A 110,681-nucleotide genomic window follows, 5' to 3' on the forward strand; every position below is an offset into this window, starting at 1 on the left:
CATCGGCCGCATCCTCGACCTCTACCCACCACAGGAGTGCGCCAACTACTTCACCAACGCCGGTTACGATGCAGACTGATCGGAAACCGCTCTAGAAGAAGAGTCATCGCCCCTCCACCGCTCCGAGGATTGCGCGCCCGTACGCCGTTTTAGCGAAGCGCTTCCCTGCCGCGCGCGCCTGCTCGGCGGAAATGAAGCCCTGTTCGAAGGCGATCTCCTCGAGGCAGGCGATTTGGATGCCCTGACGGTGCTGCAGTGTGCGGACGAACTCGGAGGCCTCGAGCAGGCTGTCGTGAGTCCCAGTGTCGAGCCACGCGTAACCGCGTCCCATCTGCTCCACGTGAAGCTCGCCCGCCTCCATATATAGACGGTTAAGATCGGTGATCTCGAGTTCACCGCGCGGAGAGGGCCGCAAGCCCCGCGCCATCTCGACGACCCGATTGTCGTAGAAGTATAGACCCGTAACCGCGCAATTGGAACGCGGCGCCGCCGGCTTCTCCTCAAGGCTGATGGCGCGGCCGTCATCGCCCAGCTCAACCACGCCGTAGCGTTCGGGATCTTCGACACGATAGCTGAAGACGGTGGCCCCCCGCGGCCGCGCTACCGCGCTGGCGAGCAAGTTGGTGAGATGCGCGCCGAAGAAGATGTTGTCGCCGAGCACCAGCGCGACAGGGTCGTCGCCGATGAAGTCGGCGCCGATGGTGAAGGCCTGCGCCAGCCCGTCGGGGCGAGGCTGCTCGGCATAGTCGATGCGCAGCCCCAGCGCCGCGCCCCCGCCGAACAGCCGTTGGTAATTGCCGAGGAACTCCGGGTTGGAGATGATCAGGATGTCGCGGATTCCCGCCAGCATCAGCACCGACAGCGGGTAATAGATCATCGGCTTGTCATAGACCGGCAATAGCTGCTTGTTGACCGCGAGTGTCGCCGGGTGGAGCCGGGTACCCGATCCGCCAGCTAGGATGATGCCTTTCACTTCGGTGCTCCGATCAGCTCGTCAAGAATGTCACTGAGCGCCGCCTCCCAGCGTCGCGGATGGATGTCATACGCGGTGCCAATCGCCTCTAGCCCGAGCAGCGAATTAGCGGGGCGGCGCGCGGGGGTCGGATAATCGGAGGTGGCGATCGGTATGACCGCCGCGCTGGGCCCGCCGCGCCGCGCCGACTGGCGGAAAATCTCCTCGGCGAAGCCCGCCCAGCTGGTCGCGCCGGCGTTGCTGAAGTGGAAGGTGCCGCTCGGCGCCGCGGCATCGTTGGCGAGCCGCACCGCGACGCGCACCAGCGCCGCGGCGAGGTCGGCCGCCCCGGTCGGGCTCCCGCGCTGGTCGGCTACGACGCGTAGCATGTCGCGCTCGGCCGCGAGCCGCAGCATTGTGCGGACGAAATTGTGCCCGTGCGCCGAAACGACCCAGGCAGTGCGGACGATAGCGTGGCGCGCGCCGCTGGTGCGCACCGCCAGCTCGCCACCCAGTTTGGACGCCCCATAGACGCCGAGCGGCGCAACCGCGTCGTTGACCTCCCAGGCGCCGTCGCGGTCGCCGGGGAAGACGTAATCGGTCGACACCTGCACCAGCGGCACCGCGCCACGCGCGCAGGCGGCGGAGAGTGCAGCGGGCGCGAGCGCGTTGACCTGCCACGCGGCGACCTGGTCGCTCTCGGCCTTGTCCACCGCGGTATAAGCCGCGGCGTTGATCACCGCCGCCCAGCGCCGCCCGGCGACCACGGCGTCGATCGCGCGCGTATCGGCGAGATCGAGCGCGGCACGGTCGAGCGCCACCGCGGCGAAGCCCTCGGGCCAGGCCGCCCGGCGCAAAGCGTCGCCGAGCTGGCCGGCTGCGCCGGTGACGAGGACCGCGCGCGTCACGCCGCGCCGCGCCGCTCGGCCGCCCTGGCAGCGACGAGCGGGCGCCACCAGTCCTCGTTGTCGAGATACCAGCGAACGGTCTTCTCGATGCCGCTCTCGAACGTCTCGCGCGGCTGCCAGCCGAGCTCGTCGCCGATCCGCGACGCATCGATCGCGTAGCGCTTGTCGTGACCGGGGCGATCCGCGACCGAGGTGATCTGCGCGGCATAGCTGGCGCCATCGGCGCGCGGGCGCAGCCGATCGAGAATCGCGCACACGGTACGCACCACCTCGATGTTCTGTTTCTCGTTGTGACCGCCGACATTGTAGGTGCGACCGACCTGCCCGCGCTCGAACACCGCACGCAGCGCGCGCACGTGATCCTCGACGTAGAGCCAGTCGCGTACCTGGTCGCCCGCGCCATAGACCGGCAGCGGCTCACCGCCGAGCGCCTTGACGATCATCAGCGGGATCAGCTTCTCCGGAAAGTGATAGGGCCCGTAATTGTTCGAGCAGTTGGTGATTAGCACGGGCAGGCCGTAGGTATGCCCCCAGGCGCTGACGAGATGGTCCGACGCGGCCTTGCTCGCCGAATAGGGCGAACGCGGGTCATAGGGGGTCTCCTCGGTGAACAGCCCCTCCGCGCCGAGCGAGCCATAGACCTCGTCGGTCGAAATATGGTGGAAGCGAAAGGCGGCGCGCGTGCCCTCGTCCAGCGTCAGCCAATAGGCGCGCGCCTCCGCCAGCATCGTGTAGGTGCCGACCACATTGGTCTGAACGAACGCGCCGGGGCCGTCGATCGAGCGGTCGACGTGGCTCTCTGCAGCGAGATGCGTGATCACCTCGGGACGGAACTCGGCGATCGCGGCGCGCACGGCAGCCACGTCGCAGATGTCGCCCCGGACGAAGCGGTAGCGATTGGACTCGGCGACGCGCTCGACCGTCGACAGCGTGCCCGCATAGGTGAGCTTGTCGAAGTTCAGGACCTCATGCTCGGTGTCGTCGATCAGGTGGCGGATCAGCGCCGAGCCGATGAAGCCGGCCCCGCCGGTGACGAAGATACGCATGGATCGGTCCTCAGGCGAGCGGCGTCAGCGGACGGCCGTCATAGTCGAAGGGGCTGTCGAAGGCAGCGAGGGAAGGCTGCGCCTGGTCCTTGGCGCTCAGCTCGGGGAGGATGCCCACGGGGATCGGCCAGTCGATGCCGACGCTGTCCCAGGCAATGCCGCCGTCATGCGCGGGCGCATAGGTGTCCGAGCACTTATACACCACCTCGCACTCGGGCTCGAGCGTAACGAACCCGTGCGCGAAGCCGACCGGGATAAAGAGCTGGTCGCCATTGGCCGCGCTGAGCTCGGCGCCGACCCACTGGCCATAGCTCGGCGAGCCGCGCCGCAGGTCCACCGCCACGTCGAAGATGCGCCCGCGCACGCAGCGGATGAGCTTGTCCTGCGCCCGCGGAGGAGTCTGAAAGTGAAGTCCGCGTAGCGTATAGACGGGCGCGGAGAGCGAGTGATTGTCCTGCACGAAGGTGCAGGCGATCCCCAGCGCGGCGTAGGTGTCGCGATTGTAGGTCTCGGTGAACCAGCCACGCGCGTCGCCGTGACGGCGGGGGTGGAGAAGACGGACGGCGGAATGTTGCACAGCGCGCCTATACGGTTCCGACGTGGTCGATCGCAATGCGCTTCTCCTCGCTCAATACTGACCAGAGGAAGGCGTCGACCGCGCCCGGGCCTATATAGGGCTGCTGAGATGCGCCGTGCCGCTGCATTACGCCTTCGCATATCGCCCATTGTTGTGTCAGTGTACGTAGGCAAAGCCACGTCTTCGTGGCTCACTCCGGCGATGCGCGATCTGAAACGCCGTGCCGGTCGGATGGTAAAGCAACCATATCGACGAACGCCGCCCGGCACGCACCCTCGTCCGGTCGGTACCGCCGCGCGCCTGCGATGGGTGGCGAATCTGTCCTGCGGACGGCAGCAAGGATCATCACGGCGCGCCGCGGCACCTCGACATGGGCGGTGAACGCGGCGTGGTGCAGCTCCAGCGCGGGCGCGTGCAGCCTGCTGCGGCGCGTAGAAGCGTCTCACCGGCGCAGGCGCCCGTGCCTGAAGAGCAATCGGAATGTCGCGCGACCTCTGGACGAACTACGTGCCCTGCTGCCGTGGCCCCGTTTCCGTCTAGTGAGTGAGAGATTTCGGCCAGTCAGTTGGTAAGATCTCCCCAGATCTGATCCACTTCCGTTACGATCTCGTTTGACGTCGCCGGGGCGCTGGGCAAAGTTCCGCCGCGGCCCGCGGGGGCGGGCCGAATCGGGGTTCACATCATGACTTATCTGTACGCCGCGGCCGCGGCGCTTTTGCTCGTGGGCGGCGGCGCCGACGCGCAGACCGTCGTCGCGGCGTCGGAGCCGGCCGCCGTCATGCCGATCGCCGCACCCGCGACCGGCCAGGCGGTGCTGCGCACCGGCACCGAGGTGCCGCTCAAGCTCACCGAGGAGCTCACCACCAAGGGCAAGAAGCTCAAGATCGGCCAGCGCGTGCACCTCGAGACCGCCGAGCCGCTGCTTGTGCAGGGGACCACCGTCGTCCCGGCGGGCACGCCCGCGGTCGGCGAGCTCACCGAGGTGCGCAACAAGGGCATGTGGGGCAAGTCGGGCCATTTCGCGGCGCGGCTGCTCTATCTCACCGTCAACGGTCGCCAGGTTCGGCTGTCGGGCGGCTTCGACGACAAGGGTACCGCCGGGGGCATCGGCGCCACCGCGGTGTCGGCGCTGGTGTTCCTGCCGGCGGGTTTCTTCATGACGGGCACCAGCGCGCATCTCGCGATCGGCACGCCTGTGAAGGGCTTCGTCGACGAGGACGTGCCGCTCGCCTTCGCCGCGGCGGCGCCGGCCCCGCTCGCGGTGACGCCGATGGCCGCCACGCCGATCGTCGCCGCCCCGGCCGCACCGGTCGCGGCCGCCGTGCCCGTCGCCACGGTCGCGCCCGCGAAGTAAGCTGCGCCGGCGCCGCCCGGCTCATCCGGGTGGCGCGGCGCACCGCCGCGCTTCCCCGCGCCCGCGACGCGGCCTAAGGGTCGCGCCATGGACCAGCCGACCAGCGCCCCCTCGCTCGCCGCGGCGCGCGCGCACCCGGAGACGGGCGCCGCGGCGTTCGTCGCCCTGGTGGTGGCCAACAGCGCGCTCGCCTTCGGGCCGCTGTTCGTCCGGCTCGCCGACGTCGGCCCGGTCGCCGCCGCCTTCTGGCGCATGGCGCTGGCGCTGCCGCTGCTCGGCGGCGCCGCGCTGGTGGCGGCGCAACGCCCGCGCGGATCGGTCCCGGTCACGCTCACACCCGCGCGGCGCTGGTGGCTGCTCGCGCTCGCCGGGCTCGCCTTCGCCGCCGATCTCGGCACCTGGCATGCCGGGATCCTGCAGACGACGATGGCCAACGCCACCCTGCTCGGCAACTCGGCGACCTTCCTCTTCCCGCTCTGGGGCTTCCTGGTGGCACGGACCTGGCCGACGCGGTGGCAGGGCCTAGCGCTGCTCCTCGCCGCCGCGGGCGCGGCGCTGCTGATGGGGCGCTCCTACCAGCTCGACCCGCGCCAGCTCGGCGGCGACCTGCTGTGCGTCTGCGCGGGCGTGCTCTACGCGGTCTATTTCATCCTGATGTCGGACGTACGCCGCGCCATGGCGCCGCTGCCCGCGCTGGCGCTCTCGTCGGCGGCGTCGCTGCTGCCGCTGCTGGTGTTCGCGCTCGCGCTGGGCGAGCGGATCGTGCCGGGGAACTGGACCCCTTTGCTAGGCGTCGCACTGGTGAGCCAGGTGATCGGCCAGGGCTGCATGATCTACGCGCTGGGGCGCGCCTCGCCGCTGGTGATCGGGCTGGCGCTGCTGATCCAGCCGATGGTCGCCACCGCGGTGGGCTGGGGCTGGTTCGGCGAGGCGCTCGGCGGGCCCGACCTGGTCGGCGTGGCGATGATCGCGGCGGCGCTGGTGCTGGTGCGGCGCGAGCGCGAGACTGCTAGACCCGCGGAGACACGGCCGGCGGGCAACCCGGTGACGGAGGAAGCGTGATGAGTGACGATGCCGCGGCGGTCGCGCCGCAGGACCTGACGCTCGACGAGGTGCGCGCGCTGCTCGCCCCCGCGATCGCCGCCAACGCCGCCTTCGACGGCTGGGGCGACACCGCGCGCGACCTCGCCGCCGAGAGCCACGACGTCGACCCCGACGTCGCGCGGCTCGCCTTCGCCGACGGGCCGGTGGCGATGATCGACGCCTGGTTCGACCATGTCGACGCCGAGATGGCGCGCGCGCTGCCGCCCGAGCGGCTCGGTGCGATGAAGATCCGCGCGCGAGTCACCGCGCTGGTCGAGGCGCGGCTGGCGGTGCTGGCGCCCGAGCGCGAGGCGCTGCGGCGCGCGCGCGCGGTGCTGGCGCTGCCGCAGAACGTCGCGCGCGCGGCGCGACTCGGCTGGCGCAGCGTCGATCGCATGTGGCGGCTCGCGGGTGACCGCGCGACCGACTACAATCATTACACCAAGCGCGCGATGCTGCTGGCGGTCTACGCCGCCACCACCACCGTCTTCCTCGACGACGAGAGCGAGGCGCACGCCGACACCAGCGCCTTCCTGAGGCGGCGGATCGACGGCATCATGCGCTTCGAGAAGAGCAAGGCGGCGTTCCAGCAGCGCGCCACGCGCCGCCCCAGCCTGAGCCGCTTCGTCGGGCGGCTGCGCTACCCCGTCATCTGACCCGACGCGGCGATCGGCCTAGCAGCTTATTGATAATCAGTTGCATGCGCCCTATACCGATGCCGTGACCGCGACCCGCTCCCCCCGCCACACCGCCGCCCACCGCGCGGACGACCCGCTCACGCTCGAGACGCTGCCGCGTCGCCAGTCGGCGGTGGTGGGCGCGATCGAGTGGGCGCGACTCGCCACGCCGGAGGCGCGGCGGCTGCGCGAGCTCGGCTTCGACGAGGGCGTGGCGATCGAGGTGCTGCACCGCTCGCGGCTGGGCGGCGGGCCGATCGCCTGCCGGATCGGGCGGATGACGGTGGCGCTGCGCCGCGCCGTGGCGCGCGCGATCAGCGTGTCGCCCGATCCGCTGCCGGCGGAATGATCCGCCGCTCCTGATGGAACTCCCGCCGCTGGTCGCGATGGTCGGCAATCCCAATGCCGGCAAGAGCGCGCTGTTCAACGCGCTGACCGGCGCGCGGCAGAAGGTCGGCAACTACCCCGGCGTCACGGTGGAGCGGCACTCCGGCCGGCTCGCGCTCGACGACGGCCGCCCGGTCGAGCTGGTCGACCTGCCCGGCGCCTACAGCCTCGACCCCGCCTCGCCCGACGAGCGCGTGACGCGCGACGTCGTCACCGGCGCGCAGGCGGGCGAGCGGCTGCCCGACGCGCTGCTGGTGGTGGTCGACGCCTCCAACCTCGACAACCACCTGCGCTTCGCGATGCAGCTGATCGCGCTGGGCCTGCCGGTGGTGGTGGCGCTCAACATGGTCGACCTCGCCGAGCGCGACGGGCTGGTGCTCGATCCCGCGGTGCTCGAGCGCGCGCTCGGCGTGCCGGTGGTGCCGACCGTCGCGGTGCGGCGCCGCGGCATCGACACGCTGCGCGGCCAGCTCACCGCGCTGGTCGGCGGCTCGCCCGCGGCGGCGGGGCTGCGCCGGCTCCGCGCCTCGGACGGGAGCGTCGACGACGATATCGTCACGCTCCAGCGCCGCGCGCGCGCGATCGCGTCCGCCGCGACGGTGAGCGAGACGCCGGTGCGGCGCTGGAACCACATGCTCGACTCGGTCGCGCTCCATCCCCTGTTCGGGCCGGTGCTGCTGGTCGCGCTGCTGTTCGTCATGTTCCAGGCGGTGTTCAGCTGGTCGGAGGCGCCGATCGGCTGGATCGAGGGCGGGTTCGCCGCGGCGGAGGCGTGGCTCAAGGGCATGCTGCCCGACGGTTTCCTGCGCTCGCTGCTGACCGACGGCGTGATCGCTGGCGTGGGCGCGGTGGTGGTGTTCCTGCCGCAGATCCTGATCCTGTTCCTCTTCATCCTGGTGCTGGAGGCGAGCGGCTACATGGTCCGCGCCGCCTTCCTGATGGATCGGCTGATGGCGCAGGTGGGGCTCTCCGGACGCGCCTTCATCCCGCTGCTCTCCAGCTTCGCCTGCGCGGTGCCCGGGATCATGGCGACCCGCACGATCGAGGACGAGAAGGACCGGCTCACCACCATCCTGATCGCGCCGCTGATGACCTGCTCGGCGCGGCTGCCGGTCTACACGATCATCATCGGCGCGTTCATCCCGGCGCGGCAGGTGCTGCCGCTCGTCGGGCTGCAGGGCCTGGTGCTGTTCGCGCTGTACCTGCTCGGCATCGTCGGCGCCTTCGTCGCCGCGCTGCTGCTGCGCCGCACCGTGACCAAGGGCGAGTCGTCGGGCTTCATGATGGAGATGCCCAAGTACCAGATGCCGCGCCTGCGCGACGTCGCGCTCGGGCTGTGGAGCCGCACCGAGATCTTCCTCAAGCGCGCCGGCACCACCATCGCGCTGACCACCGTGGTACTGTGGGCGCTGCTGAGCTTTCCCCAGGCGCCCGCGGGGCAGCGCCAAGTCGACTATTCGATCGCGGGCCGCATCGCGGACGGGCTCGAGAAGGTGGTGCGGCCGATCGGCTTCAACCATGACATCGCGCTGGCGCTGATCCCGGCGATGGCGGCGCGCGAGGTGGCGGTGGCGGCGATCGGCACCGCCTATGCGATCGACGACGTGGAGGGCGACGCGGGCGAGAAGGGGCTGGTGGAGCAGCTGCGCGGGCGCTGGTCGCTGCCCACCGCTTTGGCCTTCCTGATGTGGTTCGTGTTCGCGCCACAGTGCATCTCGACGATCGCGGTGACGCGGCGCGAGACCAACGGGTGGCGCTGGCCGCTGTTCATGATCGGCTACCTCTTCGCCGCCGCCTATGTGATGGCGGGGATCACTTATTGGCTGGCGGTGGCGGCGGGGCTGTGACTATCTAGGCCATCGGCCGCCGACCCGCCTCGCGCGGGGGCGCCGCGGGACGCCGGCGTGGGCCGGCACTCACCAGCAGGCGCCGGCGGTACCGGCGCGCAGAGGATTCGATGGCAGGCAGCGTCAACAAGGTCATTCTCGTCGGCAATCTCGGGCGCGACCCCGAGTCGCGCTCCTTCCAGAACGGCGGCAAGGTGGTGAACCTCCGCATCGCCACGTCCGAGTCGTGGAAGGACCGCAACACCGGCGAGCGCAAGGAGAAGACCGAGTGGCACTCGGTCGCGATCTTCAACGAAGGGCTCGCCAACGTCGCCGAGCGCTACCTGCGCAAGGGCTCGAAGGTGTATATCGAGGGCCAGCTGCAGACGCGTAAGTGGCAGGACCAGCAGGGCAACGACAAGTACTCGACCGAGGTGGTGCTGCAGGGCTTCAACTCGGTGCTGACGATGCTGGACGGCCCGCAGGGCGGCGGTGGCGGCGGCGGCGGTCGCGACGATTTCGGCGGCGGTGACGACTTCGGCGGCGGCGGCGGACGCGGCGGCTCGCGCGGCGGCGGTGGCTTCGGCGGCGGCTCGGGCGGGGGCGGTGGCAGCGGTGCGGGGGGCTCGAGCGGCGGCAGCCGTGGCGGCGGCTTCGGCGGCGGCTTCGCGGACGACCTCGACGACGACGTGCCGTTCTAGGATGAACTCAGCGCCGCGCGGAACGGAAGAACCCGTCCGCCCGGACCGCTGACAGGGGCGCGCCGACGAGGCGTGCGGGGGACGAGCCTGCGCTGGTCGACCGCTGGCGCTACGAGCGGCGACGTTCACGTACCAGCGGTGCGGACAGCAGCGACCCGGTGGGTCTCCGGCAGATCGGCGGCACGCGCTCACTTCAACGTGTACAGATACGCCGTCATGTCGCGCGCGTCACGCTCGGTGACCCCCTGCTCGGGCATGCCGTTGCCGGGCACCACCGCCTGGGGGTGGCGCAGCCACAGCGCCAGCGCGGCGGGATCATTGCGCAGCCGCCCCGCGACCGTCGCGCGCGCCGCCAGCTTGCCGAGCGCCGGGCCGACCGCGCCCGCGGCGCCGGGGACGCCCGGGATGACGTGGCAGCTGCCGCAGCCGTAGCGCTGGATCGCCGCGCGGCCGGCGGCGACGCTGCCGCCGCTCACCTGCTCCGCCATCACACGGGTGCGCGCGCGCGTCTCGGCGTACAGCCCCGCGCCCGCCGCGATCGCCGCCAGGACACTGGCCGCGACCAGCAGCGCGAGCCACTTCAGGCTAGCGGACATGCTGCGCTCCCGTCCCGGCGTCGACGAGCAGCCGCCGCATCAGCATCAGCGCGGCCCCGGCATGGACCAGCGAGCCGGGTACCCACATCAGCAGCCCGGCGAGCTGCTGGTCCTCGGCCGGGGTCAGGCCGAACGGCGCCATGCCGAGGCTGGCATAGCCGGCGTACCAGGGGCTCGTGGCGAAGGCCATCAGCGCGCCGAGCGCCCCCGACACGATCGCGGTGGCGACGAGGCACAGCGCCGCCACGCCCGCGGGGGTGCGCCGGTGCAGCATCGCGGTCCAGAACAGCAGCGCGGTGACGAGGAACGAGAGGTGCTGCGCGACGTGCCAGCCCTCGCTCGCCAGCGCGCGATCGAACAGCGCGGGGGCGTGCCACAGCCACAGCGCGGCGGCCTGGAGCGCGGTGGAGGTCACCGCGCCGGTCAGCCAGCGCCACGGCGCCGCGACCACCGGCACCGCCGCGGCGAGAGCGCGACGGCCCGCCGGCGGGAAGGCCCACAGCATGACCGCCAGCGGCTCGGCCAGCACCAGCAGCGGCGCGCCGACCAGCATCAGCAGCTCGTGCTCGAACATATGCGCGGCGAAGGAGCGCTCGCCCGCCTCGTGGAGCGGCGACACCAGCGCGGCGCCGAGCACCGCCAGCCCGATCGCGTAGAGCCGGGCGCGGCGACGCAGCGCCGCGCTGCCCTGGCCCGAGCGCGCGAGAAGCCGGCGCGCGCCGCGCGCGAACAGCCCGGCGGCGAGCAGCAGCGGCCCGACGATCCACGGGTCGAGCGTCCAGCCCGGCGGCGCATGATGGTCGCGCGCGCCGGTCGCATGCGCCGCCGCCGGCACGGCGCGCAGCAGCGCCGCGAGCGGGAGCAGGCGGGTCAGCCGAGGCATGCCGGCACCAGCAGGATCGCGAGCGTCTGAAAGGCGATCGCCAGCGCGAAGATGCCCGCGAGCACCAGCGCCAGCCTCGCCAGCCACAGTATCGCGAGCAGGTCGCCGCCGCGCCGCGCCAGCGGTCGTGCGAGCCACGCCGCGAGCGCGCAGGTGGCGAGGCTCGCCCCGCCCCAGCCGAGTCCCCAGCCGGCGAGGTCGCAGCGCGCGTGCAGCAGCGCGGAGAGACCCTGCTCGAAGCCGAACCAGGCGAGCGGCGGCAGCGCGAGCGCCAACCCAGTGCGCGCGCGGGCGCTCACCATAGCCGCGCCAACCCGTAGACGATCGCGCCGATCGGCAGCCAGGTGAGCACCACGAAGGTCCAGTAATTGGCGTTGTCCTCGACGTCGGCGAACTGGTCGTCGCCGATCTGGTGGGTGAACAGCCACGCCGCCTGCACCGCGGTGTCGCCCCAGTCGGTGACGACGTGGCTGGTGTGGAGCACCATGAGCATCCAAACCACCGAACCGTAGGCGTCGCTGTCCCAGCGCGTGTTGAGATGCGCCAGCTCATAGCCGCGCGGCACCAGCAGCAGCAGGCCGACGACGGTCATCGCCGCCACGCCGACCCGCACCCCGCGCGAATCCTTGGCGAGCGCGCGCCGGCGCACCCACAGGTTGGGCAGCTCGCTCAACAGCAGCCCGAGCGTGAAGACCACGCCCCAGGTCAGGTCGGGCGGTCGCGTGCCCGGCGGCGGCCACTGCGGCGCCTGCTGCGTCATCAGGTACAGATAGGCCGCGGCGGCGAGCGCGAACCCGGTCCCCTCGATCAGCATGAAGCCGATGTTGCCCCACCAGACGAGGTGGCGCGCGCCGCTCGCGCTCGCCGGCAGCGCGGAGAGATCGCCGACCACCTCGACCGCGCGCGGTGCGCCGCCCGGTGTCACGATCGCACCCGCAGCGGACCGGTGCTGGCGCGCTCCCGCTGCGGCCAGAACCAGCCGGTCAGCGCCGCCGCGATCGGCAGCGCGCCCGCGGCGATCGCCCAGGGCGTGAAGATGCTGCCCAGGAACATCGCGGTCACCGCCCAGGCGGCGACGAACGGCCAGACCGACGGCGAGGCGCTCTTCTGCCGGTAGAGCGGCGCGGCGTCGACGACCGAGGTGACGATCACCTCGCGCCGCTCGATCGCGATGCCGTCCACCACGCGCAGCACCGGGGAGTCCCACAGCGGGGTCAGGGTGTCGACCACCGGCGTATAGGCGAGGTTCCACGGCGGCGACGGTGACTCGCCCGCCCACTCGAGTGTCGACGCCCCCCACGGATCGGACCCCGCCGGTGCACCGCGCCGATAACTGAGCAGCGCGTTGGCGACGAACACCAGCCCGCCCGCCACCGCGATGGCGCTGCCGAGCGTCGCGACCTGGTTGAGCCCGTCCCAGCCCATGCCCGCGGGATAGGTGTAGACGCGCCGCGGCATCCCCATCAGCCCGAGCAGGTGCATCGGCGCGAAACCGAGGTTGAACCCGCCGACGATCAGCGCGAAGGCGATCCGCCCCCAGCGCTCCGACATCAGCCGCCCGGTCGCCTTGGGATACCAGTAGCAGAAGGCGCCGAAGAGCGGGAACATCGCGCCGCCGACCAGCACGTAATGGAAGTGCGCGACGACGAAATAGCTGTCGGTCAGCTGCAGGTCGAGCGCCGCCGAGGCGGTCATCACGCCGGAGAGCCCGCCGAGCACGAAGGTGGCGACGAAGCCGAGCACCCAGAGCATCGGCGTCGCCAGCCACAGCCGTCCGGTCGCCATCGTCGCGATCCAGCAGAAGATCTGCAGGCCCGCCGGCACCGCGATCGCCATGCTCGCCGCGGTGTAGAAGTCGTTGCCGAGCCGCGGCAGCCCGACCGCGAACATGTGATGAACCCATAGGCCGAAGGCGAGGCAGCCGATCGCCATGATCGCGAGCACCAGCACGTGGTGCCCGAACAGGCGCCGCCGCGCGAACGTCTCGACGATCGACGAGACGAAGCCGGTCGCGGGGATGAAGATGATGTACACCTCGGGGTGGCCGAAGAACCAGAACAGGTGCTGGAACAGCAGCACGTCGCCGTTGGCGGCGGGCGCGAAGAAGTGCGTGGAGACGAGCCGGTCGGCGATCAGCATGCTCGTCACCAGCATGATCGCGGGCATCGACAGGATCGTCATCAGCGACGCCACCAGCATCGCCCAGAGGAACACCGGCATGCGCGCCAGCGTCATCCCCGGCGGCCGCATCTTCAGGATGGTCGCGGCGACGTTGACCGAGGCACACAGCGCCGCCACCTCGGTGAAGGTGATCATCTGCGCCCAGATGTCGGCGCGATGCCCGGGCGCGTAGCTCGGACCGGAGAGCGGCGGATATTCGAACCAGCCGAGATCGGGCGTGACGTCGAGCGCGTGCGCCACCCACAAGGTCAGCACGCCGCCGAGATACAGCCAGTAACTGAACGCGCCGAGCCGCGGGAAGGCCATGTTGCGCTGCCCCAGCATCAGCGGCACCAGCCACAGCGCCATCGCCTCCATCGCCGGCACCGACACCAGGAACAGCATGGTCGAGCCGTGCAGCGAGAAGCTCTCATTGTAGAGCTGCGGTCCCATCCGGCTGTTCTCCGCCCAGGAAAGCTGCCAGCGCATGTCGAGCGCGAGCAGCCCGGCGAGGAACAGCAGCAGCAGCGCGGTGACGATGTAGCGCGCCGCGATCCGCTTGTGGTCGACCGTGGTGACGAAGCCCCACCAGCCCGGCGGGTCGCGCCAGGTGAGCGCGAGCCGGTCGCGGCGGTCGAGATCGGGGGTCATCGCAGCGTCGCCAGATAGGCCGCGACGGCATCGGCGTCGGCGGGGGTGAGCGGGATCTGCGGCATCGACGTCCCGGGCTTGATCGCCTGCGGCTGCGCGATCCAGCCCTGGAGGTTGCCGCGCGTCATCGCCAGCGTCCCGGCCGCGAGCGAGCGCCGCGCCGCGACATGGGTGAGATCGGGCCCGGCGCGCCCCGCCGCCCCGGCGCCGCGGATCGCGTGGCAGGCGGCACAGGTGGCCTGGAACACCGCGGCGCCGCGCCCCGCCGAGGGAGCCGCCGGGGCGACCTGCGCGGCGAGCCAGGCGCGGAAAGCGGCGGGCGATTCCACCCTCACGTCGAACGCCATATGCGCGTGCTGCGTGCCGCAGAACTCGGCGCATTGGCCGCGGTACCAGCCCGGGCGCCGCGCGGTGACGTCGAGCCGATTGGTGCGCCCCGGGATCATGTCGAGCTTCCCCGCCACGTTGGGCACCCAGAAGCTGTGGATCACGTCCGCCGCGCCGAGCACCAGCCGCACGGTCTGCCCCTGCGGCAGGTGGAGCTCGTTCGCGGTCTCGATCCAGCCGCCGCCGGCGGGATCGCGATACTGGATCCGCCACCACCATTGGTGACCCGTGACGCGCACCTCGAGCGCGGGGCCCGCGCGCGTGGCGAAGACGGCGCGGTCGGCGAAGAAGCTGCCGGTGATCAGCACGGTGAGGCCGAGCACGATCGCGCCGGCGGTGAGCGGCAGCGCGCGCGTCAGCGCGGCGTCGGTGCCGCGAAGAAGCGCCGCCTCGCCGCGCGCGTCCGCGCCGCGCCGGCGCCACGCCCGCCACAGCGCCCAGCCGAGTCCCGCGATCACCACCGCATAGACCGCGGCGGCCACCCACAGCATCAGCCCGAGCAGCGAGAACAGCGCGCGTGCCTGATCGCCCGCGGGCGCCAGCGCGCTCTGCGTGCCCATGCAGCCGGAGAGCAACAGGCAGGCGGGGATCGCACGCGCGCTCATCGCACCGGCCCCGACCACGTGCGGCCCTGCGGCTCGCCGACCTGATCGACCGCGAGCCGGCGCCGCTTCTCGGGCGTATGCTGCGGCAGGTCGCGGACGTAGGCAGTGAGCTGCCACAGCGGCTCGGCGGGGATCCGCGCGGCATAGTTGAGCGCGCCATGGCGCTGCGCGATCGCGGCATAGACCTGGTCGAAGCCGCCGCCGTGGCGCCAGCGACCGTCGCCGAGGTTCCGCGCGCCGGGTGCGCCCTCGCCGTGGCAGGCGACGCAGCCGTACCAGCCGAAGTAGCGGCCGCCCTGCGCCACCTGATAGACGTTGCCCTGGTAGTAAGCGACGCGCGGGTCGTGCGCGCCGCGCGGCGGCGTCTGACTCAGCGACGGCCCGATGTCGCGCGCCTCACGACCGCAGGCCGCCAGCAGCAGCGCTGCCAGCAGGGCCCCCGTCGCTCCGCCGCACACCGTCGCCATCACTCTCCCTTGCCGCCGTCGCCTAGACACAAAATGTTAGATGAGCGCGCCACGACCTGCATTGTGCTGGATCAAGTGCTTCCCGGCGCCGCGCCGGCGGCGGGTCTGAGCGGCCAGGCTCCCTGACCGATGCGACGCCTGCACCGATGCTTGATTGCCAGCGAACGGGTGTCGTCACGCCAGAGCTGACGCGCCGGCTGCCGCGGCCCGCCCACCACGTATACGTCCGATGACGTATCACGTTCGGCGCGATTTCTCGTCACCATTGCAGGAGCTTGATGTCGCGAGGACGAGATGGACGGGGTTCGAGTCGGCAAGAGGGTGATCGGCGCGCAGTCGCCCGTGACGGTGGGGTGGGAGAACATTCCCAAGGTCGAGGGCGGGCCGATGCGGCGCTTCTTCTTCACCTGGTTCCAGCCGACGATGCTCTTCGCGCTGATCGCCTTCTGGTATTACGCGCCCAACTCGATCGCCAAGGCCTCCACCGCGGTCGGCATCGGGATCGGCTTCAAGATCCTGCTGCTCGGGCTCGAATGGCTCGCGCCGCGGCACGAGAGCTGGCGGCTGACCTGGAAGGAGCTGACGGTCGACCTCTTCTACGTCAGCCTGGGCTACACCGTGCTCCGCCTGGTCGAGGGCTTCATCGGCAGCGACGCGGTGATCGAGGCGGTGCAGAGCTCGTTCGACTGGCACAAGCTCGCCTGGTTCATCGGCCTGCCGCTGCTGCTGCAGGCGTTCATCATCTCGTTCGTGTTCGACTTCGGCCAATATTGGATGCACCGCGGGATGCACAATTGGTACCCGCTGTGGGTGACGCACGCGCCGCATCACTATATCACCCAGCTCAACGTCAACAAAGGCGCGGTCGGCAACCCGGTCGAGCTCTTTCTCATCGGTCTCGGCATCGGCGGGCTGTTCGACTTCCTGCCGCGCGCCGCGCTGCTCGCCGGCAGCCTCGGCCTGGCGGTGGGCACCTACCAGCATATCAACGTGCGCTTCAACTCGCCGCGCTGGTGGCGCTTCCTGTTCAACACCACCGAGCATCACAGCGTCCACCATTCCCGCGACTATGAGGCGAGCCGCAGCAACTACGCCAGCACGTGGGTGGTCATCGACCGCATGTTCGGCACCTGCGTCGACGGCGAGGCCGAACTGCTCGGCATGGAGGGCGGCCGCCCGATGTCGATCCGCGAGACCATGGTCTATCCCTTCGCGGACGGCTGGCGCACGCTGAAGGAGCGGCTCGGCCGCCGCTCGGTGATGCCGGCTGAGTGACCCTGCGGCCGCAGCCTGCCCCCGCGCCATGGTGCATCGCGAGTCATCGATCAGAGGAACACGGATGAACCATCGCCTGGTACAATGGATCTGGCACGTGAAGGGGAGCCTGCCGCTTCCTGCCGGACAGACGAGCGACGACGTCTTCGCGCGCCTCGACCCGTTGTTCCGCGAGCCAGGCACCACGCGGCAGCGCGACGGCAGCCAACTCAGCTTTCGCAAGCGCGACCAGGCCGCGCAGGATCGGATGGCGGTGTTCGACGGCGGCGAGCTGCGCGTCGAGAGCGGCCCCGGGGCATCGGTGCTGCGCTATCATCTGACCAGCCGGGCGCTGCTGTTCTGCTTCCTCGCGCCGCTGCTGTTCCTCGGCGTCGCGCGGCTCACCGTACTGGTCGGCGAGTATAACAAGCCGACCGCCGCCGAGATCGCGACGAAGGAGAAGCGGGAGGAAGCCAAGGCCAAGCTGCCGATGAGCGCGATCGACACGTTCCTCGGCGCGCCCGCCCCCGAGAAGCCGAAGAAGAAGGACCCTAAGGCCAAGGCCGACGACGACAAGCCGGCGCCGACCGCGGCCTATGTCTTCGCCGGAATCTTCGCGACGCTCTACCTGGTCGGGCGGATCGGGCAGGCGCGGCTCGTCAGACGGCTGTTCAGGGCGCGGCTTTCCGCGCTCTAGGGCCTGATCGATCCCAGCGACGATCGACGGCGTGCTCCGGCGAATGCCGGAGCCCAAAGCCACAAGCGTGCCGTTCGCGGCCCTGGCCTCCTGCCCGCGCAGGAGCACGCCGGCTCAGGGCAGGTGAGGCGCGCGATCCCCCAGCTCGCGGCGCCGGCCCCGAACCCCTCATCGATCATGGCCTCGTTGCGCCTGCCCCGACCGCTCGTAAGATAGGGTCGCGCGGGCGAACGGGAGCGGGCTGTTGGTGGATCGTGGAGCGGTGCTGGACAAGCATTTCGCCAGCCGTGTCGACTGGAACCTGCTGCGCACCTTCGTCGAGATCGTCCGCGCCGGCGGGATCGGCGCCGCAGCGCGCAAGTTGCACAAGCAGCAGCCCAGCATCAGCGCCGCGCTGAAACGGTTGGAGGAGCAGGTCGGAGTCCAGCTGCTCGAGCGTTCGCCGACGGGCATCAAGACCACCGCGGCGGGCACCGCGCTGCTCGGCCTGTGCGAGGAGATGCTGGAGACCGCGCGCATGGTGCCGCACCAGGTCGCGCAGGCGACGCGGCGAGTCGAGGGCGCGGTGCGGATCCAGCTCATCTCGGCGGTCACCTCGCCCGAGTTCGACGAGTCGATCGCCAGCTTCCACCGCCGCAACCCGCACATCCACATCGAGCTGCGCGTGTCGCCGTGGCGCGCGGTGCTCGACGCGCTCGAGCAGGGCGAGGCCGAGATCGGCGTCGGCTATGACAGCAACGTGCGCGGCGGCCTGCTCTACGAGCCGCTCTTCGTCGAGCGGCAGCAGCTGTATTGCGCGCGCAGCCATCCGCTGTTCGGCCACCGCGTCGAGCGGCTCGGCGAACTCAAGGACGAGGGCTTCGTGCTCACCGGCGAGGACGAGCTCGACACCGTCACGCGGCTGCGGCGCCGCTATCGGCTCGGCGCGCGCGCCACCGGACGTGCCGAGGACATCAACGAGGCCAAGCGGCTGATCACGCTGGGCGTCGGAATCGGCTTCCTGCCGGTGATGGCGGCGCGGCAGGCGGTCGAGCAGCGCCAGCTCTGGCCGCTGCTCCACCCCGACATGGAGCCCTTCTACGACATCTTCCTGCTCGCCCGCGCCGAAGGGACGCGCGACACCCCGACTCAGCTGTTCCTCGACGAGGTGCTGCGGCGGCGCCGCGCCCAGCACCGGTCATAGATTGAGTTGATGGCTTTCATCATCATTTTCGATCTTCATTGATGAGCTGCGGGCCGGCACCGTACCCCTGACGATGCCGCCCGGCCTCGCCGCCTCCCCTGCACCCGTTCGCATCGGGCCGGAGGCTGGGTGCGGGCGGCGAGGCGATGACGGGGGTTCGCGAATGGCAGCACGGCGATGGTTCAGCGGCGTAGCGGCGGTCGCGCTCTCCCTCGCGCTGACGGGCTGCGGCGGCGGGCCGACCGGGTCGGGCGGCGATGCGGCAGCGGCGGCAAAGAAGGACTTCACCATCGGCTGGTCGATCTACACCGGCTGGATGCCGTGGCCTTACGCGCAACAGGCCGGCATCGTGAAGAAATGGGCCGACAAATACGGCATCACCATCCGCCTGGTGCAGGTCAACGATTACGTCGAATCGGTGAACCAGTACGCCGCGGGCAAGCTCGACGGCGTGGTCTCGACCACGATGGACGCGCTGACCATCCCCGCCGCCGGCGGTCGCGACACCACCGTGCTGCTGATCGGTGACTATTCCGACGGCAACGACGGCGTCGTGCTCAAGAACGCGCGCTCGATGGCCGACATCAAGGGTCGCTCGGTCAAGCTGGTCGAGCTGTCGGTGTCGCATTTCCTGCTCGCGCGCGGGCTCGAGCAGAGCGGGATGACGCTGTCCGACGTGAAGACGGTGAACACCGGTGACGCCGATATCGTCGGCGCCTTCGCCGCGCCCGGCGTCGACGCCGTCGCCACCTGGAACCCGCAGCTCGCCACGATCCGCGCCACCAAGGGCGCTACCGAGGTGTTCGACAGCTCCAAGATCCCCAACGAGATCCTCGACACGCTCAACGTCAGCACCGAGACGCTGCGGGCCAACCCGAACCTGGGCAAGGCGCTGGCCGGCATCTGGTACGAGACGATGGCGATCATGACGCGCGACGATGCGGCGGGCCGCGCCGCGCGCGCCGCGATGGCCAAGGCGGCGGGCACCACGCCGCAGAGCTTCGACGACCAGCTCAAGACCACGCACCTCTACGCGCGCGCGCAGGACGCCGCGGCCTATGCCGCCGACCCCGACCTCGTCACCGTGACCGACCGCGTGCGCCAGTTCAGCTTCGCGCACGGGCTGTTCGGGCCGGGCGCGAAGTCCGTGGACGCGATCGGGATCAGCTTCGCCGGGGGCAAGTCGCTCGGCGACCCGAAGAACGTGAAGCTACGGTTCGATCCCAGCTACATGAGGATGGCGGCGGACGGGAAGCTGTAGCCGCGCAGCCGGACGATCGAGCGACGAGCGCCGGACCAGAGGGTCGCGGCGAGCGAGGAACCATGCCCGCGCATCACGCGCGAGCGACACCGGGAACGAGATGAGCGTAGGACTCGACCACAGCGACGGATCAGGCAACGGGCGGCGGACCACCGCGCCTACGGCGGGCCGCGCGTGACCCGGCTGGTCGACCTGCGCCCGCGCCGCGGCGCGCGCCTGCTGCTCGGGGCGGTACCGATCGTCGCGCTACTGCTCGTCTATCTCGTCGCCTCGCAGGCGCGCCACGCCGCCAACCCGGCGGACAAGCTGCTGCCCACCTTCTCCGCCATGGCGCAGGCGATCCACGGCTTCAGCACCGACCGCGATCCCGCCAGCGACCGCATCGTCATCGTCGCCGACACGCTGGCGAGCCTGTATCGGCTGGGCCTCGGCCTCGCCATCGCCACCGGGAGCGCGCTGGTGCTGGGGCTGCTGCTCGGCGTCGTCCCGCTCGCCCGCGCGCTGCTCGGCCCGGTGATCGCGATCATCGCGGTGATCCCGCCGGTGGCGGTGCTGCCGATCCTGTTCATCGTGCTGGGGCTGGACGAGGCGTCCAAGATCGCGCTGATCGCGATCGGCGTCGGCCCCTTCATGACGCGCGACCTCACCGGCTTCGTCACGGGGCTGCCGGCCGAGCAGATCGCCAAGGCGCAGACGCTCGGCGCCAACAGCTGGCAGCTCGCGCTGCGCGTGGCGCTGCCGCAGCTGATGCCGCGGCTGATCGATGCGCTGCGGCTGTCGCTGGGGCCGGCCTGGGTGTTCCTGATCGCGGCCGAGGCGGTCGCCGCCGACGTCGGGCTCGGCTACCGCATCTTCCTGGTCCGGCGCTATTTCGCGATGGACATCATCCTCCCCTATGTCGCCTGGATCTCGCTGCTCGCGATCGCCGCGGACGCGCTGCTGCTGCTGGCGAGCCGCCGCGCCTTCCCCTGGGCGCACGGGGGTGGCCGATGAGCGCGCTGGTCGAGCTCCGCAACGTCTGGGTCGAGTACGGCGACAAGGTCGTGCTCGAGCGCGTCTCGCTCCAGCTCGCCGAGGGCGGCTTCGTCGCGGTCGTCGGCCCGTCGGGCGCGGGCAAGAGCACGTTCCTGCGCCTGATCCTCGGCCAGGAGGCGCCGACGCGCGGGCAGGTGCTGCTCGGCGGCACCCCGATGCGCGCCGAGTGCGGGCCGGACCGCGGCGTGGTGTTCCAGCGCTACTCGGTCTTCCCGCATCTCACCGCGCTGCAGAACGTGCTGTTCGGGATCGAGTGCGCCGGCGCGCCGCTGACCGCGCGGCTGTTCGGCGCGCGCCGCCGTGAAGCGCGCGACACCGCGGTTGCGATGCTCGCCGCGGTCGGGCTCGAGCACAGCCTGCACGTCTATCCCGCGCAGATGTCGGGCGGCATGCAGCAGCGGCTGGCGATCGCGCAGGCACTGGTGAAGCACCCGCGCGTGCTGCTGCTCGACGAGCCGTTCGGCGCGCTCGATCCCGGCATCCGGCTCGACATGCACGCGCTGATCACCCGGCTGTGGCAGGAGCACGGGCTGACCATCCTGATGGTCACGCACGACATCGGCGAGGCGTTCAAGCTCGGCACGCGCGTGCTCGCCTTCGACAAGCGCCGCCACGACCCGCACGCGCCGCACCGCTACGGCGCGACCGTCACCTACGACCTGTCGCTCGATCGCAAGACCCTGCCGCCCGCGGCGCTGGTCGCGGCGCTCGGCGGCGACGACCTCCCGCAGAGAGACTTGGCATGACGACCAGCACCGCCGATCCCGCCGGCGCCCGCGACCACGCCCGCGCCATGGCGGGCACCCGCGTCGAGGCCATGCCCACACTCCCCGCCGCCGCCGCCGATGCGCCCCCCGGCGTGGTGTGGGAGGAGACGATCGCGCCGGGCGGCTACGCGGCGCGGCGGCTGGCGCGCGGCACGCGGCTGCGGCTGGTCGACGTCGCGGGCGACGCCTGCGCCGCGATGCTGCTCTTCAACGCCGACATGCCGACCGAGCGGCTCAACGTCGCCGACACGCTCAAGGTGCAGTGGAACGGCTATCTCGGCGCCGGCCGCCTGCTGCTCTCCGATCTCGGCCGCGTGATGATGACGATCCTGGAGGACGAGGCGGGCACGCACGACGCCTTCTGCGGCGCCTCCACCGCGGCCTCGAACGCGCGCGACTACGGCGACGGCGCCAACTACGGCCCCCACCCCAACGCGCGCGACCGCTTCCTGCTCGCGGTCGCCAAGCATGGGCTGGGCCGCAAGGACGTCCATCCCTGCGTCACCTGGTTCAAGGGCGTCCGCGTCGCGGCGGACGGCGCGACGGAGCCGCAGGTCGGCCCCTTCGCGCCCGGGCGAACCTTGCTGCTGCGCGCCGAGATGGAGGTGATCGTCGTGCTCGCCAACTGCCCGCACGTGCTCGACCCGCGCGCGGACTATACCGTCACCCCGCTGCGCGCGACCGCGTGGCGCGGCGCGCCCGCCGCCGCGGACGACCCGATCCGCCTGGCCACGCCCGAGGGCGAGCGCGCCTTTCTCAACACCGACGACCTCTACGCGCGCTGAAGGGAGCGACATGAGCCTAGACCTTCCCCTCCCCGGCCCGCTCCGCCACGACGAGGTGGTGCCCGCGCGCGCGCCGTGGATGCACCGCGTCGATGCCGGCGAGACGCTGCGCATCATCGACCTCGAGGGCAACCAGGCCGTCGACTTCCTGATGTACGCCGCGGACGACGACGCCGAGCGCTACAGCGCGCAGGACACGATCGCGGCGCAGCGCAACATCTTCCTGCGCGAGGGCGCGGTGCTGCTGTCCAACGAGGGCCGCGCGATGATGACGATCACCGCCACCAGCGTCGCCTATCACGACACGATCGGCGGCGCCTGCTCGTGCGAGTCGAACACCCTGCGCTACGGCCATCACACCAAGGCGCAGCACAGCTGCGTCGACAATTTCCTCGACGCCAACGGCCGCGCCGGCCGCGGCAAGCGCGACATGGTGTCGAACATCAACTTCTTCATGAACGTGCCGGTCGAGGCTGATGGCACGCTGGGGATCGTCGACGGCATCTCCGCGCCCGGGCTGACGGTGGAGCTGCGCGCCGAGATGGACGTGATCGTCGTCGTCTCCAACTGCCCGCAGATCAACAATCCCTGCAACGGCTTCGACCCGACGCCGGTGCGCATGCAGGTGATCGGCTGATGTTCTCCAAGGTCCTGATCGCCAACCGCGGCGCGATCGCCTGCCGCATCATCCGCACGCTGAAGGCGATGGGCGTCGACTCGGTCGCGGTGTTCAGCGACGCCGACGCCGGCTCGGCGCATGTCGCGCAGGCCGACGAGGCGGTCCGCATCGGCCCCGCGCCCGCGGCCGAGAGCTACCTCGACGTGGCGGCGATCCTCGCCGCGGCGGAGGCGACCGGCGCCGAGGCGATCCACCCCGGCTACGGCTTCCTCTCGGAGAACACCGCCTTCGCCGAGGCGTGCGCGGCGCGCGGGATCGTCTTCATCGGCCCGACCCCCGACAATATCCGCGCCTTCGGGCTCAAGCACACCGCGCGCGACCTCGCCGCCGCGCAGGGCGTGCCGCTCGCCCCCGGCACCGACCTGCTGCGCGACGAGGCCGCCGCGCTCGCCGCCGCGGAGCGGATCGGCTACCCGGTGATCCTCAAGGCGACCGCGGGCGGCGGCGGCATCGGCATGAAGGTCTGCGCCGACGCGGCCGACGTGCGCGACGGCTTCGCCACGGTGGCGCGGCTCGGCGCCGGCAATTTCGGCGACGGCGGCGTCTTCCTCGAGCGCTACGTGGCGCGCGCGCGCCACATCGAGGTGCAGGTGTTCGGCGACGGCGCGGGCCATGTCGTCGCGCTCGGCGAGCGCGACTGCTCGCTCCAGCGCCGCAACCAGAAGGTGGTGGAGGAGACCCCCGCCCCGCTGCTCCCGCCCGCGACGCGGCAGGCGCTGATCGACGCCGCGGTGCGGCTCACCGCCGCCGCCTCGTACCGCTCGGCCGGCACGGTCGAGTTCCTCTACGACGCCGAGCGCGACGACTTCTTCTTCCTCGAGGTCAACACCCGGCTCCAGGTCGAGCACGGCGTCACCGAGCAGGTGACCGGCGTCGACCTGGTCGAGTGGATGGTGCGCGGCGCGGCGGGTGACTTCGGCTTCCTCGACGGGTTCGTCGCGGCGCCGCAGGGTGCCTCGATCCAGGTGCGTCTCTACGCCGAGGATCCCGCGCAGGACTATCGCCCGAGCTCGGGCCGGCTCGTCGGCGTCACCTTCCCTGAGGGGCCGCGCGTCGACACCTGGGTCGCGGCGGGGACCGAGGTGTCGGCCTGGTACGACCCGATGCTGGCGAAGCTGATCGTCACCGCGCCGACGCGCGAGGCCGCGGTCGCCGCGATCCAGGACGCGCTCGACCGCACCGCCATCGCCGGGATCGAGACCAACCTCGACTGGCTGCGCACCGTCGTCCGCTCCGACGTGTTCACCAGCGGCGCGGTGTCGACGCGCGCGCTCGCCGAGATCGCCTATACGCCGCGCACGATCCGCGTGCTCGCGGGCGGCGCCTCGACCACGGTGCAGGATTACCCGGGCCGGCTCCACCTCTGGCACGTCGGGGTGCCGCCCTCGGGGCCGATGGACTCGCTCGCCTTCCGGCTGGGTAACCGGCTGGTCGGCAACACCGAGGACGCCGCCGGTCTGGAGATCACCGCGGCCGGGCCGACGCTGCTGTTCAACGCGCCCGCGCGCGTCTGCCTGACCGGCGCCGACTTCGCCGCGACGCTCGATGGCGCGCCGCTCGGCTGCTACGCGCCCGTCGACGTCGCGGCGGGGCAGACGCTGAAGATCGGCCGCGTCACCGGCGCGGGGATGCGCGGCTACATCCTCGTCGCGGGCGGGCTCGACGTGCCGCTGTATCTCGGCAGCCGCAGCGCCTTCACCCTGGGCGAGTTCGGCGGCCACGCCGGGCGCGCGGTGATGACCGGCGACACGCTGCACCTGTCGCGCACCCCGTCCGATCTGCCCGAGGCGGGCGCGCTCGCTCCCGCCGACCGGCCCGCGATCACGCGCGAGTGGACGCTGCGCGTGCTCTACGGGCCGCACGGCGCGCCGGACTTCTTCACGCCCGGCGACATCGCGATGCTGCGCGAGACGGCGTGGAAGGTGCATTACAACTCCAACCGCACCGGCGTCCGCCTGCTCGGCCCCAAGCCCGAGTGGGCGCGCACCGACGGCGGCGAGGCCGGGCTCCACCCGTCGAACATCCACGACAACGCCTATGCGATCGGCGCGGTGGACTTCACCGGCGACATGCCGATCATCCTCGGGCCGGACGGGCCGTCGCTCGGCGGCTTCGTCTGCCCCTTCGTCGTCGCGCAGGCGGACCTGTGGAAGGTCGGCCAGCTCGCCCCCGGCGACAGCGTGCGCTTCGCGCCGATCGACGAGGCCGCTGCCGCCGCCGCCGAGCGCGCACAGGACGCCCTCGTCACCACGCTCGCCGGCGCGGCGAGCGAGCCGGCACCGCGCGACGACGCGCTCGGCTCGCCGGTGCTGCACCGGATCGCCGCGGAGGGCGTGCGTCCGGCGGTGACCTATCGCCAGCAGGGCGACCGCAACCTCTTGGTCGAGTACGGCCCGATGGTGCTCGACCTCGAGCTGCGGCTGCGCGTCCACGCGCTGATGCTCGAGGTCGAGCGGGTCGGTCTGCCGGGCATCATCGACGTGACGCCGGGGATCCGCTCGCTCCAGCTCCACTATGACAGCCGGCAGCTGTCGCAGGCGGCGCTGCTCGACGCGCTGGTCGCCGCCGAGGAGCGGCTCGGCGGGCTCGACGACTTCGAGATCCCCTCGCGCGTGGTCCACCTGCCGCTGTCGTGGCAGGACCCGGCGATCTACCAGACGATCGACAAATACATGGAGTCGGTGCGCGACGACGCGCCTTGGTGCCCCGACAACATCGAGTTCATCCGCCGCGTCAACGGGCTGGACAGCATCGACGAGGTCAAGCGGATCGTCTTCGACGCCGACTATCTCGTCATGGGGCTGGGCGACGTCTATCTCGGCGCGCCGGTGGCGACCCCGATCGACCCGCGGCACCGCCTCGTCACCACCAAATACAATCCGGCGCGCACCTGGACCCCGCCCAACGTGGTCGGCATCGGCGGCGCCTATATGTGCATCTACGGCATGGAGGGGCCCGGCGGCTATCAGCTGTTCGGCCGCACCATCCAGGTGTGGAACGCGTGGCGGCAGACCGACGCCTTCCGCGACGGCAAGCCCTGGCTGCTGCGCTTCTTCGACCGGGTGCGCTTCTTCCCGGTCAGCCACGACGAGCTGACCGCGTGGCGGCGCGACTTCCCGCTGGGCCGGCGCGCGATCCGGATCGAGGAGGAGGTGTTCCGCCTCTCCGACTATCGCGCCTTCCTCGCCGAGAACGCCGAGACGATCGAGACCTTCCAGGCGCGGCGCCAGGCCGCGTTCGACGCGGAGCGCGCCGCCTGGGAGCGTGACGGCGAGTTCGACCGCGTCGCCGCGCTCACCGAGGAGGCGGACTCCGCCGCGAGCGACACCGAGATCGTGCTGCCCGAGGGCTGCGAGATGGTGGAGGCGCCGTTCGGCGGCAGCCTGTGGAAGCTGCTCGTCGCCGACGGCGCGCGCGTGAGCGCGGGCGACACGATCGCGATCATCGAGGCGATGAAGATGGAATCAGCCGTGATCAGTCCCGTCAGCGGGGTGGTTCGCGGCATCTACGTGCAGGAGAAGCAGGCGCTCTCGCCCGGCCGCGCGATGTTGGCGGTGGAAGTGGCATGAGCGCGCAGCCTTTCCACGTCGCCCCGCTCGCCGCCGCGGTCAACGCGCGCGAGACCAGCGCGGTCGCGGTCGCGCGCGACGCACTGGCGCGGATCGCCGCCTACGCCGAGGTGCAGCCCGCGGTGTGGATCACGCGGCTCGACGAGGAGTCGGTGCTGCGCGCCGCCGCCGCGGTCGACGCGCGCGTGGCGGCAGGCGAGACGCTGCCGCTCGCGGGCGTGCCGTTCGCGATCAAGGACAATATCGACCTCGCCGGCGTGCCGACCACCGCCGCCTGCCCCGACTTCGCCTATACACCCGAGGTATCGGCCGAGGTGGTCGAGCGCCTGGTCGCCGCGGGCGCCGTGCCGGTCGGCAAGGCAAACCTCGACCAGTTCGCCACCGGGCTCAACGGCACGCGCAGCCCCTATGGCGCGCCGGCCTGCGTGTTCAACCGCGCCTATGTCAGCGGCGGCTCCAGCTCGGGCTCGGCGGTGGCGGTCGCGGCGGGGCTGGTCGCCTTCGCGCTCGGCACCGACACCGCCGGGTCGGGCCGCGTCCCCGCCGCCTTCAACGCGCTGGTCGGGATGAAGCCGACCAAGGGCCGGTGGAGCACGACCGGGCTGGTGCCCGCCTGCCGCACGCTCGACTGTATCACCGCGCTGACCCACACGATCGCCGACGCGCGCATCGTCGACGCGGTGGTCGCCGGCTTCGACCCGGCCGACCCCTACTCGCGCGCCGGCGGCGAGCGCGCGCTGGCGCCGCGCCGCATCGGCGTGCCGCGGCCCGACCAGCGGTTGTTCCTCGGCGACGCCGCGGCGGAGCGATTGTACGAGCGCGCGCTGGCGGCGCTCGCCGCGCGAGGCGCCGAGCTGGTCGAGCTCGACATGACGCCGCTGCGCGAGGCGGCGATGCTGCTCTACGGCGGCCCGTGGGTGGCGGAGCGGGTCGCCGCGGCGCTGCCGCTGCTCGAGGAACGACCGGAGGCGTTCGACCCGACCGTCCGCTCGATCCTGGAGGACGGGCGCGGCACCAGCGGCGTCGACGTGTTCCGCGGCCAGTACCGCCTCGCCGAGCTGCAGCGCGCCGCGGAGGCGATGTGGCAGCGCGTCGACCTGCTCGCGCTGCCCACCGCGCCGACGATTTACCGCATCGCCGAGATGCGCGCCGCGCCGGTCGCGCTCAACAGCAACCTCGGGCTCTACACCAATTTCGTAAACCTGCTCGACATGGCCGCGCTGGCCGTGCCGGCGGGCTGGCGCGACGACGGCACCGGCTTCGGCATCACACTGATCGCGCCGGCGTGGAGCGACACGGCCCTGCTCGACGCCGGGCAGGCCTATCTCGACGCCGCCGCGCTGCCCCCTCCCCCTCCACTCCACATCGAGGATCGCATGGACACAGTGAAGCTCGCCGTCGTCGGCGCCCATCTCGAGGGCATGCCGCTGCACTGGCAACTCACCTCGCGCGACGCGCGGCTGGTCGCCGCCACCACCACCGCGCCGAGCTACCGGCTCTACGCGATCGCGAACAGCACCCCGCCCAAGCCCGCGCTGATCCACGCCGGCGACGGCGCCGACGGCGCCGCGATCGCGGTCGAGGTGTACGAACTCGACGTCGCCGCCTTCGGCAGCTTCGTGGTCGAGGTGCCAGCGCCGCTCGCGATCGGCTCGGTGACGCTCACGGACGGGTCGGTCGTCAAGGGCTTCGTCGCCGAGCCGCGCGCTATTCAGGGCGCCGAGGACATCACCGCGCTCGGCGGCTGGCGTGCCTATATCGGCGGCCTCTCCCGCCCGGCCGGGGCGTGAGCGCCGCGGCCGACCCCTTCGACGGCGCGCCGCTCGGCGCCGAGCCCGCCGCGCACGCGCGCGCGCTCGCCGAGCTGCGGCGCGCGCGGGAGTCGGCCGAGGCGGCCAACGAGGCCAAGACTCGCTACCTCGTCGCGGTCAGCCACGAGATACGCTCGCCGCTCAACGTCATCTACGGCTACGCCCAGCTGCTCGAGCGCGACCACAGCCTCTCGGGCGCGGAGGCGGGCACGATCATCCGCCGCGCGGCCGAGCATGTCACCAACCTGGTCGAGGGGCTGCTCGAGATCTCGCGGATCGAGAGCGGGGTGCTGACGATCCGGCAGGACCTCGTCGACCTGCGCGCGCTGCTCCAGCACGTCGTCGACATGTTCCGCATGCAGGCGAGCGCCAAGGGGCTGACGCTGACGCTCGACGTGCGCGACCCGCTGCCCGATCAGGTCAAGGCGGACGAGAAGAGGCTGCGCCAGATCCTCATCAACCTCGTCTCCAACGCGATCAAGTACACGCCCGCCGGCCACGTCACGCTCGCAGTGCGCTATCGCAGCCAGGTCGCCGACGTCGCGGTGATCGACACCGGCATCGGCATCCCGCCCGACGACCTCGAGCGCGTGTTCGAGCCGTTCGACCGCGGCAGCCTCGCGGCGGCGCAGCGCCAGCCCGGGATCGGGCTGGGCCTGGCCATCACGCGCGTGCTCGCGCGCGTGCTGGGCGGCGACGTCGCGGTGACCAGCACGCCGGGCGCCGGCAGCGTCTTCCGTTTCCGCGCCATGCTGCCGTCCACCGCGGCGCCGGCGCGGGCGGGCGGAAGGCGCGGGCGGATCACCGGCTACGACGGACCGCGTCGCACCGTGCTGGTGATCGACGACGACCCCGCGCAGCGCCATATCCTGCGCGCGCTGCTCGGGGGGCTCGACTTCGTGGTCCACGTCGCCGCGGACGGGACCGAGGGCATCGCGCTTGCCGCCGAGGTCACGCCCGACATCGTCCTGCTCGACATCCAGATGCCGGGGCTCAACGGCTGGCAGGTCGCCGAGCGGCTGCGCGCGGCGCACGGCGCGGCGCTGCGCATCGTGATGGTCTCGGCCGACGCGCACGCCTTCCGCGCCGGCGGCGACGGGCGCAGCAGCCACGACGCCTTCGTCACCAAGCCGGTCGAGCTGGACACGCTCGTCGCGCTGGTCGGGACGCAGCTCGGACTGCGCTGGGACGAGGCCGAGCCGGTCGCGGCAGCCGCTCCGCCCGCCACCACCCCGACCGAGACCGGCCTGCCGCCCGAGGCCGCGCCGCTGCTCGCGCGCGTGCGCGAACTCGCCGAGGTCGGCCATGTTCGCGGCGTCGAGCGCGCGATCGACGATCTCGCGGGCGCGATCCCCGCCGCCGGCGCGCTCGCGGCGGTGCTGCGGCGGCAGCTCGGCGACTTCGACCTGCGCGCGCTGCTCGGCACGATCGACGATGCGACGCGCTGATCCGGCCGATCCGCCGCGACCCGTCGTCCTGGTGGTGGACGACACGCCCGAGGCGCTGCGCTTCCTGACCAGCACGCTGGAAGACGCGGGCATGAGCGTGCTGATCGCGATCGACGGCCTCGCCGCACTCGACCTGCTCAAGCGCGTGACCCCCGATCTGATCCTGATGGACGCGGTGATGCCGCAGCTCGACGGTTTCGCGACGACCCGGCGGATCAAGGCCAACCCCGCCTTCCAGCACCTGCCGATCATCTTCATGACCGGGCTGACCGAGACCGAGCATGTCGTCCGCGCGCTCGACGCCGGCGGGATCGACTTCGTCAGCAAGCCGATCGAGCTCGACGAGCTGCTCGCCCGCATCCGCGTCCACCTCGCCACCGCGCGAGTCGCGCACGGCAGCCAGCTCGCGCTCGACACCAGCGGGCGGCCGGCGCTGGCGGTCGATCGCGCGGGCGAGCCGCAGTGGCTGACCCCCGTCGCGGGCGAGATGCTGGAGCGGCTATTCCCCGGCTGGTCGGCGAGCTCGGGCACGCTGCCCGCGCCCTTCGCGGCGGCGCTCCGCCAGCTCCAGGCGAGCGCGCCGGCACCGGGCGCGCGGGTCAGCGTGTCCGCGGGCGAGCGCACGCTTGAGGCCGGGCTGCTGCGCTGCACGCCCGCGGCGCAATGGGTGTTCCGCCTGTCCGAACGCCACGAGGGCGAGGAGAAGACGATCCTCGCCGCGCAGCACGGCCTGACCTCGCGCGAGGCCGAGGTGCTGCTGTGGATCAGTCGGGGCAAGCCGAACCGCGAGGTCAGCGAGATCCTCCAGATCAGCCCGCGCACCGTGAACAAGCACCTCGAGCAGATCTTCGAGAAGATGGGGGTGGAGAATCGCGCGTCGGCGACCGCGATCGCGGTCACCACGCTGACTCGGTAGCGCGACGACGATGGCCCGACCGCCCGACGCCACCGCCGGCGCGATCCGCGCCGCCCTCGCGCGCGGCGAGGTCGCCGCGGCGCTCGCCGCCGCGGACCGCTGGCGCCACGCCGCGCCGGGCGCGGCCGAGCCCGTCTTCCTCGCCGGCGTGGCGACCGCGATGCTCGGCAGGGTGAGCGGCGGGATCGCGCTGATCGAGCAGGCGGTCGAGCGCGACGGCCGCGGCGAGTATCACGCCCAGCTCGCGCGGCTGTACACATTGGTGCGGCGGGATGGCGCGGCGGCGCGCGCGCTCGCGGCGGCCGAGGCGTCGCCGCCGCCGGACGCGCTGGGGCGCGACACGATGGGCTGCGTCTACGCGCGGCTGGGGGATCATGCCGCCTCGCTGCCGCACTTCGCCGCGGCGGTGCGGCTCGAGCCGGCGAACACCGCCTTCCGCTACAATCACGCCGCCGCGCTGAGCTTCGTCGGGCGGCAGGCGGAGGCCGAGGACGCGCTGGAGGCGCTGATCGCGCGCGCCCCCGCGGACGCGCGCGCGCACCACCTGCTCGCCGGGCTGCGCCGGCAGACCCCCGAGCGCCACCACGTCGACCGCCTCACCGCGGCGCGCGCCGCCGCCACCGCGCCGCGCGACCGGCTGCTGCTCGGCTACGCGCTCGCCAAGGAGCTGGACGACCTCGCCGACCCGCACGCCGCCTTCGCAATCCTCGCGCAGACCAACGCCGAGCACCGTGCCACCTTGCCCTACCGCTTCGCCGACGACGCGGCGGTCTTCGACGCGATCGAGGCGTGCTGGGCGACGCCCGCCGGGCGAGCGGCGCCCGACACGCCGCGCACGGCGCCGATCTTCGTCGTCGGCATGCCGCGCACCGGCACCACGCTGGTCGATCGCATCCTGTCGTCACACGGCGAGGTGGAGAGCGCGGGGGAGCTGCAGGCGCTGCCGCTGGCGGTCAAGGCGGCTGCCGGCACGCGCGGGCGCCGGGTGCTCGATCCCGAGACGGTCCAGGCCGCGGCGCACGCCGACCCGGGCGCGATCGGGCGCGACTATCTCGCCCGCGCGGCACCGCACGTGCCCGGCCACAGAGCCCGGTTCGTCGACAAATTCCCGGGCAACTTCCTCTACCTCGGGCTGATCGCGCGGGCGCTGCCGGGGGCGGCGATCGTGTGCCTGCGACGCGACCCGCTCGACACCGTGCTCGCCAACTTCCGCAACCTGTTCGCGGTCGGCTCGCGCTACTATGACTATAGCTACGACCTGCTCGACACCGCCGCCTATTACCAGCGCTTCGACCGGCTGATGGCGCTCTGGCGCGCCGCGCTGCCGGGCCGCGTGCTCGAGCTCGGCTACGAGGCGCTGGTCGACGATCAGGCGGGAGAGACGCGCCGCCTGCTCGACCATTGCGGGCTGGGCTGGTCCGACGCCTGCCTCGACTTCCAGGCCAACGCCGCGCCCGTGTCCACGCCCAGCGCCGCGCAGGTGCGCCGTCCGCTGTACCGTGACGCCGTCGGACGCTGGCGCCGCCACGCCGCGGCGCTGGAGCCGGCGCGCGCCTTCCTGCGTCAGCACGGCATCCCGCTCGATTGACCCGCCCGATACGTCATTCGCCCACCTGCGAGCCGGGCGGTGCCTGTTCTAGCCTCGCTCGCGTGACGCTGATGCGCTCGGGCAGGTGACGATGAAGCAGGCGATGATGAGCTACGTGCAGCCGGTGATGGTCGCGGCCGTGCTGCTGTTCTGGGCGCTCGCGCCGGCGGCATGGACGGGCAGCGCCTGGTCGATCGTGGTCGCGACGCTGTCGACCACCGCGCTGATCCAGGCGCTCGAGTGGGTCAAGGAGCGACATGCCAGCTGGCGGCTCACCTGGCGCGAGTTCCTCACCGACGTCTTCTACGTGACGCTGAGCTACACCGTGATCGCCTGGGCGTCGAAGACACTCGCCGACGAGCCGCTGACCGCGGTGAAGCACACGCTCGGGATCACGACCGCCTGGGCGATGCACCTGCCCTTCGTGGCGCAGGTGGCGCTGGCGGTGTTCCTGGTCGAGTTCGGGCAATATTGGATGCACCGCCTGATGCACAATCAGGCGTTCTTCTGGTCGACCCACGCCCCGCACCATCACCTCACCCAGCTCAACGCGATGAAGGGCGCGGTCGGCAACCCGATCGAGCTGTTCCTGATCAGCCTCAGCGTGCTCGCGCTGTTCGACCTGCCGCAGGCGGCGATGTTCTGCGCGCTCAACGTGCTCGCGGTGGTCTCCACCTTCGCGCATGCCAACACGCGGTTCGACCCACCGCGCTGGTATGCCTACGTCTTCACCACGATCCGCCACCACAGCCTGCACCATTCGACCGGCTATGCGGAGACGCGGAGCAACTACGGCAACTCGCTGATCCTGCTGGATCGGATCTTCGGCACCTTCGGCGAGGGCGAGGCCGAGATCGTCGGCCAGGACGAGCGCCGCAGATTGTCGATCGGCGAGCAGTTCCTCTTCCCGGCGCGCCCGTTGATCGCGCGCTACGGGGCGCGCGACGACGAGCACGAGCGCGACGGCGCGGGGGCCGCCGCTTGACGCCGCGGGCAGCGGCGCGCGCGGCGACGATCGGGCTCTCCGCACTGCTGGCGGGCGCGATGGCGACGCCGGTCTGGTCGGCGACGCCGCGCGAGCAGGTGATCCAGGTCCCCGGCTTCGCGGACTTCCTCGCGGTCGACGGCGATACGGTCTGGGCGACGAACAAGGGCCGGGTCGAGCGCTGGTCGCGGCGCGGCAAGCTGGCCGAGGTGGCGATGGCGCGGCCCTGCGGCGCGATGACGGTCGCCTTCGGGTCGCTCTGGGTCGCGGACTGCACCGCGCTGAGCGTCAATCGGATCGACCTGCGCACCGCCACGATCACCGCCACCATCCCGACCGGAGTCGCCAATCCCAAGGGCGAGCTCAACGTCGTCGCGGGCGCCGGCTCGATCTGGGTGGCGAGCGACGTCGCGGGTACCGTCGCGCGGATCGATCCCGCCACCGCCCGCGTGGCCGCATCGGTCGCGGTCGATCCCGGCACCTTCTACCTCTCGTTCGGCATGGGCGCGCTGTGGGCGGTCAGCGCGGCGGGGCAGAGCCTGCAGAAGATCGATCCGGTCACCAACAGCGTCGTCCACCGCACCGCGCTCGGCCGCGAGCCCGGCTTCCTGGTCGCCGGCGAGGGCGCGGTATGGGTGCAGGAGCAAGGTGACGGCACGGTCGTGCGGGTCGATCCCGTGAGCGGCGACGTGTCGGGACGAGTCAAGGTCGACGCGACGCTCGCCTACGGCGACATCGACGCGGGCGGCGGCAAGGTCTGGCTGCGCACCACCGCGGGGCAGACCTTCGTCGTGATCGATCCCGCCTCGCTCGCGATCACCGCGCGAGTCGGCCAGGCCGCGGGCAGCGGCGCACTACGATACACCCGCGCCGGGCTGTGGACGAGCGCCCATGACGCGCACACCTTGTCATGGTGGAAGAAGCCGGGCCGGATCGGGAACTAGTCCAGGGCGTGACTCACCTCGCCGAGGTCGTCGTGCTCCTGCGCATGCAGGAGCCCAGAGCCCCGCGCGTCACCCCTGTGGCTCTGGGCTCCGGCGTTCGCCGGAGCACGCCGAGAGGGTTCCGACCCTACGGCGCGCGCGGCGCGACCGGGTAGACGATGAAGTCGGCATGCCGGTCGATCTCGACCGACGGCGCGGTCGTTACCGCACGGTCGAGATCATCGATCGCGGAAGGCGGCAGCGCGAGTCCGTGCTCGTCCGGGTGCGCGGGAGCGCGCATCGCATAGTCCTGACCAGGCGCGCGGGTCATCTCGATGTGCGCGCCCAGCAGCGCGCGGACGGGATGGCGCCGCGCGAACCGCGCCAGCCGATCGGCGCTGGCGCGGAACACCGCGGTCTGGTCATGCGGCACGTAGAGCCGGCCGGGGTACAGCATGTCGCCCGAGAAGAGCAGCCGGGTCCGTGGATCATAGACCATGATGTGCGCGGGCTCGTGCCCCGGCGTCGGTATGATCCGCAGCACGCGTCCGCCGAGATCGTAGCGGCCGACCTGCTCGGGCCAGTCGTGGATGCCGAAGAAGGTGGCAACCGCGGCGGGTGCCAGCCCGACCAGTCGCGTGTCGGGGCGCCCGGCGAACTCGGCGTCGCCCGCGTGATGGTCGCCGTGGCCGTGCGAGTGCGCGACGATCAGGCGGACCGGCCGGTTCGCGTGCGCGCGGCGCCACGAGGCGATCAGCCGCTCGACCGTGGGCCGAACGCGCAGCCCGCCCGCCCCGGTATCGATCAGCAGCGCGCGGTCGCGCCCGAATAGCAGGTAGAGGAACGGCGCCTCGAAATTGGTCCGCACCGACTGGCGGATGACGAAGGTGTCGGGGTCGATCCGCTGGACCTGGGTCGCGGGTTCCTCCGCGGTGCCGTCGATCCAATGATCGAAGCGCGGCGAGGCGACCGGCGCCGCGCCGAGCAGCAGGGAGGCGACGAGCGCCCGCGCCGCCCCGCGCGGCGGTGCCGGCACTCGGCGCGCCGCGCGGTTCAGGAAAGAGCGAGGCATGACCGGAGCGTGAAGCGTGGCGTCGCCGGTCACCATACGCCGTTTGACGAGGCGGAAGCGAGCGGCCGGCCGGCCGGCGACCGCTCGCCTCCGCCGCTCAGCGCATCGCGAGCTGAGTCGCACCGCCGGCGTCACGCGCCGCGGTCGCGGCGGCGACGCGGCTGCGCATGTCGCTGAGCACGTCGGCGCGGCACGCGCGCGCCTGCGCGGCGAGCGCGAGATGGACGCTGCTCATCCCCTGCCCGCAGACCGTGTCGGCGACCCGGTCCATGCGAATGGCCAGCCGCTGCTGTCCCTCGACGCTGGTGAGATCGATCCCGCGCAGGTTGAGCACGCTGCTCTCGGCCGAGAGCGGATCCGCGCCGGGGGCGGCGAGCGCGGGCGTGGCCATCAGGATTGCGGCACATGCGGCCAGACCGATCTTCATCCTCAATCTCCTGCATCGCTGCCCATCGCTCTTCGGCGATCGGGTCGCAGCCATGTAGGATCGCGCCCGAGCGGGCACAAGCGCGCGACCGAAGACGTAGCGTCCCGCGCGGGGTCAGCGCGCGCGGACGACCAGCGACGCCAGCTCCACGCGCGCGCCGAGCGCGCCCGGCGGCACCGCCACCGGCGACGTGCGCGCCGACCCGCTGGCCCGGTCGACGAGCGTGACCGGCACGGCGTAGCCGCGGGTGAGCCGCCACGTCCGCGCCTCGGCGAGCGGCACGGTCGCGCGCCAGGACCGCTCGCCGGTGACCGGCAGGTCGCGGCCGTCCACTTGGACCTTGGTGTCCGCCGAGTCGCGTTGCCCGGAGAGCCGCAGGCAGGTCGCGCCGCCGCAGTGGACCAGCCGCGCGCTGGCCGCGCGCTCGGCCGCCGCCGGCGCCGCGGCCGTGAGGATCGCGCAGGCGGTGATCGCGAGGGAGACGGTGTGGGCCATGGGACGGGCATAAGCCGCCTCCCGGCGCCGCCGACATGCGCCAATTGACGTAGGCGCCCCGTCCGGCGCGGCCGCTTACGTCAAACACCCCATATCGATTCGCCGCCGCTGCCAACACTCTCGCACCGCAGCGATCGGCCCCGCGCGAGGCGCCGACGCCGGGCGACAGTCGCGGAGGGGCGACGAGTTCAACGTACCGATTGAGGGCATTGATGGCAGGACGTTTCTCCCGCGCAGGGTGGCTGTGCGCGACCGCGCTGATGGGCGTGGTCGGTGGACCGGCGCTGGCGCAGGAGGCCCCGACCGCCGCCGCGCCGACCGCGGCCGATCCCGGCGACACCACCGCGGCGTCGGTCGACGGCAACGAGATCGTCGTCACCGGCAGCCGGCGGCGCACGACGCTGCAGGACGCGCCGATCAACATCAGCGCGGTCTCGGCCGAGACGATCGCGTCGCAGCGGCTCGACGACATCCGCTCGCTCGCCTCGTTCACGCCCGGCGTCACCGTCGCGGACACCGGCCCCGGCTCGACCGGCGCGATCATCCTGCGCGGCATCGCCTCGGGCGACACCAGCGTCGGCGGCGCCGACAGCGGCAATGCGGTGGGAGTCTATCTCGGCGAGGTGCCGCTCTACCTCGACTTCAAGCTGATCGACATCAACCGCGTCGAGGTGCTGCAGGGACCGCAGGGCACGCTCTACGGTCTCGGCACGCTCGCCGGCGCGGTGCGCTACCTGCCCAACCGGCCCGAGACCGACCGCTTCAGCCTCGACGTCCACGGCCGCGGCTACGCGCAATCCTATTCCGACGATTTCGGCGCCGTCGGCGACGTCGCGCTCAACGTGCCGATCGTGCGCGATCACATCGCCTTCCGCACCGCGACCGGCTATTACGCCAATGCCGGCTTCATCGATTACAACTATCTGCTGCAGCAGCCCGGCGTCTCCGATCCGCAGCCCGGCCGCGCCACGGAGACGTCGACCGGCTCGCTCGACACGGGCAATTACGGCAGCAACTTCAAGCGCAAGGAGGATGTGAACTATGAACACACCTTCACCACGCGCAACCAGCTGCTGCTGGAGTACAACCCCAACATCAAGGCGTATCTCACCTACGCGCACCAGAACACCAAGACCGGCGGGCGGCAGGCCAACGGCGCCGGCGTGCTCGGCACCGGACGGTACGAGGGGCCGTGGCGCTATCTCGAGCCGGTCGAGCGGAACGCCGATCTGTTCGCGGCGGAGTTCGACATCAACCTGGGCGGCATCGCCCAGCTCGTCAGCACCACCGCTTACACGAAGCAGCACATCACCTCGGTGGACGACAACACCGACCTGCTGCTCGACCTCGACTATGGCTACGAGGCCTTCCCGCAATTCTCCTCCTACGCCGACAACGAGCAGCACTATAAGCAGTTCAACCAGGAGGTCCGGCTCGTCTCGACGCACGGCGGCCCGTTCAACTGGGTGATCGGCGGCTTCTACAACCGGCTCAAGTTCGACAGCAACCGGCAGGAATATACGCCCGGATTCGCGGAGTATTACGACATCCCGCGGCCGGACAACCTGGAATATATCTCACAGGTCAACAGCAGGACGGTGGAGAAAGCGGCCTATGGCGAGGGCACGCTCCACGTCACCCAGGCGTGGCAGGTGACGGGTGGCCTGCGCTATTTCAAATATGACGCGGAGGTCAGCGGCGGGTCCGACTTGCCGCTGCTGAGCGGCGGGCTGGCCCGCATGCCCTATCCCTCGTTCACGATCGACCCTAGCCGGATCCGCACCGGCGACACGTCGAAGGACGGGCTCGTGTGGAAGGCCAACACCTCCTACAAGTTCGGCGAGGGTCTGCTCGCCTACTTCACCTATTCGACGGGCTATCGCGTCGGCGGCGTCAACCGCGTCGTTCCCTGTATCCAGCCGCTACCCGCCGGGCAGAACCTGTGCGCGCTGCCGAACGAGCTGGTCTATGGCCCCGACCGGACCCGCAACAAGGAGATCGGCGTTCGCGCCAGCCTCTTCGACCGGCGCCTCCAGCTGACCGTCGACGGCTATGAGATCAACTGGAGCGGCGTGCAGGTGCCGAGTCAGACCGTCAACGGCGCGATCGGCATCACCGTGAACGGGGCCGACGCGGTCTCGCGCGGCTTCGATGTCCAGGCCACGCTGCGCCCACTGCCCGAACTGACCGTGATCGGCACCTATTCCTACGTCGACGCGCACCTCACCCAGGACGTGACCGGGCTCGTGGTCAGCCAGGGAGTCCGCTACGATGCCTTCGAGGGCGATCGCCTGCCCGGCTCGGCCAAGAACTCGGGCAGCGCGCAGATCGTCTACAGCCACGCGCTCGACCAGGACCGCAAGATCGAGGCGATCTGGGCGACGATCTACCGCGGCGACATCTACTCGCGCGTCGGGCTGCGCGGCAACGGTGAGGCGATACCGGGCTATGTGACGCACAGTGCATCGCTCAACTACGTCAGCAAGCAGTTCGAGGTCGGCCTGTTCGCGGACAATCTCACCAACAAATATGCCGTCACCGCGATCAGCAACGATATCTCGTCGTTCAATCAGGTCCGCACCGACGTGGTGGAGCGCTATTATGCGCGCGGCGTGCTGACTCCGCGCCGGGTCGGGATCGACTTCCGCTTCCATTATTGATCGCCGCCGGGCGCCGCTCGATCGGCGTCCGAGCGCGGCGGCCGGTCGCCTTCTCCACCTCCAGCAGGAACTACTTATGGCCTCTCTGATCGTGACCACCCGCGACGGCGCGACCCGCCCGCTCCCCGCCGACGTCGGCCTGTCGGTGATGGAGGTGATCCGCGACAACGGCATCGACGAGCTGCTCGCGGCGTGCGGCGGCTCGCTCTCCTGCGCGACCTGTCACGTCATCGTCGATCCCGCGCAGGCGCTCACGCTCCCGCCGCCCAGCGAGGCCGAGCGCGAGCTGCTCGACGGGCTCGACCAGGTCGCGCCGACGTCGCGCCTTGGCTGCCAGATCGCGTTCGACGAGCGGCTCGACGGCCTGCGCGTGACGATCGCACCCGAGTCGTGAGCGTGCGCCGGTGAGCGGGGCGGCGGGGAGCGACCATGACGTCGTGATCGTGGGCGCCGGCCAGGCCGGCGCCCAGGCGGCGATCGCGCTGCGCCAGCTCCGCTACCAGGGCTCGGTCGCGCTGATCGGGGACGAGCACGAGCTGCCCTATGAGCGACCGCCGCTCAGCAAGGCGTATCTCGCCGGCGAGCAGCGCTTCGAGCGCCTGCTGATCCGGCCGGCCACCTTCTGGCAGGAGAAGGCCATCGATCTCCGCCCCGGCTGCCGGATCGTCGCGGTCGACCCCGCGGCGCGCCGGGTCACCGCGGCGGACGGCACCCGCATCGGCTATCGTCGCCTCGTGTGGGCCACTGGCGGGGCGCCACGCCGGCTCGACTGCCCCGGTGCCGGGCTCGCTCGCGTGCACGCGTTGCGCTCGCGCGCGGACGCCGATCGCCTGGCGCAGGAACTCCCCGCGGCGCGGCGGGCCGTCGTGATCGGGGGCGGGTACATCGGCCTCGAGGCGGCGTCGGTGCTGGTGGGCGCGGGCAAGCAGGTGACCGTGGTGGAGGCGCAGCAGCAGGTCCTCGCGCGCATGTCGGGGACGATGCTGGCGCGTTTTCTCGAGGCCGAGCATCGGTCGCGCGGCGTGAACCTGCGGCTCGGTACCACCGTCGACCGCATCGAGGGGCGCGACGGCGCCGCCCGCGGGGTACGTCTGACCTCGGGCGAGTTCCTCGCCGCGGGCCTGGTGATTGTCGGGGTTGGGATCGTCCCGGCGGTGGCGCCGCTCCTCGCCGCCGGTGCGCGCGGCGGCGACGGCGTGGAGGTCGACGCCGTGTGCCGGACCAGCCTGCCCGACGTCTATGCCATCGGCGACTGCGCCACGCACGCCAACGCTTTCGCCGACGGCGCGCGGATCCGCTTGGAGTCGGTGCAGAATGCCAATGACATGGCGGGCACGGTCGCGCGCTCGATCGTCGGGGTCGCGCACCCTTATTACGCGGTGCCGTGGTTCTGGTCGAACCAATATGATCTGCGGCTGCAGACGGTGGGGCTCGCCGCCGGACACGATCTCGCGATCCTGCGCGGCGCCATCGACGCTCGCTCCTTCTCGGTGATCTATCTTCGCCAGGGTCGGGTCGTCGCGCTCGACTGCGTCAACGCGACCAAGGACTATGTACAGGGGCGAAAGCTCGTCGAATCAGGCGCCGAGGTACGATCCGACCTGATCGCCGACACGAGCGTCCCCCTCACTCAGGCGCTGCTCAGCGAGGGCGTCCTCCCGATCCGCGCGGCGTAGGCACGCCCGCGCGCGGCGGTCGCTGCCTCGATCGCCTGCTCGAGCTCGCGTCGGCCACCACAACGGGTCTCGTACCCCTGACTCGAACAGATAGGCTCGCGGGCCTTCCCTCGAAGCAGCGCGGTTCCGCCAGCTGCGGCGTTTTCCTGCGCCAGGCGTTGAAGATGAGCGCTACTGGCGGCAGAGCGCTCGATAAGCCTTTCCCCGCGTGCTAGCGTGGCCAATACATTCTGAGATTGTGACAGAGTTCATGTGTTATCTCACTGATCGCGCGGCAGAAACGGGCATTGTTTCCGTCCGTCACCGCGCCCCGTCCGCGTAGACGCGGACGCCATGAGCGAGCTTGGCGAGGGCGCGACGCCTACCCGCGCGATCGATCGCGGCGGGTCGGGGCTCGCCGCACGCGGCTGGCGAGTCGACGAGGCGCGGCGTCGCGCGACGATCGACTCGCTCAATCTCGCCTCGCTGCGCCGTTCGGCCGCGCTGCGTCAGATCACCGACTTCGCCGCGCAGCTGTGTGCCGCGCCGGTGGCACTGATCACGCTGATCGAGGAGGCCGACCAGACCTTCCTCGCGGCGAGCGGTACCGACCTGGAGGGGACCAGACGCTCCGAGTCGTTCTGCGCGCACGCGATGTGGGAGGAGGACGTCACCGTCTTCCCCGATCTCGCCGCCGACGAGCGCTTCCTCGGTAACCCGCTGCTGCGCGACCCGGGGGTACGCTTCTACGCCGGGATGCCGCTGGTGGCGGACGACGGGGTCCCGCTCGGCGCGCTGTGCGTGCTCGACATGGCGCCGCGTCCGGAAGGGCTCACCGCGCTCCAGCGCGACGGGCTGCGCGTGCTCGCCAGCAACGTGATGGCGCGGCTGCGCGGCTCACGCGACGATGCGGCATGGCGCGAGGCCGCGGGCGAGGCGCGCCGCGCCGCCGCCGAGAGCGAGACGCGCTTTCGCACGCTGGCGGACACGATGCCGCAGATGGTGTGGTCGACGCTGCCCGACGGCTATCACGATTACTACAACGCGCGCTGGTACGAGTTCACCGGCATGCCCGAGGGCACGACCGACGGCGACGAGTGGAACGGCATGTTCCACCCCGACGATCAGGCGCGCGCCTGGGCGGTGTGGCGCCACTCGCTCGAGACCGGCGAGGCCTATCAGATCGAGTATCGGCTGCGCCACGCTGACGGCACCTATCGCTGGGTGCTCGGCCGCGCGCTGCCGATCCGCGATCGCCACGGCGCGATCACGCGCTGGTTCGGCACCTGCACCGACATCCATGAGCAGAAGCTCGCCCTGGAAGAGCGCGAGGTGGTGAGCCAGGAGCTGAGCCATCGCATCAAGAACATCTTCTCGGTGATCTCGGGGCTGATCCACTTCGCCGCGCGCGCGCATCCCGAACTGGCGTCCGTCGCCAACGACCTGCGCCAACGCATCATCGCGCTGGGCCGCGCGCATGATTTCGTCCGCCCGCACAGCAACGAGTCGCGCCCTCACCTCCCGCAGGACAGCCTCCACGGGCTGCTCGCCGAGCTGTTCGCGCCCTATCAGCGTGTCGCGGGCGAGCGGATCACGATCAGCGGCGACGACGTCGCGGTCGACGATCGCGCCGCCACACCGCTCGCGCTGCTGTTCCACGAGCTCGCCACCAACGCGAGTAAGTACGGTGCACTGTCGGCCGAGCACGGCCGTATCGATCTCGCGGTGGCGCGCGGCGTCGGCACGGTACGCCTCGAGTGGCGCGAGCGCGACGGCCCTACCCTGGACACGCCCCCGGCGGACACCGGCTTCGGCAGCCAGCTGATCGAGCTGAGTGCGGTGCGTCAGCTCGGCGGCGCGGTGACTCGCACGTGGCATTCGGACGGGCTGGAGCTGGTGGTGACGGTGCCGCTGCCCGCGTTCAGCCGCGCCGCGGCCACCTGACGAACTCGGCGGGCGTCGTCGCGTCGGCCGGGGCCATCTCGGTCGCGGTCAGCGCCGCGCTAAGGATCGCCTCGTCGTTGAACGGCTTGCGAACATAGCCCAGCGCAATGCCGGGGTCGGTGATCTGGCCGGGGTTGGCGGTGACGAACACCACCTTGACGCCGTGCTCGCGCGCGATCCGCTCGGCGATCACGGGCCCGGTCGCACCATCGCGCAGATTGACGTCGACGAAGGCGAAGTGGCAGCCCGGCGCGGCGCGATAGGCGCTCTCGGCGTCCGCCGCGATCGCGGCGACCACGAATCCCGCGTCCTCGAGGATCCGCTCGAGGTCGAGCGCGACGAAGATCTCGTCCTCCACGATGAGCGCTGTCTGGGGCATGACGTCGCTTCGATCACTCCGCTGGTTGGCTCGGGTTAACCCCGATCAATCGGCAGGGTTCCGGCGCAGCAGGAAAACCGCGTGCTCAGCGAGGAAGTTCGCGGCCGCACCGCCGGTGCGCTTGTCGCCCGAGAGGAACCAGGCGTCCTCGGTCGCGACCCCGCGCTCGGCGAGGTGCGCGCGGAAATCGTCGACGGTGAGGTGGTGGATGTTGGGGGTGTCGTACCAGCGCTCGGGCAGCAGCCGAGTCACCGGCATCCGCCCGCCCCACAGCAGCGACAGCCGCACCCGCCAATGCGCGAAATTGGGGAAGCTGACGAAGGCGTGGCGCCCGATCCGCAGCAGTTCGTCGAGCACGCGGTCGGGCGCGCGCGCGGTCTGGAGCGTCTGGCTCAGGATGGCGTAATCGAAGCTCTGGTCGGGGTAGCCGGCGAGGTCGGTGTCGGCGTCGCCCTGGATCACCGACAGCCCGCGCGACACCGCCGCGGCGACGTTGCGCGGGTCGAGCTCGAGCCCGCGCGCGTCGACCCCCTTGGTGTCGCGCAGCGCCTTCATCAGCTCGCCGTCGCCGCAGCCGACGTCGAGCACGCGCGCGCCCGGCGGCACGTGCGCGGCGATGATCGCCAGATCGGGGCGCAGGCTCACGCGCCGGTCCCGAGAAAGCCGCCGATGACCCGGTCGAGCTCGGGCGAGTCGAGCAGGAAGGCGTCGTGGCCGTAGGGGCTCGACAGCTCGACGAAGCTGGCGGGCGCGCGCGCCGCCACCAGCGCCTGCACGATCGCGCGCGACTCGGCGGTGGGATACAGCCAGTCGGTGTCGAAGCTGACGAGGCAGAAGCGCGCGCGCGCGGCGCGGAAGGCGTGGGCGAGCAGCCCGCCATGCTCCTCGGCGAGGTCGAAATAGTCCATCGCGCGGGTGATATAGAGGTAGGAGTTGGCGTCGAACCGGTCGGTGAAGGCCAGCCCCTGGTGGCGCAGGTAGCTCTCCACCTGGAAATCGGCGTCGAAGCCGAACGACTTCTGCTCGCGCGCCTGGAGGCGACGGCCGAACTTCTCGGTCAGCCCCGCCTCGGAGAGATAGGTGATGTGCGCCGCCATCCGCGCCACCGCCAGCCCGGCGGCGGGGGGTGCGCCGTCGTAATAGTCGCCGTTCCGCCAGTTCGGATCGGCCATGATCGCCTGGCGCCCGACCTCGTGGAAGGCGATGTTCTGCGCGGTGTGGCGCGCGGTGGAGGCGATGACGAGGCAGGCGTCGAGCCGCTCGGGGAAGGTCGCCGCCCAGCTCAGCGCCTGCATCCCGCCCATCGATCCGCCCACCACTGCGGCGAGCCTCGCCACGCCGAGATGATCGAGCAGCAGCGCCTGCGCACGCACCATGTCGCGGATCGTGATGACCGGGAAGGCCATCGCATAGGGCCGCCCAGTCGCCGCGTCGGCGCTCGCCGGGCCCGAGCTGCCCATGCAGCTGCCGAGCACGTTGGCACAGACCACGAAGAAGCGATCGGTGTCGATCGGGCGGCCGGGGCCGACCATGCGCTGCCACCAGCCCGGCTTGCCGGTGCGCGGATGCGCCGAGGCGACGTGATGGTCGCCGGTGAGCGCGTGGCAGATCAGCAGCGCGTTGCCGCCGTCGGGCGCGAGCGTGCCATAGGTCTCATAGGCGATCTCGACCGGGGCGAGCAAAGCGCCGCCGTCGAGCCGCAGCGGCCCCGGCAGCACGACGTGCCGCGACAGGCCGAAGCGCTGGTCCAGCGAGGAAGGCGTGGTGAGCATGGGGCAGCCGCTTTACCCGCGCCGCCCCGCCCAAGTCGAGCCGGACCCGCGCACGCCCGCGCGGCGTTGGCGCTGGGCGTCACGTCGACGCGGGAGGCCCTTCATGGCGGACGACGCCGAGGCGCGCGAGCGCGACATCGACCTCGATCCCGACGAGCGCGCCGCGGTCGAGCAGCGCCAATCGGCCAGCGCGCGCGTGATCCACGAGGTGATCCGCCGCGCTGGCGACGAGGAGCTGGAACGGCCGGGCTGGTCGCTGGTCTGGTCGGGGCTCGCCGGCGGCGTGGCGATCAGCGCGTCGGTGCTGGGCAAGTCGCTGATCGCGCGCGACCTGCCCGAGGCGGGCTGGACGCCGCTGGTGACGAGCGTCGGCTACACGCTCGGCTTCCTCGTGGTGATCCTCGGGCGGCTCCAGCTCTTCACCGAGAGCACGCTGTCCGCGGTGATCCCGGTGGCGACCCATCCCAGCCTCGGCAACCTGGCGCGGCTGCTGCGGCTCTGGGCGCTGGTGCTCGGCACCAACCTTCTCGGCACGCTGCTGATCGCGGGGCTGGTCCACTATCGCCTGATCGGCTCGCCCGAGGGCGGCGCGGCGATGCTGGAGACGGCGCGCGAGCTGCTCGCGCATGATTTCTGGGCGACGCTGCGGCTTGGCATCCCCGCCGGCTTCCTGATCGCGGCCGTGCCCTGGGCGCTGCCCTCGTCGCGCGGGCAGGAGTTCTGGGTGGTGTTCGTGCTGACCTATTTCATCGCGCTGGGCGGCTTCGCGCACGTCGTCGCCGGCTCGGGCGAGGCGTGGCTGCTGGCCTTCGCGGGCGAGGTCTCGTTCGCGCAGGCGCTGGGCGGGCTGATCCTCCCCGCGCTGGTCGGCAACGTGATCGGCGGCACCGGCCTGTTCGCGCTGCTCGCGCACGCGCAGGTGCGGCAGGAGCTGTGACGCCCGGCCCTCTTCCCCAGCCGCCTCACACCCGCTACCCGATCGCGCATGAGTGACGCGCCCCGCCCCAAGCCCTGGATCATGGACATCGCCCCGTACGTCCCGGGGCGCTCCACCACCGACGACGGGCGCAAGGTCGCCAAGCTCAGCTCCAACGAGAACCCGCTCGGCACCTCGCCGGCGGCGCGCGCCGCGTTCGCCTCCGCCGCCGACTCGCTCGAGCGCTATCCCGACGCCAGCGGCGCGATCGTGCGCGAGGCGATCGCGACGCGGTTCGGGCTCGACCCGGCGCGGATCATCTACGGCAACGGCTCGGACGAGATCCTCCACCTCGCCGCGGGCGCCTTCGCCGGGCCCGGCGACGAGGTGATCTTCGTCCGCTACGGCTTCGCGGTGTACGAGATCGCGGCGCGGCGCGTCGGCGCCATCCCGGTGATCGCGCCCGACCGCGACTATGCCACCGACGTCGACTCGATCCTCGCCCGCGTCACCGACCGGACCCGCGTCGTCTACGTCGCCAACCCCAACAATCCGACCGGCACGTTCGCGCCGCGGGCCGAGATCGCGCGGCTCCACGCCGCGCTGCCGCCGGCGGTGCTGCTGGTGCTCGATCAGGCCTATGCCGAATATCTCGCCGACCAGGACGACGACGGCGGGCTCGAGCTCGCCGCGACCGCGCGCAACGTGCTGGTGACGCGCACCTTCTCCAAGATCCACGGGCTCGCCGCGGAGCGCATCGGCTGGGGCTACGCCCACGCCGACATCGTCCAGGCGCTGCACCGCATCCGCCTGCCGTTCAACATCACCATCGGCGGCCAGCGCGCCGCGGTCGCCGCGATCGCGGACCGCGGCTTCGTCGCGCACACGCGCGCGCACAACGCCACCTGGCGCGCCTGGTTCGCCGAGGAGATCGCCAGGCTGGGCAACGCCGGGCTGCGCGCGATCCCCAGCGAAGCGAACTTCGTGCTGGTGGTGTTCGAGGGCGAACTGACCGCGGAGACCGCCTACAAGGGGCTGATGGACGCGGGCTACATCGTCCGCTGGCTGCCCGGCCAGGGGCTGGCGCAGGGGCTGCGTATCACCATCGGCACCGAGGAGGAGACGCGCGGCGTCGCGGCGGCGCTGCGCGCGCTGGTCGAGCGCGACACCGCGCCCGCGCACGCCGAGGCGGTCGACGCCGGGATCGAGCGCGGCTGATGCTGCCGTTCAGCCGCGTATCGGTCATCGGGCTGGGGCTGATCGGCTCGTCGGTGGCGCGCGCGGTGCGGCACTACCTGCCGACGGTGCGGCTCACCGGACATGACGCCAGCGCGGACGTGCGCGAGACCGCGCGCCGGATCGATCTCGTCGACGACGTCGCCGACAGCGCCGCCGCGGCGGTGACCGACGCCGATCTCGTCATCCTGTGCGTGCCGGTCGGCGCGATGGCCGCGGTCGCCGCCGAGATCGCCGACGACCTGCCCGCCGACGCGATCGTCAGCGACGTCGGCAGCTGCAAGACCGCGGTGGCGCAGGCGCTCGCCGCGGCGCTGCCGCCCGAGCGCGTTGTCCCCGCGCACCCGGTGGCGGGGACCGAGCAGAGCGGCCCCGAGGCGGGCTTCGCCTCCTTGTTCCGCGGGCGCTGGTGCATCGTCACGCCGCTCGCCGAGAGCGACCCGCTCGCGGTCGCGCGGGTCGAGGAGTTCTGGCGCCGGCTCGGCGCCGACGTCGAGCGGATGGCGCCCGATCATCACGACCGCGTGCTCGCGGTGACGAGCCACCTGCCGCACCTGATCGCCTATACGATCGTCGGCACCGCGGACGATCTCGGCCAGGTCACCGAGTCCGAGGTGATCAAGTTCTCGGCCGGCGGCTTCCGCGACTTCACCCGCATCGCCGCGTCCGACCCGGTGATGTGGCGCGACGTCTTCCTCGCCAACAAGGAGGCGGTGCTGGAGATGCTGCAGCGCTTCAGCGAGGACCTCAGTCAGCTGCAACGCGCGATCCGCTGGGGCGACGGCGACGCGCTCTACGACCGTTTCGCGCGGACGCGCGCGATCCGCCGCTCGATCGTCGATCAGGGTCAGGACGATGCCGCCGCCGACTTCGGGCGCCGGCACGACTGAGGGGCATCCTCCTCACCTGACTGTGGCGTCATGCTGAACTCGTTTCAGCATCCACCGGCCCGCGAGTGCGACGGCGTTCGGATGTGCCGCACGGTGGATCCTGAGACGAGCTCAGGATGACGCTAGTGGCAGCCGTGGCCTTCGCTCCTGCCCGTGTTCCCGCGCACGCGGGAACCCAGTGCCACGCGCGGCTCGTTTGCGACCCTGGGCTCCTGCGTCCGCAGGAGCACGAACATCCTCACCTCGCGTTCAGCGCGTTGATCGCCGCGTGCACGCGCGCCTCGATCTCGCGGCGCGGCAGCCCCGGGGGGATCGGCTCCCCAAGCCGGATCGTCACCTCGCCCGGCGTCACCGTGCCCCTGCGCAGCCCCAGCCGCCCGCTGTCGAGCGCGATCGGCACCACCGGATAGCCGAGCGCCTTGTACAGTCCCGCGAAGCCCGAGCGCAGCGGCGGTGCCTCGCCATGCGGCACGCGCGTGCCCTCGGGATAGACGATCACCGATCGCCGCGCCTCGCGCGCCACCTTCGCATCGCGCACCAGCTGCCGCAGCGCCGCGGCGGAGGCGTCGCGGTCGACCGGGATCGCGCCGTAGACCCGCGTCGCCCAGCCCCAGAAAGGGATGTTCCACAGCTCGCGCTTGAGCACGACCGCCGGGCCGCGCAGCAGCGGCTGCAGCTCCACCGTCTCGTACATGGCCTCGTGCTTGGCGGCATAGAGCACCGGCCCGGCGGGCAGCTCACCCTCGAAGCGCGTCCGCACGCCGAGCAACGCGCGCGCCGCCCAGCGGTGATAGGCCGACCAGACATGCGCGTACGGCACCATCGCGCGCTGCCCGAACAACGCGACGATTGGCACCACCAGCACGATCGGCACCGAGCCGGCGTAGAACACCAGCCGGAAGAGCCAGGATCTCAGCGCGTCCATTGTCTCACCCGCTCCCACCCCAGCACCGCCGCGCGCAGCAGCAGCTTGTTATATTCGTTGACCGCCTGGGCCAGCGTCGGCTCGCTCGGCACGCCCTCGACCGCGACGCCCACCGTACCGCCCAGCGCGGCGGCGAGCTCGAGCGCGGCGCGGCGCGCGTGCCAGTCGGAGGTGACCAGCCGGATCGACCGATAGCCGCGGGCCTTGACCCAGGCGGCGGTCTCCTCGGCGTTGCCGCGCGTGTCGACCGCCTCGGCACCGAGGTCGACGCAGCAGGCGAAGGTGGCGGCATGGCCGCTGACCCGCGCGAGGTCGGCGCGCGTCACGCCCGGCGCGGTGCCCGTCACCAGCATGCGCCGTGCGCGCTTCTGCTCGAGCAGGTCGAGCCCCCGCGCGATCCGCCCCGCGGCCCCGGTCGGCACCACGATCGCGTCGGTGCGCAGCGCCGCGTCGGGCGTGCCCGGCAGCGCGAGCATGAAGAGCGCGAAGCCCAGCGCCCAGCCGAGCAGCGCGAGCGCGACCAGCCGCTTGATCACAGCGTGCGCGCCAGCGCGTGGGTGACGGTGCGGCGTGCCACCAGCGCGGCGAAGCCGACGAAGACGAGCGGCAGCATCGCGAGCACGCCCCAGCCCTCGGCGCCGAGCGCGACGGTGTCGCCGAGGGCGCCCGAGCCGGCGGCGAGGGGGCCGACCAGCAGCGCCGCGGTCACGGCCGCGGCCGCGCTCGCCACGACCGCGGCGGCCGCGGCGTCGCGCGCGACGCGGCGCTGGAACAGCCCGGCCACCTGGGTGTCGGTCGCACCTAGCCCGTGCATCACCGCGATCGTGGCGCGGTGCGCCTCGAGTCCCGCCCGCGCCGCCAACACCACCACCGCGGCGCTGGCGGCCACCATCAACGACCCGACCGCGGCGGCGAGCACCGACGCGAGCCGCAGCAGCCGCGCCAGCGGCGCCACCGCCGCGCCGTGCGAGTCGATCACCGCGCCGGGCGCGGCACGGGCCAGCACCGCCCGTGCCGTCGCGAGCGCGGCGTCGCCGGGAGCGAGCTCGAGATCGATCAGCTCGGGCATCGGCAGGTCGGGGTCGTCCGCCGCGCTGCCGAGCCAGGGCGCCACCAGGGCCGCCAGCTCGGCGCGCGGCACCGCGCGCGCGCGCGTCACCGCGGGCGAGGACCGCAGCGTCGCCAGGGCGCGGGCCGCCGCCGTCGCGCGTGCGGTGGGGTCGGCGTCGGTGAACTGCACCGTGGCGCGTCCGCTCAGCCGCGCGCCCAGCGCCGCCGCGCCCCGCCCCGCGGCGATCCCTGCCGCCGCGGCGAGCAGCGTCAGGAACAGCATGATCGCGAGCACGCCCACCATCGCGCGCCCGGCACGCGCCGGGTCGAGCACGCGGGCGGTCGCCGCGCTCATGCCATGCTCACGCGCGCGGGCGGGAAGCGCAGCGCGCCCGTGGGGTCGAGCAGCCGCCCGTCCGCCAGCCGCATCATCTGCGCGGCCTTGACCCGCCGCAGCAGCTGCGGATCGTGCGTCGCCACCACGACGGTGGTGCCGAGCCCGTTGAGCGAGGCGAACAGTTGCATCAGCCGCTCGGCCATCTCCTCGTCGACGTTGCCGGTCGGCTCGTCCGCGAGCAGCAGTTCGGGCCGCCCCACCACCGCGCGCGCGATCGCCACCCGCTGCTGCTCGCCGCCCGACAGCGTCGCGGGCAGGGCCGCGGCGCGGTGCGACAGGCCGACCCAGGCGAGCATCTCGCGCACCGCCTCGGCGACGTCGGCCTCGTCCGCCGCGGCGATCCGCAGCGGCAGCGCCACGTTGTCGGCGATGCTGAGGTGCGGGACGAGGCGGAAATCCTGGTAGACGACCCCGACACGGCGGCGGAAGCCGGGCATGCGCGCGCGCGGCAGCGTCACCACATCCTCGCCGAACAGCCGGATGATCCCGCGGCTGGGGCGCTGCGCCAGGTAGAGCAGGCTCAGCAGCGAGGTCTTGCCCGCGCCGCTCGCGCCGGTGAGGAAGTAGAATTCGCCCGGCGCGAGCGCGAAGCTGACGTCGCGCAGCACCTCCTCGCCCTGGCCGTAGCGCAGCCCGACATTCTCGAACTGGACGATCCCCGCCACCCGGCCGCTCACCACCTCTCGCCTGCGCATCGCCCTGCCGCCATCGCACGCGTGCCCGCGCGCATCAAGCAGGCGACGGGCCGCTTGCCTCAGGTGGCTCGCACGTGCTTAGAATCGCGATCAGTTCCTGCCGGTGGCCCGCCATGATCATCGAATGTCCCGAATGTCGCGCGCGCTATCAGGTGCCGGACGGCACGGTCGGCGCGACCGGCCGCACCGTGCGCTGCGCCAACTGCCGCCACAGCTGGTACCAGGAGCCACAGGACGAACCTCTCGGCGAGGACGTCGAGGAAGCGGAGGAGGCACCGGCGATCGATACCGCCGCGGCGGACGCTTACCCCTCGGCGCCGGAACCGGGGCCAGGTCCCGCGGCGCGGGCACCTGAGCCGATGGCGACGACGCCGGCCGCCGCGTCCGCCCCGCCCCCGCTGATCGCGCCCGCCCTGGTCGAGGCCGATCCCGAGCCTTCCGCGGTCGCCGCCGGCTACGACGCCTTCGCACATCGCCCGCCGTTCCGCCCCGAGCGCAACACCGCGCGGATGCGCACGATCGCCAGTCTCGCCGCCGGGCTGCTCATGCTCGCCGCGGTGGCGGTGATCCTGTGGACCACCGCACCCGGTCTGGCGCAGCAGGTCGGCCTCTCGATCGGACCCGCCGAGCTGCCGCTGCGCATCGTCGATCACCCGATCGAGCGCCGCAAGATGGCCAACGGCTCGGAACTGTTCGCGGTCAGCGGGCAGATCACCAACCCGTCGCCGACGCGCCAGCGCGTCCCCGATATCCGCGCCGATCTGCGCGACGCGCAGGGCAAGATCGTGTTCAGCTGGACGATCACGCCGCAGCAGCGCACCCTGCTGCCCAACGGCGCGCTCGACTTCAACTCGGCGCAGGTCGACGTCCCCGCCACGTCGAAGCGGCTCGATCTCAGCTTCGTCGGCGAGGAAAGCTGAGCCTGGCGACGAAAGCGTGTTGCCAGCCCCCCGGGGCTTTGCTAGGGGCCCGCTCCTGCCAGCCGCCGGGCACCCCCCGGCGGACATCACGTGCGGTCGTGGCGGAATTGGTAGACGCGCAACGTTGAGGTCGTTGTGTCCGAAAGGACGTGGAAGTTCGAGTCTTCTCGACCGCACCACCTTCCCGCCTAGGCGCGGGAGCCGCGGGCCGGCCGGCCTGCCGGGTTTGTCCCAGGAGGGAACAGCCCGTCCTCGGCGCCGAGCGCCGTGCACGCGCGTTACCGTCTCCGCATGACCTGTACCGCGTATCTGCAGGCGATCGGCACCGCGACGCCGACGCACGACATCCACACCGCCTTTGTCGACTGGGCGCGCGACCGCCTGCCGGAGCGGCCCGCGCGGCTGTTCGAGCGCATGGCCGCGCGCGCCGGGATCGCGCACCGCTGGTCGGTGCTGCCCGAGAGCGTCGGTTCGCCGGTCGCGGGCGGGGGCTTCTACGCCGCCGAGCCGCTGCCCGGGACCGGCGCGCGCATGGCGCTGTACGCCGCGGCGGCCCCGACGCTCGCGCTCGCCGCGGTCGGCGCGCTGGCCGAGCAGGTCGGGCTCGACGGCATCACGCATCTCGTCGTGGCGAGCTGCACCGGCTTCGTCGCGCCGGGGGTCGACCAGATCATCGCGCGGCGGCTCGGGCTGGCGGCGACGGTGGAACGGACGCTGATCGGCTTCATGGGCTGCTACGCCGCGGTGGTGGCGCTGCGCACCGCGCGCCATATCGTCCGCTCCGAGCCGACGGCGCGCGTGCTGGTGGTGTCGGTGGAGTTGTCGACGCTCCACCTCCAGAAGAGCGCCGAGCTGGAGCCGCTGCTCGCCATGCTCCAGTTCGGCGACGGCGCCGCCGCCGCGCTGGTCACCGGCGCACCGGGCGGACTCGCGCTCGAGCGGCCGTTCAGCGTCGCGCTGGAGGGATCGGACTCGCTGATCCGCTGGGACATCACCGACCGCGGCTTCGCGATGCATCTCTCGGGCGAAGTGCCCGGACGCCTCGGCGGCGCGCTGCGCGACACCGCGCTGGTCGAGTCGCTCACCGGCGGCGCGGCGGTGGACCGCTGGGCGGTGCACGCCGGCGGACGCTCGATCCTCGACTCGGTCGAGCAGGCATTGGCGCTGCCGCCCGAGGCGCTCGCCGACTCGCGCGCGGTGCTGCGCGACTGCGGCAACATGTCCTCGGCGACGTTGCTCTTCGTGCTGGCGCGCGTGCTCCGCGACGCGCCGGTGCGGCACGGCGTGGCGCTCGCCTTCGGGCCGGGCATGGCGGCGGAGGGGATCGCCTTCCGCAGCGCCCCGTGAGCGCGTCCCCGCTCGGCGAGCGGCGGATCGCGGACGAGCTGATGGACGCCGACGACCTCGCGCCCGACACCTATGCCGCGGTGGTGGCCGATCTCGCCCGGGTCAACGTCGTGACGCTCGCCGCCCGCCCGACGCTCGCTTTCCTGCGCCGCACCTGCCGGCCGGGCGGACGCTACCGGCTGCTCGACGTCGGCTACGGCGACGGCGACATGCTGCGGCGGATCGCGCGCTGGGGTGAGCGCCGCGGCGTCGCCTTCGACCTCGTCGGCGTCGACCAGAATGAGCGCAGCCGCGCCGCGGCATCGGCACACAGCCCGGCGGAGCTCAGGGTCGACTGGCGCGTCGGCGACTATCGCGCGCTCGGCGACGAGCCGTGGGACCTGGTGATCTCGAGCCTGGTCGCGCACCATATGACGCGCGACGAGCTGGTCGCCTTCCTCGCCTGGATGGAGCGGCACGCGCGCGTCGGCTGGCTGGTCAACGATCTCCACCGCCACGCTGTCGCCTACCGCGCCTGGCCGCTGCTGGCGCGCGGCTTCGGTTGGCACCCGATCGTGCGACACGACGGCCATGTCTCGATCGCGCGCAGCTACCGACCCGACGAGTGGCCCCCGCTGCTCGCCGCCGCGGGCGTGCGCGACGCGCGCGTCTACCGTGCCTTCCCGTTCCGGCTGTGCGTCGAGCGCCGCTGATCCTCGGCGGCGGGCCGGCGGGCGCCGCCGCGGCGATCACGCTCGCACAGGGCGGCACGCGCGCGCTGGTGATCGAGCGCACGCGCGAGACCGGCGACGCCCTGTGCGGCGGCTTTCTCAGCTGGCGCACGCTGGCGGCGGTGGAGCGGCTCGGGGTCGACCCGGACGCGCTCGGGGCGGCGGTGGTGCGGCGCGTGCGGCTGTTCGCCGCGGGGCGCGTGGTCGAGGCGCCGCTGCCCGCGCCGGCGCGCGGCGTCTCGCGTCACCGGCTCGACTCGCTGCTGCTCGCGCGCGCGGTGGCGGCGGGCGCGGCGGTGGAGCGCGGCGTCGCGGCGCGCGCCATCGAAGAGCGCGCCGTGCGCACCGCCGACGGCGCGCTGCTGGCGGGCGACGCGCTGTTCCTCGCCAGCGGGAAGCATGACGTGCGCGGCAGGACGCGGCCGGCGCCCGGCGCAGATCCGGCGCTCGGCCTGCGCACGCGCCGCGCCGACACGCCGGCGCTGGCGCGGCTGGTCGGCGACGCGGTCGAACTCCACCTGTTCCGCGGCGGCTATGCCGGGGTGGTGCGGCAGGAGGACGGCAGCACCAACATCTGCCTCGCGCTGCGGCGCTCGCGGCTGAGCGCGGCGGGAACGCCTGCGCGCCTGCTCGAGACGCTCGCGGCGGAGGCGCCGGCGCTGGGCGAGCGGCTCGGGGACATGACGGACAGTGCGATCGAGGCGGTCGCCAACGTGCCTTACGGGTGGCGCGCGAGGGCGGGCGAGACCGGCCTGTTCCGGCTCGGCGATCAGGCCGCGGTGATCCCGTCGCTCGCCGGCGAGGGCATGGGTATCGCGCTGGCGAGCGGCATGAGTGCGGCGCAGGCGTGGCGCGACGGCGGCGCGGGGGCGGCAGCATCGTGGCAGGCGCGTTTCGCTCGCCGCGCGGGCCCACCGCTGGCGGTCGCGGGAGCGGTGCGCGCGCTGGCGGAGCATCCGGTGCTCGCCGCGCCGCTGCTGGCGCCGCTCGCCCGCGCCGGGATGCTCGAGTGGCTGGCGCGCTGGACCCGCATCGGAGGGAGTTAATCCTCTGGCTCGTCCTCCCGCCCCGGCGCGAGCCCAGGGTCACAGCGCGCCGCCTCCTCGGCGCTGGGCTCCCGCGTGCGCAGGAATAAGGGACCGTCGCGCGCACGCGGACGCCCGCTGAGCGCGGCGCCGAACAAAGCCCCTTGATCGCCGCGGCGAGTTAATCGCGCGCCAATCCGCTTGTTAAGCCTGGCTCAAGCCACTATCCGCCAGGGCCGACGCCATGGCCCGCGCCCCCTCCCGCACCTCCCGCTCGCGCCCGGCGCGCTCCCCGTGGCGGCGACGGCTCAGCGTCGCGCTCAAGACGCTGCTGGCGCTCGCCGTGCTGGCGGTCGGCGCGCTCGTGGTAGCGGTGTATATCGCGCGCTCGCAGCTGCCGAGCTTCGAGTCGCTCAAGTCCTCGCCCAACGGCCAGATGGTGCGGGTCCACGCCGCCGACGGTAGCGTATTGGTCTCGCTCGGGCCGAGCTACGGCCAGTGGCTGAGCTACGACCATATTCCAGCGGTGATGACCGACGCGACGATCGCGGTGGAGGACCGCCGCTTCCGCAGCCATCTCGGCGTCGACCCGATCGGGATCGTCCGCTCGGTCGGGGTGCGCTACGAGCGCGGCCACTGGGTGCAGGGCGGCTCGACCATCACGCAGCAGCTCGCGCGCACGGTCTTTCTCAACAACCAAAAGAAGTTCGGCCGCAAGTTCCGCGAGGCGATCCTGGCGCTCGCGCTCGAGCGCAAGTTCAGCAAGGACCAGATCCTCGAGCTGTACCTCAACAAGGTCTATTACGGCGGCGGCGCCTACGGGATCGACGCCGCCAGTCGCAAGTTCTTCGGCCATGGCGCGAGCCAGCTGAGCCTGACCGAGGCGGCGGTGATCGCCGGGCTGGTCAAGGCGCCGTCCAACTACTCCCCCACCGCGGACGCCGAGGCCGCGGTCGGGCGCGCCGGGGTGGTGATCCAGCAGATGGTGCGCAACGGCTTCATCACGTCGAGCCAGGCCGCCGCCGCCGACCCCAACGACGTCCGCCTCGCTCCCGCGCCGCGGCAGAACAGCGTCCGCTATTTCACCGACTGGGCGCTGCCGCAGCTCGAGCTGCTGATCGACGAGACCGAGAAGCCGCTGGAGGTGTGGACCACGCTCGACCCGGCGATGCAGCGCGCCGCCGACGACGCGGTGCGCGCCAACGCCCCCGCGGGCGCGCAGGGCGCGCTGGTCGCGCTCGACCGCGACGGCTCGGTGCGCGCAATGGTGGGCGGCACCGACTATGTCACCTCCAACTACAACCGCGCCACCAAGGCGCAGCGCCAGCCCGGCTCGGCGTTCAAGCTGTTCGTCTATCTGTCCGCGCTCGAGGCCGGGCGCACGCCCGAGGATCGCGAAGTCGACGAGCCGGTGACGATCGACGGCTGGAGCCCGCGCAACGACTCGCGCCGCTTCTCGGGCGAGGTCACGCTGCGCACCGCCTTCGCCTTCTCGCTCAACACGATCGCGGCCAAGCTCGGCTATGCGGTCGGCTTCCAGACGGTGGCGGACATGGCGCGGCGCTTCGGCATCACCACCGCGGTCAACACGCATCCCTCGATGGTGCTCGGCACCTCGGAGGTGCGCGTGATCGACATGACGCGCGCCTTCGCCAGCGTCGGCAACAAGGGCGTGGCGGTGACACCGTTCGGGATCACGCGGGTGACCGCCGAGGGCGAGGAGATCTACCGCCACGAGGTCGACCGCAGCCACGTGCTGGTCGCGCCCAACGTCGCGGCGCAGATGATCGACCTGCTCCAGACCACGGTCAACACCGGCACCGGCCGTGCCGCGCAGATCGGCCGTCCCGTGGCGGGCAAGACCGGCACCACCACCAGCAGCAAGGACGGCTGGTTCCTCGGCTTCTCCTCCGGGCTGACCACCGGCGTGTGGATGGGGCGCGACGACGCCAAGCCGGTCGGCGGGCTGCACGGCGGCACCGCGCCGGCGCGCGCCTTCGCGCAGTTCATGCGCCAGGCGGTGGCCAATCGCCCGATCGAGCAGTTCGACACGCAGGTGACGCTGCCCGAGGCGCAGCTCGAGCCCGACGCCGAGAGCTACTATGGCGCGCCCGACAACAGCAGCTTCGTCGGCGACGACGGCGTCGCGATCGATCCCGGCGCGGCGGCCGAGCCGCAGGCACCGGTGTTCGGCCCGGAGCGGCCCGTGGTGCAGCCGGTGCCGCGCGCGCGCGACGACGATGCCACGCCCGACGACGGCGCGGACCCGCGCGACGCCCCGCCGCAGGCGCCGGCGCAGCGGCTCGATCAGGACTGGCTCGATCGGGTCACCGGCCGGCCTCAGCGCGAGCAGGGGCGCGACCGGGCCGCGCCGCGGGGTCAGCCGCCGCGCGCACCTTCCGGTGACACGTCGGGCGACCGCCCGTACCAGTGAAGCGCGGCGCCGTTGGCGCGTAGCCAGGCGCGCTCGGGCGCGGGGTCGCGGCCGTAGAGCTCGGCCACCAGGGCATGGAAGCGCGGCGAGTGATCCATGTGGACGCGGTGCGCGACCTCGTGCGCCGCGGTGGCGCGGCGCACCGCGCGCGGCGCCATCACGAGCCGCCAGCTGTAGCGGATCGCGCCGTGGTGCGCGCAGCTGCCCCAGCGCCCGCGCGGGTCGCCCACGCTCACCGCGCTGACCGTCACGCCGGCGAGCGCGGCGTAATGCGCGGTATCCTCCTCGAGCAGCGCCAGCGCCGTGCGCCGCAGCCACGCCGCGACGCGTCGCTCGACCATCTCCGCCGGCCCGCCGAGAACGAGCAGGTCTCCCTCGACCCGCGGCAGGCGCGCCGCGCCGGCGCGCCACGCGATCGTCAGCGCCGCGTCGTCGACCTCCAGCGTCGCGCCTGGGACGAACGGGCGCGGCCGCGGCAGCAGCGCGCGCTGCGCGTCGAGCCAGGCGCGCTGCCCGGCCGCCCAGGCCAGCGCCTTGGCGGCGGAGGCGCGCGGCGGCAGCGTCAGCCGCACGCGCCCGCTGGTCGGATCGAACGAGAGCTTCGTCCGCCGCGCGCGCGGGTTGCGGACCAGCTCGATCGAGTCCGCCGGGATCGTCGCGCCGGTCACCGCCGGATCACAGCTCCCGGTCGACGATATGATGTTCGAGGTCGCCCGCGTCGTCCTCGCTGATCGTCCAGCCGCGCACCGACTCGCCGGCGCGGTGCACCGCCTCGCGGTCGCCGCTGACCAGATAATGCCAGTCGGGCAGCGGCTCGCCGTTGGCGCGCAGGCGATAGGCGCAGGTGGAGGGCAGCCAGTCGATCGAGTCGACGTTGCTCGTCGTCAGCCGCACGCACTCGCTCACATAGGCGCGGCGGTGGCGATAGTTGGAACATTGCCCGCTGCGGCGGTCGAGCAGGCGGCAGGCGACGTTGGTGGCGACCAGCTCGCCGGTCTCCTCGTCCTCCAGCTTGTGCAGGCAGCATTTGCCGCAGCCGTCACACAGTGCCTCCCACTGCGCGCGGTCGAGCCGGTCGAGCGGCACGTCCTCCCAGAAGCGACCCGTCAGTGCGCCCATCGCGTCACCTCGTCGGCGATCGCCTGCGGCGGCCCCTCGGGCAGCAGCGCCAGCGGCTTGCCCTGCGGGTCGAACAGGTAGATCTGGCGGCTGTGGTCCATCAGATAGCCGTCGGCGTTGCCCTTGCCGCGCGCGTAATAGATGCCGAACGTCTTGGCCGCGGCGGCGATCTGCTGCGGCGTGCCGGTCAGCCCGACCAGTCGCGGGTGGAAGGCCGAGACGAAGCGCTTCAGCGCCGCGGGCGTGTCGCGCGCAGGGTCGACCGTGACGAAGATCGGCGTGATCCGCGCCGCCAGCGCCGGATCGCTCTTCTCGACCAGCCGCAGCCCCGCCGCGACGTTCTGCACGTCGGTGGGGCAGACGTCGGGGCAGAAGGTGTAGCCGAAATAGACGATGCGGTACTGGCCGGCGAAGTCGCGATCGGTCCGCGCGCGCCCGTCCTGGTCGGTCAGCGCGAAGGCGCCGCCGATGCGCGCGCCGGCGAGCGGCGGGGCGGCGGCCGGCTCGCTCGAGCAGCCCGCGACCGTTCCGGCCAGCCCGAGCGCGAGCGCGGCGGCGAGGTGACGACGCATGTTCATGGTGGCGGCAGATGTGATGCGTTATAGCGCTGCCCGCAACCCTTTCCGCTCCGCCGACGCGAGACCGCCCGACCCATGATCCGCCGCCTGCTCCCCGCCGCCGCGCTGCTGCTCCCGCTCGGCACGCTCCCCCTCCCCGCCGCGGCGCAGCAGCAGTCGCAGAGCTACAAGTTCCTCGAGGCGATCCGCAAAGGTGACGGTAACGCGGTGATCGCGACGCTCGACCAGCCCGGCCAGACGATCATCAACACGCGCGACGTCACCACCGGCGAAGGCGCGCTCCACATCGTCGTCAAGCGCGGCGACTCGGCCTATCTGCGCTACCTGCTCGCCAAGGGCGCCGATCCCAACCTGCGCGATCGCGACGGCGAGACGCCGATGATGCTCGCGGTCCAGGCCGGTCAGCCCGAGATGGTGCAGATCCTCGCCACCGCCAAGGCCAATGCCAATCTCGCCGACGGTAGCGGCGAGACCCCGCTGATCCGCGCGGTGCAGCGCCGCGACCTCACCTTGGTGCGCGCGGTGCTGGCGGCGGGGGGCAACCCCGACCAGACCGACAATGTCGCGGGCATGTCGGCACGCGACTATGCCAAGCGCGACACGCGCTCGACCGCGATCGCCAAGGTGCTCGACGAGACGCCGACGAAGACCCAGCGCGCGGTCGCGGGCCCGCGGATGTGAGCGGCGGAGGCGCGACGTCGCGTCTCCGCTCAGAAGCCCTGCACCGCCTCGGGATCGTGCGCCGCGATCAGCCGGCGTGCGGCACGGCGCGCGAAGGCGAGCGTGCAGCGCTTGCGCACGTGCGCGGGCAACGGCTCGGTCCGCGCCTCGCGCACGATCGCGGCGTCGTAGCGGTCGGCGACGATCAGCCCGGTACGCTCGGGCAGGAAGGCGGCGCCGTCGATCGGCGCGGCGTCGAACCCCGCCGGCACCGCCCAGTAGAATCGGTCGCAGTGCGCGAGATAGTCCTGCCACTTGGCGTCGCCGAGCAGGTCGGCGCGCGACACCTTGATCTCGACGATCACCAGCTGTCCGCGCTGGTCGAGCGCCATCAGGTCGGCGCGGCGCCCGCCGTCGAGCGGCACCTCGGCGATCGCGGTGAGTTCGTGGCGTAGCAGCATCCGCGTGACGCCGCGCGCGACGTCGGCGGCACACATCGGGCCGGGTGAGTCGACGCAGGATTCGGGAGTGGTCAGCATCCGCTCCTGATAGAACATCCAGCGAACGCTGGCAAAGCCCCGACGTCCCGCCGGTCGCGCGCAAGTGGTTGAACGCAGGCGTCGTCTCGGGCATGGAAGGCGCGATGGTTCCCGTTCCGTTCGCCGCGCTCGCCTTCGCCGGGCACGACTGGTGCGCGCTGCCGCAGGGCGCGCTCTACTGGCCGGCGCGGCGCGCGCTGCTGGTGGCGGACCTGCACCTCGAGAAAGCGAGCTGGTACGCGCGCGGCGGGCAGATGCTGCCGCCCTATGACTCGATCGCGACGCTGACCGACCTGGCCGCGCTGGTCGACTCGCTCGCCCCCGCGGAACTATGGTGCCTGGGCGACAGCTTCCACGACGTCGAGGGCTGCGACCGGCTCCCCGCCGACGCGCGCGCGCTGCTCACCCGGCTCACCGGCGCGACGCGCTGGACGTGGATCACGGGCAATCACGACCGGATCTATGTCGATCGCTGCGGCGGCGCCGCGGTCGACGAGGCCTTGGTCGACGGCGTCGTGCTGCGCCACGAGGCCGTGCGCGGTGAGACTCGGCCCGAGCTGTCGGGCCATTTCCACCCCAAGCTCCGCGTGCGCGTGCGCGGCAAGCTGGTGGCGCGGCGCTGCTTCATCGCCGGCCCGCGCAAGCTGATCCTTCCCGCCTTCGGCGCGCTCACCGGCGGGCTGGACGCGACCCATCCCGAGATCGGCCGCGCCGCGGGCGGTCCCGCCGAGGCGCTGGTCGCGCTACCCGACCGGCTGCTCCGCTTCCCGCTCGCCGCCTGAGCGCAGCCGCGTCAGCAGCGCGGCCACCTCGTCATAGTCGCGCGCGATCGCGTCGACCCCGATCGCGCGCAGCCGCTCGGCATGGTCGGGCCCGCAGTGCGAGGCAGCGACCAGCCCGATGACATAGGCGCCGCTCGCCACCGCGCCGGTGGCGCCCACCGGCGAGTCCTCGATCACCGCGCAGCGCTCGATCGGCACGCCGAGCTGCGCCGCGCCGTGCCAGTAGAGATCGGGTGCCGGTTTGCCGCGGGCGACATGCTCCGCGCCCGAGTAGAGGTGGTCGCCGAACGCCTCGAGCAGCCCGAGGTGCTGGAGGTGCGTGCGGATCCAGCGGACCCGGCTCGACGACACCACCGCGCGCGGCAGGTCGGCGGGCAGCGAGCGCACGAAGGCCGCCGCTCCGGCCACCTCGGCGATCCCCTCGACCAGGCAGCGCTCGTCCTCGGCCTGGCGCGCGGCGCGGAAGTCGTCGGGAAGCGCCCGTCCGATCCAGCGCTCGACCGCGCCCGTGAAGTCGGTCCCGGACAGGCCCATGAACATCGCCATCGCCTGTTCCGGCGACGTCGGGTGGCCTGCCGCGGTGAGATAGTCGGCCAGGTGGCGATTGCCGCTCGCCTCGCTCTCGATCAGCACGCCGTCGAAGTCGAAGAGCAGCGCCTCGATGCGCGGCGCCGCGCTCATCGCCGCGCCCCGAACAGCGCCGAGCCGACGCGAACGTGGGTGGCGCCCAGAGTCACGGCAGTCTCGACGTCGTCGGACATGCCCATGCTCAGCCCGCTCAGGTCATGATCACGCGCCAGCTTGGCGCAGAGCGCGAAATAGGGCGCGGGTTCGCGCTCGGCGGGCGGGATGCACATCAGCCCGGCGACCGGCAGGCCGGCGTCGCGCGCCTGCCGCAGCAGCGCGGGCAGCTCCGCGATCGCGCAGCCGCCCTTCTGCGGCTCTGCCCCGATATTCACCTGGAGGAAGCACTCGGGTGCCCTCCCCTGCGCCGCGATCGCGCGCGCCAGCGCCTCGACCAGCGAGGGCCGGTCGACCGAGTGGATCGCCGCCGCCAGTGCCACCGCGTCCGCCGCCTTGTTCGACTGCAGCTGACCGATCAGGTGGAGCCGCGCGTCGGGATGCTCGTCGCGCAGCGCCGGCCATTTCGCCTGCGCCTCCTGGACGCGATTCTCACCGAAATGCCTCACCCCCGCGGCGAGCAGCGGGCGGATCGCCGCGGCGTCGTGCGTCTTCGAGACCGCGATCAGCGTCACGTCGGCGGGGTCACGCGTCGCCGTGCGCGCCGCGCGCGCGATGCGGTCGCGCACCGCAACGAGCCGCGCCTCGGCATCGCGGGAGAGGTCGTCCTGGATCATGCCCCGCGCTATAGGTGCCGCGATGCGCGCCCGCCACCCCGACCGCTGGCTGATGACCGACGAGCGCCAGGGTGAGGCGTTGTGGCGCGCGCTCGGCCGGCTGCCGCGCGGCGGCGGGATCGTCTTCCGTCACCACGCGACACCCCCCGCCGAGCGCGCGCGTCTGTTCGCGCGCGTAGCGGCGGTGGCCCGGCGCCGCGGCCTGATCCTGGTCCGCGCGGGCGCCACCCCGCTCCGCGGCGAGCGCGGCCGTCATGCGCGCCGCGGGCCCGGTCTGGTGACCTGGCCCGCACACTCGCGCCCGGAGGCGATCATGGCGGTGCGCGCGGGCGCGGCGCTGGTCTTCGTCTCGCCCGTGTTCGCGACCCGCTCGCATCCCGGCGCGCGGGCGCTCGGTCCGCTGCGCGCCGCCGCGATCGCGCGCGGGCTGCCGCTCGGGGCGATCGCGCTCGGCGGGGTGGACGAGCGCCGCTACCGCCACCGGCTGCGCGCGCTCGGTTTCGGCGGCTATGCCGCGATCGACGCGTGGGGCGCGGGCGACGGCTGAGCGCGCCTCAGCCGATATGCTCGGCGAAGAACGCGGCGGTGCGCTCGTCGGCCAGCTCGGCCGCGGCGTCCGAGCGGCGCTTCCCGAACTCAGTGGCGAACCCGTGATCCTCGCCGGCATAGTCATAGAGCGTGACGCGCGGGTGGTCGTCGAGCCCGTCGTGCATCGCCCGCTGCGTCGCCGCGTCGACGAAGCCGTCGGCGCCGGCGACATGGAGCAGCAGCGGGCGCGCGATGGCGTGCTTCTCGCCGAGCAGCCCGTCGATCCCCACCGCGTAATAGCCCACGCTGGCGTCGACGTCGGTGCGCGCCGCGGTCATATAGGCCAGCCGTCCGCCGAGGCAGTAGCCGACCGCGCCCACCTTCTTGCCGCTCTCGACGCGCGCGTAGCGGATCGCCGCCTCGATATCGCGCACGCCGCCGTCCTGATCGAACTGGCCCATCAGCGAGAGCGCGCGCTCCATCTCGGGCGCGGTATCGGGATCGAGCTCGATGCCCGGCGCGATCCGCCAGAACAGATCGGGCGCCACGGCGAGGTAGCCCGCCTCGGCCAGCGTGTCGCACTTGCGGCGGATGCCGGCGTTGATGCCGAAGATCTCCTGGATCACGACGATCGCCCCGCGCGGGGTACCGGCGGGGTCGGCGCGATAGACGGGCATCTCACCGCCGTCGAGCGCGGTGATGGTAGCGAGGGCGGTCATGGCGGCTCTCTCCTGGTACCCGCGCTGCTCCGCGGACGTTGCGGAGCATCGGCGATCACGGGCATAAGCCGGGCGACGCTATCGCGCCCGCCGGGCGCGCTCAAGGAGCCGCGGCGATGAAGGTGACGATCGAGCTCGACTGCACACCCGAAGAGGCGCGCCGGATGATGGGCCTCCCCGACCTCACTCCCTTGCACGACCTCTATCTGTCGCGCCTGCGCGAGGCGTTCGACGGCCGCATCGCTCCCGAGACGGTCACGGCGATGATGCGGAGCTGGACGCCGATGGGGGACGCCGGAATGGAGGTGTGGCGGCAGCTCTTCGCGTCCAACGGTGGCAAGTCGGGCTGAGTGGGCGCGGACACGATCTACGCGCTGTCGAGCGGTGCGCCGCCCGCGGCGATCGCCGTGATGCGCGTCAGCGGCGATGGCGCGATCCCGGCGGCGGAGGCGCTGGCGGGCCCACTCCCCCTGCCCCGCCGCGCCGGCCTGCGGACGCTGCGCGACGGCGCGGGTGCGCCGCTGGATCGCGCCTTGGTGCTCGTGTTCCCCGGTCCGAACAGCGCGACGGGGGAGGATCTCGTCGAGCTGCATCTTCACGGCGGTCGCGCCGTGGTGGCCGCGGTCGCCGGTGCACTCGCCGCGTGTCCGGGCCTGCGACCGGCCGAGCCCGGAGAATTCACCCGACGCGCGCTGACGAACGGTCGGATCGACCTCAGCCAGGCGGAAGGGTTGGCCGACCTGCTGGAGGCCGAGACCGAGACGCAGCGGCGCGCCGCCCTGGCAGCGAGCGAGGGCACGCTCGGCGACACGCTGGCGCGGTGGCTGGACACGCTGAGCGATGCGGCCGCGCTGATCGAGGCGACGATCGACTATGACGGGGAAGCCGACGTCGTCTCCGGTGCGAGCGACGCGTGGCGTGGCACCGTCGCGCGCCTGCGCGAGGAGATCGACGTCCTTCTCGCGCAGCCCACGGTGGAGCGCCTACGCGACGGCCTGCTCGTTGTCCTCGCCGGGCCGCCCAATGCCGGCAAGTCGTCGCTGTTCAACGCGCTGCTCGGCCGTGAGGCGGCGATCGTGACACCGATCGCGGGCACGACCCGCGACGTGATCGAGGCTCAGGTCGTCCGCGGCGGGATCCCCTACCGGCTCTGCGACACCGCCGGGTTGGCAGAGGCGACGAACGATGTCGTCGAGCGGATCGGAGTGGAGCGCGCGCGCGCGCTCACCGAGCGAGCCGACGTGATCCTGTGGCTCGGCGCGCCAGACGAAGCGCCCGATCGATCGATCCGCGTCGGCGCCAAGGCGGACCTCGGTATGCACCCCGCCTCCGATATCTCGGTGTCGGTGCTGCGGCCGGACACGGTCACGCTCCTGTGGGAGCGGCTCGCGCGCATCGGTGCGGACGCGCTGACGCTTACCTCGCCGATGGCGCTTCGCCAGACGCAACGCGCTGCCCTCGCGGACATCCGCGAGCATCTCGATGATTCGTGCTCCGAGGAAGATCTGATCATCAGCGCCGAGCATTTGCGCGTTGCGCGGCGCGGGTTGGGAGGTCTAGTTGGTCGAGACGCGACCGAGGCGATGCTGGACGCCCTGTTCGGACGCTTCTGCCTCGGCAAGTGAGTTGTTCCACGTGAAACACTACGATGTTGTGGTGATCGGCGGCGGTCACGCCGGAACTGAGGCGGCTGCCGCGTCGGCTCGCCGCGGCGCCTCGGTCCTGCTCCTGACGCAGCGAGCCGACCTGATCGGAGCCATGTCCTGCAATCCCTCGATCGGAGGGGTTGGCAAGGGGCATCTCGTCCGCGAGATCGACGCGCTCGACGGGCTCATGGCAGTCGCGGCGGACGCGGCGTCGATCCATCGCCGGATGCTCAATCGCTCGAAAGGGCTCGCTGTCCAGGGACCTCGCGTGCAGGCCGATCGACGGCGCTACCGCGACTCGATCCAGTCTCAGCTTCGAGAATATGCGTCGATCACGATCGTCGAAGATGAGGCGTTGGCGCTCGTCCTGAGCGGCGGTCGCGTCGCCGGGGTGCGAACCGACCGCGACACGTTCCTCACGTCCGCTGTAACGCTCGCCACAGGCACCTTCCTCGGTGGCCGGCTGTTCCGCGGTGCTGAGCGGCTCGACGGCGGTCGCATCGACGAGCGTCCGAGCCGGCACCTGAGTGAGCAACTGCGGTCACTTGCCCTCCCGATCGGGCGATTGAAGACGGGGACGCCTCCCCGGCTCGACGGCCGCACGATCGACTGGGCGCGGCTCGAGCGTCAGCCGTCGGACGAGGAGGCGTGGCGCATGTCGTTCCTTCTGCCCCCGACGGCGCCCCCACCCCAACTCGCTTGCGCGATCACGCGCACGGACGCGCGGGGACACGACATCATCCGCGCTGGCCTCGCCGAGTCTCCCCTGTTCGCCGGCGCGATCGAGGGCCACGGCCCGCGCTACTGCCCGTCGATCGAGGACAAAGTACACCGGTTCGGCGATCGCGATGGCCACCAGATCTTCTTGGAGCCCGAGGGCCTCGACGATCACCTCGTCTACCCCAACGGCATCTCCACCTCATTGTCGCGCGAGACCCAGGATCGCCTGATCGGCAGCATAGCGGGGCTCGAGCGCGCGCGGATCGCCACCTATGGCTATGCGGTCGAGTATGATTTCCTCGATCCGCGCTCGCTCGACCATCGCCTTGCGCTACATGTCCTTCCCGGCCTGTTCTGCGCCGGGCAGATCAACGGTAGCACGGGTTACGAGGAAGCGGCTGCGCAGGGGCTGATCGCGGGTTGTAACGCCGCCGCCCATGCGCTTTCGCTCGACCCGTTCGTCTGCGATCGCGCGACCGGCTATATGGGAGTCATGGTGGACGACCTCGTGCTGCAGGGCGTCAGCGAGCCCTACCGGATGCTCACCGCTCGCGCGGAGTATCGGCTGGCGCTGCGGGCCGACAATGCCGAGACTCGTCTCACCGGCATGGGCGTGGCAGGCGGCATCGTACGGGACGATCGGCGCGTCTCCTTCGAGAAGCGGCAGGAGATGCGCGAGCGGGCGCGAGCGGGCGATCTGCGCGACGTCGACCTGGACGTTCGCCGCGAGGTGGAGGAGGACGCGCGCTACGCACCGTATCTCGAGCGCCAGGCGCGAGAGGTGGCGCAGATGCGCGCCGATCGCGAAGTCGCCATTCCCCCGCTCGACGCACTGCCACGTATCCCCGGCCTCTCGACCGAGATGATCGAGCGGCTCACCCTGGCACGTCCGACGACGCTCGACGAGGCATCGCGGGTACGCGGCGTCACACCCGCGGCGCTCTCCGCCTTGTGGCTGCACGCGCGGAAATCGACGTGACGGAGGAAGAGGCACGTCTGTGGGTGGTCGAGCGTCACGGTAATGATGCGGCGGCGCGGTTGGATCGCCTCGGCGAGTTGGTGATCGCCGAGAATGAGCGGCAGAACCTGATCGCTCCCGCCACAGTCGAGCAGATCTGGTCGCGTCACCTGCTCGACTCCGCGCAGTTGCTCGACCTCGCGGGCCGCGGCGGCGAATGGCTCGACATCGGGACCGGCGCCGGTTTCCCCGGTATGGTGATCGCCGCGCTGAGCGACAGGCCGGTGACAATGGTCGAACCCCGCGCTCGCCGGGTGGACTTCCTCTCGGCGGCGGCGGCTGAGCTCGGCCTTCATAATGCCACGGTCGTGCGCGGACGGGTCGAGACGCTGCCACCGCGGCACTACGCCGTCATCTCCGCGCGCGCGGTCGCCTCCCTCGACGAACTGCTCAGGATGACGCGGCATCTTCGTGATCGCAGCACTCGCCTGGTCCTGCCACGAGGTCGCGGCGGCGCCGCCGAGATTGATCTCGCCAGGGCGGGCTGGCAGGGTATGTTCCACGTGGAACACAGCGTCACCGACCCTGCGTCACTCATCGTCATCGCCGACGGAGTATCTGCCTGATGTTCTGCATCGCTATCGCCAATCAGAAGGGCGGGGTCGGCAAGACCACCAGCGCGATCAACGTGGCGACCGCCCTTGCCGCTTCCGGCCATCGCGTATTGCTGATCGACCTCGACCCGCAGGGTAATGCATCCACCGGTCTAGGCATCGCACAGGCGCAGCGTGAGCGGTCGACCTATGACGTGCTGCTGGATGACGCCGGCCTCGCCGAGGCTGCCGTGCCGAGCGGTATCCCGCAGCTCGACGTCATCCCGGCGACGGTCGATCTCTCCGGCGCCGAGATCGAGCTGGTCGAGTCGAGCGACCGTACTCACCGACTGCGCCGCGCGATCGATCGGGCGGAACGCGCGTGGGACGTGGTGCTGATCGACTGCCCGCCCTCGCTCGGCCTGCTCACCATCAACGCCATGGTTGCCGCCGATGCGCTGCTCGTCCCGCTCCAGTGCGAGTTCTTCGCGCTCGAGGGACTCAGTCAACTCCTCAACACGGTCGAGCGGATCCGGTCACGCTTCAATCCGTCACTCTCCATCCTAGGCGTGGCGCTGACCATGTATGATCGCCGCAACCGGCTTACCGAGCAGGTCTCGGCCGACGTGCGCGCGGTGCTCGGCAAGGTCGTGTTCGAGACGGTGATCCCGCGCAACGTGCGCCTCTCCGAGGCGCCGAGCCATGGACTGCCGGCGCTGATCTACGATCACCGCTGCAGTGGATCCGAGGCTTATATGGCGCTGGCGCGCGAGCTGATCCAGCGTCTGCCGCGAGAGGAGAATGTTGCAGCATGAGCGATGCAGGAGCGCGGCGCGCGCGGGGTGGCCTCGGGCGCGGGCTGAACGCCCTACTCGGAGACGCCGCGCAGGACGAGCGCGACGCCGGCGAGGCGCCGGCGCGCGGTGCGGTGCGGATGATCCCGGTCTCGGCGATCGCGCCCCATCCGGAGCAGCCGCGACGCCATTTCGACGAGGCCGCGCTGGACGAGCTCGCCGCCTCCATCGCCGAGCGTGGGGTGATCCAGCCGATCATCGTCCGTCCGCACGGCCATGACTATCAGATCGTGGCGGGCGAGCGGCGCTGGCGCGCGGCGCAGCGCGCTCGGCTCCACGAGGTGCCCGTCGTCGTCCGCGAGTATAGCGACAGCGAGACGCTGCAGATCGCGCTGCTCGAGAACATCCAGCGGCAGGATCTCAACGCGATCGAGGAAGCGCGCGCCTATCAGCGGCTGATCGACGAGTTCGGCCATACGCAGGACGCGCTCGCGCGGGCCGTGCACAAGTCGCGGAGCCACGTCGCCAATCTGCTCCGACTGCTCGACCTGCCCGACGAGGTGCAGTCGCGCGTGGTCAGCGGTACGCTGACCATGGGTCACGCGCGGGCGATGGTGGGTGCCGACGATCCGGTCGCGCTCGCCGATCAGGTGGTCACCCAGGGTCTGTCGGTGCGCCAGACCGAGAAGCTCGCGAGCAGCGACAAGCGCGGTGCCGGCGCGACGCCGCGCGGCGGCGGCGGTGGTGCGCGCGCGATCGCTCCGGCGGGCGGAGGCAGCGCCGACATCGCCGCCTTGGAGAACCAGCTCGCCGACCTCCTCGGCCTCAACGTCCACATCGCCTTCAACGAGGATGGACGCGGCTCGATCACGCTCGACTACAGCTCGCTCGAGCAGCTCGACATGGTCTGCCAGCGGCTGAGCGGTGAGCGGATCTGACACTCCACGGCCGCGCGGGACGGCCAGGATTCGTGCCCGCGCGGGCGCGACGTCGTGTCAGGCCCGCGGCTGCCCCAGGCCGCGCGTGAGAGAATCGATCGCTCACGCGGCGGCGAGGTGACGCCGAGTGGCCCACCACCAGCACAGCTAGCGCTCGCTGCCGGGTGGCGGCGCGATGGCCTCCTGCTCGCGCTACCGAGACCGCCTCACGACGCCTCCCGCGATCCCGAGCGCGGGCTTCAGTCCGCTACCGCGCGACCCGCTGCGCCAGCCGCAGCAGGAACGTCTCCATGATCACGCGTCCGGCGGGGCCGGCGGCGATCACCTCGCGCTCGGTCCGCCGCGCTGCCGTGAGCGCGGCCGTCAGGGCGGGGAGCCGCCAGCGCCGCAACGCCGCCGCGGTGCTCGCCTCCTCGCGCCAGAAGACGCGATGGCGCTTCATCACCTGCTCGACCCCCTCACCCGAGTCGATCGCCGCGCGCATGTCGGCGAGCGACAGCAGACGCCGACCGAGCGCGCGGAGCAGCGGGATCGGCGAGCTGTCCGCCGCCGCCATCCGCCGCAAAGCGTCGAGGAGTGCGGGCACGTCGCCCCCCGTCGCGGCGAGCACCACCTCGCCGATATCGCCTTCCGCGATGTCGGCACCGACCGCGTCGAGCGCCTCGTCGTCGGCGTCCGCGGGACGATCGGGCGCCGCGTCGAGGTAGAGCGCCAGCTTCTCGACCTCACGCGCCATCACGGCGCGGTCTCCGTCGCTGGCGCGGACGAGGCGTTGCACCGCGGTGGGCGCGATCCGCAGCCCCTCGACCCGACCCAATTCCGCGACGACCGCGGCGGCGTCACGCGCGTTGGGCGGGTAGCAGGCGAACGCGAGCGCCCGGTCCGAGTCGATCGCCGCCTTGACCAGCTTGCCGGTCGCCTTGACCGTCGGCGCGATCACCACGACCGGGTTCCCCGCCTGCTCGAGGTCGAGGAGCGCGGCGACCGCCTCGAGCACCTCCTCGCCCGCGTTGGTGACGCGGATGTAGCGCGGGTCGCCGAACAGCGAGATCGCCGCCGCCTCGTCGCTGAGACGCGCCGGATCGCTACGCAGCGCCGCCCCGTCGAGATCGACGCGCTCGACGGCCTGCCCCAGCGCCCGCCCCAGGCGCGCGGCGTGCGCCTGCGCGGTCGCCTCGTCGGGGCCGTGGAGCAGGTACAGGCGGAGGTCGGCCGGTGGCCGGTCGAGCGCGGCGGTGAGCCGCGCCTCGGTCGCCTTCATGGTGGCGTCGGCTGCGTCCGCCGCGCGTAGAGCGCCAGCCGCGCCACGATCTGGTCCGCCACCGTCTCGGACAGCCGCTCGAGTGCGGTATTCTCGGCCGCGATCGTGGCATATTCCGAGCCGACCACGTCGATCCCCGCGTCCGACCCCGCGGTGGCGTCGACGACGACCGTGCCCTGCGCGGCGTCGATCAGCTGGTAGCGCGCGCGCAGCGTGCGCCGCTCGCGCGCGATCGAATCATCGGTCCGCGTGCCGAGGCCGACGATATCGTCGTCGAGCCGCACGGTGAGCCGGTATTTGGCGGCGCTGCCGCCCTGCCCCATCGCGCCGAGGCGGTCGCGCAACGCGTTGGCCATCAGCCAGCCCGACTTGCCCTGGATCGGCGCGACGTCGACGCTGCCGAGCGTCGCCGCCACCGGGCTGGAGGCGCCACCGGCGTAGAGCGGCTTGAGCCCGCAGCCCGCCAGCGCGAGCGCCAGCGGCGCGATCAGGCCGGAGAGGAAGAGGCCGGGCCGCGCGCGGGTCATGCGACGACGTTGACCAGCCGGTCGGGCACCACGATCACCTTGCGCGGCGCGCGCCCCTCGAGCAGGCGCGCCACCTTGTCGTTGGCGAGCGCGGCGGCCTCCACGTCCTCGCGGGCGAGCCCCTTGGGGAGCGTCAGCGTGTCGCGCAGCTTGCCGTTGACCTGGATCGCGACGGTGACCTCGTCCTCGACGAGGAGCGCGGCATCGACCGACGGCCAGGGCGCGTCGGCCACCAGCCCCTCACCGCCGAGCAGTGCCCAGGCTTCTTCCGCGATGTGCGGCACCATCGGCGCGACCAGCTGGACGAGCGTGCGCACCGCGCCATCGCGTGAGGCGGACGGCGCCGCTTTCTCGATCGCGTTGACCAGCTCGTACAGCTTGGCCACCGCCTTGTTGAACGACAGTGCCTCCACGTCGGCGGCGACTCCGGCGATCGTCTGGTGGAGCTTGCGGTCGAGCGCCGGCTCGGTGCCCTCGCCGGCCGCACCCTCGCCGAGCGCGTCGAACAGCCGCCACAGCCGCTGGACGAAGCGCCACGCGCCCTCGATACCGTTCTCGCTCCACTCCAGGTCGCGCTCGGGCGGGGAGTCGGAGAGCATGAACCAGCGCACCGCGTCTGCCCCGTACTGATCCACGATCGGCGCCGGATCGACCGTGTTCTTCTTCGACTTGGACATCTTCTCGACGCGGCCGACCGTCACCGGCGCGCCGGTGGCGAGCTCGACCCCGCCGCCGATCTCCTCGGGCGCGAGCCAGCGGCCGTCCGCGGCCTTGTAGGTCTCGTGCGTCACCATCCCCTGGGTGAACAGTCCGGTGAACGGCTCGGCCAGGTCGATCAGCCCGACGTGACGCAGCGCGCGCGTCCAGAAGCGCGCGTAGAGCAGGTGCAGGATCGCGTGCTCGACCCCGCCGATATACTGCCCCACCGGCAGCCAGCGCTCGGCCTGTTCGCGGTCGAACGGCCGATCCTCGGGCTGGCTCGCGAAGCGGATGAAATACCAGGACGAGTCCGCGAAGGTGTCGAGCGTGTCGGTGTCGCGCAGCGCAGCGCCGCCGCACTGCGGGCAGCTGACGTGCTTCCACGTCGGGTGGCGCTCGAGCGGGTTGCCCGGCACGTCGAAGCTGACATCCTCGGGCAGCGCCACCGGCAGCTGCTCGCGCGGCACCGCCACCTCGCCGCAGGCGTCGCAGTGGATGATCGGGATCGGCGTGCCCCAGTAGCGTTGGCGGCTGACGCCCCAGTCGCGCAGGCGGTAGACGGTGGAGCCCTGCCCCCAGCCCTCGCGCTCGGCGCGCTCGATCACGACTCGCTTGGCCTCCTCCACGGCGAGGCCGTCGAGGAAGTGCGAGTTCACCAAGGTACCCGGGCCGGTGTAGGCCTCGCCGCCGTCGAACGCGGGATCGGTGCGCTCGCCGTCGGCGACGACGCGGCGGATCGGCAGCGCATATTTGCTGGCGAACTCGAAGTCGCGCTGGTCGTGCGCGGGTACGCCGAACACCGCGCCCGTGCCGTATTCCATCAGCACGAAGTTGGCGATGTACACCGGCAGGTGCCCCGCGCCGAGCGGATGCGCCGCGGTGAGCCCGGTGTCGTAGCCGAGCTTCTCCTGCGTCTCGAGCTCGGCGGCGGTGGTGCCGCCCTGCTTGCAGCGTTCGATGAAGGCGGCGGCGGCGGGATCACGCGCGGCGAGCGCCTGTGCGATCGGATGATCGGCCGCGACCGCGACGAAGCTGGCGCCGAAGATCGTGTCCGGCCGCGTGGTGAAGACCTCGACGCTGTCGCCGTCGCTCAGCGCGAAGCGGAACTGCAGCCCCTGGCTCTTCCCGATCCAGTTCTCCTGCATCAGCCGCACCTTGTCGGGCCAATGCTCGAGCGAGCCGAGGCCTTCGAGCAGCTCGTCGGCGAAGCGCGTGATGCGCAGGAACCATTGCGACAGCTTGCGCTTCTCGACCAGCGCACCCGAGCGCCAGCCGCGGCCGTCGATCACCTGCTCGTTGGCGAGGACGGTCATGTCGACCGGGTCCCAGTTGACCGCCGACTCCTTGCGGAAGACCAGACCGGCGAGGTAGAAGTCGAGGAACAGCGACTGCTCGTGGCCGTAGTAGCTCGGGTCGCAGGTAGCGAGCTCGCGCGACCAGTCGAGCGCGAAGCCGAGCCGCTTGAGCTGCGCCTTCATCGCCGCGATGTTCTGGCGGGTCCACTCGCCGGGATGGACCTTCTTCTCCATCGCGGCATTCTCGGCGGGCATGCCGAACGCGTCCCACCCCATCGGGTGGAGCACCTCATGTCCGGTCATCCGCCGGAAGCGCGCGAGCACGTCGCCCATCGTGTAGTTGCGCACGTGCCCCATGTGGATCTTCCCCGAGGGATAGGGGAACATCTCGAGCACGTAGCTGCGCGGCTTGGGGCTGTCGTCCCGCGCCGCGAAGGTCTGCGACTCGTCCCACACCTGCTGCCAGTGCGTGTCGGCCTTGAGCGCGTTGAAGCGTGACGCCATCCTGGGTCGGTGCCTCAGCCGGTGATCGCGCCGCGGCGCAGGTCGCGCGCGCGGGTGAGGATGATGTCCTCGAGCTTCTGCGTCGTCGCGGCCTCGACCGGCGCGGCGATCCACTGGCCGCCGCGGCTGATCTCGCGCAGCGCGGCGACGCGGACGGCGTCGGCGCGCAGGTCCTGGTCGAGGATCGAGACGGTCACCTTCATCCGCTCGGTCGGCACCTGCGGGTTGACGTACCAGTCGGTGACGATGACCCCGCCGTTGGAATCGGTCTGCAGCAGCGGCATGAAGCTGAGCGTGTCGAGCGACGCGCGCCACAGGTAGCTGTTGACGCCGATCGTGGTGACCTTGGAGGCCGCGAGGTCACCCTCGGGGCGCGCCGCCTTGCCGCCGCAGGCGGACAAAGCGAGGGCGGCGAACAGGCCAACCGCGAGGCGCGAGGGGCGGAGCATCGGCAAGGTCCTTCAGGGCAGCAACGGGTATCCGGTCCGCTCTACCCGCGGCCCCCGCGCCGGGCAAGCGCGCCTCATTGTGGACATAGTGCAACAGAGTTTCCGAAAAGAGCCACCCCCCCGGTGGACAAGGAACTGAATCCTGTTACGCCCGCTCCAGAGGCCGGCGTGCAGACTCGCCGGGCATAAAGGGGATGGACGAGATCGTGGCCGCAGGTCGCCACATCGCAGCATGTGTCTCGGGGGCCACATTGGTCGCCGTGCTCCTGGCTGTCCCCGCGCTCGGCGCGCCCGACTCGGCGCCGAGGTCGGCGGGCCGCGATGCCGCGATGCCGCGACTCGCGGGATCGTTCACTCCGTCGGCCGCCGATCCCAAGCTGGCGGCGCTGTTCGCGCGCGGCGGGCTCGACGCCAGCGGCTTCCGCTTCACCCCGTCCGAGTCGCGCAGCGGCAATCGCGCGGTCACCGTCGCGGTGCGCGCGCGCTCCTCGGCGACCGCGCGCGACGAGGCGCGGCTCGTCTCGACGACGCCCACCACGGTGGGTGTCGCGCCGATCGCGTACAATCTCGGCGTCGCGGTCGGTTGGAAGCGCTTCGCCGTCTCGGGCGACCTCGCCAAGGTCGATCTCGGCGCGCTGCCGGGCGGGCGCGAGGCCGCAGACGTGGCGCTCAGCTACTCGGCGAGCAAATGGACCGGTCGGGTCAGCGCGAGCAGCGACCGCGCGCTGCCGGGTGCCGCGCGCGCCGTGGCCGAGCCGCAGTCCTACTCGCTCGACGTCGGCGGCAGCTACTCGCTCACGCGCAACCTCGACCTGACCGCGGGCATGCGGCTGAAGAGCGAGCGCGACCGGCTGACCCGGATCGACGACGAGCGCCGCGACAGCCAGGCGGTCTACGTGGGAACGGCGTTCCGGTTCTGAGGGGACGCGCGGTCGTCGTGACGGCGGCGCTCGTCGTCATGGACGCGCGACGACGTCGGCATCGCAACGGATCGCACGGCGGCCTGGCCCATGATGTCGGGTGATAGCAGCTGCGTCGTGGGGGAGCATCGCTGACCGACGGCGCCGGGCTACTGGGGACAGGTCCTCCCAGCGCGAGATCAACCTTATTGCCGGCGCCTCCGACGCGACGCCGGCACCGGATCTCAGTGGCTGGTCTTCACCACCGTCTTGTGGTCGCCGTTGGAGCTCACCGCGGTCTCGCGCACGATCTTGGTGGTCTCGGTCTTGTGGCCTACCTTGACGCCCAGGATCTTCTTTGGCTGGCGCGTCTTGCGCTTGCTCGTCTCGGTGACTCGGGTGGTGGTGGTGGCGGTGCCGTCGTGGACACGCGTGTCGTGATCGACCTTGGTCTCGTGCGTCGTCTGCGCGACGACCGGCCCAGCGGCGAGCAGCGTGGCAGCACTCAGGGCGGCGGCGACGTGCTGGATCTTCATGGCAAGTCCTTCCTCTGCCGCGACGGCACGCCGGACGCGCGCGCGCGGTCGCCGGTTAACTCGCGCGGTCGGCCGGTGATTCATCGATCGGGTCCAGACGCGCATATGCGCCGGTCGTCCGCGACGAGGCGGTACCGGGACCTGATACGACGACGGCGAAGAAGCTGGATGCCCCGCGTGGATTCGAACCACGATTGACGGAGTCAGAGTCCGTAGTCTTGCCGTTAGACGACGGGGCAACAGGGGGGCGCAACTAGAAGGCGCGGCGAGCGCTGTCAATGGCCGCCTTGCCGCTCGTCGCCGCAGCGTGTAGCGTTACCATCAAGCACCGGGTGATCGCGCGTCGCGCGCGGGTCGCGTCCGGAAGAGATGAGAGAGTCTGACGGCAATGGTGGACTTCCCCGCCCAATTGCCGCGCCGGCAGGGAGACGCCCCTGCCCGTTCGGCCCGACCCCAGCCGCGCACCGCGCGCGGCGGCGCGCGGCATTACGCCGCGCTCGACCTCGGCACCAACAATTGCCGGCTGCTGATCGCGCGACCGCACGGCGACGGCTTCGCGGTCGTCGACGCCTTCTCGCGCATCGTCCGGCTCGGCGAGGGGCTGGCGCACAACGGCGCCCTGTCCGACGCCGCGATCGAGCGCACCATCGCCGCGCTGCGCGTCTGCGCCGACAAATTGCGCCGTCGCAACGTCACCTTGGCGCGCTCGGTCGCGACCGAGGCGTGCCGCCGCGCCAGCAACGGCACCGACTTCATCGCGCGTGTCCGCGCCGAGACCGGCATCCACCTCGACATCATCTCGGCGGAGGAAGAGGCGCGGCTCGCGGTGCTCGGCTGCCACGCTTTGCTCGAGCCCGGCACTGGCCCGGCGCTGGTGTTCGACATCGGCGGCGGTTCGACCGAGCTGGTGCTGATCGACGCCGACACCACCGTGCCGGTGGTGCGCGACTGGCATTCCGCGCCCTGGGGCGTCGTCTCGCTCACCGAAAGCGCGGGCGGCGGCGCCTCGGCCGAGGAGCGCGCGCGTGCCTACAAGCGGATGCGCGCTCTGGTGGCGGAGAGCTTCGCGCCCTTCGCCGCCCGGCTGCCGCGCCCGGCGCCCCCCCCGCGGCTTCTCGGTACCTCGGGCACGGTGACGACGCTGGCCAGCGTCCATCTCGGGCTCGAGCGCTACGACCGCTCGCAGGTCGACGGGCTGATCGCGCCCGCCGCGGCGATGCGCCAGATCAGCCAGGAGCTGGCGGCGATGTCGCTCGGCGAGCGCGCGCAGCTTCCCTGTATCGGCCGCGAACGTGCCGACCTGGTGGTGGCGGGCTGCGCCATCCTGGAGGGGATCCTCGACCTGTGGCCGGCGGAGCGGCTCGGCGTCGCCGACCGCGGCATCCGCGAGGGCATCCTGCGCCGGCTGATGGAAACCGAGGCGTGACTCGCGCGATGGGACGTCGCGGGGCGTGAGGGGCACCGGAGCGGGGCGCCAACGCGTCAAGACCGCGCGCAACCGCAGCGCGCAATCCACCCGCTGGCTCGAACGCCAGCTCAACGATCCCTATGTCCGCCGCGCCAAGGCGGAGGGCTATCGCAGCCGCGCCGCCTACAAGCTGATCGAGTTGGACGAGCGATTCGGTCTGCTCAAGGGCGTGAAGCGGGTGGTCGATCTCGGGATCGCGCCGGGCGGGTGGAGCCAGGTGGTGCGGCGCCAGGCGCCGGGCGCCGCGGTGGTCGGGATCGACCTGCTGCCGGTCGACCCGATCGACGGTGTCACCATCTTCGAGATGGACTTCATGGACGATTCAGCGCCGGGCGCGCTGATGGCGGCGCTGGGCGGCGCGCCCGATCTGGTGCTGTCCGACATGGCGGCCAATACGGTCGGGCACCCGCAGACCGACGCGCTGCGCACGATGGCGCTGGTCGAGACCGCGCTCGCCTTCGCGGTCGACGTGCTGCGGCCGGGCGGGACCTTCGTCGCCAAGGTCTTCGCCGGCGGCGCCGACTCAACGCTGGTGGCGGAGATGAAGCGCAATTTCACCGCGGTGAAGCACGCCAAGCCGCCCGCGAGCCGCAAGGGATCGGTCGAGTGGTTCGTGGTGGCGCAGGGCTTCAAGGGGCGCGGCGAGCCGGCGGAGGAGTAAGGGTCGCGGCAGGTGCGCCCGTTCATCCGTGGGAGCCTCGCGGGCGCACAGCCTGAGCTCGCGCTCGTATCAGCGCGCCAAGTGCTTCGAGCAGCCGCTTCGACGAGCTCAGCGGCTCCTCAGCACGAGCGCGGGAGCGGAGCACGGAGAAGCAGAGCTGTGCCGCCTCAACATCCGTCGCTACACACTCTGACCGTTCGCGCTGAGGAGAGGCTGAGCCTGTCGAAGCCTCGTCTCGAAGCGCCGCCGCGACGGAGACAAGCGCGCGCCAGCCACCCACCGCGCCGCCCCTGTCCCACATCGCCGCGCTTTGCTATCGGCACGCGCGGCGGGGCGCTCCCTCGCCCCACCACCCGTTCCCGCCACCGCCGCCCATCCGCCAGCGACTCAACATTCGCAACATTCGCGCTCCCGCCCAGCCCGACACCGTTCAGCGACTCAACTTTCTCAACATTCGCGCCGCGCGCGCCCCGATCCGGACCCCCGCAATGACCTCCCCCCGCCGCACCTTCGCGATCATCTCCCACCCCGACGCGGGCAAGACCACGCTGACCGAGAAGCTGCTGTACTTCGGCGGCGCGATCCATCTCGCCGGCGAGGTCAAGGCGCGCGGCGCGAATCGGCGCGCGCGCTCGGACTGGATGAAGATCGAGCAGCAGCGCGGCATCTCGGTCACCTCCTCGGTGATGACGTTCGAGCATGACGGCATCACCTTCAACCTGCTCGACACGCCGGGCCACGAGGACTTCTCGGAGGACACCTATCGCACGCTCACCGCGGTCGACTCGGCGGTGATGGTGATCGACGCCGCCAAGGGGATCGAGCCGCAGACGCGCAAGCTGTTCGAGGTGTGCCGGCTGCGCTCGGTGCCGATCATCACCTTCGTCAACAAGGTCGACCGCGAGGGCAGGCCGGTCTTCGAGCTGCTCGACGAGATCGCCGACATGCTCGCGCTCGACGTCTCGCCGATGAGCTGGCCGATCGGCATGGGCGGCGAGTTCGAGGGCGTGCTCGACCTCGCGTCCAACCGGATCAGCCGCCCCGAGGGCGACAGCCGCGCCTTCCTCGGCACGGTCGAGGACTCGCCCGCTCTGTCCGAGCGCTGGCAGGAGGAGATCGAGCTGGCGCAGATCGGCTATCCCGCCTTCGACCCCGAGGCGTACCGTCACGGCGACCTCACACCGGTCTATTTCGGCTCGGCGCTCAAGGACTTCGGCGTCGCCGAGCTGATCGCGGCGCTGGCCGAGCACGCCCCGCCACCGCGCCCGCAGCCGGCCGAGCCGGCGCCGGTCGCGCCCGAGAACGACGAGGTCACCGGCTTCGTGTTCAAGGTCCAGGCCAACATGGACCCCAACCACCGCGACCGAATCGCGTTCATGCGGCTGTGCTCGGGCACGTTCAAGCGCGGCATGAAGCTGACGCCGACCGGCCATGGCAAGCCGATCGCGGTCCACTCGCCGATCCTGTTCTTCGCGCAGAATCGCGAGGTGGCGGACGAGGCCTTCCCCGGCGACATCATCGGCATCCCCAACCACGGCACCTTGCGGGTCGGCGACACGCTGAGCGAGCGCGCCGACGTGCGCTTCACCGGCCTGCCCAATTTCGCGCCCGAGATCCTGCGTCGCGTCCAGCTCAAGGACCCGACCAAGACCAAGCAGCTGCGCAAGGCGCTCGACGACATGGCCGAGGAAGGGGTGACGCAGGTCTTCTACCCGGAGATCGGGTCCAACTGGATCATCGGCGTGGTGGGGCAGCTCCAGCTCGAGGTGCTGCTGTCACGGCTCGAGGTGGAATATAAGGTGGCGGCGGCGCTGGAGCCGGCGCCCTACGACACCGCGCGCTGGGTGTCGGCGGAAGATCCCGCCGCGCTCAAGGACTTCATGGACCTCAACCGCGGCGCGATGGCGAAGGACCGCGACGGCAACCCGGTGTTCCTGGCGAAGAGCGCCTGGGAGGTGGGCTATATCGCCGATCGTTACTCAAAGGTGCGCTTCGCCGCGACGCGGGAGCGGTGAGGCGCGGCTTGTTTCACGTGAAGCCAACGTCGGTCCGTGGGAGCGCACGCGTCTCGGAGCGACCACCCACGCTCCTGCCATCACCCTGAGCTCGTCTCGCGATCTACCGTGCCGCACATCGAGGACCGGTGCTGCCCGCGGACGAGTGGATCCTGGAACGAGGTCGGGATGACGGCTCTGCGAGGGACGGGGCCGGGCGCCGCCTCCCGCCTCAGTCCTTCCAGCCCCAGTAGAGCTGCGCGGGCGGCACGTTCCACCATTCCATATCATGGTCGATGCGTGGGAAGTGCGGCGCGATGAAGTCCCGGACCTTGGGGCTGAACTGGTAGACCAGGAAGGCGCCGCCGGTGCGGATCACGCGCTGCGTCGCCGCCGCGATCGCGGGGCCGACGCCGTCCGGCAGCGTCGAGAAGGGCAGGCCGGAGAGGACGTAGTCCGCCGCCTCATGGCCATGTTCGGCGACGATCGCCTCGACGTCCGCGGCCGAGCCGTGCACCGCCACGAAGCGGGAATCGGTGATCGTGTGGTTGAGATAGCGGATGAAGTCGGGATTGGTGTCGATCGCGATCAGCGTCGCGTCGGGCGCCATCTTCTCGAGGATCGGACGGCAGAAGGTGCCGACGCCGGGACCGTATTCGACGAAGAGCTTGCAGTTCGCCCAGTCGACCGGGCCGAGCATCTTGGCGATCAGCCGGTCCGACGAGGGGATGATCGACCCCACCATCACGGGGTGCTTCAGGAACCCGGCGAAGAACATCTGCCAGGGACCGGGCACGCCGGCGGCTCTGCTGCGGCTGCGCCGCATGGCGTTGGTCGAACTAGGCATGTGGAAAGATGTCGCTCCCGAACCCTGATGGTGACAGCGGCGTGTCACCACGATGACGAACGCCTTGCAAGCGCGGCGGTTGCCATAGCGGGGTTGCGGCTCGCCCCCAAGCGACTATTCGCCCGGCCGTTGGCGCGGCGGGAGCGGTCGATGAACGAGCGGATCGGTCAGGTGGTGGTGACCTTCGTCTCGCGGCGGAACGGTCGCGACGAGGCGGGCTATGCCGCGGCGGCGGCGCGGATGGACGCGCTCGCCGCGGCACAGCCGGGCTATCGCGGGGTCGACAGCGTGCGCGATGCGGGCGGGCTCGGGATCACGCTCAGCTACTGGGCTGACGAGGCGAGCGCGATCGCCTGGCGCGACCACCCGGAGCATGCCGCGACACGTGCGCGTGGCCGCGAACGTTGGTATGATTCCTACGCGGTCACGGTCGCGACGGTGACGCGGGATTATCGCTGGTCGGCCGCGAGCGAATGAGATCCTCCCCGCGTGGCAGGCGGGGGGGGCCGCGCGGCGCAGCCGGATGGCGGAGGGGGTTCTCCACCGTGCGCAGCGCCTGCGCACGCCCCCTCCACCACGCCCCGCGGGCGTCGTCCCCCTCCCGTTTAGGGGAGGGTCTCGACCTCAGCCCGAACCCTTCGGCCCGCGCGGGGTGAGCTGGCCGGGCATGATGAAGCCGAGCGGCTGGATCGCATTGGCCTCCTGCTTCAGCCGCGCCGCCATCTGCTCATAGTCGCGCTCCACCTCCGGCGTGACGCTGGCGCGGCTCTCCTCCAGCGCGCGGTCGAAATGCGCCGCGGTCACCTGGCGCGACTCGAGCGACTCGCGCAGCGCGATCAGGCCGGCGCGGCGCACCACGTCCTCGAGATCGGCACCGGTGAAGCGCTCGGTGCGGCGCGCGATCGTGTCGAGATCGACGTCGTCGGCGAGCGGCATCTTCTGCGTCTGGATCGCCAGGATCCGTCGCCGTCCCGCCTCGTTCGGCACCCCGACATAGATCAGCTCGTCGAATCGCCCTGGGCGGAGCAGCGCCGGGTCGACCAGGTTGGGCCGGTTGGTCGCGCCGATCACCACCACCGACTGCAGCTCCTCGAGGCCATCCATCTCGGCGAGGATGGTGTTGACCACGCGCTCGGTCACCTGCGGCTCGCCCAGACCGCCGCCGCGCGCGGGAACGAGGCTGTCGAGCTCGTCGATGAAGATCACGCACGGCGCCACCTGACGCGCGCGCTGGAACAGCCGGGCGATCTGCTGCTCGCTTTCGCCATACCATTTGCTCAGCAGGTCGCTCGACTTGGTGGCGATGAAGTTCGCCTCCGCCTCGCGCGCCACCGCCTTGGCGAGCAAGGTCTTGCCGGTGCCGGGCGGGCCGTAGAGCAGGAAGCCCTTGGCCGGGCGGATGCCGAGGCGGCGGAACGCGTCTGGGTCCTTGAGCGGCAGCTCGACGCCTTCCTTGAGCCGCATCTGTGCGTCGTCGAGGCCGCCGACGTCGCTCCACTGCGTGGTCGGCGCCTGCACCATCACCTCGCGCATCGCCGACGGCTGGACTCGCTTGATCGCACCGAGAAAGTCCTCGCGCGTCACCGCCAGCGTGTCGAGCACCTCGGGCGGGATGCTGCGGTCCTCTAGGTTGAGCCGCGGCATGATCCGCCGCACCGCCTCGATCGCCGCCTCGCGCGTCAGCGCGGCGAGGTCGGCGCCGACGAAGCCGAAGGTGGTCCGCGCCAGCTCGTTGAGGTCGACCTTGTCGCCCAGCGGCATGCCGCGGGTGTGGATGCCGAGGATCTCGCGCCGCCCGCGCTCGTCGGGCACGCCGACGATGATCTCGCGGTCGAACCGGCCGGGACGCCGCAGCGCCTCGTCGATCGCCTCGGGGCGATTGGTCGCGGCGATGATCACCACGTTGGCGCGCGCCTCCAGCCCGTCCATCAGCGTCAGCAGCTGCGCGACGACGCGCTTCTCCGCCTCGCCCGAGACCTGGCCGCGCTTGGGCGCGATCGAGTCGATCTCGTCGATGAAGACGATCGACGGCGCTGCCTTCGTCGCCTCCTCGAACACGCTGCGCAGCCGCTGCTCCGACTCGCCATAGGCCGAGCCCATGATCTCGGGGCCGTTGATCAGGAAGAACTGCGCGTCCGACTCGTTCGCCACCGCGCGCGCCAGCCGCGTCTTGCCGGTGCCGGGCGGGCCGTGGAGCAGCACGCCCTTGGGCGGGTCGACGCCCAGGCGCTGGAACAGCTCGGGATAGCGCAGCGGCAGCTCGACCATCTCGCGCAGCTGGTCGATCGTCGCCGCCATGCCGCCGATGTCGTCGTAGGTGACGTCGGCGCGACGCGCGGCCTCGGGCTCCTCATATTCGGGGCGCAGCTCGATCTCGGTGTTCTCGTCGATGTGAACGACCCCCTTGGGGCTGGCCGACACCACCGAGAGGCGGATCTCCTGCAGCGCATAGGCGGGCGCGTTGATGTAGCGCTCCATGCCGGGCGGCATGTTCGAGACCCGCTGGTGACCCGCCGTGGCGACGACGTCGCCCGCGCAGAGCGGCCGGCCGAAGAAGGTACGCTTGAGCGCGGTGGTCGAGCCCTGCAGGCGCAGGTTCTGCTGCGCCGGCGCGAAGACGACTCGGGTCGCTGCCTTGCTCTCGACGCGGCGCACCTCGACGAAGTCGCCCGAGCCGACCCCGGCATTGGCGCGCTGGAGGCCGTCGATCCGGATGATCTCGAGCCCCTCGTCCTCGGCATAGGGGCCGACCGCGCGCGCGGGGGTCGTCTTCTTGCCCACGATCTCGACCACGTCACCGTCGGTGAGGCCCAGCGCGGCGAGCACCGCCCGCGGCAGATGCGCGATCCCGCGCCCGCTGTCCTCCGGACGCGCGTTCGCCACCTGCAATTTGATCACTCTGGCTTCGGCGTCCGCCATCCTGCTGCCCTTCCTCGCTCGCGCGGTCGAGCGCAGAAGATAGGGCCAGGGTTCCTGATTGCGAGAGGAGGAAACGCCGGCACGGGTCTGACACGGACGAAAAAAAGGCCGCTCAACGAGGAGCGGCCTATGAAAGTTTTTAGGAGAGGATGCCTGAAAGGCACGCCTTAATTGCGAGGTGACGCACCATTGTGCAAGTGCGAATGATAGCGCTATAGTTGCAAAAATTGCATTTCGTGATGCTCGTCCGGTCGCGCCGCGCCGCATGGGCCAGCTTCTGCGGCGCGCGCCCGAGAGGGATCGACGATGCGCCGCCTGCCCCCCCTGACCGCGATTGAAGCGTTCGTCGCCGTCGCTCGGCTCGGCTCGATCAAGGCCGCGGCGCAGGAGCTGGCGCTGTCGCCGCCGGCGCTCAGCCGCCGTATTCAGACGCTGGAGCGTTTCCTCACGCGACCGCTGTTCGATCGACGCCACCAGGCCATGGTGCCCAACGCTGACGGCGACCGCCTTCTCGCCGCGATCGCGCCCGTGCTCGACGGCCTGTCAGACGCGATCGAGGCGATGACGAGCGGCAGCGAGGTGCTGCGGCTGCGGCTCGGCGTGCTCCCGCTCTACGCGTCGCAGCGGCTGTTCCCGCGGCTGGGCGAGCTGCGCACCGCCCATCCGGAGCTCCACCTCGACATCGATACCGGCGGCAACGCGCTCGGGCGGCTGGGGGAGGGGCTCGACGCGGTGATCGTCGTCGCGCGCGATATCGATCCCTTGCTCTACTCGGAGCGGCTCGACCGGAACATGGTCTATCCGATCGGCGCGCGCTCGCTGCTCGACGGACCGCGCCCGCTGCGCTCGCCCGAGCAGCTCGATGGTCACACCATCCTGCTCCACCGCGACATGCCCGACACCTATGCCGCCTGGGCGCAGGCCGCCGGCGTACCGGCGGTCGACTCGGTCGCGATCGACTATTTCGACTCGGGCGCGCTGATCCTCGAGGCGGCGGCGCAGGGGCTCGGCATCGCCTTCATGCACGAGAACCATTTCCAGGACGCCAACGATCCGCGGCTCGTGCGACTCTTCGACATCGATGTCACGAGCCCGTACAGCTATTGGTTCGCCTGCCGCCCGCGCGCGCTCCAGACCAAGCCGGTGCGGCTGTTCCGCGACTGGCTGATCCGGACGCTGCGGCAGGAGTGAGGGGGGAGAGACAACGGTAGAGGCACTCGCCTTCGCCGCCCAATCATCATCTTGGGCGCCCCAACCACCGTCATTCCTGCGAAGGCAGGAAACCAGATGCGCTACCGTCGCGGTTCGAGCCGCAACCGCAGCACGTCTGGTTTCCTGCCTTCGCGGGGATGACGGAAAGGGGCGCAAGGAGCGGCGCCGCCCGATATGCCAGAAAGCGCGATGGCGCGTCACCGCCCATCACGGCCCCCTTTCGCGCGAAGAGGGCCTTACGCCGCCTTCATCGAGACGATCTTGCCCGGGTTCGCCGGGGGCTCGCCCTTCGGCAGCGCGTCGATCAGCTCCATGCCCTCGGTCACCTCACCCCAGACGGTGTACTGGCCGTCGAGGAAGCGCGCGTCGTCGAAGCAGATGAAGAACTGCGAGTTGGCAGAATTGGGATCCATCGTCCGCGCCATCGAGCAGGTGCCGCGCACGTGCGGCTCCTTGCTGAACTCCTGCTTGAGGTTGGGCTTGTCCGAGCCGTGCATGCCGGTGCCGGTCGGGTCGCCGCCCTGTGCCATGAAGCCCGGGATCACGCGGTGGAACACGACGCCGTCGTAGAAGCCGTCGTTGGCCAGCTCGGCGATGCGCGCGACATGCTCGGGCGCCAGGTCCGGGCGCAGCCGGATGGTGACGTCGCCGCCCTCGAGCGTCATCGTCAGCGTGGAGTAAGTATCGGCCATGGAAGATCCTTTCGGTACGATGCGGGCGCGTTAGTGGCTGGGCGCGCGGCTGGCAAATGGTGCGAACGCGCGGTAGGGCGGTGCGGTCCGGCACGAACAGGAGGCGGCGGCGCATGAGCGAGAGCGAGCTGGCCGATCCGACCGAGGCCGCCGACGACCGGATGGACGAGGACGACCGGCTCAAGCCCGAGTTCGTCCGTGCCGTGATCGACGCGGTACAGGCCGGCGACGTCGCCGAGGCGCACGCGCTCGTCGAGCCGCTCCACCCCGCCGACATCGCCGACCTGTTCGAGCTCACCCCCGAGAACTGCCGCCGCGACCTCGCCGCCGCGATCGCCGACCTGGTCGACGCCGACGTGTTCGCGGAGATGAACGACTACGTCCGCGAGAGCCTGATCGACGCGCTCGACGCGCGCCAGGTCGCGGACATCGCCAGCGAGCTCGACACCGACGACGCGGTCGCGATCATCGAGGACATGGAGCCGGAGGACCAGCGCGAGGTCCTCCGCGCGATGGAGCCGGACGACCGCGCCGCGATCGAGGAGGCATTGTCCTACCCCGAGGAATCCGCCGGCCGCCTGATGCAGCGCGACCTGATCGCGGTGCCGGAACATTGGACGGTGGGCGACGCGCTCGACTATCTGCGCCGCGACGATGGCCTGACCACCGACTTCTGGGAGATCTACGTCGTCGATCCGGCGCATCACCCGGTCGGTACCTGCATGCTGAGCTGGGTGCTGCGCGCGCCGCGTTCGGTCGCCGTCGCCGACGTGATGCAGCGCGAGCAGACGCTGATCCCGGTCGACATGGACCAGGAGGAGGTGGCGCTCCGCTTCCAGAAATACGCGCTGATCTCGGCCGCGGTCGTCGACGGGGCGGGACGGCTGGTCGGCATGATCACCGTCGACGACGTGGTCCATATCATCCAGCAGGAGGCCGGCGAGGACACGCTGCTGCTCTCGGGTGCGGGCGAGGGCGACATCAACGAGCCGATTCGGCTCACCGTGAAGACGCGGCTGACCTGGCTGGTGGTCAATCTCGCCACCGCGATGCTGGCGGCCTCCGTCGTCGGGCTCTTCCAGGGCGCGATCGCGCGCTACGCGGTGCTGGCGGTGCTGATGCCGATCGTCTCGGGCATGGGCGGCAACGCGGGCACGCAGACGCTGGCGGTGGTGGTGCGCGCGATCGCGACCAACCAGCTCACCGACACCAACACCGCGCGGATGATCATGCGCGAGCTGCGCATCGCCGCGGTCAACGGCGCGACCCTCGGCGCTCTCGTCGGCCTCGGCAGTTACCTCGTCTACGGCGACGAACAGCTGTCACTGGTCATGGCGCTGGCGATGGTGATCAACAACCTGCTGGCGGGCCTGGGCGGCGTGCTGGTGCCGGTGACGCTCGACCGCTTTCGCATCGATCCGGCGGTGTCGTCCGCGGTGTTCGTGACGACGCTGACCGACACGGGCGGCTTCCTCTCCTTCCTCGGCCTCGCCACCTTGTGGGGCCTGGGGGGCTGACCCACATCGGCGATCGAATGCCGCTCCATCTCACCAAGGTCGCGTTCGGCGCGGCGAGCGTCGACCTGCTCGCCGAGCGCCTCCGCGCGCGCGCCGCCGCCGGCCCCGTGTTCCTGACAACGCGCTACCTGCCCAAGCGCCACGAGGAAGTGGCGGGGCAGGGCTCGCTCTACTGGATCATCAAGCACCAGCTGGTGGCGCGCTCGCCGATCCTGCGCTTCGGCGAGGCCGAGGGCGGGCGGGTCGCGATCCACATCGATCCCGAGCTGCGGCTGGTGCTGGCGCTGCCGCGCCGCGCGCACCAGGGCTGGCGCTATCTCGAGGCGGGCGACGCGCCGGTCGACCTCGGCGCCGCCGCGGGGGAAGGGATCGCGGCGCTGCCGCCCGCGCTGGCGGCCGAGCTGAGCGCGCTCGCGCTGCTCTGAGTCAGCGGCGCCGCGCGGCGAACAGCTGGTTCAGATAGGCGGCGAGTCGCACCCCGCCTTTCTCCAGCTGGAGCTCCATGCGCGGCGTGTTCTCGTAGACATAGGCGTAGGAGAGCGTGTCCTGCCCCGCCGCCGGGTAGATCCGGTCGCGCAGCGCGGCGCTCTCGGCGATCCAGACGCGCGGGTCGGTCGTCGCCCAGTCGCGCGCCTCGGCCGGCGTGACTCGCGCGCCGAGCCACGCCGACATCTCGGTGAAGGACAGCTGCTCGTCGTCGACCAGCCCTGAGTCCCACACCGTGTGGAGGTTGGTGGCGCGGCCGAAGAAGGTGACCTTGCGATCGTTGCCGCCGCGGTCGGTGCCGTTGCCGGTGTGGAGCGGCTGGTGAAGGTCGCCGACGATATGGATCACGAAGCGCAGCGCGGCTTGTCGCTCGGTGAGCGCCGCGCGCGGGTCGCGCAGCGTCGCGCTGAAGCGGGTGAGCGCGGTGACCGCGTCGCCCTCCGGCGGCGCGCCGACCTCGGCGTAGCGCTTGCCGGTCGGCACGGTGACGTAATGCCACGGCGATGCCTGGCGCTGCCAGAACGGCGATGGATCGGACTTCATCGTGTCGGGCCAGTTCGCCGCCTCGGCGAGTGTCTCGACCCCCAGGATCGACTGTATCGCCCGGCGCGCGCGTGGGCTGAGCCGCGCGTCGGCGATCTGCGCGACGACGCGATGCCCGGTCTTGCCCCAGGCGAGCGCGGGGACGGGGAAGGTGGCCGCGAGTGCGGCGAGAAGCGCGGTGAGCGCGTTCGAGAGGCGGGCGGGCATGCGCCGCCTCTGCCTAGGGTTAAGCGCTTAGTAAACTTGCTTTGCGTGGACGGCCAAAAGGTTAGCTGGCCCGCGGTGCGGCTCGTGCCGGCCGCGCCGGCGTCGTCCTGAACTCGTTGCCAGGATCCGCGGTGCCGCACGACCAGGCGCCGAAGCGCACGCGGGACAGTGGATCCCGAGACGAGCTCAGGACGACCGGAGTGGATCGTTCAGGAACAACGCTCGCTCAGTTGGGCGACTGCCCCGGCCCCTCCGCCGCCGACACCGATCCCCGCGCCGGCGGCGCGTCCGAGCGCGCCACCGCGAGCGCGCGATCGTACCAGTCCGACAGGTCGCGCTTCATCGCCACCAGCGCCTCGGGGTTGAGATAGGCCATGTGCCCGGACGGATAATAAGTGAAGCGCAGGTTCCCGCGCTGGCTCGGCTCGAGCATCATGTGGCCGAGGTCGTTCTCGGTGCCGAAGAAGGGCGTCGCCATGTCGTACCAGCCATTCATCGACAGCACCTGGAGGTAGGGGTTGGCGCGCATGGCCGCGGCGAGGTCGATCGCGGTGTTGGGATTGTTCTGCGGCCCGGCCCCGCGCAGCGGCGACTCATGCTTCCAGTTCCACGTCCAGCCCGCCGCGTCGCGCGCCGAGAGGCGGTAGGGCATGTCGGTCTTGTAGCCGAGCTGGTGGGTCACATAGTCGGTGAAGGTGGCGATGAACGCGCCCGAGATCGCGTCGGAGGACACGTCGGTCTCGGGGCGCTCGCCCGCGGCGTCACTGTCGGTGCCGATATAGCGCGAATCGAAGCGGCCGACGGTCTGGCGCGTGCCGCGCAGCAGCTCCTTCTGGAAACGCGGCAGGTCGATCCGCAGGTTGGCCCGACGGATGAACTCGGGCGAGAGCCCGATCAGCTCGCTCATCCGCTGCGCCACCTGATCTCGCTCGGCGTTCGAGATGTTCTGCCCCTTGGCCAGTGCCGACATGTACGGCCCGACCGCGAAGTCGCGCGCCTGCTGGACGATCGTGGCGACGTCGGCGGGTCGGTTCGCCAGGCGGTTGTGGTACCAGGCGGTGGCGGCGTAGCTCGGCAGGTAGTTGAGGTACACCTGGTCGAGGCCAGGCTGGCGATAGCCGTAGTTCATGATCGAGCTGAGCAGCACGACACCGTTGAGCGCCATGCCGCGATCCTGCAGCTGATAGGCCAGCGCGCCCGAGCGCAGCGTGCCGTAGCTCTCGCCGAAGATGAACTTGGGCGAGTTCCACCGCCCGTACTTGGTGGCGTAGCGCAGGATCGCCTTGGCGAAGGCGTCGGCGTCCTCGTCGACGCCGTAGAAGGCACCTGGCTTCATGTCGCCGAGCGGGCGCGAATATCCCGCGCCGACCGCGTCGAGGAAGACCATGTCGGTCTTGTCGAGCAGGGTATAGGGGTTGGGGCCGAAGTCATAGGGCGCCGGCCGGATGAACTCGGGGTTGCCGGTCTGCAGCCGCACCGGCGCGAACGAGCCCATGTGGAGCCAGAAGGTCGGGCTGCCGGGCCCGCCGTTGTAGAAGAAGGTGATCGGCCGCTTCGTGCCCGGCTTGGTCCCGTCGAGCGTATAGGCGGTGTAGAACATCGAGGCGGTCGGCTTGCCCTCGAGGTCGCGCAGCGTCAGCGTGCCCGCGGTGGCGGTGTAGCCGAGCCGCTTGCCGCCGACCGTCACCGCGCCCTTCGACCGCTCCTCACGCTCCTCGACCGGCGCGTTGGCATAGGCGTTCTCGACCGCGGCGTTCTGTGCCTCGGCGTTGGTCTTGGCCGGCTGCTTGGACGGGGCGGCATCCTTCTCCTGCGCCGCGGCAGGCAGAGCGGCGGCGGCGAGCAGGGCGGCGGCGAGACCGAGGCGCATGATATTCCCCCAACTTTTTACGTGAGTGTCGCTGTCTAATCGGCGCGGGCCGGCGGGGGCAAGGTGGCGGATCAGGATGATCGGCGCGGGCCGGCTCACGGGCGCGCTGATTCGAGCCTGGTCGTGCAGGTTCTCCCGCGCACGCGGTGGTCGAGCCGATGGTGAGTGACGATAGCCTGCTCGGCGTGACCCTGGGGTTCCCGCGTCCGCGGGAACACGAGGGGCGGCAGATTCGCCCTCCTCAGTCGTCCTCGTCCTCGAACCCCGACAGCGCCAGCGCGCGCGCGCGGATCTGGCGCGTCATGCACCAGTGGACCAAGGCTTCCTCGCGGCCGTGCGTCACCCATACCTCCTTGGGCGCGATCTCGGTGAGCGTCGCGGTCAGCTCGTCCCAGTCGGCGTGGTCGGAGAGGATCAGCGGCAGCTCGACGTTCTTCTGCCGCGCCCGCTGACGCACCCGCATCCAGCCGCTCGCCATCGCGGTGATCGGGTCGGGCAGGCGGCGCGCCCAGCGGTCGTTGAGCGCGGAGGGCGGGCACATCACGACGTGCCCCGCCAGCTCCGCCTTGGCCGCCCCCGTGGCCGCGCGCAGCTCGCCGAGCGGCACGCCGAGCTCCTCGTAGAGGTCACACAGCCGTTGGAGCGCGCCGTGGAGGTAGATCGGCGCCGCATGCCCGCGCGCGCGCAGCTCGGCGATCACCCGCTGTGCCTTGCCGAGCGCATAGGCGCCGACGACGACGCAGCGCTCGGGGTTGGCGTGGAGCCGCTCGATCAACTTGTCGATCTCGTCGCCCGTGTCGGGGTGACGGAAGACCGGCAGACCGAAGGTCGCCTCGGTGACGAAGACGTCGCACGCCACCGGCTCGAACGCCGCGCAGGTCGGGTCGGCGCGGCGCTTGTAATCGCCCGAGACCACGACCCGCTCGCCGCGATGGTCGAGCACGATCTGCGCCGAGCCGAGCACATGGCCCGCGGGGACGAAGCCCACCTCAACCTCGCCGAGCCGGATCGTCTCGCCGTAGCCGACCGGGCGCCCGGTCTGCTCGCCGTAGCGCGCCGCCATGATCGCGAGCGTCTCGGGCGTGGCCCAGACCTCGCCGTGGCCGCCGCGCGCGTGGTCGGCGTGACCGTGCGTGACGAGCGCGCGCGGCTCGGGCGTGGAGGGATCGATCCAGGCGTCGGCCGGGCGCACGTAGATGCCGTTGGGGTGCGGCTCGAGCCAGTCGCCGAGCGTCGGTGCGCGGGTCGCCATGGCGGAACAACCGCGGCGGCGGATCGAAGTTCATCGCGGGGACGTTGGCGGGGGCAAGAAACAGCGGACGGAGAGTGACATGGCGGGTGATGGCCTGTGGAGCTTCGTGGTGATCGCCGGGCCGATCATCCTGGTGGCGGCGTTGCTGTTCGCGATCCTGCGCAACCGCCGCAGCCGCCACGAGGAGGCGCGGACCGAGGACGCCACGCGCGCGCTGTACAAGGAACAGTCGGCCGAGGATCGCGCGCGCACGCCGTGACTCGGGCGATAGCGGCAAGCGGTAGGAGCGAGCCGCCCCAGCACCTTGCCCCACCCCGGCGCGTCGCTACATCTCACGGACCTTGGCCGCGCTCCCCTCGCTCCTCTCCGACTGGTTCGCGCGCCGCGGCTGGCAGCCGCGCCGTCACCAGATCGACATGCTCGACGAGGCGCGCGCCGGCCGCCACGCGCTGCTGATCGCCGCGACCGGCGCCGGTAAAACGCTCGCCGGCTTCCTGCCCACGCTCGCCGAGTTGATCGAGACGCCGACCGAGGGCCTGCACACGCTCTACGTCTCGCCGCTCAAGGCGCTGGCGGTCGACATCCAGCGCAACCTCGTCACCCCGATCGACGAAATGGGTGCCGACATCCGCGTCGAGACCCGCACCGGCGACACGCCGTCGGACCGCAAGGCGCGCCAGCGGGCGCGCCCGCCGCAGATCCTGCTGACCACGCCCGAGTCGCTGTCGCTGCTGCTGAGCTATCCCGACAGCTTCACCATGTTCGCGGGGCTGCGCACGATCGTGGTCGACGAGGTCCACGCCTTCGCCACCGGCAAGCGCGGCGACCTGTTATCCTTGTGCATGGCGCGGTTGCAGACGATCGCGCCGGCGTGCCGCCGCGTCGCGCTCTCCGCCACGGTCGCCGACCCCGACGGCTATCGCGCCTGGCTCGCCCCCGACGGCGACATCGACCAGGTCGCGCTGGTCGAGGGCGAGCCCGGCCCCGATCCCGACATCGCCATCCTGCTGCCCGAGGACCGCGTCCCCTGGGCGGGCCACTCCGGCCGCTACGCCGCCGAGCAGGTGATGGCGGAGATCGAGACGCACAAGACCTCGATCGTGTTCTGCAACACCCGCAGCCTCGCCGAGCTGATCTTCCAGGACCTGTGGAAGGCCAACGCGATGCAGCTGCCGATCGGGATCCACCACGGCAGCCTCGAGAAGGAGGCGCGGCGCAAGGTGGAGGGCGCGATGGCGGCGGGCCGGCTGCGCGCGCTGGTGGCGACCGCCAGCCTCGACCTCGGCGTCGACTGGGGCGACGTCGACTGCGTGATCCAGATGGGCGCGCCCAAGGGCTCGTCGCGGCTGCTGCAGCGGATCGGGCGCAGCAACCACCGCCTCGACGTGCCGAGCGAGGCGATCGTCGTGCCCGGCAACCGCTTCGAGTATCTCGAGGCACGCGCCGCGCTCGATGCCGTGGAGGCGGGCGAGCTCGACGCCGACGTCTTCCGCATGGGCGCGCTCGACGTCCTGGCGCAGCACCTGATGGCGTGCGCCTGCGCCGCGCCGTTCCACCAGGGGACGATGCTGGCCGAGGTGCGCTCGGCGCTGCCCTATTCCGCGCTGAGCGACGAGCTGTTCGAGCGCGTGCTCGGCTTCATCCGCGACGGCGGTTACTCGCTCAAGGCCTATGACCGGTTCAAGCGGCTGACGCAGGACGCCGACGGGACGTGGCGCGTCAGCCACCCGCGCTTCGTCGCGCAGCATCGGCTCAACGCCGGGATCATCGTCGAGGCGACGATGCTGAAGGTCCGCTTCCGCAACGGTCGCGCGCTCGGAAAGGTGGAGGAGGGGTTCGCCGCGACGCTGAGCCACGGCGACACCTTCTTCTTCGCCGGATTGAGCCTCGAGGTCGAGAAGATCGACACCGAGGACCTGATCGTCCGCGCCACCAGCCGCCCGGCGCGGATCCCGACCTACGGCGGCAGCCGGATGCCGCTCTCGACCAATCTCGCCTCGCGCGTGCGCCGCTTTCTCGCCGAGCCCGGCGAGTGGCACCGCTTCCCCGCCGACGTGCGCGACTGGCTCGAGATCCAGTCGCGCCGCTCGACCCTGCCCGCGCCCGAGCAGCTGCTGGTCGAGACCTTCCCGCGCGAAGGGCGCCACTACATGGTCGCCTACAGCTTCGAGGGCTGGAACGCGCACCAGTCGCTCGGCATGCTGGTGACCAAGCGGATGGAGACGCTGGGGCTCAAGCCGCTCGGCTTCGTCGCCAACGATTACGCGATCGCCTGCTACGGGCTGGAGCGCGTGACCGATCCGGCGGCTCTGTTCTCGGCCGACATCCTCGAGCATGAGTTCGTCGAGTGGGTCGAGCGCTCGCACCTGCTCAAGCGCGCGTTCCGCGAGGTGGCGGTGATCGGCGGCCTGGTCGAGCGCCAGCACCCCGGCAAGCGCAAGACCGGGCGGCAGGTCACCTTCTCGACCGACCTGATCTACGACGTGCTGCGCCAGTACGAGCCCGGCCACGTGCTGCTCCAGGCGGCCTGGGCCGACGCGCGCGCACGGATGACCGACGTCGGACGGCTCGCCGACCTGCTCGACCGCGCCGCGGACACGATGGTCCACGTCGACCTGCCGCGGGTCACGCCGCTCGCGGTGCCGGTGCTGACGCTAATCGGGCGGGAGAAAGTGGCGACGGGCAGCGCCGACGACTCGCTGCTGATCGAGGCCGAGGCGCTGGCGGCGGAGGCGATGCGGGTGGATTGAGGGGGCGGAAGAGGCCCTGGCGATCCTCCCCGCTCGCGGGGAGGATCTCGCTCACACCGCGTTGCCGTCGGTGTCGCGCAGCACCTCGCGGCGACCGACGTGGTCCGGCCGGCTCACGACGCCTTCCTTCTCCATCCGCTCGATCAGCCGCGCCGCCGAGTTGTAGCCGATGCGCAGCTGGCGCTGGAGCCACGAGGTCGACGCCTTCTGGCTGCCGCACACGATCGCGACCGCGGCGCGATACTGCTGGTCCTCGGCCGAATCCTCGCCGGTCGGCGCGCCCTCCAGCGCGAAGCTCTCCGCCGGCTCCTCGGTGACCGACTCGATGTAGTCGGGCTGGCCCTGCGCGCGCCAGTGATCGGTCACCGCGCGCACCTCGTCGTCGCTGACGAACGGGCCGTGGACGCGGACGATGCCCTTGCCACCGGGCATGTAGAGCATGTCGCCGCGCCCGAGCAGCTGCTCCGCCCCCTGCTCGCCCAGGATCGTGCGCGAGTCGATCTTGCTGGTGACGTGGAAGGAGATGCGCGTCGGCAGGTTGGCCTTGATCACGCCGGTGATGACGTCGACCGAGGGGCGCTGAGTCGCCATGATCAGGTGGATGCCCGCCGCGCGCGCCTTCTGCGCCAACCGCTGGATCAGGAACTCGACCTCCTTGCCCGCGGTCATCATCAGGTCGGCGAGCTCGTCGACGATGACGACGATCTGCGGCAGCACGTCATAGTCGAGCTGCTCCTCCTCGTAGACCGGCTGACCGTTCTCGCCGTAGCCGGTCTGCACGCGGCGGCCGAGCGGCGCACCCTTGGCCCGCGCCGCGCGCACCTTCTCGTTGAACGAGGCGAGGCTGCGGACACCCACCGAGGACATCTGGCGATAGCGGTCCTCCATCGTCTCGACCGCCCATTTGAGCGCGCGCACCGCCTTCGCCGGATCGGTGACCACGGGCGAGAGCAGGTGCGGGATGTCGTCGTACATGCTCAGCTCGAGCATCTTCGGATCGATCATGATCATGCGGCACTGGTCCGGCGTCAGCCGGTACAGCAGCGACAGGATCATGCCGTTGAGGCCGACCGACTTGCCCGACCCGGTCGTGCCCGCGACCAGCAGGTGCGGCATCGGCGCGAGATCGGCGATGACGGGATCGCCCGCGATGTTCTTGCCGAGGATCACGGGGAGCTGGGCGGACTGGTCCTCGAACGCCTGGCTCGCCACCAGCTCGTGCAGCGAGACCATCTCGCGCTTGGTGTTGGGCAGCTCGATGCCGATCACGGTGCGCCCCGGGATGGTCGCGACGCGCGCCGAGATCGCCGACATGTTGCGCGCGATGTCGTCGGCGAGCGAGATCACGCGAGTCGCCTTGATCCCCGGCGCGGGCTCGAGCTCGTACATCGTCACCACCGGCCCGGGGCGGACCTCGGTGATGTTGCCCTTCACGTTGAAGTCGTCGAGCACGGTCTCGAGCAGCCGCGCGTTGCGCTCCAGCGCGGCCTTGTCGACCGGATTGTTCTGGTTGGCCGGCGCGGGGGTGAGCAGGTCGAGGCCGGGCAACGTGTAGCTGTCGCGCAGATCGAGCCGCTGCTGCGGCTTGGGCGCGGCCGCGGAGGGGGCCAGCGTGCGCTCGCTGATGACCGGGGCGGGGCGGTCGCTGGGCTCCGCCACCGCGCGCGGCGCCGGGCGGCGCGCGAGCGCGGGCGCCGCGGCGGTATCGAACGGGGCGTCCGCCTCATCGAACGCCTCGTCCGGCTCGCCGCGCGCGCGACGCAGCCCGCCGCGCGGCGCGAGCCGGGCGAAGTCGATCTCGAGGCTACGGCCCCACAGGAAGGCGCCGCCGACGCCGCTCACCACGCCGAGCGCGACCACGCCCCACCAGCGTACTTGCGCGTCGCCGACCAGCCCGAGCGCCCAGCGCGTCGCCGCGACGATCCCGAGCCCGACCGCACCGCCCCAGCCGAACGGCAGCGCCGGCACCGCGCCCGGCGCGGCGCAGCCGAGCGCGACCGCCATCAGTGCCACCGCCAGCGCGGTACCGCGCAGCATCCGCGGCCAATCGCCCGCCGGCTGCTCGCGCCACAGCCGCGCCGCCACCAGCGGCGGGATCGGCAGCAGCAGCGCCACCGCGGGTCCGAACAGGGTCAGCGCGAGATCGGCGAACCACGCGCCCGGCGCGCCCAGCAGGTTGCCCACGTCACCGCCCGCGGCGGTGTTGAAGGCGGCGTCGCTCGGGCGATAGCTGGCGAGCGCGAGCGCCATCGCCAGCGTCAGCGCGACCAGCGCCACCGCGACGATCAGCGCGCCGCTGCGCAGCGCCCCCGCCTTCACCGTCTCGCGCCACAGCGGCGCGTCGGCCCTGCTCGCCATGCTCTCGTCCCCACCGATGTCCGATATGCCCGCCACGCATTGTCCGCCGCCGGCGAGTCCGCGTCAAGAGAGCGCCCTTCCACGCCCGCGCGCGACCCTGTAGGGCGTAGGCCATGGACCACGCAGACGTGCTCATCCTCGGCGGCGGGCTGGTCGGCAGCGCGCTCGCGGTCGCGCTCGACCGCCACGGCCTCTCCGCCATCGTCGTCGACCCCGCCGATCCCGCGGTGATGCTCGCCGCGGGCTTCGACGGGCGCGCCTCGGCGGTGGCGAGCGCGAGCCACCGCATGCTCGACGCGATCGGCGTGGGCGAGGCGCTGCGCGGCCGGGGCTGCCCGATCCGCCACATCCGTGTGAGCGACGGGCTCGCGCCGGGCAAGCTCGACTTCGTCCCCGCCGCCGACGACGCCGCGCTCGGCACGATGTACGAGAACCGGCTGCTGCGCCGCGCCCTGTACGACGCGGTCTCCGCCGCGCCGCTGGTCGACCTGCGCATGGGCACGCGCGCGACGGCGGTGGAGCGCGGCGCGGACGGCGTGCGCGCGACGCTGTCGGACGGGCGCACCGTCGCCGCCGACCTGCTCGTCGCCGCCGAGGGGCGCCAGTCGCCGACGCGCGAGGCGGCGGGGATCGCGGTGGCGCGCTGGCAGTACCACCATGCCGCGATCGTCGGCGCGTTCCACCATGAGCGCAGCCACGAGAACGTCGCCTACGAGATTTTCTACCCCGCCGGGCCCTTCGCGCTGCTGCCGCTGCCCGACGACGAGATCGGGCATCGCTCGGCGATCGTGTGGACGGTCGCGGCGGACCAGGCGGCGGGCATGCTCAAGCTCGGCGGCCGCGGCTTCCTCGCCGAGGCGGAGCGACGCATGGGCGGCTTCCTCGGCGCGCTGTCGCACGCCAGCCCGCGCGCGAGCTACCCGCTCGGCTTCCACCATGCCGCGCGCGTGACCGACACGCGCCTAGTGCTGGTCGGCGACGCGGCGCACGGCATCCACCCGATCGCGGGGCAGGGGGTCAACCTCGGCTATCGCGACGTCGCGGCGCTCGTCGAGGTGCTGGTCGAGGGGCGGCGGCTCGGGCTCGACGCCGGTGACGCGCAGCTGCTGCGCCGCTACGAGGCGTGGCGCGGGCTCGACACCTTCATGGTGGCGGCGGCGACCGACACGCTGACGCGGCTGTTCGGCATCCCGGGCAAGACGGCGAGCGCGGTGCGGCGCCTCGGCATCAGCGCGGTCGACCGCATCCCGCCGCTCAAGCAGCGCTTCATGAGCGAGGCGCGTGGCGAGAGCGGCGACCTGCCCAAGCTGCTGATGGGCGCGACGGTGTGAGGCACCCCTGAGAATCGAAGACTAGGGTTACCCGTCGCGGCGGGACCGCTCCCGGCCGAGCCGGGTGACAAGGCCCGGGCAGGCGCTCCGGTGGCCGCTCGCTCGATCTTTCAGAACTGATGCCCGGTCCGGTCGCGCTTGGTGGCGAGATAGCGCGCGTTGTGCGGGTTCGCCGGCAGCGCGTGCGGCACTCGCTCCACCACCGTCACCCCCGCGGCCTCCAGCCCCGCGACCTTCGCCGGGTTGTTGGTGAGCAGCCGCACGCGCTCCTGTCCGAGCAGCACCAGCATCCGAGCCGCCACGCCGAAGTCGCGCGCGTCCACCGCGAAGCCGAGCCGCGTGTTGGCGTCGACGGTGTCATAGCCCTGGTCCTGCAGCGCATAGGCACGCAGCTTGTTGACCAGCCCGATGCCGCGCCCCTCCTGCCGCAGGTAGAGCAGGATGCCCCAGCCGGCGTCGCGGATGCGATGGATCGCGGCGTCGAGCTGCGGGCCGCAGTCGCACTTGAGGCTGCCGAGCACGTCGCCGGTCAGGCACTCGCTGTGCAGCCGCACCAGCGGCGGCGCGCCGGTCGGCTGGCCGATCAGCAGCGCGACATGCTCGTCGGCGCTCTCCGGCGAGCGGAAGGCGACGATCTCGGCGTCCTCCGCCTGCGCCACCGGCAGCCGCGCGCGCACCGCGATCGTGAGCCGGGTCGCATCCTCGTGCGCGTCGATCGCGGCAACGTCGATCGCCACGGCGGGCTCGGCCGCGCCGGTGAAGAAGGCGGGGAGCAGCCCGGCGACCCGCGCCAGCCGCAGCGCCGCGGCGCCCGCGACCGGGCTCGCCAGCGCGGCGGTACGGAACGGTCCCTTGAGCGGGGTGGCGAGATCGAGCTGCGGGTCCGCCAGCGCGGTGGCGAGCGCCATGTCGAACCACGGCGCCCGCTCGATCAGCACCGGCTGGTCGGGCGCGGCGGCGGCGCGCTGGTTGGTCAGCGTCAGCGTCTCGGCGCGCCCGGCCGAGATCAGCACGGCATAGTCCGCGTCGGGGGCGAAGGCGGCGAGCCGCCCGGCGTCGGCGGTCTCCACCGCCAGCAGCACCAGCGGCGGCTCGTTCGGCGCGCGCAGCGCCACCGGCCAGCCGCGCCGCATCGCGTCGATCGCGCGCGCGGCATCGCGCGGGTCGGCGCCCGCCGCGTTCACCAGGCGAACTCGGTCATGATCGGGACGTGGTCGCTCGGCTTGAGCCAGCTGCGGCACGGCTCGAACACGGTATGCGCCGTGGCGGTGCGAGCGACGTCGGCCGTCGCCCACATATGGTCGAGCCGGCGGCCGCGGTCGTTCTTGGTCCAGTCGGGCGAGCGATAGCTCCACCAGGTGTGGAGCCGCGCCGGCGCGGGATGGAAGTGCCGGCCGAGGTCGACCCAGTCGTTCGACGCGCGCAGCCGCTCGAGCGCCTCGACCTCGACCGGGGTATGGCTCACCACCTTGAGCAAGGCCCTGTGGCTCCACACGTCGCTCGGCAGCGGCGCGATGTTGAAGTCACCGGTGAGGATGGTCGGCACGTCGAGCGTCTCGGACCAGCGCGTCATCCGCTCGACGAAGTCGAGCTTCTGCCCGAACTTGGCGTTGACCTCGCGGTCGGGCACGTCGCCGCCGGCGGGGACGTAGACATTCTCCAGCCGCACGCCGCCGGGCAGCCGCACGCCGAGGTGCCGCGCCTCGCGGTTGGCCTGCCAGTCGAGCCGCTCGTCCGCCTCGATCGGCACGCGGCTGATGATCGCGACGCCGTGGTGCATGCGCTGGCCGTTGAGCAGGACGTGATCGTAGCCGAGCGCGCGAAATCCGGCGACGGGGAAGTCCGCGTCGATCACCTTGGTCTCCTGCAGGCACAGGATGTCGGGGGCGGCCTCGCGCAGGAAGCGCTCGACGATGTCGAGGCGGAAGCGGACCGAGTTGATGTTCCAGGAGACGATCTTCACGTCGCGCGACATAGGCGGTCGATCGCGTCGCGCAAACACCCGCCGCAGCGAAACGCGAAAGGCCCCCGCTCCGGGGGCATGGAGCGAGGGCCGACACAGCGTTCATCACGCACATGGGGGAGAAGGGCTCAGGGCAACAGGGGGAAAATCCCCGAGGCGTCCGCCCCCATGACCCTCTTGTAGGACAGAGAAGCTGTCACTCAGATGAACGGATTGTAGAAAATGTCAGCCGCTGCGGCCCTGGCGGCGCGGGTCGGTCCAGCGGAAGGCGGCGTCGCTGACCGGCGCGTTGAACTTCTGCCCGCTCAGACGGATCGTGGTGCGGTTACCCTGGCTGTCGAGCGCCACCCATCCTTGCAGCATCAGCCCGGCCGGCGCCGCCGAGACGCGCGCGAACACCATCGTGATCCGCCCGAACTCGGGATGTTTCGGGTCGTTCGCCTCCACCGATAGCACGTCGGGGTTGGGCGAGGGGACCAGCTTGGCGTAGCGCGAGATGTCGCGGCTGGGATCGATCAGCACGCCCAGCGGCGAGTTGCCGATCGGCCAACGCTGCACCTGCTTCACGGAATAGTCGATGAAGGTGAACGCCTTGCCGTCGCTCACGATGAGCAGCGGCACGCCCTTCTGGTACTGGAAGCGGATCTTGCCCGGCTTCTTGAGCGTGAGCACGCCGGTCAGCACGCGACCGTCGCGGTCGGTCTGGCTGAAGTTCGCGGTCATCGTCTCGGCGGCGGCGAGGAAGCGCTGGACTGCCGCGAGATCGTTGCCCTGCGCCGTGGCCGGGGCGGCGACCGCCGCGATCGCCGCCAGCGGCACGAAGAAAGTACGCATCGTCACTCCGTTATCAGGCCAGCACGAGACTGCCGCGGCGGCGTTGAACGCGCCGTGAACCCGGCGCGATCCGCTCAACCGAGCAGCGAGGCGAGCCCGGGCGTATTCTCGGCACCGACCCAGCCTTCATGGATCATCTTGCCCGCGACGAAGAGGATCACGGCGAGCCCGACATAGGCGATCCAGCGGTAGCGATCGATGATCCGCGCGATGAAGTTCGCGGCGAGCCCCATCAGCGCGACCGACAGCAGCAGGCCGACGACGAGGATACCGGGATGCTCGCGCGCCGCGCCCGCCACCGCGAGCACGTTGTCGAGACTCATCGACACGTCGGCCACCGCGACCGCCCAGGCGGCGCCGACGAAGCTGCGCGCGGGCGCGACGGCGGCGTCGCCGTTGCCCTCGGCGTCAGGCTGGTGGCCGCCGGCACGGATCTCGCGCCAGAACTTCCAGCTCACCCACAGCAGCAGCAGGCCGCCGGCGAAGATCAGCCCGACGATCCCCATCAGCCAGGTGACGATCAGCGCGAAGAAGATGCGCAGCACCAGCGCGGCGCCGATGCCGATCAGGATCACCTTCTTGCGCTGATCCGAGGGCAGGCCGGCGGCGAGCGCACCGACCACGATCGCATTGTCGCCCGCCAGCACCAGGTCGATCATCAGCACCGAGCCGAACGCGGCGAGCGCGGCGGGATCGCCCAGGTTCGAGAAGTCCGCGACGATATGCTGCCAGATGTCGCCGAGCGAGCCGGGTCCCTGGGGCGCGGCGGCCGCCCCCGCGGCGGCCAGCATGGCGATCAGGCTCACGACGTCACTCCCCTGAAGATACGAGCGGGCGGCACATCGAACCAACGCACCGCCCGCGAAAAGTTACCGCCTGCTAACCAGAGCGAGCTTTCACCCGCCTGTCACGCCCGCTCCCGAAAACCGCGGGCGTGGGTGCGGCTCACTGGTTCATCGAGTCGAAGAAATCGTCGTTCGTCTTCGAATCCTTCATCTTTCCGAGCAGGAACTCCATCGCGTCGACGGTGCCCATCTGCATCAGGATGCGACGCAGCACCCACATCTTGCTGAGCTTGTCCTTCTCAACCAGCAGCTCCTCCTTGCGCGTGCCGGACTTGCCGACGTCGATCGCGGGGAAGATGCGCTTGTCGGCGACCTTGCGGTCCAGCACGATCTCGGCGTTGCCGGTGCCCTTGAACTCCTCGAAGATCACCTCGTCCATGCGGCTGCCGGTGTCGATCAGCGAGGTCGAGATGATGGTGAGGCTGCCGCCCTCCTCGATGTTGCGCGCCGCGCCGAAGAAGCGCTTGGGGCGCTGCAGCGCGTTGGCGTCGACGCCGCCGGTCAGCACCTTGCCCGACGAGGGCACCACGGTGTTGTAGGCGCGGCCGAGGCGCGTGATGTTGTCGAGCAGGATCACCACGTCCTTCTTGTGCTCGACCAGGCGCTTGGCCTTCTCGATCACCATCTCGGCGACCTGCACGTGGCGGGTCGCCGGCTCGTCGAAGGTGGACGAGACCACCTCGCCGTTGACCGTGCGCGACATGTCGGTGACTTCCTCGGGGCGCTCGTCGATGAGCAGCACCAGCAGGAACACCTCGGGATGGTTGTGGCTGATCGCGCGCGCGATGTTCTGCATCATGATCGTCTTGCCGACGCGCGGCGGGGCGACGATGAGGCAGCGCTGTCCCTTGCCGATCGGCACGACCACGTCGAGCACGCGGCCCGACCGGTCTTTGATCGTCGGGTCCTCGATCTCCATCTTGAGTCGCTCGTCGGGGTAGAGCGGCGTGAGATTGTCGAAGTTGACGCGGTGGCGGACGCGGTCCGGATCCTCGAAATTGACCTGGGTGATCTTCACCAGCGCGAAATAGCGCTCACCGTCCTTGGGCCCGCGGATCTCGCCCTCCACTGTGTCGCCGGTGCGCAGGCCGTGCTTCCGCACCTGGTTGGGGCTCACGTAGATGTCGTCCGGCCCGGCGAGGTAGTTGGCCTGCGCCGAGCGGAGGAAGCCGAAGCCGTCGGGCAGCACCTCGATCGTGCCCTCGCCCATGATCTGCTCGCCGTTCTCGGCCTGGACCTTGAGGATGGCGAACATCAGATCCTGCTTGCGCAGCGTCGACGCGCCCTCGACCCCGAGCTCCTCGGCGAGCTGCACGAGGTCGGCCGGGGCCTTCTTCTTCAAATCCTTGAGATGCATGTAGACGTGTCCGATGTGCTCGGGAGTGGGGGAAAGCTCGGCCGGCGAATACGCTCGAGATACGAAGCTGTAGAGGAGGCGGGAGACCGGGACCGGTCACGCCGTGACCGCGAGGTAAGAGTCGGCCGCGGCTTAGTCAAGCCGGCGCGCGCGGCTCAGAACGGCTTCACGATCACCAGGATGACGATCAGCACCGCGGCGATCGCGGGCACCTCGTTGACCAGCCGCAGCGCGCGGTTGGAGAGCGTGGCGCGACCCGCGGCGAGCTTGCGCGCATAGCCCACCGCCCAGCCGTGATAGCCCGACAGCAGCACGACCAGCGCGATCTTGGCGTGGAGCCAGCCCAGCCCCGGCGTGCCGTCGGCGATGCCGGCGTTGAGCGCGAGCGCGATGCCGAGGATCCACACCAGGATCATCGCGGGCGTGAGGATGATCGCGCGCAGCTTGCCCTCGCGCTCGACCCAGCGCGCCGCCTCGGCCGGATCGGCGAGGCCCTCCTGGTGATAGACGAGATAGCGCGGCAGCATGAACATGCCCGCCATCCAGAAGATCACGAAGATGAGGTGCGCCGCCTTCACCCAATCGTAGGTCGCGCCGAGGAAACCCGCCATGTTCATGCTAGGACCTTACGCGCCGCGGACGCGCGCGACCAGATGCTCGACGTGCGCCACCGGCGTGTGCTGGCCGATGCCGTGGCCCAGGTTGAAGACGTGCGGTCGCTCGGGGAAGGCGGCGAGCACGCGGTCGATGCCGCGGTCGAGCGCGGCGCCCCCGACACGGAGCGCGAGCGGGTCGAGGTTGCCCTGTACCGGCAGCCCTGCCGGCAGCACGCGATCGGCCCATTCGGGGTCGACGGTCTCGTCGAGTCCGATCGCGTCGACCGCGGTGCCCGCTGCATAGGCGGGGAGCTTGCCGCCCGCGCCCTTGGGGAAGCCGATGATCGTCGCGTGCGGGCGTCGCGCGCGCAGCGCGTCGACGATCGCGCGGTTGGGCGCGATCACCCATCGCTCGAACTGCTCGGGCGAGAGGCTGCCGGCCCAGCTGTCGAACAGCTGCACCGCCTCGACCCCGGCGTCGAGCTGCGCGGCGAGATAGTCGACCGTCAGCGCGACCACGGCCTCGATGATCGCCGCGAAGGCCGCGGGGTCGCGATAGGCGAACAGCCGCGTCTCCTCCTGGTCGCGGCTGCCCTGGCCGGCGACCATATAGGTCGCCACCGTCCAGGGTGAGCCGGCGAAACCGAGGAAGGTGGTGGCGGGCGACAGCTGCGCGGCGACGCGGCGCACGGTCGCATAGACCGGGTCGAGCCGCGTCGGTGCCGCCTCGAGCGATGCCAGCGCGGCGTCGACCAGCGCGGGCGCGAGCCGCGGCCCCTCGCCGGCGCCGAAGCTGAGCTCCTGCCCGAGCGCCCAGGGCACCATCAGGATGTCGGAGAAGAGGATCGCGCCGTCGAAGCCGAAGCGCCGGATCGGCTGGAGGGTCACCTCCGCCGCCGCCGCGGGATCGGTCGCGAGCGCGAGGAAGCCGCCCTTCTCGGCCCGCAGCGCGCGATACTCGGGCAGATAGCGCCCGGCCTGGCGCATCAGCCACAGTGGCGGGCGTTCCTGCCGCTCCCCGCGCAGCGTGCGCAACAGCGGTTTGGTGGTCTCGATCGGTGGGGTGGGCACGGGTGAGATCGTCCTCGCCCCCTTCAGAGAATAGAATCTCGAAGAAGGTTGTTGATGCGGATGGCGCGTGGGTTGCGGTGGCTTAATCCGCCGTCACCGGAAATGCCAACAGCTTGACCGCGCGAGTCCGACGCGGCGTCAGCGATTCGGTACGCATCGTCCCCGCTATCCACAGGCTGTGGAGGAACATCGCGGCTGCGGACGACATTGTGGATGAAATCGGACTCATCCACCGCGGCGGCGCTCGCTTGGCGGCGCGGTCGAGTTGCGCTAGCGCGCGTCCTCATGTTGTCCACAGTTCGATCCCCAGGCGGCTGAGGATGGTGCGCCTCCACCTCCATCTGCTCTCCGATTCCACCGGCGAGACGCTGGAGAACATCGCCAAGGCGGCGCTGGCGCAATATGACGACGTCGAGACGGTGCGGCACTTCTGGCCGATGGTGCGCACCGAAATGCACCTCGACCGCATCCTCCAGGAGATCGCGCAGAACCCCGGGCTGGTGGTGTTCACGCTGGTCAACCCGGTGACCCGCGCCGCGCTGGAGAACCGCTGCCGCGCGCTCGGGCTGCCGACCGTGGCGCCGCTCGACCCGGTCAACGACGCGCTGTCGATGCTGCTCGGCCAGCAGGCCAAGGCGCGCCCGGGCCGCCAGCACGTGCTCGACGCCGCCTATTTCGCGCGCGTCGACGCGATCCAGTTCACCATCGCGCACGACGACGGGATCGCGCACGAGGACTGGGAGGAGGCCGACATCGTCCTCGCCGGGGTCAGCCGCTCGTCCAAGACGCCGACCTCGATCTATCTCGCCAACCGCGGCTACAAGACCGCCAACATCCCGATCGTGGTGGAGAGCCCGCCGCCCGCCTCGCTGTTCGCGCTCGACTATCCGCTGGTGGTGGGGCTGACGACCAGCGCCGACCGGTTGATCCAGGTGCGCCGCAACCGGCTGCTCTCGCTCAACCAGGCGCCCGAGACCGATTACGTCGACCAGGACGCTGTGGCGCGCGAGATCGCCTTCGCGCGCCGCATCTTCGCCGACAACGGCTGGCCCGTGATCGACGTCACGCGGCGCTCGATCGAGGAGACCGCGGCGGCGATCATCGCTTTGGTCAACGAGCGCCGCGGCACCGCCACCCGCACCACGGACTGACCGACATGCTGATCCTCGCCTCGCAGAGCGCCTCGCGCACCGCCATGCTGTCCGCCGCGGGCGTGTCGTTCACCGCCGAGCCGGCGCACGCCGACGAGGCCGCGCTCAAGGCGGCGATGGCGGGCGCGCGCCCGCGCGACCTCGCCGACGCACTCGCTGAATTGAAGGCGCTCAAGGTCTCGGCGCGCCACCCGGGGGCGCTGGTGCTCGGCTCGGACAGCCTCGCGGTGCTCGACGACGGCAGCGTGCTCGACAAGCCGACGTCGCGCGACGAGGCGCGCGACCATCTCAGCCGCATGTCGGGGCGGCACCACGATCTGGTCAGCGCCGCGGTGATCGCCGAGAATGGCCGGCCGGTGTGGCGCGCGGTCGACGCCGCGCGGATCGTCGTGCGGCGGTTGTCCGACGCGTTCATCGAGACCTACCTCGACGCCGAATGGCCCGCGATCGCTGGTTGTGTCGGCTGCTACCGGATCGAGGGACCGGGCGTGCAGCTCTTCGCCAAGGTCTCGGGCAGCCAGTTCACCGTGCTCGGCATGCCGCTGCTGCCCGTGCTCGACTATCTCCGCACGCGCGAGGTGCTGCCGACGTGACGACCCCCTATGCCGAGGTGATCGGCGACCCGATCGCGCATTCCAAGTCGCCGCTGATCCACCGTTTCTGGCTGGAGGCGCTGGGGATCGCCGGCGACTATCGCGCCGAGCGGGTGGTCGCGGACGAGCTCGGCCACTTCTTCGCGACGCGCGCGCGCGACCCCGATTGGCGCGGCTGCAACGTCACCGTGCCGCACAAGGTCGCGGCGCTCGACCATGTCCCCGATCCCGGCGGGGTGCGCGGCTCGATCGGCGCCGCCAACACGGTGTTCCGCGACGAGTCGGGTGCGCTCGCCGCGACCAACACCGACGCCGCCGGTTTCCTCTCACCGATCGCGGACCTCGACCTCGCCGGCGCGCCGGTGACAGTCGTCGGCGCCGGCGGCGCCGCGCGCGCGGTATTGTTCGCGCTTTCCAAGGTGGGGGCGGGACGGGTGACCCTGCTCAATCGCACCCCGCTCAAGGGCGCCGCCCTGCTCGCCAACTTCGGGCTCAAGGGCGACGCGCTCCCGCTCGAGGCGCGGCTGCGCCCCGACACCGCGCTGCTCGTCAACACCAGCGCGCTCGGCATGGCGGGGCAGCCGCCGCTGACGCTCGATCTCGACCCGCTACCGGACGACGCGATCGTCTATGACATCGTCTACGCCCCGCTGGAGACGCCGCTGCTCGCCGCCGCGCGGGCACGCGGGCTCGACACGGTCGACGGGCTGGAGATGCTGATCGGCCAGGCCGCGCTCGCGTTCGAGCTCTTCTTCGGCGCCGCGCCGCCGCGCGAGCGCGACGACGAACTGCGCGCGCTGCTGCTGGCGTGAGCACGCGATGATCGTGCTCGGGCTCACCGGCTCGATCGGCATGGGCAAGACCACGGTCGCGCGCATGTTCGCGGAGGCGGGCGTGCCCGTGTTCGACGCCGACGCCGTGGTGCACCGGCTGCAGGGGCCCGGCGGCGCCCTGGTCGCGCCGATCGCGGCGCGCTTCCCCGGGACAATCGGCGCGGCGGGGGTCGATCGCGCCGCGCTCGGCGCCGCGGTGCTGGGGGACGAAGTCGCGCTGCGCGACTTGGAGGCGATCGTCCACCCCGCGGTGGCGGCCGAGCGCGCCGCCTTTCTCGCGCGCCACGCCGCCGCGCCGCTGGTGGTGCTCGACGTGCCGCTGCTGTTCGAGACCGGCGGCGACGCCGCGGTCGATCGGGTCGCGGTGGTGTCCGCCGCACCCGCGGTGCAGCGCGAGCGCACGCTGGCGCGACCGGGCATGACCGCGGCCAAGCTCGACTCGATCCTCGCGCGCCAGCTACCCGACGCCGAGAAGCGCGCCCGCGCCGACGCGGTGATCGCCACCGACGTGCCGCTGGCCGAGACTCGCGCGGCGGTGCTGCGCCTGATCGCTTGCGCCAGCGCCGCCGCGGGTCGATAACGCTGCGCATGCGCGAGATCGTCTTCGATACCGAGACCACCGGGCTGAGCTTCGCCGGGGGCGACCGGATGGTGGAGATCGGCTGCGTCGAGCTGGTCAACCGCTGTGAGACCGGGCGCACCTTCCACGCCTACTTCCACCCCGAGCGCGACATGCCCGAGGAGGCGGCGCGCGTGCACGGGCTGCGCATCGACTTTCTCTCGAAGCATCCCGTGTTCGCGCTCGGGGTCGAGGCATTGCTCGAGTTCATCGGCGACGCGCCGCTGATCGCGCACAACGCGGGGTTCGATTTCTCCTTCCTCAACGGCGAGCTCGAGCGCTGCGGCCGTACCGCGGTGTGCCGCTCGCGCATGGTCGACACGCTCCAGCTCGCGCGGACGCGACACCCCGGCGCCAAGCACACGCTCGACGCGCTGTGCAACCGCTACGGCATCGATCGCTCGCACCGGGTGCTGCACGGCGCGCTGCTCGACGCGCAGCTGCTCGCGCAGGTCTATGTCGAGCTGCAGGGCGGGCGGCAGATCGGGCTGGGGCTGGTGAGCGAGCCGATCATGGTGGCCGCCGCCGCGGTCAGCGCCGCGCCGGCGGCGGCGCGCGCGCGCCCGCCGCGGGTCTTTTCGGCGAGCGCGGCGGAACTGGCCGCGCACGCCGCGTTTCTGAAGGGGGTCAAAGAACCCCTGTGGGGGGCCGACGCGTCCGGATGACGCGCTTAGCACCAGCCGGGCAGGGGCTCGACCGGCAACGATGGAGAAGAAACTATGGATATCCGGGTATCAGGTCACCAGGTGGCGATCGGCGACGCGCTGAAGGCCCATGTGCAGGACCGGCTCCAGGGTATCGCTGACAAATATTTCGCGCGCGCCATCTCCGCCGAGACCACCTTCGGCAAGGGCCCGCACGACAACGGCTTCACCTGCGACATCGTCGCGCACGTGACCCGCGGGCTGGTGCTCAAGGGCCGCCACGACGCGCATGACGCGCATCTCTCGTTCGACGGCGCCGCCGAGAAGATCGAGAAGCAGCTGCGTCGCTACGTCCGCCGCTTGAAGGACCGCACGCCCGCGCACGCCGCCGTCGAGGCGGAACAGGATCGCACCGGCTATGACAATGCCGGCTACACGCTCTTCGCCGAGTCGACCGACGAGGAGGAAGCCGGCGACGCGCCGCTGGTGATCGCCGAGACGCGGGTCGACGTGCCCGAGGCGAGCGTGTCCGACGCGGTGATGATGCTCGACCTGCGCAACACCCAGGCGCTGCTGTTCCGCAACGCCGGCACGGGTTCGTACAACATGGTCTATCGCCGCGGCGACGGCACGATCGGATGGGTCGAGCCGCAGCGCGCTGGCTGAGCGTCGCGCGGCCACCTACCTGCATCGATCATGACCACTGATCTGAGCGACCTGCTCGTGCCCGAGCTCGTCGTCGTGGGACTGCCCGCGGCGTCGAAGAAGGCCCTCTTCTCCCAGCTCGGCGCGCTCGCCGCGCCGTGGGTGGGGCTGGACGCGCGCGCGATCGCGGAGGGGCTGGCCGCGCGCGAGAAGGAGGGATCGACCGGCTTCGGCGGCGGCGTCGCGATTCCGCACGCGCGGCTCGCAGGCATGCAGCGGGTCGCGTTGATCGTGGCGCGGCTGGCGCAGCCGCTGGGCTTCGCCGCGGTCGACGACGTCGCGGTCGACGTGGTGGTGGCGATGCTGTCGCCGCCCCACGCGGGCGGCGCGCATCTCAAGGCACTGGCCCGCGTGGCGCGACGCTTCCGCGACCGCACGTTGGTCGCGAAGCTGCGCGGCGCGGGCTCGCCCGACGCGATCTACGCGCTGCTCACCGCGGACGAGACGCGTGACGCCGCCTGAGGGCGCCGCGGCGCATCACCGCGCGCTCGAGTCGCTGTACGCCGCGGCGCCGATCAACCAGCTGTTCGAGTCGCGGCTCGAGATCGCGGAACCCGGGGTGGCGCGAATCCGCTTCCGCGTCGACCGGCGCCATTTCCACGCCGCCGAGGCGGCGCACGGCACCAGCTACTTCAAGATGCTCGACGATGCCGCCTTCTACGCGTGCAACAGCCTGGTGACCGATCGCTTCCTGCTCACCACCCAGTTCAGCCTGCTGCTCACGCGCCCGCTCGGCGAGGGCGAGGTGGTGGCCGAGGGGCGCTGGGTCAGCGGGCAGCGGCGCGTCTTCGTCGCCGAGGCGCGGCTGATCGCGGGCGGCGGCGAGGAGGTGGCGCGCGGCACCGGCACCTTCATGCGCTCGCGGATCGCGCTCGCCGGCCTGCCCGGCTATGCGGCGACGGCGGCGTGAGCGCGCGGCTGCCCACCCATCTCGCGGTCGGCGTGCTGCTCAGGCGAGTCAACGACAGCGGCGGCATGGCTGTGGTGCGTGCCTCGGGCGAGGCGCAGTCGGGCGCGGTGCTGGTGCTGCTGTGCGAGGGCCGCTCGCTGCGCGCGGTGGAGCGGATGCGCGGGATCGACGACCGCGACGTGCTGGTCGCGGCCGGGCCCGGCGACGGCGACTCGGCCGCGGTGGAAGATTACTGGCGTCTGCGACGGCGTCGTGACCCCGACCTGTGGGTGATCGAACTGGACGTCCCGGACGCCGAACGGTTCGTCGCTGAAACGATGCTGGTTGATTGACGCTGTTAACCTCTCACCCGTAGCGAGGTGGGATCGACAACAGGCGTTGTGCCGATGCGGGGTGCGATCCCGAACGGTGACGCAGTCGGGGGGGCACCCGGTCGGTCTTTTGAGCAGCTAACGCTGGTTCAGCGACCGTATCCGCGTACCCACCGCACAGACAAGACGTGGAATGCCTTTAGGTTCCCGCGCTGCCGCTTTCGCAGCGTTCACTGCCTCGATCGTCTCGCTGGCCCTCCAGAGCGCGCCCGGCCTCGCCGCCGAAGTGCCGACGCTCCCGGGCGTCACCGCGAGTCAGGTCAACGTCGCCGACGCGGTGCCCGCGACGGCGACCGCGGCGCCCGACAGCGCCGACCAGATCCTCGACCAGGCCGCCGCCGAGCAGGCGGACGAGCAGGTCGCTTATCCTACCCTCGCCGCCGCAGTCGCGGACCAGTCGATCCCGTCGAACACCGACGAGGACATGCGCTGCCTCGCCGGCGCGATCTATTTCGAGGCGCGCGGCGAGCCGCTGAGCGGTCAGCTCGCGGTCGCCGAGGTGATCCTCAACCGCACCAAGTCGCGCCGCTTCGGCGGCAGCGTGTGCGACGTCATCACCCAGAAGGGCCAGTTCTCCTTCGTCCGCGGCGGCGTGGTGCCCGCGGCACCGTCGAACGACGACTGGCGCACCGCCATGGCGGTGGCGAAGGTCGCGATGAAGGACGCGTGGGAGACCGACGCGTCGAACGCGCTCTATTTCCACCACCGCAGCACCGGCCGCGCCGCCGGCCAGCGCGTCGCCTCGATCGGCAACCACGTCTTCTTCCGCTGAGCGCTGCTGCGCTCGCGAGGGATGGGTTGAGCGTTCTCGCGTATCGCTGATCGGGCCACGGCAGCCCCAACGACGTCGTCACCCCGGCGAACGCGGGG

110 protein-coding genes and 2 tRNA genes are annotated in these 110,681 nt (G+C 71.6%); 64 read left to right on the plus strand and 48 right to left on the minus strand.

Annotation, left to right across the window (positions count from 1 at the left end; genetic code table 11):
* Window positions 1–103 precede the first annotated feature (103 nt).
* From rfbA to rfbC, 4 genes are read right to left on the minus strand one after another with little or no spacing between them, the layout of a single operon-like run.
* Window positions 104–973, minus strand: coding sequence for a glucose-1-phosphate thymidylyltransferase RfbA (gene rfbA, locus FHY05_RS11880; protein ID WP_183944617.1), 870 nt, complete (start codon window positions 971–973; stop codon window positions 104–106).
* Entirely contained in the window at window positions 970–1,860 is an 891-nt protein-coding gene (rfbD, locus tag FHY05_RS11885; protein WP_311732463.1) for a dTDP-4-dehydrorhamnose reductase, read from the minus strand. The genes rfbA and rfbD overlap by 4 nt, the downstream gene beginning before the upstream one ends.
* Window positions 1,857–2,906 (minus strand): dTDP-glucose 4,6-dehydratase, encoded by a 1,050-nt coding sequence (gene rfbB / locus FHY05_RS11890; RefSeq protein WP_183944619.1) that lies wholly within the window; start codon window positions 2,904–2,906, stop codon window positions 1,857–1,859. The genes rfbD and rfbB overlap by 4 nt, the downstream gene beginning before the upstream one ends.
* A 10-nt stretch (window positions 2,907–2,916) precedes the next feature.
* Window positions 2,917–3,483: a dTDP-4-dehydrorhamnose 3,5-epimerase gene (rfbC, locus tag FHY05_RS11895; RefSeq protein WP_183944620.1), complete on the minus strand. Its 567-nt coding sequence runs from the start codon at window positions 3,481–3,483 to the stop codon at window positions 2,917–2,919.
* Window positions 3,484–4,165: 682 nt separating this feature from the next.
* Between rfbC and FHY05_RS11900 the strand changes: the two genes are divergently transcribed.
* The 6 genes from FHY05_RS11900 (at window position 4,166) to ssb (ending at window position 9,511) form a co-directional block, all read left to right on the plus strand.
* Window positions 4,166–4,837, plus strand: a complete 672-nt coding sequence (locus tag FHY05_RS11900; RefSeq protein WP_183944621.1) for a hypothetical protein — start codon at window positions 4,166–4,168, stop codon at window positions 4,835–4,837.
* Between the two features lie 87 nt (window positions 4,838–4,924).
* Window positions 4,925–5,899, plus strand: coding sequence for a DMT family transporter (locus FHY05_RS11905; protein ID WP_183944622.1), 975 nt, complete (start codon window positions 4,925–4,927; stop codon window positions 5,897–5,899).
* Entirely contained in the window at window positions 5,899–6,576 is a 678-nt protein-coding gene (locus FHY05_RS11910; RefSeq protein ID WP_183944623.1) for a COQ9 family protein, read from the plus strand. Before FHY05_RS11905 ends, FHY05_RS11910 begins: the two co-directional genes overlap by 1 nt.
* Before the next feature lie 64 nt (window positions 6,577–6,640).
* Window positions 6,641–6,946 carry a FeoA family protein gene (locus FHY05_RS11915; RefSeq protein ID WP_183944624.1) on the plus strand — a complete coding sequence of 102 codons (306 nt, stop codon included), beginning with the start codon at window positions 6,641–6,643 and terminating at the stop codon, window positions 6,944–6,946.
* Window positions 6,947–6,959: 13 nt separating this feature from the next.
* On the plus strand, window positions 6,960–8,831 hold the full coding sequence (locus tag FHY05_RS11920) for a ferrous iron transporter B (protein ID WP_183944625.1): 1,872 nt from the start codon (window positions 6,960–6,962) through the stop codon (window positions 8,829–8,831).
* 110 nt (window positions 8,832–8,941) lie between these two features.
* Window positions 8,942–9,511, plus strand: coding sequence for a single-stranded DNA-binding protein (gene ssb / locus FHY05_RS11925; protein WP_183944626.1), 570 nt, complete (start codon window positions 8,942–8,944; stop codon window positions 9,509–9,511).
* A 188-nt stretch (window positions 9,512–9,699) separates the two neighbouring features.
* Here the strand turns inward: ssb and FHY05_RS11930 are convergent, their stop codons facing one another.
* The 7 genes from FHY05_RS11930 to FHY05_RS11960 are packed head-to-tail and all read right to left on the minus strand — an operon-like array spanning window position 9,700 to window position 15,260.
* On the minus strand, window positions 9,700–10,107 hold the full coding sequence (locus FHY05_RS11930; RefSeq protein WP_183944627.1) for a cytochrome c family protein: 408 nt from the start codon (window positions 10,105–10,107) through the stop codon (window positions 9,700–9,702).
* Complete coding sequence (locus FHY05_RS11935) at window positions 10,097–10,990, minus strand: cytochrome c oxidase assembly protein (protein ID WP_183944628.1); 894 nt, start codon at window positions 10,988–10,990, stop codon at window positions 10,097–10,099. The genes FHY05_RS11930 and FHY05_RS11935 overlap by 11 nt, the downstream gene beginning before the upstream one ends.
* A complete protein-coding gene (locus tag FHY05_RS11940; protein WP_183944629.1) occupies window positions 10,978–11,292 on the minus strand; it encodes a hypothetical protein in 315 nt (104 codons plus the stop codon). The genes FHY05_RS11935 and FHY05_RS11940 overlap by 13 nt, the downstream gene beginning before the upstream one ends.
* Window positions 11,286–11,915, minus strand: a complete 630-nt coding sequence (locus tag FHY05_RS11945; RefSeq protein ID WP_311732464.1) for a cytochrome C oxidase subunit III — start codon at window positions 11,913–11,915, stop codon at window positions 11,286–11,288. Before FHY05_RS11945 ends, FHY05_RS11940 begins: the two co-directional genes overlap by 7 nt.
* Window positions 11,912–13,801: a cbb3-type cytochrome c oxidase subunit I gene (locus tag FHY05_RS11950; protein ID WP_183944630.1), complete on the minus strand. Its 1,890-nt coding sequence runs from the start codon at window positions 13,799–13,801 to the stop codon at window positions 11,912–11,914. The genes FHY05_RS11945 and FHY05_RS11950 overlap by 4 nt, the downstream gene beginning before the upstream one ends.
* Window positions 13,798–14,793 (minus strand): cytochrome c oxidase subunit II, encoded by a 996-nt coding sequence (coxB, locus tag FHY05_RS11955; RefSeq protein ID WP_183944631.1) that lies wholly within the window; start codon window positions 14,791–14,793, stop codon window positions 13,798–13,800. The genes FHY05_RS11950 and coxB overlap by 4 nt, the downstream gene beginning before the upstream one ends.
* Entirely contained in the window at window positions 14,790–15,260 is a 471-nt protein-coding gene (locus FHY05_RS11960; RefSeq protein ID WP_183944632.1) for a cytochrome c, read from the minus strand. The genes coxB and FHY05_RS11960 overlap by 4 nt, the downstream gene beginning before the upstream one ends.
* Before the next feature lie 294 nt (window positions 15,261–15,554).
* Between FHY05_RS11960 and FHY05_RS11965 the strand changes: the two genes are divergently transcribed.
* The 15 genes from FHY05_RS11965 (at window position 15,555) to FHY05_RS12035 (ending at window position 34,182) form a co-directional block, all read left to right on the plus strand.
* Window positions 15,555–16,535, plus strand: a complete 981-nt coding sequence (locus FHY05_RS11965; protein ID WP_183944633.1) for a sterol desaturase family protein — start codon at window positions 15,555–15,557, stop codon at window positions 16,533–16,535.
* A gap of 64 nt (window positions 16,536–16,599) precedes the next feature.
* The gene (locus FHY05_RS11970) at window positions 16,600–17,211 is read left to right on the plus strand and encodes a hypothetical protein (RefSeq protein WP_183944634.1); all 612 of its coding nucleotides are present in this window, start codon (window positions 16,600–16,602) and stop codon (window positions 17,209–17,211) included.
* 244 nt (window positions 17,212–17,455) lie between these two features.
* Window positions 17,456–18,394, plus strand: a complete 939-nt coding sequence (locus FHY05_RS11975; protein ID WP_183924893.1) for a LysR family transcriptional regulator — start codon at window positions 17,456–17,458, stop codon at window positions 18,392–18,394.
* A gap of 163 nt (window positions 18,395–18,557) precedes the next feature.
* Window positions 18,558–19,655: a putative urea ABC transporter substrate-binding protein gene (locus FHY05_RS11980; RefSeq protein ID WP_183944635.1), complete on the plus strand. Its 1,098-nt coding sequence runs from the start codon at window positions 18,558–18,560 to the stop codon at window positions 19,653–19,655.
* A gap of 174 nt (window positions 19,656–19,829) precedes the next feature.
* A complete protein-coding gene (locus FHY05_RS11985) occupies window positions 19,830–20,648 on the plus strand; it encodes an ABC transporter permease subunit (protein ID WP_183944636.1) in 819 nt (272 codons plus the stop codon).
* The gene (locus tag FHY05_RS11990) at window positions 20,645–21,436 is read left to right on the plus strand and encodes an ABC transporter ATP-binding protein (protein WP_183944637.1); all 792 of its coding nucleotides are present in this window, start codon (window positions 20,645–20,647) and stop codon (window positions 21,434–21,436) included. The genes FHY05_RS11985 and FHY05_RS11990 overlap by 4 nt, the downstream gene beginning before the upstream one ends.
* A complete protein-coding gene (locus FHY05_RS11995) occupies window positions 21,433–22,242 on the plus strand; it encodes an urea amidolyase associated protein UAAP1 (RefSeq protein WP_183944638.1) in 810 nt (269 codons plus the stop codon). The genes FHY05_RS11990 and FHY05_RS11995 overlap by 4 nt, the downstream gene beginning before the upstream one ends.
* Before the next feature lie 10 nt (window positions 22,243–22,252).
* On the plus strand, window positions 22,253–22,879 hold the full coding sequence (locus FHY05_RS12000) for an urea amidolyase associated protein UAAP2 (protein ID WP_183944639.1): 627 nt from the start codon (window positions 22,253–22,255) through the stop codon (window positions 22,877–22,879).
* A complete protein-coding gene (gene uca, locus FHY05_RS12005; protein WP_183944640.1) occupies window positions 22,879–26,490 on the plus strand; it encodes an urea carboxylase in 3,612 nt (1,203 codons plus the stop codon). Before FHY05_RS12000 ends, uca begins: the two co-directional genes overlap by 1 nt.
* Window positions 26,487–28,280 (plus strand): allophanate hydrolase, encoded by a 1,794-nt coding sequence (gene atzF, locus FHY05_RS12010; protein ID WP_183944641.1) that lies wholly within the window; start codon window positions 26,487–26,489, stop codon window positions 28,278–28,280. Before uca ends, atzF begins: the two co-directional genes overlap by 4 nt.
* A complete protein-coding gene (locus tag FHY05_RS12015; RefSeq protein WP_311732465.1) occupies window positions 28,277–29,749 on the plus strand; it encodes a hybrid sensor histidine kinase/response regulator in 1,473 nt (490 codons plus the stop codon). The genes atzF and FHY05_RS12015 overlap by 4 nt, the downstream gene beginning before the upstream one ends.
* Window positions 29,736–30,665 carry a DNA-binding response regulator gene (locus FHY05_RS12020; protein ID WP_183944642.1) on the plus strand — a complete coding sequence of 310 codons (930 nt, stop codon included), beginning with the start codon at window positions 29,736–29,738 and terminating at the stop codon, window positions 30,663–30,665. The genes FHY05_RS12015 and FHY05_RS12020 overlap by 14 nt, the downstream gene beginning before the upstream one ends.
* Window positions 30,666–30,675: 10 nt before the next feature.
* Window positions 30,676–32,253 (plus strand): sulfotransferase, encoded by a 1,578-nt coding sequence (locus FHY05_RS12025; RefSeq protein ID WP_183944643.1) that lies wholly within the window; start codon window positions 30,676–30,678, stop codon window positions 32,251–32,253.
* Between the two features lie 91 nt (window positions 32,254–32,344).
* Entirely contained in the window at window positions 32,345–33,238 is an 894-nt protein-coding gene (locus FHY05_RS12030) for a sterol desaturase family protein (RefSeq protein ID WP_183944644.1), read from the plus strand.
* Window positions 33,239–33,297: 59 nt separating this feature from the next.
* Complete coding sequence (locus tag FHY05_RS12035) at window positions 33,298–34,182, plus strand: YncE family protein (protein WP_183944917.1); 885 nt, start codon at window positions 33,298–33,300, stop codon at window positions 34,180–34,182.
* Window positions 34,183–34,309: 127 nt separating this feature from the next.
* Here the strand turns inward: FHY05_RS12035 and FHY05_RS12040 are convergent, their stop codons facing one another.
* From FHY05_RS12040 to FHY05_RS12050, 3 genes are all read right to left on the minus strand, one after another.
* The gene (locus FHY05_RS12040; RefSeq protein WP_183944645.1) at window positions 34,310–35,233 is read right to left on the minus strand and encodes an MBL fold metallo-hydrolase; all 924 of its coding nucleotides are present in this window, start codon (window positions 35,231–35,233) and stop codon (window positions 34,310–34,312) included.
* A gap of 97 nt (window positions 35,234–35,330) precedes the next feature.
* Window positions 35,331–35,660: a UrcA family protein gene (locus FHY05_RS12045; RefSeq protein WP_183944646.1), complete on the minus strand. Its 330-nt coding sequence runs from the start codon at window positions 35,658–35,660 to the stop codon at window positions 35,331–35,333.
* A gap of 114 nt (window positions 35,661–35,774) precedes the next feature.
* Window positions 35,775–36,155 carry a hypothetical protein gene (locus tag FHY05_RS12050; protein WP_183944647.1) on the minus strand — a complete coding sequence of 127 codons (381 nt, stop codon included), beginning with the start codon at window positions 36,153–36,155 and terminating at the stop codon, window positions 35,775–35,777.
* 212 nt (window positions 36,156–36,367) lie between these two features.
* Between FHY05_RS12050 and FHY05_RS12055 the strand changes: the two genes are divergently transcribed.
* From FHY05_RS12055 to FHY05_RS12070, 4 genes are all read left to right on the plus strand, one after another.
* The gene (locus FHY05_RS12055; RefSeq protein WP_183944648.1) at window positions 36,368–38,815 is read left to right on the plus strand and encodes a TonB-dependent receptor; all 2,448 of its coding nucleotides are present in this window, start codon (window positions 36,368–36,370) and stop codon (window positions 38,813–38,815) included.
* 76 nt (window positions 38,816–38,891) lie between these two features.
* Window positions 38,892–39,209, plus strand: coding sequence for a 2Fe-2S iron-sulfur cluster-binding protein (locus FHY05_RS12060; RefSeq protein ID WP_183944649.1), 318 nt, complete (start codon window positions 38,892–38,894; stop codon window positions 39,207–39,209).
* A gap of 10 nt (window positions 39,210–39,219) precedes the next feature.
* Window positions 39,220–40,491: an FAD-dependent oxidoreductase gene (locus FHY05_RS12065; RefSeq protein WP_183944650.1), complete on the plus strand. Its 1,272-nt coding sequence runs from the start codon at window positions 39,220–39,222 to the stop codon at window positions 40,489–40,491.
* Between the two features lie 333 nt (window positions 40,492–40,824).
* Window positions 40,825–42,414: a sensor histidine kinase gene (locus FHY05_RS12070; protein ID WP_183944651.1), complete on the plus strand. Its 1,590-nt coding sequence runs from the start codon at window positions 40,825–40,827 to the stop codon at window positions 42,412–42,414.
* Here the strand turns inward: FHY05_RS12070 and FHY05_RS12075 are convergent.
* From FHY05_RS12075 to FHY05_RS12085, 3 genes are read right to left on the minus strand one after another with little or no spacing between them, the layout of a single operon-like run.
* A complete protein-coding gene (locus FHY05_RS12075; protein ID WP_183944652.1) occupies window positions 42,392–42,793 on the minus strand; it encodes a response regulator in 402 nt (133 codons plus the stop codon). The genes FHY05_RS12070 and FHY05_RS12075 overlap by 23 nt on opposite strands.
* Window positions 42,794–42,838: 45 nt before the next feature.
* Window positions 42,839–43,438, minus strand: a complete 600-nt coding sequence (gene metW / locus FHY05_RS12080; RefSeq protein ID WP_132908530.1) for a methionine biosynthesis protein MetW — start codon at window positions 43,436–43,438, stop codon at window positions 42,839–42,841.
* Window positions 43,435–44,565 (minus strand): homoserine O-acetyltransferase, encoded by a 1,131-nt coding sequence (locus FHY05_RS12085; RefSeq protein WP_183944653.1) that lies wholly within the window; start codon window positions 44,563–44,565, stop codon window positions 43,435–43,437. Before FHY05_RS12085 ends, metW begins: the two co-directional genes overlap by 4 nt.
* Before the next feature lie 103 nt (window positions 44,566–44,668).
* Here FHY05_RS12085 and FHY05_RS12090 point away from each other — a divergent pair, with 103 nt between their 5' ends.
* From FHY05_RS12090 to FHY05_RS12100, 3 genes are read left to right on the plus strand one after another with little or no spacing between them, the layout of a single operon-like run.
* Complete coding sequence (locus FHY05_RS12090; RefSeq protein WP_183944654.1) at window positions 44,669–45,502, plus strand: formate/nitrite transporter family protein; 834 nt, start codon at window positions 44,669–44,671, stop codon at window positions 45,500–45,502.
* Window positions 45,503–45,550: 48 nt separating this feature from the next.
* Window positions 45,551–46,699, plus strand: coding sequence for a histidinol-phosphate transaminase (gene hisC / locus FHY05_RS12095; RefSeq protein WP_183944655.1), 1,149 nt, complete (start codon window positions 45,551–45,553; stop codon window positions 46,697–46,699).
* Window positions 46,699–47,607: a prephenate/arogenate dehydrogenase family protein gene (locus FHY05_RS12100; protein ID WP_183944656.1), complete on the plus strand. Its 909-nt coding sequence runs from the start codon at window positions 46,699–46,701 to the stop codon at window positions 47,605–47,607. The genes hisC and FHY05_RS12100 overlap by 1 nt, the downstream gene beginning before the upstream one ends.
* 238 nt (window positions 47,608–47,845) lie before the next feature.
* Here the strand turns inward: FHY05_RS12100 and FHY05_RS12105 are convergent, their stop codons facing one another.
* From FHY05_RS12105 to ftsE, 4 genes are read right to left on the minus strand one after another with little or no spacing between them, the layout of a single operon-like run.
* Window positions 47,846–48,532 (minus strand): 1-acyl-sn-glycerol-3-phosphate acyltransferase, encoded by a 687-nt coding sequence (locus FHY05_RS12105; RefSeq protein WP_183944657.1) that lies wholly within the window; start codon window positions 48,530–48,532, stop codon window positions 47,846–47,848.
* Window positions 48,520–49,068, minus strand: coding sequence for a YdcF family protein (locus tag FHY05_RS12110; RefSeq protein WP_183944658.1), 549 nt, complete (start codon window positions 49,066–49,068; stop codon window positions 48,520–48,522). The genes FHY05_RS12105 and FHY05_RS12110 overlap by 13 nt, the downstream gene beginning before the upstream one ends.
* Window positions 49,065–49,937, minus strand: a complete 873-nt coding sequence (locus FHY05_RS12115) for an ABC transporter permease (RefSeq protein WP_183944659.1) — start codon at window positions 49,935–49,937, stop codon at window positions 49,065–49,067. Before FHY05_RS12115 ends, FHY05_RS12110 begins: the two co-directional genes overlap by 4 nt.
* Window positions 49,934–50,644, minus strand: coding sequence for a cell division ATP-binding protein FtsE (gene ftsE / locus FHY05_RS12120; RefSeq protein WP_183944918.1), 711 nt, complete (start codon window positions 50,642–50,644; stop codon window positions 49,934–49,936). Before ftsE ends, FHY05_RS12115 begins: the two co-directional genes overlap by 4 nt.
* Before the next feature lie 143 nt (window positions 50,645–50,787).
* Between ftsE and FHY05_RS12125 the strand changes: the two genes are divergently transcribed.
* The 6 genes from FHY05_RS12125 to FHY05_RS12150 all read left to right on the plus strand — a co-directional run bounded on the left by FHY05_RS12125 (window position 50,788) and on the right by FHY05_RS12150 (window position 57,110).
* The gene (locus tag FHY05_RS12125; protein WP_183944660.1) at window positions 50,788–51,594 is read left to right on the plus strand and encodes a zinc-ribbon domain-containing protein; all 807 of its coding nucleotides are present in this window, start codon (window positions 50,788–50,790) and stop codon (window positions 51,592–51,594) included.
* 92 nt (window positions 51,595–51,686) lie between these two features.
* A tRNA-Leu gene (locus tag FHY05_RS12130) sits at window positions 51,687–51,773 on the plus strand.
* A gap of 112 nt (window positions 51,774–51,885) precedes the next feature.
* The gene (locus tag FHY05_RS12135; protein ID WP_183944661.1) at window positions 51,886–52,941 is read left to right on the plus strand and encodes a type III polyketide synthase; all 1,056 of its coding nucleotides are present in this window, start codon (window positions 51,886–51,888) and stop codon (window positions 52,939–52,941) included.
* Window positions 52,942–52,982: 41 nt separating this feature from the next.
* Entirely contained in the window at window positions 52,983–53,633 is a 651-nt protein-coding gene (locus tag FHY05_RS12140; RefSeq protein ID WP_183944919.1) for a methyltransferase domain-containing protein, read from the plus strand.
* Window positions 53,615–54,697 carry an FAD-dependent monooxygenase gene (locus FHY05_RS12145; RefSeq protein WP_183944662.1) on the plus strand — a complete coding sequence of 361 codons (1,083 nt, stop codon included), beginning with the start codon at window positions 53,615–53,617 and terminating at the stop codon, window positions 54,695–54,697. The genes FHY05_RS12140 and FHY05_RS12145 overlap by 19 nt, the downstream gene beginning before the upstream one ends.
* A gap of 223 nt (window positions 54,698–54,920) precedes the next feature.
* Window positions 54,921–57,110: a transglycosylase domain-containing protein gene (locus FHY05_RS12150; RefSeq protein ID WP_183944663.1), complete on the plus strand. Its 2,190-nt coding sequence runs from the start codon at window positions 54,921–54,923 to the stop codon at window positions 57,108–57,110.
* Here the strand turns inward: FHY05_RS12150 and FHY05_RS12155 are convergent.
* The 3 genes from FHY05_RS12155 to FHY05_RS12165 are packed head-to-tail and all read right to left on the minus strand — an operon-like array spanning window position 57,056 to window position 58,807.
* Window positions 57,056–57,778: a YgjP-like metallopeptidase domain-containing protein gene (locus tag FHY05_RS12155; protein WP_311732466.1), complete on the minus strand. Its 723-nt coding sequence runs from the start codon at window positions 57,776–57,778 to the stop codon at window positions 57,056–57,058. The genes FHY05_RS12150 and FHY05_RS12155 overlap by 55 nt on opposite strands.
* Before the next feature lie 7 nt (window positions 57,779–57,785).
* A complete protein-coding gene (locus FHY05_RS12160; RefSeq protein WP_183944664.1) occupies window positions 57,786–58,229 on the minus strand; it encodes a YcgN family cysteine cluster protein in 444 nt (147 codons plus the stop codon).
* Window positions 58,217–58,807, minus strand: a complete 591-nt coding sequence (locus tag FHY05_RS12165) for an SCO family protein (RefSeq protein WP_183944665.1) — start codon at window positions 58,805–58,807, stop codon at window positions 58,217–58,219. Before FHY05_RS12165 ends, FHY05_RS12160 begins: the two co-directional genes overlap by 13 nt.
* A gap of 75 nt (window positions 58,808–58,882) precedes the next feature.
* Here FHY05_RS12165 and FHY05_RS12170 point away from each other — a divergent pair, with 75 nt between their 5' ends.
* Complete coding sequence (locus FHY05_RS12170) at window positions 58,883–59,488, plus strand: ankyrin repeat domain-containing protein (protein WP_183944666.1); 606 nt, start codon at window positions 58,883–58,885, stop codon at window positions 59,486–59,488.
* A 29-nt stretch (window positions 59,489–59,517) separates the two neighbouring features.
* On the opposite strand, the gene FHY05_RS12175 is transcribed toward FHY05_RS12170, so the two are convergent.
* Complete coding sequence (locus FHY05_RS12175; protein WP_258048277.1) at window positions 59,518–60,006, minus strand: MmcB family DNA repair protein; 489 nt, start codon at window positions 60,004–60,006, stop codon at window positions 59,518–59,520.
* A gap of 104 nt (window positions 60,007–60,110) precedes the next feature.
* On the opposite strand from FHY05_RS12175, the gene pdeM reads away from it, so the two are divergent.
* Complete coding sequence (gene pdeM / locus FHY05_RS12180; RefSeq protein WP_183944668.1) at window positions 60,111–60,788, plus strand: ligase-associated DNA damage response endonuclease PdeM; 678 nt, start codon at window positions 60,111–60,113, stop codon at window positions 60,786–60,788.
* Here the strand turns inward: pdeM and FHY05_RS12185 are convergent.
* Together FHY05_RS12185 and FHY05_RS12190 are read right to left on the minus strand one after the other, a co-directional pair.
* Window positions 60,750–61,469 (minus strand): HAD family phosphatase, encoded by a 720-nt coding sequence (locus tag FHY05_RS12185; RefSeq protein WP_183944669.1) that lies wholly within the window; start codon window positions 61,467–61,469, stop codon window positions 60,750–60,752. The two genes, pdeM and FHY05_RS12185, sit on opposite strands and share 39 nt — an antisense overlap.
* Window positions 61,466–62,146 carry a YggS family pyridoxal phosphate-dependent enzyme gene (locus tag FHY05_RS12190; protein WP_183944670.1) on the minus strand — a complete coding sequence of 227 codons (681 nt, stop codon included), beginning with the start codon at window positions 62,144–62,146 and terminating at the stop codon, window positions 61,466–61,468. Before FHY05_RS12190 ends, FHY05_RS12185 begins: the two co-directional genes overlap by 4 nt.
* A 22-nt stretch (window positions 62,147–62,168) precedes the next feature.
* Between FHY05_RS12190 and FHY05_RS12195 the strand changes: the two genes are divergently transcribed.
* On the plus strand, window positions 62,169–62,693 hold the full coding sequence (locus tag FHY05_RS12195) for a thiamine phosphate synthase (RefSeq protein ID WP_260181529.1): 525 nt from the start codon (window positions 62,169–62,171) through the stop codon (window positions 62,691–62,693).
* A gap of 7 nt (window positions 62,694–62,700) precedes the next feature.
* Here the strand turns inward: FHY05_RS12195 and FHY05_RS12200 are convergent, their stop codons facing one another.
* Window positions 62,701–63,393, minus strand: coding sequence for a dienelactone hydrolase family protein (locus FHY05_RS12200; RefSeq protein ID WP_183944671.1), 693 nt, complete (start codon window positions 63,391–63,393; stop codon window positions 62,701–62,703).
* 116 nt (window positions 63,394–63,509) lie between these two features.
* Between FHY05_RS12200 and FHY05_RS12205 the strand changes: the two genes are divergently transcribed.
* From FHY05_RS12205 to FHY05_RS12230, 6 genes are read left to right on the plus strand one after another with little or no spacing between them, the layout of a single operon-like run.
* Entirely contained in the window at window positions 63,510–63,743 is a 234-nt protein-coding gene (locus FHY05_RS12205; RefSeq protein ID WP_183944672.1) for a DUF6489 family protein, read from the plus strand.
* 60 nt (window positions 63,744–63,803) lie between these two features.
* Complete coding sequence (mnmE, locus tag FHY05_RS12210) at window positions 63,804–65,018, plus strand: tRNA uridine-5-carboxymethylaminomethyl(34) synthesis GTPase MnmE (RefSeq protein ID WP_409321756.1); 1,215 nt, start codon at window positions 63,804–63,806, stop codon at window positions 65,016–65,018.
* A gap of 10 nt (window positions 65,019–65,028) precedes the next feature.
* Window positions 65,029–66,738 (plus strand): tRNA uridine-5-carboxymethylaminomethyl(34) synthesis enzyme MnmG, encoded by a 1,710-nt coding sequence (gene mnmG, locus FHY05_RS12215; RefSeq protein ID WP_311732467.1) that lies wholly within the window; start codon window positions 65,029–65,031, stop codon window positions 66,736–66,738.
* Window positions 66,711–67,343 carry a 16S rRNA (guanine(527)-N(7))-methyltransferase RsmG gene (gene rsmG / locus FHY05_RS12220; protein WP_409321737.1) on the plus strand — a complete coding sequence of 211 codons (633 nt, stop codon included), beginning with the start codon at window positions 66,711–66,713 and terminating at the stop codon, window positions 67,341–67,343. Before mnmG ends, rsmG begins: the two co-directional genes overlap by 28 nt.
* Window positions 67,343–68,125 carry a ParA family protein gene (locus tag FHY05_RS12225; protein ID WP_221191167.1) on the plus strand — a complete coding sequence of 261 codons (783 nt, stop codon included), beginning with the start codon at window positions 67,343–67,345 and terminating at the stop codon, window positions 68,123–68,125. The genes rsmG and FHY05_RS12225 overlap by 1 nt, the downstream gene beginning before the upstream one ends.
* Complete coding sequence (locus FHY05_RS12230; protein ID WP_183944676.1) at window positions 68,122–69,042, plus strand: ParB/RepB/Spo0J family partition protein; 921 nt, start codon at window positions 68,122–68,124, stop codon at window positions 69,040–69,042. The genes FHY05_RS12225 and FHY05_RS12230 overlap by 4 nt, the downstream gene beginning before the upstream one ends.
* Window positions 69,043–69,289: 247 nt before the next feature.
* On the opposite strand, the gene holA is transcribed toward FHY05_RS12230, so the two are convergent.
* Genes holA through FHY05_RS12250 form a run of 4 tightly spaced genes read right to left on the minus strand, consistent with a single transcriptional unit; the run spans window position 69,290 to window position 73,777 of the window.
* On the minus strand, window positions 69,290–70,303 hold the full coding sequence (holA, locus tag FHY05_RS12235; RefSeq protein ID WP_183944677.1) for a DNA polymerase III subunit delta: 1,014 nt from the start codon (window positions 70,301–70,303) through the stop codon (window positions 69,290–69,292).
* A complete protein-coding gene (gene lptE, locus FHY05_RS12240; RefSeq protein ID WP_183944678.1) occupies window positions 70,300–70,830 on the minus strand; it encodes an LPS assembly lipoprotein LptE in 531 nt (176 codons plus the stop codon). Before lptE ends, holA begins: the two co-directional genes overlap by 4 nt.
* Window positions 70,827–73,328 carry a leucine--tRNA ligase gene (leuS, locus tag FHY05_RS12245; protein WP_183944679.1) on the minus strand — a complete coding sequence of 834 codons (2,502 nt, stop codon included), beginning with the start codon at window positions 73,326–73,328 and terminating at the stop codon, window positions 70,827–70,829. The genes lptE and leuS overlap by 4 nt, the downstream gene beginning before the upstream one ends.
* A gap of 14 nt (window positions 73,329–73,342) precedes the next feature.
* Window positions 73,343–73,777, minus strand: a complete 435-nt coding sequence (locus FHY05_RS12250; protein ID WP_183922552.1) for a DUF3576 domain-containing protein — start codon at window positions 73,775–73,777, stop codon at window positions 73,343–73,345.
* A 260-nt stretch (window positions 73,778–74,037) separates the two neighbouring features.
* Here FHY05_RS12250 and FHY05_RS12255 point away from each other — a divergent pair, with 260 nt between their 5' ends.
* Window positions 74,038–74,697, plus strand: a complete 660-nt coding sequence (locus FHY05_RS12255; RefSeq protein ID WP_311732468.1) for a hypothetical protein — start codon at window positions 74,038–74,040, stop codon at window positions 74,695–74,697.
* Window positions 74,698–74,921: 224 nt separating this feature from the next.
* Here the strand turns inward: FHY05_RS12255 and FHY05_RS12260 are convergent, their stop codons facing one another.
* Both FHY05_RS12260 and FHY05_RS12265 read right to left on the minus strand, forming a co-directional pair.
* Window positions 74,922–75,212 carry a hypothetical protein gene (locus tag FHY05_RS12260; protein WP_183944681.1) on the minus strand — a complete coding sequence of 97 codons (291 nt, stop codon included), beginning with the start codon at window positions 75,210–75,212 and terminating at the stop codon, window positions 74,922–74,924.
* Window positions 75,213–75,377: 165 nt separating this feature from the next.
* Window positions 75,378–75,451, minus strand: a tRNA-Gln gene (locus FHY05_RS12265).
* A 149-nt stretch (window positions 75,452–75,600) separates the two neighbouring features.
* On the opposite strand from FHY05_RS12265, the gene FHY05_RS12270 reads away from it, so the two are divergent.
* The 3 genes from FHY05_RS12270 (at window position 75,601) to FHY05_RS12280 (ending at window position 79,356) form a co-directional block, all read left to right on the plus strand.
* Complete coding sequence (locus FHY05_RS12270; protein WP_183944682.1) at window positions 75,601–76,638, plus strand: Ppx/GppA phosphatase family protein; 1,038 nt, start codon at window positions 75,601–75,603, stop codon at window positions 76,636–76,638.
* A 25-nt stretch (window positions 76,639–76,663) separates the two neighbouring features.
* Window positions 76,664–77,341 (plus strand): RlmE family RNA methyltransferase, encoded by a 678-nt coding sequence (locus FHY05_RS12275; protein ID WP_183944683.1) that lies wholly within the window; start codon window positions 76,664–76,666, stop codon window positions 77,339–77,341.
* Between the two features lie 488 nt (window positions 77,342–77,829).
* Window positions 77,830–79,356 carry a peptide chain release factor 3 gene (locus FHY05_RS12280; protein WP_183944684.1) on the plus strand — a complete coding sequence of 509 codons (1,527 nt, stop codon included), beginning with the start codon at window positions 77,830–77,832 and terminating at the stop codon, window positions 79,354–79,356.
* Between the two features lie 211 nt (window positions 79,357–79,567).
* Here FHY05_RS12280 and FHY05_RS12285 read toward each other — a convergent pair whose 3' ends face one another.
* Window positions 79,568–80,182, minus strand: coding sequence for a class I SAM-dependent methyltransferase (locus FHY05_RS12285; protein WP_183944685.1), 615 nt, complete (start codon window positions 80,180–80,182; stop codon window positions 79,568–79,570).
* Window positions 80,183–80,332: 150 nt separating this feature from the next.
* Between FHY05_RS12285 and FHY05_RS12290 the strand changes: the two genes are divergently transcribed.
* On the plus strand, window positions 80,333–80,659 hold the full coding sequence (locus tag FHY05_RS12290; protein ID WP_183944686.1) for an antibiotic biosynthesis monooxygenase: 327 nt from the start codon (window positions 80,333–80,335) through the stop codon (window positions 80,657–80,659).
* A 147-nt stretch (window positions 80,660–80,806) separates the two neighbouring features.
* Here the strand turns inward: FHY05_RS12290 and FHY05_RS12295 are convergent, their stop codons facing one another.
* On the minus strand, window positions 80,807–83,101 hold the full coding sequence (locus tag FHY05_RS12295; RefSeq protein ID WP_183944687.1) for a CDC48 family AAA ATPase: 2,295 nt from the start codon (window positions 83,099–83,101) through the stop codon (window positions 80,807–80,809).
* A gap of 306 nt (window positions 83,102–83,407) precedes the next feature.
* Between FHY05_RS12295 and FHY05_RS12300 the strand changes: the two genes are divergently transcribed.
* Complete coding sequence (locus FHY05_RS12300) at window positions 83,408–84,292, plus strand: LysR substrate-binding domain-containing protein (protein ID WP_183944688.1); 885 nt, start codon at window positions 83,408–83,410, stop codon at window positions 84,290–84,292.
* A 257-nt stretch (window positions 84,293–84,549) separates the two neighbouring features.
* Here the strand turns inward: FHY05_RS12300 and FHY05_RS12305 are convergent, their stop codons facing one another.
* On the minus strand, window positions 84,550–85,005 hold the full coding sequence (locus FHY05_RS12305) for a peptidylprolyl isomerase (protein WP_183922568.1): 456 nt from the start codon (window positions 85,003–85,005) through the stop codon (window positions 84,550–84,552).
* Between the two features lie 113 nt (window positions 85,006–85,118).
* Between FHY05_RS12305 and mgtE the strand changes: the two genes are divergently transcribed.
* Window positions 85,119–86,522 (plus strand): magnesium transporter, encoded by a 1,404-nt coding sequence (gene mgtE, locus FHY05_RS12310; protein ID WP_183944689.1) that lies wholly within the window; start codon window positions 85,119–85,121, stop codon window positions 86,520–86,522.
* A gap of 17 nt (window positions 86,523–86,539) precedes the next feature.
* On the plus strand, window positions 86,540–86,947 hold the full coding sequence (locus tag FHY05_RS12315) for a DUF1489 family protein (RefSeq protein WP_183944690.1): 408 nt from the start codon (window positions 86,540–86,542) through the stop codon (window positions 86,945–86,947).
* Window position 86,948: 1 nt separating this feature from the next.
* On the opposite strand, the gene FHY05_RS12320 is transcribed toward FHY05_RS12315, so the two are convergent.
* The 3 genes from FHY05_RS12320 to FHY05_RS12330 all read right to left on the minus strand — a co-directional run bounded on the left by FHY05_RS12320 (window position 86,949) and on the right by FHY05_RS12330 (window position 90,880).
* Window positions 86,949–87,758, minus strand: coding sequence for a S1/P1 nuclease (locus FHY05_RS12320; protein WP_183944691.1), 810 nt, complete (start codon window positions 87,756–87,758; stop codon window positions 86,949–86,951).
* 226 nt (window positions 87,759–87,984) lie between these two features.
* The gene (locus tag FHY05_RS12325; protein ID WP_183944692.1) at window positions 87,985–89,628 is read right to left on the minus strand and encodes a S10 family peptidase; all 1,644 of its coding nucleotides are present in this window, start codon (window positions 89,626–89,628) and stop codon (window positions 87,985–87,987) included.
* A 241-nt stretch (window positions 89,629–89,869) separates the two neighbouring features.
* Window positions 89,870–90,880 (minus strand): ligase-associated DNA damage response exonuclease, encoded by a 1,011-nt coding sequence (locus FHY05_RS12330; protein WP_183944693.1) that lies wholly within the window; start codon window positions 90,878–90,880, stop codon window positions 89,870–89,872.
* 79 nt (window positions 90,881–90,959) lie between these two features.
* On the opposite strand from FHY05_RS12330, the gene FHY05_RS12335 reads away from it, so the two are divergent.
* A complete protein-coding gene (locus FHY05_RS12335; RefSeq protein WP_183944694.1) occupies window positions 90,960–91,139 on the plus strand; it encodes a hypothetical protein in 180 nt (59 codons plus the stop codon).
* A gap of 82 nt (window positions 91,140–91,221) precedes the next feature.
* Entirely contained in the window at window positions 91,222–93,630 is a 2,409-nt protein-coding gene (locus FHY05_RS12340) for a ligase-associated DNA damage response DEXH box helicase (RefSeq protein ID WP_183944695.1), read from the plus strand.
* Window positions 93,631–93,681: 51 nt separating this feature from the next.
* Here the strand turns inward: FHY05_RS12340 and FHY05_RS12345 are convergent, their stop codons facing one another.
* On the minus strand, window positions 93,682–95,988 hold the full coding sequence (locus FHY05_RS12345; RefSeq protein ID WP_183944696.1) for a DNA translocase FtsK 4TM domain-containing protein: 2,307 nt from the start codon (window positions 95,986–95,988) through the stop codon (window positions 93,682–93,684).
* Window positions 95,989–96,101: 113 nt separating this feature from the next.
* Here FHY05_RS12345 and FHY05_RS12350 point away from each other — a divergent pair, with 113 nt between their 5' ends.
* The gene (locus FHY05_RS12350) at window positions 96,102–97,319 is read left to right on the plus strand and encodes a UbiH/UbiF/VisC/COQ6 family ubiquinone biosynthesis hydroxylase (RefSeq protein WP_183944697.1); all 1,218 of its coding nucleotides are present in this window, start codon (window positions 96,102–96,104) and stop codon (window positions 97,317–97,319) included.
* Between the two features lie 110 nt (window positions 97,320–97,429).
* Here FHY05_RS12350 and ribA read toward each other — a convergent pair whose 3' ends face one another.
* From ribA to hemE, 7 genes are all read right to left on the minus strand, one after another.
* Entirely contained in the window at window positions 97,430–98,452 is a 1,023-nt protein-coding gene (gene ribA / locus FHY05_RS12355) for a GTP cyclohydrolase II (RefSeq protein ID WP_183944923.1), read from the minus strand.
* A gap of 47 nt (window positions 98,453–98,499) precedes the next feature.
* Window positions 98,500–99,282: an exodeoxyribonuclease III gene (locus tag FHY05_RS12360; protein WP_409321741.1), complete on the minus strand. Its 783-nt coding sequence runs from the start codon at window positions 99,280–99,282 to the stop codon at window positions 98,500–98,502.
* A gap of 225 nt (window positions 99,283–99,507) precedes the next feature.
* Window positions 99,508–100,116, minus strand: a complete 609-nt coding sequence (locus tag FHY05_RS12365; protein ID WP_183944699.1) for an outer membrane lipoprotein carrier protein LolA — start codon at window positions 100,114–100,116, stop codon at window positions 99,508–99,510.
* A gap of 74 nt (window positions 100,117–100,190) precedes the next feature.
* Complete coding sequence (locus FHY05_RS12370; RefSeq protein WP_183944924.1) at window positions 100,191–100,907, minus strand: TerC family protein; 717 nt, start codon at window positions 100,905–100,907, stop codon at window positions 100,191–100,193.
* Window positions 100,908–101,061: 154 nt separating this feature from the next.
* Window positions 101,062–102,318 carry a transcription termination factor Rho gene (gene rho / locus FHY05_RS12375; RefSeq protein WP_183922599.1) on the minus strand — a complete coding sequence of 419 codons (1,257 nt, stop codon included), beginning with the start codon at window positions 102,316–102,318 and terminating at the stop codon, window positions 101,062–101,064.
* 155 nt (window positions 102,319–102,473) lie between these two features.
* Window positions 102,474–102,929, minus strand: coding sequence for a CopD family protein (locus FHY05_RS12380; protein WP_183944925.1), 456 nt, complete (start codon window positions 102,927–102,929; stop codon window positions 102,474–102,476).
* Between the two features lie 15 nt (window positions 102,930–102,944).
* Window positions 102,945–103,985: a uroporphyrinogen decarboxylase gene (hemE, locus tag FHY05_RS12385; protein WP_183944700.1), complete on the minus strand. Its 1,041-nt coding sequence runs from the start codon at window positions 103,983–103,985 to the stop codon at window positions 102,945–102,947.
* A gap of 320 nt (window positions 103,986–104,305) precedes the next feature.
* On the opposite strand from hemE, the gene FHY05_RS12390 reads away from it, so the two are divergent.
* The 10 genes from FHY05_RS12390 (at window position 104,306) to FHY05_RS12435 (ending at window position 110,583) form a co-directional block, all read left to right on the plus strand.
* Window positions 104,306–105,136: a pyruvate, water dikinase regulatory protein gene (locus FHY05_RS12390; RefSeq protein ID WP_132908428.1), complete on the plus strand. Its 831-nt coding sequence runs from the start codon at window positions 104,306–104,308 to the stop codon at window positions 105,134–105,136.
* Window positions 105,137–105,141: 5 nt separating this feature from the next.
* Window positions 105,142–105,729: a nucleoside triphosphate pyrophosphatase gene (locus tag FHY05_RS12395; RefSeq protein WP_183944701.1), complete on the plus strand. Its 588-nt coding sequence runs from the start codon at window positions 105,142–105,144 to the stop codon at window positions 105,727–105,729.
* Complete coding sequence (locus FHY05_RS12400; protein ID WP_183944702.1) at window positions 105,726–106,541, plus strand: shikimate dehydrogenase; 816 nt, start codon at window positions 105,726–105,728, stop codon at window positions 106,539–106,541. Before FHY05_RS12395 ends, FHY05_RS12400 begins: the two co-directional genes overlap by 4 nt.
* Before the next feature lie 7 nt (window positions 106,542–106,548).
* Window positions 106,549–107,142: a dephospho-CoA kinase gene (gene coaE, locus FHY05_RS12405; protein ID WP_183944703.1), complete on the plus strand. Its 594-nt coding sequence runs from the start codon at window positions 106,549–106,551 to the stop codon at window positions 107,140–107,142.
* Between the two features lie 8 nt (window positions 107,143–107,150).
* Window positions 107,151–107,846, plus strand: a complete 696-nt coding sequence (dnaQ, locus tag FHY05_RS12410) for a DNA polymerase III subunit epsilon (RefSeq protein ID WP_183944704.1) — start codon at window positions 107,151–107,153, stop codon at window positions 107,844–107,846.
* 54 nt (window positions 107,847–107,900) lie between these two features.
* Window positions 107,901–108,491 (plus strand): ribosome hibernation-promoting factor, HPF/YfiA family, encoded by a 591-nt coding sequence (gene hpf, locus FHY05_RS12415; RefSeq protein ID WP_183944705.1) that lies wholly within the window; start codon window positions 107,901–107,903, stop codon window positions 108,489–108,491.
* A gap of 30 nt (window positions 108,492–108,521) precedes the next feature.
* Complete coding sequence (locus tag FHY05_RS12420; RefSeq protein ID WP_183944706.1) at window positions 108,522–108,992, plus strand: PTS sugar transporter subunit IIA; 471 nt, start codon at window positions 108,522–108,524, stop codon at window positions 108,990–108,992.
* Complete coding sequence (locus FHY05_RS12425; RefSeq protein ID WP_183944707.1) at window positions 108,979–109,440, plus strand: PaaI family thioesterase; 462 nt, start codon at window positions 108,979–108,981, stop codon at window positions 109,438–109,440. Before FHY05_RS12420 ends, FHY05_RS12425 begins: the two co-directional genes overlap by 14 nt.
* On the plus strand, window positions 109,437–109,772 hold the full coding sequence (locus tag FHY05_RS12430; protein WP_183944708.1) for a DUF1491 family protein: 336 nt from the start codon (window positions 109,437–109,439) through the stop codon (window positions 109,770–109,772). The genes FHY05_RS12425 and FHY05_RS12430 overlap by 4 nt, the downstream gene beginning before the upstream one ends.
* A 172-nt stretch (window positions 109,773–109,944) precedes the next feature.
* Window positions 109,945–110,583, plus strand: a complete 639-nt coding sequence (locus tag FHY05_RS12435) for a cell wall hydrolase (RefSeq protein WP_183944709.1) — start codon at window positions 109,945–109,947, stop codon at window positions 110,581–110,583.
* Window positions 110,584–110,681 lie beyond the last annotated feature (98 nt).

Source organism: Sphingomonas sp. BK580 (genome assembly GCF_014194975.1).
Classification (GTDB): Bacteria; Pseudomonadota; Alphaproteobacteria; order Sphingomonadales; family Sphingomonadaceae; genus Sphingomonas.

Bases quoted from the DNA above. Each gene is read 5' to 3' on its own strand.
- rfbB (WP_183944619.1), bottom strand. From the start codon at position 2,906: ATGCGTATCTTCGTCACCGGCGGGGCCGGCTTCATCGGCTCGGCGCTG.
- FHY05_RS11900 (WP_183944621.1), top strand. From the start codon at position 4,166: ATGACTTATCTGTACGCCGCGGCCGCGGCGCTTTTGCTCGTGGGCGGC.
- FHY05_RS11905 (WP_183944622.1), top strand. From the start codon at position 4,925: ATGGACCAGCCGACCAGCGCCCCCTCGCTCGCCGCGGCGCGCGCGCAC.
- FHY05_RS11910 (WP_183944623.1), top strand. From the start codon at position 5,899: ATGAGTGACGATGCCGCGGCGGTCGCGCCGCAGGACCTGACGCTCGAC.
- FHY05_RS11920 (WP_183944625.1), top strand. From the start codon at position 6,960: ATGGAACTCCCGCCGCTGGTCGCGATGGTCGGCAATCCCAATGCCGGC.
- ssb (WP_183944626.1), top strand. From the start codon at position 8,942: ATGGCAGGCAGCGTCAACAAGGTCATTCTCGTCGGCAATCTCGGGCGC.
- FHY05_RS11930 (WP_183944627.1), bottom strand. From the start codon at position 10,107: ATGTCCGCTAGCCTGAAGTGGCTCGCGCTGCTGGTCGCGGCCAGTGTC.
- FHY05_RS11935 (WP_183944628.1), bottom strand. From the start codon at position 10,990: ATGCCTCGGCTGACCCGCCTGCTCCCGCTCGCGGCGCTGCTGCGCGCC.
- FHY05_RS11940 (WP_183944629.1), bottom strand. From the start codon at position 11,292: ATGGTGAGCGCCCGCGCGCGCACTGGGTTGGCGCTCGCGCTGCCGCCG.
- FHY05_RS11950 (WP_183944630.1), bottom strand. From the start codon at position 13,801: ATGACCCCCGATCTCGACCGCCGCGACCGGCTCGCGCTCACCTGGCGC.
- coxB (WP_183944631.1), bottom strand. From the start codon at position 14,793: ATGAGCGCGCGTGCGATCCCCGCCTGCCTGTTGCTCTCCGGCTGCATG.
- FHY05_RS11960 (WP_183944632.1), bottom strand. From the start codon at position 15,260: ATGGCGACGGTGTGCGGCGGAGCGACGGGGGCCCTGCTGGCAGCGCTG.
- FHY05_RS11965 (WP_183944633.1), top strand. From the start codon at position 15,555: ATGGACGGGGTTCGAGTCGGCAAGAGGGTGATCGGCGCGCAGTCGCCC.
- FHY05_RS11970 (WP_183944634.1), top strand. From the start codon at position 16,600: ATGAACCATCGCCTGGTACAATGGATCTGGCACGTGAAGGGGAGCCTG.
- FHY05_RS11980 (WP_183944635.1), top strand. From the start codon at position 18,558: ATGGCAGCACGGCGATGGTTCAGCGGCGTAGCGGCGGTCGCGCTCTCC.
- FHY05_RS11990 (WP_183944637.1), top strand. From the start codon at position 20,645: ATGAGCGCGCTGGTCGAGCTCCGCAACGTCTGGGTCGAGTACGGCGAC.
- FHY05_RS11995 (WP_183944638.1), top strand. From the start codon at position 21,433: ATGACGACCAGCACCGCCGATCCCGCCGGCGCCCGCGACCACGCCCGC.
- FHY05_RS12000 (WP_183944639.1), top strand. From the start codon at position 22,253: ATGAGCCTAGACCTTCCCCTCCCCGGCCCGCTCCGCCACGACGAGGTG.
- uca (WP_183944640.1), top strand. From the start codon at position 22,879: ATGTTCTCCAAGGTCCTGATCGCCAACCGCGGCGCGATCGCCTGCCGC.
- atzF (WP_183944641.1), top strand. From the start codon at position 26,487: ATGAGCGCGCAGCCTTTCCACGTCGCCCCGCTCGCCGCCGCGGTCAAC.
- FHY05_RS12020 (WP_183944642.1), top strand. From the start codon at position 29,736: ATGCGACGCGCTGATCCGGCCGATCCGCCGCGACCCGTCGTCCTGGTG.
- FHY05_RS12025 (WP_183944643.1), top strand. From the start codon at position 30,676: ATGGCCCGACCGCCCGACGCCACCGCCGGCGCGATCCGCGCCGCCCTC.
- FHY05_RS12030 (WP_183944644.1), top strand. From the start codon at position 32,345: ATGAAGCAGGCGATGATGAGCTACGTGCAGCCGGTGATGGTCGCGGCC.
- FHY05_RS12035 (WP_183944917.1), top strand. From the start codon at position 33,298: ATGGCGACGCCGGTCTGGTCGGCGACGCCGCGCGAGCAGGTGATCCAG.
- FHY05_RS12040 (WP_183944645.1), bottom strand. From the start codon at position 35,233: ATGCCTCGCTCTTTCCTGAACCGCGCGGCGCGCCGAGTGCCGGCACCG.
- FHY05_RS12045 (WP_183944646.1), bottom strand. From the start codon at position 35,660: ATGAAGATCGGTCTGGCCGCATGTGCCGCAATCCTGATGGCCACGCCC.
- FHY05_RS12050 (WP_183944647.1), bottom strand. From the start codon at position 36,155: ATGGCCCACACCGTCTCCCTCGCGATCACCGCCTGCGCGATCCTCACG.
- FHY05_RS12055 (WP_183944648.1), top strand. From the start codon at position 36,368: ATGGCAGGACGTTTCTCCCGCGCAGGGTGGCTGTGCGCGACCGCGCTG.
- FHY05_RS12060 (WP_183944649.1), top strand. From the start codon at position 38,892: ATGGCCTCTCTGATCGTGACCACCCGCGACGGCGCGACCCGCCCGCTC.
- FHY05_RS12070 (WP_183944651.1), top strand. From the start codon at position 40,825: ATGAGCGAGCTTGGCGAGGGCGCGACGCCTACCCGCGCGATCGATCGC.
- FHY05_RS12075 (WP_183944652.1), bottom strand. From the start codon at position 42,793: ATGCCCCAGACAGCGCTCATCGTGGAGGACGAGATCTTCGTCGCGCTC.
- FHY05_RS12085 (WP_183944653.1), bottom strand. From the start codon at position 44,565: ATGCTCACCACGCCTTCCTCGCTGGACCAGCGCTTCGGCCTGTCGCGG.
- FHY05_RS12090 (WP_183944654.1), top strand. From the start codon at position 44,669: ATGGCGGACGACGCCGAGGCGCGCGAGCGCGACATCGACCTCGATCCC.
- hisC (WP_183944655.1), top strand. From the start codon at position 45,551: ATGAGTGACGCGCCCCGCCCCAAGCCCTGGATCATGGACATCGCCCCG.
- FHY05_RS12100 (WP_183944656.1), top strand. From the start codon at position 46,699: ATGCTGCCGTTCAGCCGCGTATCGGTCATCGGGCTGGGGCTGATCGGC.
- FHY05_RS12105 (WP_183944657.1), bottom strand. From the start codon at position 48,532: ATGGACGCGCTGAGATCCTGGCTCTTCCGGCTGGTGTTCTACGCCGGC.
- FHY05_RS12115 (WP_183944659.1), bottom strand. From the start codon at position 49,937: ATGAGCGCGGCGACCGCCCGCGTGCTCGACCCGGCGCGTGCCGGGCGC.
- FHY05_RS12125 (WP_183944660.1), top strand. From the start codon at position 50,788: ATGATCATCGAATGTCCCGAATGTCGCGCGCGCTATCAGGTGCCGGAC.
- FHY05_RS12135 (WP_183944661.1), top strand. From the start codon at position 51,886: ATGACCTGTACCGCGTATCTGCAGGCGATCGGCACCGCGACGCCGACG.
- FHY05_RS12140 (WP_183944919.1), top strand. From the start codon at position 52,983: ATGGACGCCGACGACCTCGCGCCCGACACCTATGCCGCGGTGGTGGCC.
- FHY05_RS12150 (WP_183944663.1), top strand. From the start codon at position 54,921: ATGGCCCGCGCCCCCTCCCGCACCTCCCGCTCGCGCCCGGCGCGCTCC.
- FHY05_RS12160 (WP_183944664.1), bottom strand. From the start codon at position 58,229: ATGGGCGCACTGACGGGTCGCTTCTGGGAGGACGTGCCGCTCGACCGG.
- FHY05_RS12165 (WP_183944665.1), bottom strand. From the start codon at position 58,807: ATGAACATGCGTCGTCACCTCGCCGCCGCGCTCGCGCTCGGGCTGGCC.
- FHY05_RS12170 (WP_183944666.1), top strand. From the start codon at position 58,883: ATGATCCGCCGCCTGCTCCCCGCCGCCGCGCTGCTGCTCCCGCTCGGC.
- FHY05_RS12175 (WP_258048277.1), bottom strand. From the start codon at position 60,006: ATGCTGACCACTCCCGAATCCTGCGTCGACTCACCCGGCCCGATGTGT.
- pdeM (WP_183944668.1), top strand. From the start codon at position 60,111: ATGGTTCCCGTTCCGTTCGCCGCGCTCGCCTTCGCCGGGCACGACTGG.
- FHY05_RS12185 (WP_183944669.1), bottom strand. From the start codon at position 61,469: ATGAGCGCGGCGCCGCGCATCGAGGCGCTGCTCTTCGACTTCGACGGC.
- FHY05_RS12190 (WP_183944670.1), bottom strand. From the start codon at position 62,146: ATGATCCAGGACGACCTCTCCCGCGATGCCGAGGCGCGGCTCGTTGCG.
- FHY05_RS12195 (WP_260181529.1), top strand. From the start codon at position 62,169: ATGCGCGCCCGCCACCCCGACCGCTGGCTGATGACCGACGAGCGCCAG.
- FHY05_RS12200 (WP_183944671.1), bottom strand. From the start codon at position 63,393: ATGACCGCCCTCGCTACCATCACCGCGCTCGACGGCGGTGAGATGCCC.
- FHY05_RS12205 (WP_183944672.1), top strand. From the start codon at position 63,510: ATGAAGGTGACGATCGAGCTCGACTGCACACCCGAAGAGGCGCGCCGG.
- mnmE (WP_409321756.1), top strand. From the start codon at position 63,804: ATGCGCGTCAGCGGCGATGGCGCGATCCCGGCGGCGGAGGCGCTGGCG.
- FHY05_RS12225 (WP_221191167.1), top strand. From the start codon at position 67,343: ATGTTCTGCATCGCTATCGCCAATCAGAAGGGCGGGGTCGGCAAGACC.
- FHY05_RS12230 (WP_183944676.1), top strand. From the start codon at position 68,122: ATGAGCGATGCAGGAGCGCGGCGCGCGCGGGGTGGCCTCGGGCGCGGG.
- holA (WP_183944677.1), bottom strand. From the start codon at position 70,303: ATGAAGGCGACCGAGGCGCGGCTCACCGCCGCGCTCGACCGGCCACCG.
- lptE (WP_183944678.1), bottom strand. From the start codon at position 70,830: ATGACCCGCGCGCGGCCCGGCCTCTTCCTCTCCGGCCTGATCGCGCCG.
- leuS (WP_183944679.1), bottom strand. From the start codon at position 73,328: ATGGCGTCACGCTTCAACGCGCTCAAGGCCGACACGCACTGGCAGCAG.
- FHY05_RS12250 (WP_183922552.1), bottom strand. From the start codon at position 73,777: ATGCTCCGCCCCTCGCGCCTCGCGGTTGGCCTGTTCGCCGCCCTCGCT.
- FHY05_RS12260 (WP_183944681.1), bottom strand. From the start codon at position 75,212: ATGAAGATCCAGCACGTCGCCGCCGCCCTGAGTGCTGCCACGCTGCTC.
- FHY05_RS12270 (WP_183944682.1), top strand. From the start codon at position 75,601: ATGGTGGACTTCCCCGCCCAATTGCCGCGCCGGCAGGGAGACGCCCCT.
- FHY05_RS12280 (WP_183944684.1), top strand. From the start codon at position 77,830: ATGACCTCCCCCCGCCGCACCTTCGCGATCATCTCCCACCCCGACGCG.
- FHY05_RS12285 (WP_183944685.1), bottom strand. From the start codon at position 80,182: ATGCCTAGTTCGACCAACGCCATGCGGCGCAGCCGCAGCAGAGCCGCC.
- FHY05_RS12290 (WP_183944686.1), top strand. From the start codon at position 80,333: ATGAACGAGCGGATCGGTCAGGTGGTGGTGACCTTCGTCTCGCGGCGG.
- FHY05_RS12295 (WP_183944687.1), bottom strand. From the start codon at position 83,101: ATGGCGGACGCCGAAGCCAGAGTGATCAAATTGCAGGTGGCGAACGCG.
- FHY05_RS12300 (WP_183944688.1), top strand. From the start codon at position 83,408: ATGCGCCGCCTGCCCCCCCTGACCGCGATTGAAGCGTTCGTCGCCGTC.
- FHY05_RS12305 (WP_183922568.1), bottom strand. From the start codon at position 85,005: ATGGCCGATACTTACTCCACGCTGACGATGACGCTCGAGGGCGGCGAC.
- mgtE (WP_183944689.1), top strand. From the start codon at position 85,119: ATGAGCGAGAGCGAGCTGGCCGATCCGACCGAGGCCGCCGACGACCGG.
- FHY05_RS12315 (WP_183944690.1), top strand. From the start codon at position 86,540: ATGCCGCTCCATCTCACCAAGGTCGCGTTCGGCGCGGCGAGCGTCGAC.
- FHY05_RS12320 (WP_183944691.1), bottom strand. From the start codon at position 87,758: ATGCCCGCCCGCCTCTCGAACGCGCTCACCGCGCTTCTCGCCGCACTC.
- FHY05_RS12325 (WP_183944692.1), bottom strand. From the start codon at position 89,628: ATGCGCCTCGGTCTCGCCGCCGCCCTGCTCGCCGCCGCCGCTCTGCCT.
- FHY05_RS12330 (WP_183944693.1), bottom strand. From the start codon at position 90,880: ATGGCGACCCGCGCACCGACGCTCGGCGACTGGCTCGAGCCGCACCCC.
- FHY05_RS12335 (WP_183944694.1), top strand. From the start codon at position 90,960: ATGGCGGGTGATGGCCTGTGGAGCTTCGTGGTGATCGCCGGGCCGATC.
- FHY05_RS12345 (WP_183944696.1), bottom strand. From the start codon at position 95,988: ATGGCGAGCAGGGCCGACGCGCCGCTGTGGCGCGAGACGGTGAAGGCG.
- FHY05_RS12350 (WP_183944697.1), top strand. From the start codon at position 96,102: ATGGACCACGCAGACGTGCTCATCCTCGGCGGCGGGCTGGTCGGCAGC.
- ribA (WP_183944923.1), bottom strand. From the start codon at position 98,452: ATGCGGCGCGGCTGGCCGGTGGCGCTGCGCGCGCCGAACGAGCCGCCG.
- FHY05_RS12365 (WP_183944699.1), bottom strand. From the start codon at position 100,116: ATGCGTACTTTCTTCGTGCCGCTGGCGGCGATCGCGGCGGTCGCCGCC.
- FHY05_RS12370 (WP_183944924.1), bottom strand. From the start codon at position 100,907: ATGCTGGCCGCCGCGGGGGCGGCCGCCGCGCCCCAGGGACCCGGCTCG.
- rho (WP_183922599.1), bottom strand. From the start codon at position 102,318: ATGCATCTCAAGGATTTGAAGAAGAAGGCCCCGGCCGACCTCGTGCAG.
- FHY05_RS12380 (WP_183944925.1), bottom strand. From the start codon at position 102,929: ATGGCGGGTTTCCTCGGCGCGACCTACGATTGGGTGAAGGCGGCGCAC.
- FHY05_RS12390 (WP_132908428.1), top strand. From the start codon at position 104,306: ATGGTGCGCCTCCACCTCCATCTGCTCTCCGATTCCACCGGCGAGACG.
- FHY05_RS12395 (WP_183944701.1), top strand. From the start codon at position 105,142: ATGCTGATCCTCGCCTCGCAGAGCGCCTCGCGCACCGCCATGCTGTCC.
- coaE (WP_183944703.1), top strand. From the start codon at position 106,549: ATGATCGTGCTCGGGCTCACCGGCTCGATCGGCATGGGCAAGACCACG.
- dnaQ (WP_183944704.1), top strand. From the start codon at position 107,151: ATGCGCGAGATCGTCTTCGATACCGAGACCACCGGGCTGAGCTTCGCC.
- hpf (WP_183944705.1), top strand. From the start codon at position 107,901: ATGGATATCCGGGTATCAGGTCACCAGGTGGCGATCGGCGACGCGCTG.
- FHY05_RS12420 (WP_183944706.1), top strand. From the start codon at position 108,522: ATGACCACTGATCTGAGCGACCTGCTCGTGCCCGAGCTCGTCGTCGTG.
- FHY05_RS12435 (WP_183944709.1), top strand. From the start codon at position 109,945: ATGCCTTTAGGTTCCCGCGCTGCCGCTTTCGCAGCGTTCACTGCCTCG.